Source organism: Devosia faecipullorum (assembly GCF_015158295.1).
In the GTDB taxonomy this organism is placed as follows: Bacteria; Pseudomonadota; Alphaproteobacteria; order Rhizobiales; family Devosiaceae; genus Devosia; species Devosia faecipullorum.
On sequence record NZ_JACDXV010000004.1, the window covers coordinates 171,492 to 254,681 of the forward strand.

At 62.2% G+C, this 83,190-nt stretch carries 87 protein-coding genes; 45 read left to right on the forward strand and 42 right to left on the reverse strand.

Annotated features, from left to right (window positions below):
* Window positions 1–48: 48 nt before the first annotated feature.
* The 6 genes from H0482_RS11355 to H0482_RS11380 form a co-directional block, all read right to left on the reverse strand.
* Entirely contained in the window at window positions 49–1,263 is a 1,215-nt protein-coding gene (locus H0482_RS11355) for a DNA-packaging protein (protein ID WP_193730267.1), read from the reverse strand.
* A gap of 22 nt (window positions 1,264–1,285) precedes the next feature.
* Window positions 1,286–1,705 carry a hypothetical protein gene (locus H0482_RS11360; protein ID WP_193730167.1) on the reverse strand — a complete coding sequence of 140 codons (420 nt, stop codon included), beginning with the start codon at window positions 1,703–1,705 and terminating at the stop codon, window positions 1,286–1,288.
* 186 nt (window positions 1,706–1,891) lie between these two features.
* A complete protein-coding gene (locus H0482_RS11365) occupies window positions 1,892–2,392 on the reverse strand; it encodes a DUF2165 family protein (RefSeq protein WP_193730168.1) in 501 nt (166 codons plus the stop codon).
* Between the two features lie 52 nt (window positions 2,393–2,444).
* On the reverse strand, window positions 2,445–3,704 hold the full coding sequence (locus H0482_RS11370) for an Hsp70 family protein (RefSeq protein WP_193730169.1): 1,260 nt from the start codon (window positions 3,702–3,704) through the stop codon (window positions 2,445–2,447).
* A gap of 159 nt (window positions 3,705–3,863) precedes the next feature.
* Window positions 3,864–4,493 carry a diguanylate cyclase domain-containing protein gene (locus H0482_RS11375; RefSeq protein ID WP_193730170.1) on the reverse strand — a complete coding sequence of 210 codons (630 nt, stop codon included), beginning with the start codon at window positions 4,491–4,493 and terminating at the stop codon, window positions 3,864–3,866.
* A 75-nt stretch (window positions 4,494–4,568) separates the two neighbouring features.
* Window positions 4,569–5,024 carry a YcgN family cysteine cluster protein gene (locus H0482_RS11380; protein WP_193730171.1) on the reverse strand — a complete coding sequence of 152 codons (456 nt, stop codon included), beginning with the start codon at window positions 5,022–5,024 and terminating at the stop codon, window positions 4,569–4,571.
* Between the two features lie 132 nt (window positions 5,025–5,156).
* On the opposite strand from H0482_RS11380, the gene H0482_RS11385 reads away from it, so the two are divergent.
* The 4 genes from H0482_RS11385 to H0482_RS11400 all read left to right on the forward strand — a co-directional run bounded on the left by H0482_RS11385 (window position 5,157) and on the right by H0482_RS11400 (window position 9,098).
* Entirely contained in the window at window positions 5,157–7,322 is a 2,166-nt protein-coding gene (locus H0482_RS11385) for a transglycosylase domain-containing protein (RefSeq protein ID WP_193730172.1), read from the forward strand.
* A 3-nt stretch (window positions 7,323–7,325) separates the two neighbouring features.
* Window positions 7,326–7,901 carry a DUF1214 domain-containing protein gene (locus H0482_RS11390; RefSeq protein WP_193730173.1) on the forward strand — a complete coding sequence of 192 codons (576 nt, stop codon included), beginning with the start codon at window positions 7,326–7,328 and terminating at the stop codon, window positions 7,899–7,901.
* Window positions 7,898–8,449, forward strand: a complete 552-nt coding sequence (locus H0482_RS11395; RefSeq protein ID WP_193730174.1) for a DUF1254 domain-containing protein — start codon at window positions 7,898–7,900, stop codon at window positions 8,447–8,449. Before H0482_RS11390 ends, H0482_RS11395 begins: the two co-directional genes overlap by 4 nt.
* Window positions 8,450–8,534: 85 nt before the next feature.
* On the forward strand, window positions 8,535–9,098 hold the full coding sequence (locus H0482_RS11400) for an NUDIX hydrolase (RefSeq protein WP_193730175.1): 564 nt from the start codon (window positions 8,535–8,537) through the stop codon (window positions 9,096–9,098).
* Here the strand turns inward: H0482_RS11400 and chrA are convergent.
* Both chrA and H0482_RS11410 read right to left on the reverse strand, forming a co-directional pair.
* The gene (chrA, locus tag H0482_RS11405) at window positions 9,088–10,287 is read right to left on the reverse strand and encodes a chromate efflux transporter (RefSeq protein ID WP_193730176.1); all 1,200 of its coding nucleotides are present in this window, start codon (window positions 10,285–10,287) and stop codon (window positions 9,088–9,090) included. The genes H0482_RS11400 and chrA overlap by 11 nt on opposite strands.
* A 15-nt stretch (window positions 10,288–10,302) precedes the next feature.
* Window positions 10,303–11,127, reverse strand: a complete 825-nt coding sequence (locus tag H0482_RS11410) for a hypothetical protein (protein WP_193730177.1) — start codon at window positions 11,125–11,127, stop codon at window positions 10,303–10,305.
* A 341-nt stretch (window positions 11,128–11,468) separates the two neighbouring features.
* Between H0482_RS11410 and H0482_RS11415 the strand changes: the two genes are divergently transcribed.
* Entirely contained in the window at window positions 11,469–12,626 is a 1,158-nt protein-coding gene (locus H0482_RS11415) for a DUF2336 domain-containing protein (protein WP_193730178.1), read from the forward strand.
* A gap of 40 nt (window positions 12,627–12,666) precedes the next feature.
* On the opposite strand, the gene H0482_RS11420 is transcribed toward H0482_RS11415, so the two are convergent.
* The 3 genes from H0482_RS11420 to H0482_RS11430 are packed head-to-tail and all read right to left on the reverse strand — an operon-like array spanning window position 12,667 to window position 15,950.
* Window positions 12,667–13,008, reverse strand: coding sequence for a DUF1491 family protein (locus H0482_RS11420; protein ID WP_193730179.1), 342 nt, complete (start codon window positions 13,006–13,008; stop codon window positions 12,667–12,669).
* Window positions 13,009–14,142, reverse strand: a complete 1,134-nt coding sequence (locus H0482_RS11425; protein WP_193730180.1) for a peptidoglycan-binding domain-containing protein — start codon at window positions 14,140–14,142, stop codon at window positions 13,009–13,011.
* Entirely contained in the window at window positions 14,139–15,950 is a 1,812-nt protein-coding gene (locus tag H0482_RS11430) for a PAS domain-containing sensor histidine kinase (protein WP_193730181.1), read from the reverse strand. Before H0482_RS11430 ends, H0482_RS11425 begins: the two co-directional genes overlap by 4 nt.
* A gap of 316 nt (window positions 15,951–16,266) precedes the next feature.
* Here H0482_RS11430 and H0482_RS11435 point away from each other — a divergent pair, with 316 nt between their 5' ends.
* Window positions 16,267–16,566 (forward strand): hypothetical protein, encoded by a 300-nt coding sequence (locus H0482_RS11435; protein WP_193730182.1) that lies wholly within the window; start codon window positions 16,267–16,269, stop codon window positions 16,564–16,566.
* Between the two features lie 167 nt (window positions 16,567–16,733).
* The gene (locus H0482_RS11440; protein WP_193730183.1) at window positions 16,734–17,162 is read left to right on the forward strand and encodes a SufE family protein; all 429 of its coding nucleotides are present in this window, start codon (window positions 16,734–16,736) and stop codon (window positions 17,160–17,162) included.
* Here the strand turns inward: H0482_RS11440 and H0482_RS11445 are convergent.
* The 11 genes from H0482_RS11445 to mbhE all read right to left on the reverse strand — a co-directional run bounded on the left by H0482_RS11445 (window position 17,159) and on the right by mbhE (window position 25,702).
* The gene (locus H0482_RS11445) at window positions 17,159–18,187 is read right to left on the reverse strand and encodes an acyltransferase family protein (protein WP_193730184.1); all 1,029 of its coding nucleotides are present in this window, start codon (window positions 18,185–18,187) and stop codon (window positions 17,159–17,161) included. The genes H0482_RS11440 and H0482_RS11445 overlap by 4 nt on opposite strands.
* 91 nt (window positions 18,188–18,278) lie before the next feature.
* On the reverse strand, window positions 18,279–18,785 hold the full coding sequence (locus H0482_RS11450; protein ID WP_193730185.1) for a DUF6456 domain-containing protein: 507 nt from the start codon (window positions 18,783–18,785) through the stop codon (window positions 18,279–18,281).
* Window positions 18,766–19,125, reverse strand: a complete 360-nt coding sequence (locus tag H0482_RS11455) for a helix-turn-helix domain-containing protein (protein ID WP_330998256.1) — start codon at window positions 19,123–19,125, stop codon at window positions 18,766–18,768. The genes H0482_RS11450 and H0482_RS11455 overlap by 20 nt, the downstream gene beginning before the upstream one ends.
* A 149-nt stretch (window positions 19,126–19,274) precedes the next feature.
* Window positions 19,275–19,697 (reverse strand): MucR family transcriptional regulator, encoded by a 423-nt coding sequence (locus tag H0482_RS11460; protein WP_193730186.1) that lies wholly within the window; start codon window positions 19,695–19,697, stop codon window positions 19,275–19,277.
* Between the two features lie 122 nt (window positions 19,698–19,819).
* Window positions 19,820–20,176: a monovalent cation/H(+) antiporter subunit G gene (gene mnhG, locus H0482_RS11465; protein ID WP_193730187.1), complete on the reverse strand. Its 357-nt coding sequence runs from the start codon at window positions 20,174–20,176 to the stop codon at window positions 19,820–19,822.
* On the reverse strand, window positions 20,176–20,469 hold the full coding sequence (locus H0482_RS11470) for a cation:proton antiporter (protein WP_193730188.1): 294 nt from the start codon (window positions 20,467–20,469) through the stop codon (window positions 20,176–20,178). The genes mnhG and H0482_RS11470 overlap by 1 nt, the downstream gene beginning before the upstream one ends.
* The gene (locus tag H0482_RS11475) at window positions 20,466–20,945 is read right to left on the reverse strand and encodes a Na+/H+ antiporter subunit E (RefSeq protein WP_193730189.1); all 480 of its coding nucleotides are present in this window, start codon (window positions 20,943–20,945) and stop codon (window positions 20,466–20,468) included. The genes H0482_RS11470 and H0482_RS11475 overlap by 4 nt, the downstream gene beginning before the upstream one ends.
* Window positions 20,942–22,522, reverse strand: coding sequence for a proton-conducting transporter transmembrane domain-containing protein (locus H0482_RS11480; RefSeq protein ID WP_193730190.1), 1,581 nt, complete (start codon window positions 22,520–22,522; stop codon window positions 20,942–20,944). The genes H0482_RS11475 and H0482_RS11480 overlap by 4 nt, the downstream gene beginning before the upstream one ends.
* A gap of 13 nt (window positions 22,523–22,535) precedes the next feature.
* A complete protein-coding gene (locus tag H0482_RS11485; protein WP_193730191.1) occupies window positions 22,536–22,913 on the reverse strand; it encodes a Na+/H+ antiporter subunit C in 378 nt (125 codons plus the stop codon).
* A complete protein-coding gene (locus tag H0482_RS11490; RefSeq protein WP_193730192.1) occupies window positions 22,914–23,339 on the reverse strand; it encodes an MnhB domain-containing protein in 426 nt (141 codons plus the stop codon). It lies immediately after the preceding gene.
* Complete coding sequence (mbhE, locus tag H0482_RS11495; protein ID WP_193730193.1) at window positions 23,336–25,702, reverse strand: hydrogen gas-evolving membrane-bound hydrogenase subunit E; 2,367 nt, start codon at window positions 25,700–25,702, stop codon at window positions 23,336–23,338. The genes H0482_RS11490 and mbhE overlap by 4 nt, the downstream gene beginning before the upstream one ends.
* A gap of 252 nt (window positions 25,703–25,954) precedes the next feature.
* Between mbhE and H0482_RS11500 the strand changes: the two genes are divergently transcribed.
* Window positions 25,955–28,036: a S9 family peptidase gene (locus H0482_RS11500; RefSeq protein ID WP_193730194.1), complete on the forward strand. Its 2,082-nt coding sequence runs from the start codon at window positions 25,955–25,957 to the stop codon at window positions 28,034–28,036.
* Window positions 28,037–28,133: 97 nt separating this feature from the next.
* Window positions 28,134–28,742 (forward strand): superoxide dismutase, encoded by a 609-nt coding sequence (locus H0482_RS11505; RefSeq protein ID WP_193730195.1) that lies wholly within the window; start codon window positions 28,134–28,136, stop codon window positions 28,740–28,742.
* A gap of 53 nt (window positions 28,743–28,795) precedes the next feature.
* On the opposite strand, the gene H0482_RS11510 is transcribed toward H0482_RS11505, so the two are convergent.
* Entirely contained in the window at window positions 28,796–29,167 is a 372-nt protein-coding gene (locus H0482_RS11510; protein ID WP_193730196.1) for a YbaN family protein, read from the reverse strand.
* Between the two features lie 185 nt (window positions 29,168–29,352).
* Here H0482_RS11510 and H0482_RS11515 point away from each other — a divergent pair, with 185 nt between their 5' ends.
* The gene (locus tag H0482_RS11515) at window positions 29,353–29,904 is read left to right on the forward strand and encodes a response regulator (protein WP_193730197.1); all 552 of its coding nucleotides are present in this window, start codon (window positions 29,353–29,355) and stop codon (window positions 29,902–29,904) included.
* Window positions 29,905–29,947: 43 nt separating this feature from the next.
* Here the strand turns inward: H0482_RS11515 and H0482_RS11520 are convergent, their stop codons facing one another.
* The gene (locus H0482_RS11520; protein ID WP_193730198.1) at window positions 29,948–30,499 is read right to left on the reverse strand and encodes a hypothetical protein; all 552 of its coding nucleotides are present in this window, start codon (window positions 30,497–30,499) and stop codon (window positions 29,948–29,950) included.
* A gap of 1 nt (window position 30,500) precedes the next feature.
* A complete protein-coding gene (locus tag H0482_RS11525) occupies window positions 30,501–32,009 on the reverse strand; it encodes a helicase HerA-like domain-containing protein (RefSeq protein ID WP_193730199.1) in 1,509 nt (502 codons plus the stop codon).
* A gap of 159 nt (window positions 32,010–32,168) precedes the next feature.
* Here H0482_RS11525 and H0482_RS11530 point away from each other — a divergent pair, with 159 nt between their 5' ends.
* Window positions 32,169–32,522, forward strand: a complete 354-nt coding sequence (locus tag H0482_RS11530; protein ID WP_193730200.1) for a hypothetical protein — start codon at window positions 32,169–32,171, stop codon at window positions 32,520–32,522.
* Between the two features lie 5 nt (window positions 32,523–32,527).
* Here the strand turns inward: H0482_RS11530 and H0482_RS11535 are convergent, their stop codons facing one another.
* A complete protein-coding gene (locus tag H0482_RS11535) occupies window positions 32,528–33,526 on the reverse strand; it encodes an asparaginase (RefSeq protein WP_193730201.1) in 999 nt (332 codons plus the stop codon).
* Window positions 33,527–33,633: 107 nt separating this feature from the next.
* On the reverse strand, window positions 33,634–33,954 hold the full coding sequence (locus H0482_RS11540; protein WP_193730202.1) for an SH3 domain-containing protein: 321 nt from the start codon (window positions 33,952–33,954) through the stop codon (window positions 33,634–33,636).
* 208 nt (window positions 33,955–34,162) lie between these two features.
* Between H0482_RS11540 and H0482_RS11545 the strand changes: the two genes are divergently transcribed.
* Window positions 34,163–35,425, forward strand: a complete 1,263-nt coding sequence (locus H0482_RS11545; RefSeq protein WP_193730203.1) for a DUF3422 domain-containing protein — start codon at window positions 34,163–34,165, stop codon at window positions 35,423–35,425.
* 1 nt (window position 35,426) lies between these two features.
* On the opposite strand, the gene rhaM is transcribed toward H0482_RS11545, so the two are convergent.
* The 6 genes from rhaM to H0482_RS11575 form a co-directional block, all read right to left on the reverse strand.
* Window positions 35,427–35,759: an L-rhamnose mutarotase gene (gene rhaM, locus H0482_RS11550; RefSeq protein ID WP_193730204.1), complete on the reverse strand. Its 333-nt coding sequence runs from the start codon at window positions 35,757–35,759 to the stop codon at window positions 35,427–35,429.
* The gene (locus H0482_RS11555) at window positions 35,756–36,757 is read right to left on the reverse strand and encodes an ABC transporter permease (RefSeq protein WP_193730205.1); all 1,002 of its coding nucleotides are present in this window, start codon (window positions 36,755–36,757) and stop codon (window positions 35,756–35,758) included. The genes rhaM and H0482_RS11555 overlap by 4 nt, the downstream gene beginning before the upstream one ends.
* Complete coding sequence (locus tag H0482_RS11560; protein WP_193730206.1) at window positions 36,754–37,734, reverse strand: ABC transporter permease; 981 nt, start codon at window positions 37,732–37,734, stop codon at window positions 36,754–36,756. Before H0482_RS11560 ends, H0482_RS11555 begins: the two co-directional genes overlap by 4 nt.
* Window positions 37,731–39,236 carry a sugar ABC transporter ATP-binding protein gene (locus H0482_RS11565; protein ID WP_193730207.1) on the reverse strand — a complete coding sequence of 502 codons (1,506 nt, stop codon included), beginning with the start codon at window positions 39,234–39,236 and terminating at the stop codon, window positions 37,731–37,733. Before H0482_RS11565 ends, H0482_RS11560 begins: the two co-directional genes overlap by 4 nt.
* Window positions 39,237–39,390: 154 nt before the next feature.
* Entirely contained in the window at window positions 39,391–40,377 is a 987-nt protein-coding gene (rhaS, locus tag H0482_RS11570) for a rhamnose ABC transporter substrate-binding protein (protein ID WP_193730208.1), read from the reverse strand.
* A gap of 42 nt (window positions 40,378–40,419) precedes the next feature.
* Entirely contained in the window at window positions 40,420–41,226 is an 807-nt protein-coding gene (locus H0482_RS11575; protein ID WP_193730209.1) for a DeoR/GlpR family DNA-binding transcription regulator, read from the reverse strand.
* Between the two features lie 183 nt (window positions 41,227–41,409).
* Between H0482_RS11575 and H0482_RS11580 the strand changes: the two genes are divergently transcribed.
* The 3 genes from H0482_RS11580 (at window position 41,410) to ybaK (ending at window position 45,421) form a co-directional block, all read left to right on the forward strand.
* Window positions 41,410–43,506, forward strand: a complete 2,097-nt coding sequence (locus H0482_RS11580) for a bifunctional rhamnulose-1-phosphate aldolase/short-chain dehydrogenase (RefSeq protein ID WP_193730210.1) — start codon at window positions 41,410–41,412, stop codon at window positions 43,504–43,506.
* Between the two features lie 33 nt (window positions 43,507–43,539).
* Complete coding sequence (gene rhaI, locus H0482_RS11585) at window positions 43,540–44,829, forward strand: L-rhamnose catabolism isomerase (RefSeq protein WP_193730211.1); 1,290 nt, start codon at window positions 43,540–43,542, stop codon at window positions 44,827–44,829.
* 118 nt (window positions 44,830–44,947) lie between these two features.
* The gene (gene ybaK / locus H0482_RS11590; protein ID WP_193730212.1) at window positions 44,948–45,421 is read left to right on the forward strand and encodes a Cys-tRNA(Pro) deacylase; all 474 of its coding nucleotides are present in this window, start codon (window positions 44,948–44,950) and stop codon (window positions 45,419–45,421) included.
* A 101-nt stretch (window positions 45,422–45,522) separates the two neighbouring features.
* Here the strand turns inward: ybaK and H0482_RS11595 are convergent, their stop codons facing one another.
* The 3 genes from H0482_RS11595 to cydD form a co-directional block, all read right to left on the reverse strand.
* Entirely contained in the window at window positions 45,523–45,669 is a 147-nt protein-coding gene (locus H0482_RS11595; protein WP_193730213.1) for a DUF1127 domain-containing protein, read from the reverse strand.
* A 275-nt stretch (window positions 45,670–45,944) separates the two neighbouring features.
* Window positions 45,945–47,597 carry a thiol reductant ABC exporter subunit CydC gene (gene cydC / locus H0482_RS11600; RefSeq protein ID WP_193730214.1) on the reverse strand — a complete coding sequence of 551 codons (1,653 nt, stop codon included), beginning with the start codon at window positions 47,595–47,597 and terminating at the stop codon, window positions 45,945–45,947.
* Window positions 47,594–49,315, reverse strand: coding sequence for a thiol reductant ABC exporter subunit CydD (gene cydD, locus H0482_RS11605; protein ID WP_230989592.1), 1,722 nt, complete (start codon window positions 49,313–49,315; stop codon window positions 47,594–47,596). Before cydD ends, cydC begins: the two co-directional genes overlap by 4 nt.
* A gap of 152 nt (window positions 49,316–49,467) precedes the next feature.
* Between cydD and H0482_RS11610 the strand changes: the two genes are divergently transcribed.
* From H0482_RS11610 to cydX, 3 genes are read left to right on the forward strand one after another with little or no spacing between them, the layout of a single operon-like run.
* A complete protein-coding gene (locus H0482_RS11610) occupies window positions 49,468–51,075 on the forward strand; it encodes a cytochrome ubiquinol oxidase subunit I (RefSeq protein ID WP_193730215.1) in 1,608 nt (535 codons plus the stop codon).
* Window positions 51,072–52,217 (forward strand): cytochrome d ubiquinol oxidase subunit II, encoded by a 1,146-nt coding sequence (gene cydB / locus H0482_RS11615; RefSeq protein WP_193730216.1) that lies wholly within the window; start codon window positions 51,072–51,074, stop codon window positions 52,215–52,217. Before H0482_RS11610 ends, cydB begins: the two co-directional genes overlap by 4 nt.
* A gap of 10 nt (window positions 52,218–52,227) precedes the next feature.
* Window positions 52,228–52,365, forward strand: a complete 138-nt coding sequence (gene cydX / locus H0482_RS11620) for a cytochrome bd-I oxidase subunit CydX (RefSeq protein ID WP_193730217.1) — start codon at window positions 52,228–52,230, stop codon at window positions 52,363–52,365.
* A 196-nt stretch (window positions 52,366–52,561) separates the two neighbouring features.
* Here the strand turns inward: cydX and H0482_RS11625 are convergent, their stop codons facing one another.
* Entirely contained in the window at window positions 52,562–53,284 is a 723-nt protein-coding gene (locus H0482_RS11625) for a Crp/Fnr family transcriptional regulator (RefSeq protein WP_193730218.1), read from the reverse strand.
* 170 nt (window positions 53,285–53,454) lie between these two features.
* On the opposite strand from H0482_RS11625, the gene H0482_RS11630 reads away from it, so the two are divergent.
* From H0482_RS11630 to H0482_RS11640, 3 genes are read left to right on the forward strand one after another with little or no spacing between them, the layout of a single operon-like run.
* Window positions 53,455–55,704 (forward strand): heavy metal translocating P-type ATPase, encoded by a 2,250-nt coding sequence (locus H0482_RS11630; protein ID WP_193730219.1) that lies wholly within the window; start codon window positions 53,455–53,457, stop codon window positions 55,702–55,704.
* Complete coding sequence (cueR, locus tag H0482_RS11635) at window positions 55,701–56,096, forward strand: Cu(I)-responsive transcriptional regulator (protein WP_193730220.1); 396 nt, start codon at window positions 55,701–55,703, stop codon at window positions 56,094–56,096. The genes H0482_RS11630 and cueR overlap by 4 nt, the downstream gene beginning before the upstream one ends.
* A gap of 1 nt (window position 56,097) precedes the next feature.
* Window positions 56,098–56,298 (forward strand): heavy-metal-associated domain-containing protein, encoded by a 201-nt coding sequence (locus H0482_RS11640; protein ID WP_193730221.1) that lies wholly within the window; start codon window positions 56,098–56,100, stop codon window positions 56,296–56,298.
* Window positions 56,299–56,468: 170 nt separating this feature from the next.
* On the opposite strand, the gene H0482_RS11645 is transcribed toward H0482_RS11640, so the two are convergent.
* From H0482_RS11645 to H0482_RS11655, 3 genes are all read right to left on the reverse strand, one after another.
* The gene (locus H0482_RS11645; RefSeq protein ID WP_193730270.1) at window positions 56,469–57,416 is read right to left on the reverse strand and encodes a substrate-binding domain-containing protein; all 948 of its coding nucleotides are present in this window, start codon (window positions 57,414–57,416) and stop codon (window positions 56,469–56,471) included.
* A gap of 71 nt (window positions 57,417–57,487) precedes the next feature.
* Window positions 57,488–58,516, reverse strand: coding sequence for an ABC transporter permease (locus tag H0482_RS11650; RefSeq protein WP_193730222.1), 1,029 nt, complete (start codon window positions 58,514–58,516; stop codon window positions 57,488–57,490).
* Entirely contained in the window at window positions 58,497–60,038 is a 1,542-nt protein-coding gene (locus H0482_RS11655; protein ID WP_193730223.1) for a sugar ABC transporter ATP-binding protein, read from the reverse strand. The genes H0482_RS11650 and H0482_RS11655 overlap by 20 nt, the downstream gene beginning before the upstream one ends.
* Window positions 60,039–60,224: 186 nt before the next feature.
* Here H0482_RS11655 and H0482_RS11660 point away from each other — a divergent pair, with 186 nt between their 5' ends.
* Entirely contained in the window at window positions 60,225–61,277 is a 1,053-nt protein-coding gene (locus tag H0482_RS11660; protein ID WP_193730224.1) for a LacI family DNA-binding transcriptional regulator, read from the forward strand.
* Window positions 61,278–61,287: 10 nt separating this feature from the next.
* Here the strand turns inward: H0482_RS11660 and copM are convergent, their stop codons facing one another.
* A complete protein-coding gene (gene copM, locus H0482_RS11665; RefSeq protein WP_193730225.1) occupies window positions 61,288–61,641 on the reverse strand; it encodes a CopM family metallochaperone in 354 nt (117 codons plus the stop codon).
* A 52-nt stretch (window positions 61,642–61,693) separates the two neighbouring features.
* Window positions 61,694–62,068 carry a hypothetical protein gene (locus H0482_RS11670; RefSeq protein ID WP_193730226.1) on the reverse strand — a complete coding sequence of 125 codons (375 nt, stop codon included), beginning with the start codon at window positions 62,066–62,068 and terminating at the stop codon, window positions 61,694–61,696.
* Between the two features lie 74 nt (window positions 62,069–62,142).
* Here H0482_RS11670 and H0482_RS11675 point away from each other — a divergent pair, with 74 nt between their 5' ends.
* The 23 genes from H0482_RS11675 (at window position 62,143) to H0482_RS11780 (ending at window position 82,888) form a co-directional block, all read left to right on the forward strand.
* Window positions 62,143–62,322, forward strand: coding sequence for an Lrp/AsnC ligand binding domain-containing protein (locus H0482_RS11675; protein WP_330998257.1), 180 nt, complete (start codon window positions 62,143–62,145; stop codon window positions 62,320–62,322).
* Window positions 62,274–62,396, forward strand: a complete 123-nt coding sequence (locus H0482_RS16780) for a hypothetical protein (RefSeq protein ID WP_269144684.1) — start codon at window positions 62,274–62,276, stop codon at window positions 62,394–62,396. Before H0482_RS11675 ends, H0482_RS16780 begins: the two co-directional genes overlap by 49 nt.
* Window positions 62,397–62,409: 13 nt before the next feature.
* Window positions 62,410–63,135 (forward strand): precorrin-6A synthase (deacetylating), encoded by a 726-nt coding sequence (cobF, locus tag H0482_RS11680; RefSeq protein ID WP_193730227.1) that lies wholly within the window; start codon window positions 62,410–62,412, stop codon window positions 63,133–63,135.
* 38 nt (window positions 63,136–63,173) lie between these two features.
* Window positions 63,174–64,364: a precorrin-3B synthase gene (gene cobG / locus H0482_RS11685; RefSeq protein ID WP_193730228.1), complete on the forward strand. Its 1,191-nt coding sequence runs from the start codon at window positions 63,174–63,176 to the stop codon at window positions 64,362–64,364.
* Window positions 64,361–64,993 carry a precorrin-8X methylmutase gene (locus tag H0482_RS11690; protein ID WP_193730229.1) on the forward strand — a complete coding sequence of 211 codons (633 nt, stop codon included), beginning with the start codon at window positions 64,361–64,363 and terminating at the stop codon, window positions 64,991–64,993. The genes cobG and H0482_RS11690 overlap by 4 nt, the downstream gene beginning before the upstream one ends.
* Entirely contained in the window at window positions 64,990–65,715 is a 726-nt protein-coding gene (locus H0482_RS11695) for a precorrin-2 C(20)-methyltransferase (protein WP_193730230.1), read from the forward strand. The genes H0482_RS11690 and H0482_RS11695 overlap by 4 nt, the downstream gene beginning before the upstream one ends.
* The gene (locus H0482_RS11700; RefSeq protein WP_193730231.1) at window positions 65,712–66,467 is read left to right on the forward strand and encodes a precorrin-3B C(17)-methyltransferase; all 756 of its coding nucleotides are present in this window, start codon (window positions 65,712–65,714) and stop codon (window positions 66,465–66,467) included. Before H0482_RS11695 ends, H0482_RS11700 begins: the two co-directional genes overlap by 4 nt.
* Window positions 66,468–66,545: 78 nt before the next feature.
* On the forward strand, window positions 66,546–67,757 hold the full coding sequence (gene cbiE / locus H0482_RS11705) for a precorrin-6y C5,15-methyltransferase (decarboxylating) subunit CbiE (RefSeq protein ID WP_193730232.1): 1,212 nt from the start codon (window positions 66,546–66,548) through the stop codon (window positions 67,755–67,757).
* A gap of 172 nt (window positions 67,758–67,929) precedes the next feature.
* On the forward strand, window positions 67,930–68,685 hold the full coding sequence (gene cobM / locus H0482_RS11710; protein WP_193730233.1) for a precorrin-4 C(11)-methyltransferase: 756 nt from the start codon (window positions 67,930–67,932) through the stop codon (window positions 68,683–68,685).
* A 54-nt stretch (window positions 68,686–68,739) separates the two neighbouring features.
* Entirely contained in the window at window positions 68,740–69,807 is a 1,068-nt protein-coding gene (locus tag H0482_RS11715) for a LacI family DNA-binding transcriptional regulator (RefSeq protein ID WP_193730234.1), read from the forward strand.
* 107 nt (window positions 69,808–69,914) lie between these two features.
* Window positions 69,915–71,189 (forward strand): ABC transporter substrate-binding protein, encoded by a 1,275-nt coding sequence (locus H0482_RS11720; RefSeq protein WP_193730235.1) that lies wholly within the window; start codon window positions 69,915–69,917, stop codon window positions 71,187–71,189.
* Window positions 71,190–71,345: 156 nt separating this feature from the next.
* Entirely contained in the window at window positions 71,346–72,242 is an 897-nt protein-coding gene (locus H0482_RS11725; RefSeq protein ID WP_193730236.1) for a carbohydrate ABC transporter permease, read from the forward strand.
* Window positions 72,239–73,066: a carbohydrate ABC transporter permease gene (locus tag H0482_RS11730; RefSeq protein ID WP_193730237.1), complete on the forward strand. Its 828-nt coding sequence runs from the start codon at window positions 72,239–72,241 to the stop codon at window positions 73,064–73,066. The genes H0482_RS11725 and H0482_RS11730 overlap by 4 nt, the downstream gene beginning before the upstream one ends.
* Window positions 73,067–73,071: 5 nt before the next feature.
* Window positions 73,072–74,115, forward strand: coding sequence for a zinc-dependent alcohol dehydrogenase (locus H0482_RS11735; protein ID WP_193730238.1), 1,044 nt, complete (start codon window positions 73,072–73,074; stop codon window positions 74,113–74,115).
* Window positions 74,116–74,128: 13 nt separating this feature from the next.
* Window positions 74,129–74,899 carry a TIM barrel protein gene (locus H0482_RS11740; protein ID WP_193730239.1) on the forward strand — a complete coding sequence of 257 codons (771 nt, stop codon included), beginning with the start codon at window positions 74,129–74,131 and terminating at the stop codon, window positions 74,897–74,899.
* Window positions 74,900–74,913: 14 nt separating this feature from the next.
* The gene (locus tag H0482_RS11745) at window positions 74,914–75,894 is read left to right on the forward strand and encodes an ABC transporter ATP-binding protein (RefSeq protein WP_193730240.1); all 981 of its coding nucleotides are present in this window, start codon (window positions 74,914–74,916) and stop codon (window positions 75,892–75,894) included.
* Window positions 75,895–76,320: 426 nt separating this feature from the next.
* Window positions 76,321–77,646: a sn-glycerol-3-phosphate ABC transporter substrate-binding protein UgpB gene (gene ugpB, locus H0482_RS11750; protein ID WP_193730241.1), complete on the forward strand. Its 1,326-nt coding sequence runs from the start codon at window positions 76,321–76,323 to the stop codon at window positions 77,644–77,646.
* Between the two features lie 109 nt (window positions 77,647–77,755).
* The gene (gene ugpA / locus H0482_RS11755; protein WP_193730242.1) at window positions 77,756–78,640 is read left to right on the forward strand and encodes a sn-glycerol-3-phosphate ABC transporter permease UgpA; all 885 of its coding nucleotides are present in this window, start codon (window positions 77,756–77,758) and stop codon (window positions 78,638–78,640) included.
* Between the two features lie 12 nt (window positions 78,641–78,652).
* A complete protein-coding gene (gene ugpE, locus H0482_RS11760; protein WP_193730243.1) occupies window positions 78,653–79,501 on the forward strand; it encodes a sn-glycerol-3-phosphate ABC transporter permease UgpE in 849 nt (282 codons plus the stop codon).
* A gap of 3 nt (window positions 79,502–79,504) precedes the next feature.
* Window positions 79,505–80,551, forward strand: a complete 1,047-nt coding sequence (locus H0482_RS11765) for a sn-glycerol-3-phosphate import ATP-binding protein UgpC (protein WP_193730244.1) — start codon at window positions 79,505–79,507, stop codon at window positions 80,549–80,551.
* Window positions 80,552–80,572: 21 nt separating this feature from the next.
* On the forward strand, window positions 80,573–81,319 hold the full coding sequence (locus H0482_RS11770; RefSeq protein ID WP_193730245.1) for a glycerophosphodiester phosphodiesterase family protein: 747 nt from the start codon (window positions 80,573–80,575) through the stop codon (window positions 81,317–81,319).
* 16 nt (window positions 81,320–81,335) lie between these two features.
* Entirely contained in the window at window positions 81,336–82,106 is a 771-nt protein-coding gene (locus H0482_RS11775; RefSeq protein WP_193730246.1) for a DeoR/GlpR family DNA-binding transcription regulator, read from the forward strand.
* Window positions 82,103–82,888, forward strand: a complete 786-nt coding sequence (locus H0482_RS11780) for an HAD-IIB family hydrolase (RefSeq protein ID WP_193730247.1) — start codon at window positions 82,103–82,105, stop codon at window positions 82,886–82,888. Before H0482_RS11775 ends, H0482_RS11780 begins: the two co-directional genes overlap by 4 nt.
* Window positions 82,889–83,190 lie beyond the last annotated feature (302 nt).

Consider the following 83,190-nt stretch of genomic DNA (forward strand, 5'->3'; position numbering starts at 1 on the left):
CGGTTCGCCACCCTCGCGCTCGACGCGAGGGTGGCGAAGGGTGGATATTCAGAGCCCCCTCACCCTCGGCCGCATCTCGTTCAGCACCAGCTCGGTCAGCGCCCAGACCAGCGCATCCACCCGGTCGGGTGAATGGCCGTCGGCCTTGCCGTCCGGCCCGAAGGCGCAGAGTTCGTCTTCCAGTGCCGTCAATCCGGGCGCATGGCGCACCAATCCGCGTGCATATAGCGCCGCAGCCGGTTCGGCGCGCACCCATTTGCCCCGATTGGCGCGGACGCTGCGCACCGGCACCGAGGCATCCACCTGCGCCAGCACCTGGCGCACCAGATCGCCGCCCTGATTGACCTCCACCAATATGCAATCGGCCTCATGCGCCCGATAGGCCGCCACCGCCCGCCGGGCCCAGACATGAGGGGCAATGCCCTGCAGCGTTGCGTCCTCGAGCACGACGACGCCCTCGCCCTGCCGTCCTGCCACCACGATGCCGCAGGCATCGGAGCGCGCCGTTCCGGTCACGGGCGGGTCCACCGCCACGACGATGCGCCCGTCCGGTCCGCCCTCGGCGGGGCGAAACATGGCCCGCTGCCAGAGCGCATCGATCCGGTCTTCGATCAATTCGCCATCCAGTTCCTGCCGGCCCAGCAAGGTGCCCTGATAGCGCGCCACCACCGCATCGAAGAAGTTCGGCGCCAGATTGCGATAATTGTCCTGCGTCGCCATTCTGACGACGCGCGTATGCCGGTCCTCGACCAGCCGTTTTATCAGGCGCGTCGGGCGCGGCGTCGTGGTCGCCAATTGCCGCGGATGTTCGCCGAGCCGCAGCCCGAATTGCAGCATGTCCCACGCCTCCTCGGCATGGGGCCATTTGCCGACCTCGTCGCACCAGGCGGCGGCGAATTGCGGGCCGCGAAAGCGTTCGGGATCCGAGGCGGTCAGGATGCTGGCTTCCACCCCATTGGGCCAGACCAGCCGGTTCTTGCCCTTGAGGACGGGCCGCTCATGGTCGGGATGGACGGCGATCAATCCGCTTTCGCCCCGCACCATGATCTCGACCGCCTCGCTCATGGTTTCGCCCACCAGCGCAATCGGGGAAATGCGCCGCCGCGCCAGCCGGCGGACCCATTCGGCCCCTGCCCTGGTCTTGCCCGAGCCGCGCCCGCCCATCAACAGCCAGGTGGTCCAGTCGCCCGGTGGCGGCTTCTGCTGCCGCCGCGCCCATTTGGGCCAGCAATAGAAGGTACGCATCACCTGCTCATCGCCCATCGCCGCCACGGCGGCGATGGGGCTAGCGGGCAGATTGCTCAAGGCGCTTGACCAGCTTGGCGCGCAGATCGGTCATGTCCTTGCGCGTCGGCGGCTCCACATTGCGTTCGGTCGCGCCCAGTTCGATCAGCTTGTCCATGGTCTTGACCTGATCGGCCAGCATTTTCGCTCTTCTGTCGATGGGCATGTCCGTAGCGTTCTCCAATTCCCTGATCTGGCCGTCCAGCACGCGCAGCATGCGCGCCACCAGGTGCATCCTGCTCGGCGGATGCGCCCTCAGGCTCAGCCAGTCCTCTTTTTCGCGCCGGTAGCGCAATTGCGACAAGGTGATGCCGTGGCGTCGGCAGATCATTTCGGGGACGAACATCCGGCCCTCATATTCGCCCCGGATGGTCGCCCAGTCGGGCGGCTGCTTGCGGCCTGCCCTCCCCGCTCCGTCCATTCGATCCATCTCCCGCAAATTTGCCGGGCTTGCCCGCCGCCGACCCAATTTGTCGACCATGCCATAAACATAGCTGACCAGCGTGACGCGGGGATTAGTTGGATAAGTCGGGCCGGAAGATCACAGCGGCGATCCCGCCGACCCCCGCACTTCCGGGCCGGCGTCTGGCGATTGTGTGAGGGGGCTTCAGTGCTCGATATCTGCGTCCGGCATGGCCACGAAAATCAGCACGCCGACAATGGTGATGAACACGCGAAACGCCGATTGCAGGCTATTCCAGCTGCTCGACATCCACATGCCAAACCATTCGCCACCGATGGTCATGAAGCCCACCTGCCAGACCAGGAACCCCAATGTCAGCCCCGCCACCGCCCAGCCTTTGGAGCGGTTGAACGTGAGAGCCGCTGCGTTTCGCACCGCAAACATTTTTCCGGCACCGCCCCAGGAGGCCAGAGCCGTGGCGATTTGCGCCGCGATCAACAGCATATAGGCAGCATGATGCAGGACGGGGTTATCAATGGCGCGATAGGAAATGGTAGCGTCGGGAAAGATCGTGTCCATGCTCAGCACGTGCTGCATGAAGACGAAATTGCTGCCGTAATCGGTCACGTTCCCGAAGGCGACAAGCGTTGCATAAAGTGCGATGGCCGCAACGAGAATGATCTTGCTGACGCGCGTGACGAGCATGGCCCCTCCTCCACGCCGCCGATACTAGGCGCAATCGGACGAACGCGCCATGTCAGGGCCCGAAGACCCGCCGGGCCTCCAGCGCCAGACCCAGCCCGACGCTGCCCAGCACATCCGTGCGCACAATTTCGGCCTCGGGGAACAGAACCTGCAAGCGCCCGGCAACGGCCGGCACCAAGGTCGAGCCGCCGGTCATGATCAGGCTGTTCACCGCTTCGGCCCCGATGCCGGCCCGCCGCAGCGTTTCGGCAATCGTCGCGTCCAGCCTCGCCACCGAATCGGCCAGCGCCGCGCTCAAATGCGCCGCGGTGATCGGCGTGGCGATGACCCGCTCGCGCACTGGAAAGACGAAGTCGGTCAGGTGGACGTCGGACAGCGCAATCTTTGCCGCTTCCACCGCCCCGATCAGCCGGTGCCCCAGCCGGTCTTCCACCAGCATGGTCATTGTCTCCACCCGCTCCGTCTCGATGGCTTCGCGCATGGTCGAGCGCAGGTCGCGCAGGGCCTGCGCGTCATAGAGTCTATTGATGCGATGCCAGGTGGAGAGATCATGATAGGGCGCGACTGGCAGGTGCCGCTTGCCGTCCCTCGTGCGCGAGCCCAGGCCCAGTTCGGGCATGATCCTCGACATGGCCAATAGCCGGTCGAAATCGGTGCCCCCGATATGAACGCCAGCCGTCGCCAGAATATCGGCGCTGCGATCGGCCGCACCGGCACGCTCCGGCGACACCCGCACCAGCGAAAAATCCGATGTGCCGCCGCCCAGATCGACGATCAGCGCCAGTTTCTCGCTCGCCACCTGCCGTTCATAGTCGAGCGCCGCCGCGATGGGTTCGAACTGAAAAGCGATGTCCCTGAAGCCCTGCGCCTGCACCGCCGCTTCCAGTTGCATCTGGGCCGCCCGGTCAGCCGCCGCGTCGTCGTCAACGAATTGCACCGGGCGTCCCATGACCACCTGTGTCAGCTCGCCGCCAAGCTGGGTCTCCGCACGCCGTTTCAGCTCACCCACATAGGTTCCGATGATTTCGCCGAACCCGAGGCGCCGCGCCTTCACCCGCGTTTTGTCGGCGAAAAGTGCTGTGCCCAGCACGCTTTTGAGCGAGCGCATCAGCCGCCCATCGGCGCCGGTCACATATTCGGCCACTGCGTCGCGCCCGAAATGCACCCTGTCGTCCTCGAAGCCGAAGAACAGCACGCTGGGCATGGTGGAATGGCCGTTTTCGAGCGGCAGCAATTGCGGCTGGCCATCGGCGCCGAGCCGCCCAAGCGTCGAATTGGACGTGCCGAAATCGAGGCCACAAGCCAGGGTCATGGGAAGCCGTCCGTCTTGTGAAATCGCGCCGGGCGCGAAGGGACGGGCGTTCTAGGGAAGATGGGCGAGGATGGCAATGGGATACATCGCATTGCCGCCCGGCCATCGTCATTGCCCGGCTCGTCCGGGCAATCCAGCGCCGCCGCAAAGATGTAGGGGCTATGCGGCCTTGCTGCGCCGCTCCGGCTTGCCGCGCATATCGGTCACTTCCAGCCTTGCCAGTCCGCGGCGCTGGGCGCGTTTGACCGCCTGATTGGCATTGTGCAGCACGGTGCGATCAAGGCCGCCCTGGGGATTGGTGACGGCAAGGCCCATGCTCAGCGTCACCTGCCCGGCATGGCTTTCCCGATTGGGCATGGCTTCCTGGCGCACCGCCTTGGCGATCCGGCTCGCCAGTTCGCGCGCCATCAGCACCGGCATGTCCGGCATGATCAGCACGAACCCGGCACGTCCCTGGCGCAGGCAGCGCAGATTGTCGCGCGGCAACAGGGGCTGGATTGTTTCCATCAGTCGGTCGAGGCTCAGCTCGACGGCATCGCGCCCATAGGCGGCGAAATATTCGGTATAGCGGTCCATTTCCATGGCCAGGATGCAGAGCGAGACATTGCGCTGCCCCGCTTCGGTCCAGCCGCGTCGCAATTCCTCGTCGATGCGCTGCGCCGGCCGGGTCTTCTTCTGGGGATTGCTGATGGCGGATTGGCCATAGGCGGGCACGGCATCGCTGCGGCCGAGTACCGAACGGACCCGTGCCCAGAAGCCGTCTTTACCGCTCATGGTCACCCTGTTCATCAAGCCTGTCCTGGGCCGCTTTCCATTGCCCTGATCTGGCCACAGAATGGTTAACAGGAGGTAAGTGTCTATGCGTCAGAGGTGCTCCGGCGGCTCATATTCCGGCCAGTCCACGGCATGTTCTTCCCACTCGTCCGGGTCCACTTCGCTTTCCAGAAAAGTGCGGCCGGCAATGGAAACGCCGACATCGATCACCGTCTGCGGATCGCCCGAAACCAGCGGATGCCACCAGGCCAGCCCCTTGCCTTCCGCCAGCCGCCGATAGGCGCAGGTGGTCGGAATCCAGGGAATTTCCCGCAGGTTTTCCGGGGTCAGCTTGATGCAGTCGGGCACCTTTTGCTGCCGATTGGGATAATCGGTGCAGCCGCAGCCATCGCCATCGAGCAATTGGCAGCGCACGTCGGAGGTGATGATCGTGCCGGTATCCTCATCCTCGAGCTTGAGCAGGCAGCAGCGCCCGCAGCCGTCGCAGAGCGCTTCCCACTCTGCCGTCGACATTTCCTCCAGCGATTTTTCTTCCCAAAAGGCCATGTTTACTCTTGGCATTCCATATTAGGGCCGGTTTGCGCTTGCCGGACGGCAAAGGCAATCATATTCCAGCGATTGTGTTGCATTGGCGGCGCAATGGCGAAACGATGCGGCCAGTGGGCACCGGGGATCGGCGTGCAGGATCCGTTCTATACCAAGGAAAAGAAGCGCAGGCCAATTGGCGGGATGCTGGCCGCCGATGCGTGGCTGGATTCCTCTCTTTATGAGTTCTGGCAGGCGCTTGGTCGTGCCTATACGCGCTACCAGGATTTCATGAGCCTGTTCCACGTCACCGGCTTCCGGCGCTTCCTCGTCGAAATCCTCAGCGACGCCTTCACCTTCGCCGCCATCGGCGTGGTGCTGGTGACGGCACTGGCCATGCCCGCCTTCGACATCATCGATCGCGGCGTCCTCAACAAGGCCGAGGATTATTCGGTGGTCTTTCTGGACCGCTTCGGCAACGAAATCGGCCGGCGCGGCATCCGCTCGGACGATTCGGTCGCCCTCGACCAGATGCCCGACTATTTGATCAAGGCCACGCTCGCCACCGAGGACCGGCGCTTCTACGAGCATTTCGGCGTCGACATCATGGGCACGCTGCGAGCGCTGGCCACCAATGCCACCGGCGACACCTCCTTGCATGGGGGCTCCTCGATCACCCAGCAATTGGCCAAGCAATTGTTCCTCTCCTCGGAGCGGACCATCGAGCGCAAGATCGTCGAGGCCTTTCTCTCGGTCTGGCTGGAATGGCATTATACCAAGGACCAGATCCTCAAGCTCTATCTCGACCGCGCCTATATGGGGGGCGGCAATTTCGGGGTCGTGGCCGCTGCCGATTATTATTTCGGCAAGCGCATCGAGGATATTTCGCTGGCGGAAGCCGCCATGCTGGCCGGGCTCTACAAGGCGCCGGGCCGCTGGGCGCCTCATATCGACCTGGCCGCGGCACGCGGCCGCGCCAATGTGGTGCTGACCAATCTGGTGGCCGCCGGCATGCTGACCGAGGGCCAGGTCACCGCCGCGCGTCGCCATCCCGCCTCGCCCATCGACCGCACCGCCGACATCAATTCCCCCAATTATTTCCTCGACTACGCCTTCGAGGAAGCCAAACGGCTGATCGCCGACACCAATCCGCCGGGCAATAATTTCATCGTCCGCACCACCATCGACACCACGCTCCAGGCCTATGCCGAGGAAGCGATCAATTCAGTGATCCGCGAACAGGGCGAGCAATATCGCGTCGAACAGGGCGCCATGGTGGTCACCGACACCGAAGGGGCCATCCGCGCCATGGTGGGCGGCACCGACTACGCCAAGAGCCAGTTCAACCGCACCATCATCTCCAATCGTCAGCCGGGCTCGTCCTACAAGCCCTTCGTCTATGCCGAGGCGTTCGAGCAATTGGGCCTCACGCCCAATGACACCATTTCGGACCGCCCGGTCTGTATCGGCAATTGGTGTCCGCAGAATTACGGCCGCTCCTATCGCGGCCAGACCACGATGATCAGCGCCTTCGCCGCATCCATCAATACTGTGCCGGTGACGCTCTCGATCAAGACCGGACGCCAGCCCATCGCCGAATTGAGTTATCGCATGGGCCTGCGCCAGGAATATCCGGTCACTGCCTCGCTGGCCCTGGGCGTTGCCCCGGTCTCGGTGCTGGACATGACCTCATCCTACGCGGTCTTTGCCAATCATGGCCTCAAGACGCCTGCCTATGGCCTGACCCGCATGACCGATCTCAACGGCAATCTGGTCTGGGAACATGATGTGGACGAGGAAAAGCCGCGCGTCCTCTCCGAACAGACCGTGGCCTATATGAACCAGATGATGCGCGCCGTCGTCACCTCCGGCACCGGCCGCCGCGCCGAGATCGAGGGTGTGCCGACCCTGGGCAAGACCGGTACCACCACCTCCTATCGCGACGCCTGGTTCGCCGGCTTTACCGGCAATTACGTCGCCGCCGTCTGGCTGGGCAATGACGATTACCGTCCCACCAACAATTTGACCGGGGGCCTGCTCCCGACCGTCGCCTGGCAGAAATTCATGGCCTATGCCCATACCAATATCGATGTGGAGCCGGTCTTTGGCGTCGATTTCGTCCCGCCCAGGCGCATCGTCGCCGAAACCGATCTGGAGGATGCGGAAGACCCCGCCCCTGCCCGCCCGCCAAGCCTCAAGCCTGCCGCCGCCCGCAAGCTGCTGGAACTGTCGGCGCGTTTTGAAGCCAGCCTCGCCCATACGCGCACGCCCAGCGACACGGCCAATGCTCCGGCCGCCAGCGCCACGACCGGGCTATAATCCGTGCGGTTCGTGTTGCGCCTGCTCATGTCGATCGCCGTATCCCTCTCAATTGGGCTGGGGCTGAGCTATTACGCGCTGAATGATGGTCGCATCTTCGGCGGCGTGCAGATCGGGCCCTGGATCGCCTGGCCCGATAGCGGCACGCCCGCTCCCAATCCCTACACGCGCGGCCATATTGCCCGCCAGGCGGCGCTACAGCTCGGGCGCAGCGAGGGCCTGCAATTCATCGCCAGAACCGACAGCGCCGGCGACCCGCTGGATCTGGCCTGCTCCTACCGGCTCGACGGGCGGGTGCCGGTCTCCAGCTTCTGGACCCTTGCGGCGGTGGACGAGCAATGGGTCAATCTGGCCGCCCCCGGCACCGACGCCGCCTTGCGCTCCAGCGAGATCACCCGCGAGAACAGCGGCGCGCTGCGCATTCACGTCGGCGCCCGGCTCAGCCCCGGCAATTGGCTGGAACTGGCCGGGAGCGGTCCGTTCAGCCTGGTGCTGACGCTCTACGACACCACCGCCTTTTCCGGCTTCAGTTCCGCCGACAACGTCATGCCCGCAATTGCCCGAGGGGATTGCCGATGATCCGCACCCTGTTCTGGCTGATGGGCGGCCTGCTGCTGGGCGGCATCATCCACCTCGTTACCATTCTCACCCTGCCATTGCTGGCCGAGGACACGACCTGGAGCCGCGTGGCGGCGCTCGACGCCGCCAATCGCGTCGCGGTTCTGCCGGCCATCCGGCCCGGCGAGGCCAATCCGCTCCAGCTCGATCCCGAACTGAGCCACGGCGTCTGCCGCATCGATCTGGCGCAAGGCCCGGCCTATCTCAGCGGCATCCTGCCGGACGGGTTCTGGTCGCTGGCCGTCTATGACAGCGCCGGCATCGTCACCTATTCGACCACCAATCGCGACGGCATCGGCCAGAATGTCGAATTGGGCATTTTCAACGATGCGCAGACCCGCCTGCTCGCCCAGCAGCAGATCGACATTCCCGATGGGCTGCTGGTGGTGGAATCGCGCACCGACGATTTGTTCGTCCTGATCCGCCTCGCCCCGCCCCACGAAATCATGCGCCCCCGCTTCGAACAGGCCCTCGCCGCCCTGCGCTGCGGCCCCCGTCCGGTCCCATGAGCTATAGAAAGCGGTTCTATAACTCATAAATCGAGTGTTTCATGAGCTATAGAACCCGCCTCCACACCTCATGAAGTCGCCAATCATGTCCCCCGACACCTTCGCCCAAAGCCTCGCCGCCATCGTCGCCCGCTATCGCTCCGAGATAGCCGCGCCCGGAGAACATCTCGCGCTCTTGCGCTGGCAGATGGCCGAGGGACACAGGCTGGACGAGCGCAGCACTTTTCCGGGTCACGTGACCACCAGCGCCATCATCCTCTCGCCCGATCACCGGCAAACCCTGCTCATCGACCACGTCACCATCGGCCGCTGGCTGCAACCCGGCGGCCATTACGAGAAGGCCAGCCATTTCCACCTTTCGGCCATGCGTGAAGCGCTGGAGGAGACGGGCGTCACCGGCCTGGCGCTGCATTCCTGGCACCAGGGCGGCGACCTGCCATTCGTCATCGACAGCCACGACGTTCCCGGCAAACCGTCGCGCAACGAGCCGGACCACGTCCATCACGATCTGCAATATCTCTTCATCGCCGATCCGGCGCTGCCGCTCGTCGCCCAATTGGACGAAGTCCATGCAGCGCAATGGGCGCCGGTCGAGCGCTTGGCGGACATTTCGCCAAAGGCGGCGAAACGTCTGGCCTTCAAAGGCTGAATGACAGCCCTCCCGCCGCCGCCAGCAGGATCACCACCATCCAGCTTGGCGTCTTCCAGGCCACCAGCGTCACGAAACCGGCCAATGCCAGGGCAAAATCCAGCGGCGTCAGCACAGCGCTGGTAAAGACCGGATCATAAAGCGCTGCCCCCAGCAGGCCGACCACTGCCGCATTGGCGCCGCGCATGCAGGCCCGGGCGTCTGGCCAGCGGCGGAGCCGGTTCCAGAATGGCAATACGCCGAGCACCAGCAACAGGCCGGGCAGGAAGATGGCGACGAGCGCGATCCCGGCTCCGGCAAGACCATTGGGCGGCTGGTTTCCGACCGCGCCGAGATAGGCGGCGAGGGTAAAAAGCGGGCCGGGCACGGCCTGCGCCGCGCCATAACCGGCAAGAAACACGTCCGGCGTCATTGCCCGGCGCCCGACCGTTTCCGCGTCCAGCAGCGGCAGCACGACATGGCCGCCGCCAAAGACCAGCGCTCCGGCGCGATAAAAACCATCGAACAAGGACAGCCCCGGACCGAGGCCCGCCAATAGCGGCAATCCGAACAGCAGGATCGCAAAAGCGACCAGCGCCACGACGCCCGTCCGGCGCGATATGGCGGAAAGGGTTTCGCCGGCCTCGGGCCGGTCCTCGTTTCGGCAAAGGAAGAGACCGATCAGACCACCAAGGGCGATGGCGGCCACTTGTCCCAGGGCTCCCTCGATCAATATGACCACAAAGACGGCGATGACCGCAATCGCCGCCCGCATCCGATCCGGCGTCAGGCTTTTCGCCATACCGAAAACCGCCTGCGCCACGATGGATACGGCCACCAGTTTCAGGCCATGCAGCATGCCTTGCGCCAATGGCCCGTCGAGCATGGCCGCGCCATAGGCGAACAGCACCAGCAAGAGAGCCGATGGCAGGGTGAAGCCGATCCAGGCCGCCAGCGCCCCCAATGGGCCGGCCCGTATCAGGCCGAGCGCGAAGCCCACCTGGCTGGATGCCGGACCCGGCAGGAACTGGCAGAGCGCCACCAGTTCGGCATAGACCGCGGCGCCGATCCAGCGGCGGCGAACGACGAATTCCTCGTGGAAATAGCCCAGATGCGCCACCGGCCCGCCAAAACTGGTGAGGCCCAGCTTGAGAAAGGCGAGAAAGACCTCCACCTTGGCCCCGGCGCCATTCGGTTTCGTCTCGGTCACTTATGTCCCGGGATGCTATTTTTGCGCGATGATCTCATTGTCGGGCACCATGGTCTGGAAGCGTGACAGTATGGTGACGCTGCCGCCCCCGCCGCCCCCTGCCCCGCCAGAGCAGAAATCGCCGCGATTGGCGCGATCCACGAAGGGGCGCAACCGTTGCAAGGTTTCATCCACCTGCATGGATTGCTCATGCGGGGTTTCCACCAGCAGATGGTCCAGCGCATAGAGATAGCTCTGGTAGCGATAATTCAGCGCCCGCACGAACCAGTCGATATGCCATTGGTTCTCCGTCCGCCGCGCCGCGACATTGGCGGCCACGTCCGGCTCGATGCCCGGCACCTCGGCCAAAGCCACCCGCCTTTGCCGGTCCACTTCCAGAACCGCGCAGACCGAAAGGAATGTCGTGGGCAATGTATCGAGATCAGCCAGGACATGCCGTCCCACTGTCGAATAGCGGGTGGGCGAGGACTGGTATTGCGTGGTCCGCAGCCAATTATAATAGCGCTCGGGGGTATATTTGTAGTCCTTGGCCGGGCCGATCCGGGTCCGCTGCAATTCGGCTGTGGTGTCGAACATCCAGTCACGGCTATGGGCAGCCACCAGAAAGCGCCAGGTGCGGTCGTGCATTTCGCGTTCCTGGTCAGTCTGGTTCAGATTGGAAACGGGCTCACCGCGGTTGGCCGCGATCTTGCTCCCGATATAGGGCATGACCTGATCGTGCTTGACGCTTGGCTGCGCCCGCCCGAAATCGCCGACCGGCCGCGACACGCAGGCGGTGGCCAGGCTCGCGACGATAACCAGGATCACGAATCGGATCATCGGCCCGATAGCGTCAGCCACGCTTGCGCTTGCGCCGCTTGGCGTGTTCGAGCGATTTTGGTGGCGGCGGCGTACCGCGTTCATAACGCACCCCGGTGAACATCAATATCTGGGCGTCTCCGTTCGGCCCCCCCCCGTCGCTGACGGGTTTGGTCCGAAGGACAAATCTTAGCAGCTTTCCCAAGCCGGCCTCCTTCAATACGCCGCTCCCCCGTCCCTAATGGAGGCAGCAGGTCGTCTCTGGCAGTTTGCGCGTCGCCCCACGCGCCTGTTCCGCATTAAGAGATCGTCAAGGTTAACAGTCTGCTAACGAATTGCCGGCAAGAGTCGTCCGGCATCGCTTTCGATGCAAAAGCGAGTCGATGGTTCCTGCAAAAATGCTTGGTTTTCAGCCTTACGAGACCTTTCAGCTTCTGATCGAGACGGGCGGCGTTGATCGCACCAACACGCTGCTGATCGCTGCCTGCGACGCTTATACGCGGCGCGGCAAGCCGACGATTCCTGAAATGGAACAGTTCGAAACGCTGGCCACCCGCCTGTTTCCCACCGCCGGCCCGCAGGCCCGCGCCAAGGGTGCGGCAATCCTGGGTCGTGCCGAATTATTGTCGCCGAAACTCGAGCAATTGGTCATCGAGAATATCGGGGAAGACCTCATCGCCTTTCTCGAAAGCGCGCCCGAACTTTCGGACCAGTCCATGCTCGAAATCATCGGGCGTTATGACGTTCCAGCCTGCGCGACCCTGGCCGGGCGTCCGGGCCTGTCCAATGTCGTGTTGGCGAAACTCTTCCAGATGAATTCGCGCAAGGTCTATCGGGCGCTTGCCGGGAACAAGCATGTCGCCCCGCGCGGCGCCTATCTCAGCGCCCTGGCGCGGTCGGCGCAGATGGATCACCTGGTTGCCGAAGCGCTCGGCCATCGCGACGATTTCGACGCCGCCCTGCTGGCTCCAGCCTTTTTCGATCTCTCCGACGACCACCGGATCAAGGTCATTCACGCCTTCGCCAATCGCGCGACGCCGACTGCGCCCATCTCGCGCACCATCGAGCAATTGTCGGTGGCGAGCGGGGAACTCACCAAGGCGCTGATGAAACTGTTCTCGGAAAATCGCCGCCCGGAAGTCACCCGGCTATTGGCGCAGATCACCGGGCTCGATGAAGTGCGTTGCGGCCAGATCGCCCATGACGTTACCGGCGCTTCGCTGTTCGTCATCCTGCGCGCCTTCGGCGCCACTGCCTATGACGGGCTCAAGGTGCTGATCCACGCCACCAGCCACGACAGCGAACGCTCCAAGGCGCTGGCCGATTTCGCCAGCCTGTTCAGCGGCGTATCGTCCGAATCCATGGCTTATCTGATGAGCGCCTGGCGCGGCGAGGTGAACCTGCTCGAACTGAGCAAGCCGCAATACCGGCCATTCACGGAAACCAGCCGCCGCACGCCCGGCCTGGCGCCCGCCCACAATCCGGTGGTCGAGCAGGCCATCGAGGCCCTGGCCCGCATCGGCGCCCGCCGCGCCAGCTAAGCACTACCAGATACAAAGGCCCCGCCGCCGCGGGGCTTTTTCATGGCTTGTCCCGCGTCACCTCGATGCCCGGATCCTCGCCGCGCATGTCGAGACTTAGCACCCAGAGGTCCGGGTCGAAATCCACTTCCCGCTCGATCCGCTCACGGATTTTCGCCGGCTCGGCGTGGTTGAAGCGGCGCTGGAATACGAGGCCCGCCCCCTCATCGCGACTGAGCATCGGGGCCGGCGTATAAAGCGAATTGGTGCCGTCGAGGTGATCGACCGCAATGAAGATCTGACCGGCGATCGGGTCGCCGCGACGAGCGACGACGCACATATTGCCCAGATCATTGTGACGCCGCACGAAGGCCATGCACCAGATGTCGCTGCGCAGGCTCACCTAGATGATCGCGCCCGCCTTGACGAGCAGCTCCACCAGGTCCGGCTGCACCTGACCTGTCATCTTGTAGCGATGGAAGCTCTCGAATTCGCGGATCGCCCTGGCGGTTTCCGGGCCGGGCTTGCCATCGACCTGCGACTGGAAGAAGCCGAGACTGGCGAGGCCCCGCTGAATCTGCGTAACCAATTCGGTGTCATTGGCTGGGGGCGTGCGGGCAATAGCGGTGGTCACCAATGGCTGCGGCGCGGGTCCGGTCGTGGCAGCGGCCTGCGCTACCGGGGCCGGCATGGCCTGCGTCGCGGCGACATTAACCGTGGGAAGTGGTGGATTGGCCATGGCCTGAGGCGGCGTGCGCGACGTGTCAACGGCGGCGATAATCGAATCGATGGTATTTGCCGCCGTTTGCGCCACGTCGTCAAAGACCTGCTCGGCAGGCGACAATTCGGGCAAACGCGCCACGGCCGGATTCTGCTGCGGCAAAGTCGTGGCTGCGGGGGCGGGCTGTGGCGTCGGCACCAATGCGGCCTGGGGCTGAACCGGAGCCGGAGCCGGCGTTGAGGCTGGCCGCAATATCCGTCCCGAGGGATCGGAGGCCAGAATCGCTTCCATGACTGCATCATCCGTGCTGCCGGTCAGCTTCATACCGTTACGCTGCTCGAAGGCCCGGATCGCGTCGGCGGTCTTGGGGCCGTAATAGCCATCGATGGTGCCGGAAAAGAGATTGAGCTCGAACAGCTTTTTCTGCACCGCGAACATCCGGGCATTGCCCACCGGCGCATCGGGCACGATTGCCGCGCTGGTTACGCTGCCCGTGGTTTCGGCCGCTAAGGGCGCGGTCGCTTGCGGTGCGGCGATGGCAGGCAGGCTCGGTGCCGGCCGGTCGAGCGCGGGCGTCGGCAGGGCCGCGATGTGTTCGCGCGCCGGAGCAAAGAACGGCGATGGATGCTCGGCGGTTTGGAAATAAAGCGCATTGCTGCCCGCCAGCGCAGTCAGCGTCACCATGACCAGAAGCCCGGTGGAGGCGAGTGGCGCCCGCATATAGCGCTCCAGCGTCCATTGCCCCGCGCGAGCGAGGGAGCCAAGCAGGGCGCCGCTGGCCATGATCAGCGGCTGGGAAAGGGTCGCGGCGTTCATTGCGCTTTTCTTTTTTCGTTTTGCCATGAAGGGATAGTGTTGGCCAGCGGCTCTCGATGCAGATGGACGATGTCGGCAGTTTCGCCGGGTTTGGTTTCCGGACCGTTTATAGGCAGCAGAACCGTGATGGTTGTCCCCGCTCCAATTTCGGACATGGCCCGCAGCGTGCCGCCATGCAGTTCCACCAAGCCCTTGACGATAGACAGGCCCAGTCCGGTGCCTTCATATTTCCGGCTGAGCCCTTCCTGAACCTGGAAGAAAGGCTCCCCGATTCGGGCCAGTGCCGCCGGGGCCATGCCGATACCCCGGTCGCGGACCGAGAAATTGACCGATTGCCCCTGCCGCTTGACCGCAATGCTCACCAGGCCACCCTCGTGGCTGAACTTGATGGCGTTGGACAAAAGATTGATCAGGATCTGCCGGCACAAGCGCTCATCGGCGGTCAGCAAGGGCAGGTCCGCTTCCACTTCAGGCGCGAGTTGCACCTTCCGGTCGGCAGCCATGGTCTCAACCATGGAGAGGCAGGACGGCACGATACCACCCGGGTCCATCGGCGCGGCCTGAATCTCGAACTTGCCCGCCTCGATGCGCGACATGTCGAGCAGCATGCTGACCACTTCGAGCAGATGCCGGCCGCTCTGATGAATGAGACCTGCATATTCCTTGTGCGTCGTCGACAGCTCGCCGCCAATGCCGCTGGTCATCATTTCCGAGAAGCCGACAACGGCATTGAGCGGGGTACGCAATTCATGGCCGATCGTGGCCAGGAAACGCGACTTGGCCAGCGAGGCGTCCTCGGCGGCGCGCCGCGCTTCCGCCATGGCCGCTTCAGCATCCTTGCGGCTGGTAATGTCGCGCAACAGGGCAATCACTTCATTGCGTCCACCGCGTCCGGCATCCTCGAGAATGGGCGAAAGTTGCATTTCGACCCAAACGAAGCGCGGCACATTGCTGGCTGCATGCGGATCGTCGCGACGGAGGCGCAACTCGATGGTCCGACTGCGCCCGCCCTGATTGGCATCGGCAAAGGCGGTGAGGAAAGCAGGCCGGTCCAGCACATGCAGCCGATTGCCGAGATTATCGCCGGAAAGCTGGTAGCGCGGGCAGCCGAACAAGGCTTCCGACGACGGCGAGGCCAGCAGGATCGTGCCATCGCTGCCAAAGCGCAGCACCGCATCCTGCACATGATCGATCAGGTGCCGATATGCGCTGATCTGCGCCTTGTCATGCACTTCATAGCCCCCGCTGATACGGTGGGCGCTATGGGCCACGACCGCGAAGGCGGCGAGAAATCCAAAGGTTGAAGCCATCGGCATCTGGCTATCGCCCAGCGGCACGGCGCCAATTCCCGCAATGCTGGCTGTCGCCCCCATCAATATCAGCAGTGCCAAAGCGCACCAGCTTGCACGCCTATGGTCGGGGCGGGTTGTCAATGCAGCAAGGACGGGACCCATCAGCGCCATGCCCAAGCCGGCATCGCCGACTCGCGGATCGGCCATGGTCAGCACCAGCCCCGTCGCCATGAGAGTGGCGACCTGGATGGCGCTGGCACTATCGAAATGGGCGCTCTGATGGCTTGAAAGGCTGATCATGCCACCGGCCAGCAAGATGCTGGCGATCATGAAAGGCAGCGCCGCGCCGCCCATGAGCAGATACATGGCGGGCAGCATGGCCAGCGCCGCGATCCCGATCAGCAGGCGTGCATTATTGGCGATGGTCTTGCGGCGCAGCATTTCGGGGCGGTTGTCGATCCCGACCGGGACCACGCCTTCCGCCTTGCTGGTTCCGAACACCTTGAGGCTAACCATCAACTCAACTCACTAAACCGACGCCATTGCCGGAGCCACTGCTCCGATTCGCCCCGTTTCCGGGCCGGGTGCCCGCTTTCATGCGGGTCATAGGCGTCAGCCTCGCGCGCCAACATCTAAGACAGGCTTAAATGCCCGGCCCTGAGCGGGCTTGCCGGGGCGCTTTCGAAAGTTAGCGTAAACAAGGGGTTGCAATGGTGAGCGGCAATGGCGGCATTTATCTCAAATTTTATCGAAACGCCCCAGCAGCGTTTAAGGCGCGGCGCCTAGTCTCGGCTGCAGCAAGGCGGAAGCAAACCGCCAAATTGGATGAACGATGTTTCTTCTGCGCTCCGCATTCTGGCTCACGATAGCTTTTCTGGTCATCCGGCCGGGACTGGACGTCGATCTGGGCGCCTCGGCCACGGCCCTGTCGAATCAGGCGATGGCCCAGGGCAGCCAGTTCATCGCTGAACAGATCGAAGCCATCGAATGTGACAATTTTACCTGCATTGGCGGCAAGGCCATGGCCAGCGCCGCTCTCCAGACTAACCTGCTGGCCGCCGATCCCATGCACAGGTCCGCGGCGGCCAGTTCGATCCCCCTGCCTCGACCTCGGCCGGACCGGACGGGTTAGCGGGCGCTTTCCAACAGCGCCCGGCTTCGACATTCCGGAGGTCGTCACTTCCCCAAGTGACGCCGCTCCATAGACCTCCGGCTCCTGCCGCAAGCACCGCCCCGTGCTTGCGGCTTTTCTTTCGCGGCCGTCTGGCAAAGCACCCCGCCATCCCCTAGATAGGGCGCATGACCCAGCCGCAGCAATTCCAGGACATTGCCGAAAATCTCTCCTTTCTTGACGATTGGGAGGATCGCTATCGCTATCTGATCGAACTGGGGCAGGCATTGCCGAAGCTCGATGAAGCGGAGCGCACGCCCGGCAACAAGGTTCATGGTTGCGTGTCACAGGTCTGGCTGGTTGCGGAACCCGAAATCGTCGATGGCGTTCCAGGCCTCAAATTCCGTGGCGAAAGCGACGCCATGATTGTGCAGGGCCTGGTCGCGGTGCTACTGGCGCTCTATTCGGATCGTCCGGCCAGCGAGATTGCCGAAACCGACGCCATTGCTCTGTTCGATGAGCTTGGCCTGCGCGAACACCTCACCACCCAGCGCTCCAACGGGCTGGTGGCCATGGTCGGGCGTATTCACAACGAGGCGCGTGCGGCGCTGGGCTAAGCCAGCTTGCGAAGCCGCCGCATCATCGGCTCTTCCACCAGTCTGTAGAGAGCCCACCCGGCCGCTATGCCACCGGCGATGGCAATGGCCAGCACAAGGCCAACGATCAACGGATCGCTGGTGCCCAACATGCGCAGGGTCAGTCCAGCGACCGCCCCTACCGCGAAAATATGGGCGAGATAGATCGAATAGGACGCATCGCCCAGGGATTCGAGCCAGGCGATACGGGGCAGATATTGCGCCATTCCCACTGCCAATGCCACAAGGCCTCCCGAAGCCAGCAAAAATCCAAAAAACGCGACTTCATCCTCGACCAGGCCCCGATCAATGACGAAGCCTTGAACGAGTCCAAGCATGGCAAACAAGGCGAGCGGAATGGCGTATCGCTGCACCCAATCGTTCAGCCATCCTTCCAGATAGCCGAGACCGAGCCAGACGCCAGTTACAAAAGCGAGCGGCATGAAGCTGGTATAGAAGGCCGCTATCGCCCCTTCGGGCCGGACGCTGGCGCCGACGATCATCAGGGCGAGATAGGCAAGGGTCAGCATTGTGGCGCGGCGGCGGGCGCTGAACACCGCCAGCAGCGCGAAGCTGAAATAGAAAAACATCTCGTAATTGAGCGTCCAGCCCAGCTTGTAGAGCGGATGCAGTCCATGGCTTGCCGGATTGTAGAAAGGCACGAAGGCCAGCGACAGAACCAGGTGCAGCGCATCAAAGATAGTAGTCTTGAACAGGCTGGGCACCACCAATGCCAGCATGGCGGCGACAATGGTGAAGGCCCAATAGAGCGGCACAACGCGCAGAACCCGCTTGCGTAGAAACTTGATCGGATCGAACTGCTCAACGCCCGTCACCATCACCATGATGAAACCGGACACCACGAAGAACACGATGACCCCGAGCCATCCCAACCGTCCGAGGAACAGGACGGGTTCGGCAAGCGGGTATAGCAGGGCATGGGAAATCAATACGAAGATCGCGGCAATGGCCCGAAGATACTGGACCGTATGCAACTTGGAGTTCATCTGCCTGGGAACCCGGAGCAAAAATAGAGAACCTTAGGATCGGCTCAATATCACATTCCGGTCCCGCTCTTCATGGACAATGCCGACATCGTTAATCCAATGTCTCTGCGAACATGGCCGGCCGCTCGGGTAGCCAGGACCGCGAGGTCCCGCCGGCCCCACCCTCGGCCTTTTCAGACAAGCCCATGATCGAGGCAAGGTGATCCAACCCGATCCGCAGCACCAGCTTGGCACTGCGGCGCGGCCAGCCGCGTTCGGTCTCGACCTGCTGCAAACCTTTGTCGAAGCCGCAAATATCGATGAGCATGTCCCAGCAATCGCGCGGCACCCGCACGGCAAGCCCGGACAGCAAACGCCTCGCCGCCGTGGCGCTATCGGCCAGATCGCCCTGTCGTGATCGGCGCTGGTCACCGCCGACCCTCGTCGGATCATAGGACATGGTTACGCGCTGGCGCATCCGGGCCCGCTCGAAAAGCCGGGCCAGTCGCCGCGCCGCTTCAACCTGGTGCGGCGCCAGGAAACTGCCCTCACCGGCCCCAAGACGCAGCACTGCTTCGGGCGCCGGGTCGCCGTGCTGCTCAAGCATTGGTGAGGCCATCCCCATTTTCCAGCAGCGCTTCGAGCCGGCTGACATCCTCATCGAAATGGGGATCGTCGCGCATATCTTCGATAAGAGCACAGGCGTAGGAGACTGTTGTCCTATCACGCCCAAAGGCGATTCCGACCGCCGTGAGGCTCTGGCCCAGGACCACGTGGGTCAGATACATTGCGAGTTGCCGGGCACGAGCTGCGTCGGCGCGACAGCGAGACGGATTGAATAACAATGGCTTATGGATCATCCTGTCGCGCGCGACAAGCGTGGCGGCTCTGTCGGCGGAGGACGCGGCAGCGAACAAAGCTGCCCGAGGCTCTGAGGCGGAAGCGCAGCCAGAATTCATGAATATCTCCGATCAGAATTAGGATAATATTCCTAATTCTGTACGAAGGCTACCCACCCGGGGATAAGTCCGGCGCTATTTCGTGCTGCTGAAAAAGAGATGGCCGCCCCGAAGGGCGGCCGACCTGCGAAACCAATTTATAGTAGGTGTCAGCTGGCTTTGCGACCCAGGCCATTATCCTTGGCGAGTTTTGAGCGCGTCGCGGAATAGCTGGGTGCGACCATCGGGTAGTCTGCCGGCAGGCCCCACTTCTCGCGGTATTCTTCCGGCGAGAGATTGTAGTGCGTGCGCAGGTGGCGCTTGAGCGACTTGAACTTCTTGCCGTCTTCCAGACAGATTATGTAGTCCGCCGTAATCGACTTGCGAACCGGCACGGCGGGCTTCAATTCCTCGACCTGTGCCGGAATGTCATCATCCCGAAGGCCGCGCAATGCGCCATGGACTTCAGCGATCAACCGAGGCAGGTCGCCAGGGCTGACGGCATTGTGGCTAACATAGGCCGAGACGATTTCGGTGCTGAGCTCAACCAGATCTGATTCACCACTGGCGAACGCGCCGCTATCCTCGTTCATTTTTTCAACCTTCCAACTTTTCTTATAGACAGAAACAGGGAGGAGTTTCCGTCTTTGCGTTACTATGGCAATTTTGCTGTCAGGCGCAAGCCTGTACTGCCAATTATAGAAACAAGTTCAATTTAATTATTGGCAGAATTTTGTTTCTCATTTTTAGTTATGTCATCGACAACACTTTGATTGTCTGGCCTGTAATCAGCAAGATGACTAGCGCGAGCTAAAAGATGCGCGGCCAATGGCGTCGTGACCAACAAAAATATTATACCAATCAATGCGCGGATCGCGACCGCCATATCCAGTCCAACCAGCGCGACTGCCAATAGAATCAGCCCGCCGCCGACGGCCCCGGCCTTTGAGGCCGCGTGCATGCGGGTGTAGAGGTCTGGCAGGCGAATAACGCCAATGGTTGCGATCAACACAAAGGTTGCGCCGATCAGCAGCAATATTCCACCAAGATAAAGAGCCAGATCAACCAGCATTACGCGCGCCCTCCTTTTCGCGGCCGCGTCAGAATGTAGCGCGCGAGTGCGATGGTCGCGAGGAAGCCGAGCAGCGCCAGGGCAATGGCAATATCGAGGTAGAGCGTCAGTCCCGTCCGTATGGCGATGGCGCCGATGAACCCCATGGCCACGATGGTCAGCAGGTCGAGCGCCAGAACCCGATCCGAAAGGGTCGGTCCGACGACGATGCGCACCATGGAGAGCAGCAGCGCGAGGGCAAGCAGGGTCAGAGCGATCAGGCTGGCCCAATCGATAAACAGAGCGGGGCTCATGGGAAGACCTCCAGAACCTTCTTTTCGAAGCCATTCTTGATGTCGGCGATCATCGCCTCGCGGGTGTCGAAGGTCAGCGTATGCACGTAGAGCGTTGACCTGTCCGGGGAGAGATCGACGCTGAGCGTGCCCGGCGTCAGCGTGATGAGATTGGCAAGCATCGTGATCTGGATATCTGACTTGGCGCTCAAGGGCACCCCGATAATCGCGGGACGGATGACCTTGTTCATATCGGGACGCAGCACGATGATCGCCACACGGATGGCGCTCGCCATCAGTTCATAAAGAAAAAGGCCCAAAAGCGACAAGGCGAGGCGGGCGCGGCGGAGATGGCCGGGGCCAGTCAGCGTATGGCGCAGCAACAGCACCGCAACCCCACCGATCAGCCCACCGAACAGCAGGTTGAGGCCGGAGAAGGAGCCGGTTATCCCCGCCCAGATCAGGGCCAGTATGACCACGAGGAAAGCTGAACTCATCGCCTATCCTCCGCAAGGCCGGTTGCCGCAACATAGCGGGCGGGGTCGGCAATATCCTTCGCCCCGATGATCGCACCCTCGAATAGCGGTGATGGCCACAATCCGACCAGCACAATTCCTCCCGTCAGCAGAGCTGCGGCGCCGAAGCCCAATCTTCCTCTCTTGTCCAATGGGACAAGGGAGGGCCGGTGGTGTTCGGAGCCCTGCCCTTCCGGGCCGGAACGCCAGAAAATATGCGACCAGAGGCGGGTTCCGGCGACCAGGGTAAGCACAGCATTGACCAGCAGCGCCAAAGCCAGGCTGGCGCCTGCAATGTCAGGAGTGCCGGCGCTGGTCACTTGAGCCAGGGACGCCTGGAGCAGCAACAGCTTGGGCCAGAACCCGAGGAAGGGCGGCACGCCAGCGCTCGCCAGGACCAGCAGGAAGAATAGAACGGATAGCGGCCCGCTGGCGGCATAAAGGCCGCCCATATTGCGCGTATCGGTGCTGCCGGTGCGTTTTTCGACCAGTCCCGCCACCATGTAGAGCGCCGACATGGTGAGAATGGCATGGAAAATATAGAAACCGGCCCCGGCAATGCCGGTCTCGGTCGGAACAGCGATGCCAACCATCACGGCACCGATACCGCCGATAACGATAAAGCCGATGGCCCGGCGCAGATTGGTTTCGGCGATCGCACCCAGCGGCGCGAGCAGCAGCGTGGCGATGGCGAGCAATGTCAGCACCGGCTCCAGCAGATCGCGGCTCCCCGGCAGGAGCGCCACCAGCGCCCGCAGCAGGGCATAGGCGCCGACCTTGGTCAGCAGGCCCGCGAACAGTGCGGAAATCGCGGCGGGCGGCGTATGGTAGGCGGCCGGTAGCCAGGCGTTGAGAGGGAAGGCCGCCGCCTTCATGCCGAAGGCCAACAGCAGGAGCGCGGCGACACCGGTCATGGCAGCGGGATTGGCCAGGGGGGCGACGCGCAGGATGTCGGCCATATTCAGCGTGCCGAGCAGGCCATAGAGCAAACCCAGCGCGAGCAGGAACAGCGTGGTGGCGAGAAAATTGAGGAAACCGTATTTCACCGCGCCATCGAGCTGGGTCGGCCTGCCGCCCTGCACGATGAGGCCGAAGGACGCGATCAGCGTCACCTCGAACCAGACATAGAGATTGAAGAGGTCGCCGGTGAGAAATGCGCCCGTCACTCCCGCCAGAAGCAACAGCACCAGGGAATGAAATCCATCCCGGCCATCGGCCCCGGCGCGGTCGATCTCAGCATAGACGAGGATGAGCAGGGTGACGATTGACGCGGCAAGGGCGAAACCCGCGCCGAAAATGTCGGCGGTCAGGCTGATGCCGAAGGGCGGCAGCCACTTGCCCATGGTCATGCTGACCGGGCCATGCTCGAGCACTTTGAGCAGCAAGGCCGTTTCGCAGGCGATGATGCCAAGGAGCACTATTGTCGCCCCGATCAGCTGCGCCCTATCGCTTTTACGCACCATCAGCAGGCCCGCAGCGCCCATCAGCGCCAGCACGACGGGCAGAACAATGACCCAGTCGATGGGTGCAATGAGCGCTTCGCTCAGGGCTTGTGGCACGGTCGCGTCCATCTCAATAACTCAACGGCGGTTCTGGCGCGCGCTTCGGCTCGGCCAGGCGCATATTGTCGGTATTGTCTGCGTCGAGGCTCTGATAGGCGCGGAACGCCAGCACCAGCAGGAAGCTGAACATGGAAAAGCCGATGACGATGGCGGTAAGGATCAGCGCCTGCGGCAGCGGATTGGCGATCGGCCCTTCTGGCACCGAAAGACCGGCTGGAACGATGGGGGCGATTTCCCGGGTCACGCGCCCGGCAGTGAAGATCAGCAAATTGACGCCATTTCCGAAAATGGTCATGCCGATCAACATGCGAATGATGGAGCGCGACAGCAGTAGATAGATGCCCAGCGCAATGAAGAGACCGACCAAGACGGCGAGAATATAATCCATCTAAACATCCCCTCCGTCATCGCCTTCCAGCGACAGGGCAATGGTGGAGAGCGTGCCGAAGACGACGCAATAGACACCGAGGTCGAAAAACAGCGGCGTAGAAAGCGGCACCACCGCGTCCCCGATCTCCAGATAAAACCAGATGCTGGTCATGAAGGGAGCGTCGATGAATAGGCTGATCAGGCCCGACGCCCCGGCCATGACGACGCCGAAACCGGCAATGGCCATGGGATCGATCCGCAGTGCCCGGCGAACTTCGGCCACGCCCGAGGCCATGGCGAAAACGCCCATCGACGCCGCCGCGATCAGCCCGCCGATGAACCCGCCACCGGGATCATTGTGCCCCCGCAGACAGACATAGACAGAAAAGACCAGCATGAGGGCCACGATCATCGGGGCCAGGGTGCGAAAGATCACCGTGCTCATGGGGCGGCCTTTCTGGCGCGGCGCGGACGGGCGGGCTTGCCTGCCGCCGGCTTTTGACGCTGCCGCAACAGCGCCAGAATGGCGATGCCCGCCCCCATGACCACCGAGATTTCGCCCAGCGTATCGAAGCCACGATAATCGACGAGAATGACGTTGACGATGTTATGGCCGTGGGCGATGGGCACGCTGGTGGCGGTGAACAGGTCCGACAGGCGCGTATCGAGTGCGCCATTGAGCACCAGCATCAGCAACAGGCTGACGCCGGCCCCGCAGACAATGGCCAAAGTGCCGTCGCGCGCCCAGTCCTCGAACGGCCTCGGGTCGCGATCATCGAGCCGCAGCCGCGTCATCACGAAGGTGAGAATGACTACGGACAGGACTTCCACCATAAGCTGGGTGAAAGCCAGGTCCGGCGCGCCGAACAGCAGGAAAATCAGCGCCAGTGCCGCGCCTTGCACGCCCATGGCGAGAATGGCCAGGAGCCGCGTCGGCGCCGCCAGCACTGCCAAAAGCCCTGCAATGGTCAGGACAATGACACCCCATTCATAGGGCTGCATATGAGGCAAGACAAAACCCGCCGCCCAATTGCCAAGATCGGCATCGGGGTAAATCCAGTCAAAGCCGCCAAGCGCCAGCATGGGAGCGAACAGGGAAACGGCCAGAACAGCGAAGACCAGAACCAGATAGAGTTCGAGCCGGCCATGATGCAAGGACCGGGTCACGGCGCCGGAAAAGCGGATCAATCCGAACATGGCGGCATCGAAGGCACTATCGGCCGTCCAGCCCACAGCATTGTCGAAGCGGCGAAGCAGCGTACGGATGCGGTCGGCCTGCCGATAGATCAGGATGGCCGCAAGCCAGGTCAGCGCCGAAAGCCAGAGCAAGAGGCTGGTAAAGTCCAGTGCCAGCGTCAGATGGCTCGCGACCTCGGCTTGCAGGATAGATGAGGCGGCGGGCACCAAAACATCATGGCCTAACCAGTCCGGCAACACGCCGGCGACGATTCCAGCCACGCCGAGAAGGACCGGGCCGAGCAACATGGCGATAGGCGCTTCGTGCGGTGATTTCGGGAGCGGCACGGCCTCGCCCAGGAAGGGCCGGATCATGACAATCAGCGCCACCGCTCCCAGCATGGCGTTGCCCACAAACAGAACGGCCAGCACCGCAAGGCCCATCCAATCGCCGCCGAGCAATCCGAGATACATTTCTTCCTTGGCGAAATAGCCGATGGTCAGCGGCAGGCCGACCATCGACAAGGACGCCATTGCGGCCGCGATAAAACTTGCGGGCATCTTGTCGGCCAAGCCACCGAGGCTGGTAATTTCGCGTGTTCCAGTCTCGTGATCAATTGCGCCGGCCACCATGAACAGGCCAGCCTTGTAGAGGGCATGGGCGACGAAATAGACCACCATGGCGGCAATCGCCGCTTCGCTCCCCAGCCCGATCAGCAAGGTTAACAGGCCCAGCGAGGCGATCGTGGTCTGCGCCAATATTTGCTTGAGATCGGTCTGTTTGAGCGCGCCGAGCGCCCCCCAGATCAGGGTCAGGGCGCCAAAACCCACCAGGAGGCCGGTCCAGATTTCAGTGCCGCCGAGAACCGGGTTTATGCGCGCGAGAAGGTAGATGCCCGCCTGCACCATGGTTGCCGAATGCAGGAAAGCCGAAACCGGCGTCGGCGCCTCCATGGCATTGGGCAGCCAGAAATGAAGCGGAAACTGCGCCGATTTGGTGAAGGCGGCACCAAGGAAACAAAACAGCATAAGGCCGTAAAATGCATGGTCGCGCAGCAGATCGCCCAGGAGGCGCAATGCGCTCATGTCCCAGCTTCCCGAAAACTGGTGGACCAGGATTGCGCCCGCTAGCAGGGCCATGCCGCCGATATTGGTGAGGACCAGAGCCTGAATGGCGCCGCGCCGCGCCGCTTGCCGCGTGTGGTCGAAGCCGATCAGCAGGAACGAGGTAACAGAGGTCAATTCCCAGAAAAGGAACAACACCAGCAGGCTGTCGGCGAGGACCAGCCCGAGCATGGCGCCCATGAAGGCCAGCATGAAGCCGAGAAACCGGCCCTGATGATGGTGTCCGGCCAGGTAGGCGCCAGAATAAAGCAGGATCAGCGTACCGATGCCAGAAATCGTGAGCGCAAAGACCAGGCTTAGTCCGTCGATGAAAAAACTGAGATGGAGGTCATAGGCGGCGACCCACGGAAACGAGATTGCCACGGTGCCACCGCCGATGATTGTTTCGGCAAAGCCCAGCAGGAAGAGGAAAATCGTGGCGGGCACGAACGCCAGCAGCCAACCGGTGAAGCGCCCGAGGAGACGATGAACCATTGGAGTCAGGATGGCGGCGAGAAACGGCGCCATTGCCACGAATGCGATGCCCGTTTCAGAGGCTGGCCACAACCCTGCCAATTCCTCTCCCCCAATGCGATTCTTCAGATGTCCGGGCTGCGACCTTATCGATTGAAGGGGGCGGGACAAGCATATTCGGGCCAACTCATACGATGGTAGGAGAGGTTTTCAACGATTTCCGGGGCTGGCAAAGCCGGTCGGCGCGGCCTATGTGCTTTATAGACTTTCCTTCTGGCCCCGCCGCCGCCCTCACGTGGAGACCTCATGACCAAGGCCAAGCCGCCCGTCGCCAAGCGCATCGCCCATTCGCACTCGCGACACGGCATCACGCGCGAGGATTTCTATGCCTGGCTGCGGGCCGACAATTGGCAGGAGGTCATGCAGAAGCCGGAAATGCTCGACCCGGAAATTCGTGCCTATCTCGACGCCGAGAACGACTATTACGAAGCCCAGTTCGGTCAGAAAACGGCGGACCTGCAAGACAAGATCTATAAGGAAATCCGCGGCCGCATCAAGGAAGACGATAGCGGCGTTCCCTTGCCGGACGGGCCTTTTGCCTACAATTCGCGCATGCTGGAGGGCAAGCAATATCCCCAGATTGTCCGCACGCCGCGTGCCGGCGGGACTGAAGAGGTGCTGCTCGACTGCAATGTTGAGGCAGGGGAAGCCTATTTCGGCTTCGCCGGGGCCAGTCACGATCCGTCGCACAAGATTCTGGCCTGGGCCGCCGACCGCGCCGGCTCGGAATATTACGACATCGTCTTGCGCGATCTGGATACAGGCAAGGACAGCGACGACGTGATCCGCCAGACTGCTGGGTCTTATGTGTGGTCCAATGACAGCCGCTCGATCTATTATACCGAATATGACGACAATCACCGGCCCTTCCGCATTCGCCGCCACGACCTAGGCAGCGAGCAGGAAGCGGACCCCATCATCTATGAGGAAAGCGATCCGGGCTTTTTCGTAGGCGTAGGCAAGACGCTGTCGGGCCGCTTCATCATCATCGATGCGCATGATCACCAGACTAGCGAAGTCTACCTGATCGACGCCGACATTGGCGGCGAGCCGCGTCTGGTCGCGCCGCGCGTCACCGACCGCGAATATGAAATCGATGAGCGCGACGGCGTTCTTTATATCCGCACCAATGCCGACGGCGCCGAGGATTACAAAATCGTCACCGTTTCGGCCGATACACCCAGTGCGGAACATTGGGTCGATTTCGTGCCGCACCGCGAGGGTGTGCTGATCCTCGACGTCGCACTGCTCAAGAACCACATGCTACGGCTTGAGCGCGAGGACGGATTGCCGCGCATCGTCGCCCGCGACCTGCGCAGCGGCAAGGAGGAAGTGGTCCGCTTCGCCGAAGAAGCCTATTCGCTGGGCATGTCCACCGGCTACGAATTCGACACCTCCGTCTTCCGCCTCACCTATTCTTCGCCGACCACGCCCAGCCAGGTGTTCGACGTCGATCTCGAGACCGGCCAGCGCACTCTGCTCAAGACCCAGGAAGTGCCCTCGGGTCACGATCCCGCCGATTACGAAACCCGGCGGCTGTTTGCGACGGCGGCAGATGGCGAGCAGGTGCCCGTCACCCTGCTCTATCGCAAGGGAGTCAAGCTCGACGGGGCCAATCCTACCCTGCTCTACGGCTATGGCGCCTATGGCATGTCCATGCCCGCATCCTTCTCCGTTTCGGTTCTGTCGCTGGTCGATCGCGGCTTCGTCTATGCCATCGCCCATATTCGCGGTGGGATGGAAAAGGGTTATCGCTGGTACAAGAATGGCCGGCGCGACCACAAGGTCAATACATTCACTGACTTCATTGCCGCCGCCGAAATGCTGATCGAACAAGGCTATACGGCCAAGGGCCTGATCGTGACGCAGGGCGGCTCGGCCGGTGGTATGCTGATGGGGGCGATCGCCAATATGCGGCCGGACCTCTGGGGCGGCATCATCGCTCAGGTGCCCTTCGTCGATGTGCTCAACACCATGCTGGACAACTCGCTGCCGCTGACCCCGCCGGAATGGCCCGAATGGGGCAATCCCATCACTTCCGCCGAGGATTATGCGCGCATCGCCGCCTATGCACCCTACGAAGCGGTTTCCGCCCAGGCCTATCCTCCCATTTTCGCCCTGGCCGGCCTCACGGATCCGCGCGTCACCTATTGGGAGCCGGCCAAATGGGTGGCCAGGCTCAGGGCAACCAAGACGGGCGATGCGCCATTATACCTCAAGACCAATATGAGCGCCGGTCATGGCGGCGCCTCGGGTCGCTTCGACCGTCTTAAGGAAACAGCCCAATGCTACGCCTTTGCAATCAGGTCTGCGGGATTGGACACCTGATCCCCCGCGACATTGTTGCATCGGCGCTCCCCGCCTATAAGTCGGCCGGAATTTCGGCCGGCGCCAGCGTCACCCCAAACAAGCCAAGGAGGCCATAATGACCACGTTTGAACTTCCCGCCCTGCCCTATGCCTATGATGCGCTCGGCCCATATATGTCGGCCGAAACGCTGGAATATCACCACGACAAGCACCATCAGGCCTATGTGACCAACGGCAACAATCTGCTCAAGGATTCAGGGCTCGAAGGCAAATCGCTCGAAGAGATCGTCAGGGAAAGCTTCGGCAAGAATGCGGGCCTCTTCAACAATGCCGGCCAGCACTACAACCACATCCATTTTTGGAACTGGATGAAGCCCAATGGCGGCGGCAAGTCCCTGCCCGGCAAGCTGCAGACCGCGGTCGATTCCGACCTCGGCGGCTATGACAAGTTTCGCACCGATTTCATCGCTGCCGGCACCACCCAGTTCGGTTCGGGCTGGGCCTGGCTCTCCGTCAACAAGGACGGCAAGCTCGAAATCACCAAGACCGCGAATGGGGAATCCCCGCTCGTGCATGGCGGCAAGCCCATTCTGGGCGTCGATGTGTGGGAGCATTCCTATTACATCGATTATCGCAATGCCCGCCCGAAATACCTCGAAGCCTTTGTCGACAGCCTGATCAATTGGGAGCATGTCGAGAAGATGTTCGAGGAAGCCAGGGGCTGATAGCAGCGCCTTGCAGCCAGACAAGCGGCGGGAGCGATCCCGCCGTTTTTTGTTTAGCGTGGCCGCGCCGGCTTGGGTCGCGACAGGATATAGGCGGCGCATCCGCCCATGAACGCCGCTCCGCCGAGCCAGAGCCAATATCCGGGGCGGGCACCGATCCAGAAGAACACCAGCCCCAGCGCGATGCCGCTACAGGCCAGGATTTTGGATTTGGTAGAAATGGCGCCCTGCTCGCGCCAGTCGCGAATGATCGGCCCGAAGCGGCGGTGACTCAGAACCCAATGTTCGAGGCGCGGCGAGGAGCGGGCAAAGAACCAGCTCGCCATGATCAGGAAGATCGTTGTCGGCATCAGCGGAAGGAAAGCACCGATAATGCCAAGGGCCAGCATGACAAAGCCGGCGGCCAGATAAAAGGGGCGCAACATGGACCGGAACCGAAGGTGAAGGATTGCCGCAGTCAATCAGGTGCTGCAAGCCGATGCAACCGGCACGACGCCGCAGTTCCGTCCCGCGTTTACCGTCTTCTCGAACTTTCCGGGGAAATGAAACTCCCGGCTTCATTCACCCCGCCGAGCGTGTTAACGAAACGTTTACCACGAGGGGACGCGCATTGACCGCAACTGGCAAGAAAATTGCCATCCTGGCCGCTAATCCGGCACTTACCGCCGTGCTGGCCATGGTCGTTGTCGGCGATTCGCGGCTGCGTGTGCGCCCATTCGAGACCGAATCCGAACTCTTCGCTTATATGCGCATCGCGCCACTCGATATGCTGGTGGTGGATTTCGACCGGGAGGGGCGTCCGGCCTATGAAATGGTCGAGGCCATCCGTCTCAATCCCGAATTCCTCTCGCGCGACCTGCCGGTCATCGCCCTGACCCGGGCAATTACCCTGCCGATGCGCCAGCAGGCCATCAGCGCCGGGATCGATGAGGTGGTGGTCAAGCCGATGTCGCCGCGCCACCTGCTTCAGCGCGTGCAGGCTCGTCTGCTCAACCGCAGCGTTATTGGCTCGCTCGGCCTCGGCTATCGGGGCCCTGAACGCCGCTCACGCCTGCCCATGGCCGGATTGCAACCCAGCCCGCGCCGCCGCAATACCGACAATGTGGTGCCGCTCTTCCCCGACCGCCGCGCCGCCCGGCCGGAACTTGAGCCTCTGGCTTGAGCCTGAGCGAAGAAATTAAGCGCCCCGCAATGGCGGCGCGACGCTATCGCCGCTGTTCGCCTACCCAGGCCACCTTGTTCCATAAATCCTCGACATTGTCGGCGAACTGGATGCCGCGGTCGTGCCCCGGTAGTGACGGCGACAACACGTCCGCCGCAAAGCCCCTGATTGCCTCGAAGGCGCGGTGGCGGTTGAGCATCACCACCGGCAATCTGGCATCACTGGCCCAGGTCCGGAACAGCGCCGTCGCCGAGGCCAGGGATCCGGGCAGGCCCACCAGCACCGAAGCCGTCGCCGACAGATAGGCCAGCCGCTCGACCTGATCGGGCACGACGGTGATGGGCACTGCGGTCAAGGCCGGCGGCAGCACCACGCCCTTGTCGGCCAAGACCTCCACCGCCCCGCCGGCAGCGCGCGCGGCGGTGATCAGCGGCACCGGCAACACTCCGTTTTCAGCCAGACAGATGATCTGCCCGCCCTTGCGCGCGAAGACGAGGCCGACTTCGCCCATCAGGCTGGCGCGCTCGGCGTCGCCCGGCCCTTTGTCGGAGGCAAAAATCGCGATGATCGGCCCGTCCTGCGGCGAAAAGGGCATGTCAGCGCCTTCCTTTGATGGAGCCGAGAATACCGCGCACCAGTTCCCGACCAAGTGTATTGGCGATGGTACGGGCAAAGGAATTGGTCGCCGCCTCCACCGGGGTCTGTCTGGTGCTGCGGCGCGGCGCGGCCGCCTTGTCGAGGCGCGCCCGTTCCTTGGCCAGCTTTTCAGCTTGCGCGGCGCGCTCGCTCTCATATTTGCCGCGCTCGTCGGCCAGGTCCTTGTCGCGCGCTCGCCTTTGCAGGATTTCGTAGGCCGATTCACGGTCGATCACAGTGTCGTAGAGTCCACCGACCGGAGAATCGGCGAGCGAGGCATCGCGCTCGGCCGGGCTGATCGGCCCGACCTGGGCCGATGGCGGCCGGATGAAGGTGCGGCCGACCATGGAAGGAACGCCCTTGTCCTCGAGCACGGACACCAGCGCCTCGCCGATCCCCAATTGGGTGATTGCCTCCGCAGTCGAAAAGGCCGGATTGGGCCGGAACGTATCGGCGGCGACCTTCACCGCTTTCTGTTCTCGCGGCGTATAGGCGCGCAAGGCGTGCTGCACGCGATTGGAAAGTTGCGCCAGAACGCTTTCAGGAATGTCCACGGGGTTCTGCGTCACGAAATAGACGCCGACACCCTTGGAACGGATGAGCTTGACCACCTGCTCCACCTTGTCCACCAGCGCCTTGGGCGCGCCGTCGAACAGCAGATGAGCCTCGTCGAAAAAGAAGACCAGCTTCGGCTTTTCCGGGTCGCCGACCTCGGGCAGTTCCTCGAACAATTCAGATAGAAGCCAGAGCAGGAAGGTCGAATAGAGCCGGGGCGCTTGCATCAACTGGTCCGCTGCGAGGATCGAGACGAAGCCCCGCCCATCGCCATCGACGCGCATCAGATCGGCAATATCCAGCGCCCGCTCACCAAAGAAATTATCCGCTCCCTGCTGCTCAAGCACCAGCAGGGCGCGCTGGATGGCGCCGATGGAGGCGGTGGTCACATTGCCGTAGCGCCCCGAGATTTCCTTGGCCCGTCCCTGAAGCTCGGCGAGCAGCGCGCGCAGATCCTTTAGGTCGAGCAGCAGCAGCCCCTCCTCGTCGGCTACCCGGAAGGCGATATTGAGCACCCCTTCCTGGGTGTCGTTGAGATCGAGAATGCGGCTCAGCAGCACCGGCCCCATTTCCGAGATCGTCGCTCGCACCGGATGACCCTGCTTGCCGAACAGGTCCCAGAACATGGTGGGATAGACGTCGTCGCGGTAATCGTCGAACCCAATATCGGCGGCGCGCTGGGTCTGCCAGCCCTGCGCCTGGCCCATGCGCGAAATGCCGGACAAGTCGCCCTTGATGTCGGCGGCGAACACCGGCACGCCGGCGGCGGAAAAGCCCTCGGCCAGCACTTGCAGGCTCACCGTCTTGCCGGTGCCGGTGGCGCCCGTGATCAGGCCATGCCGATTGGCATATTTCAGATTGAGATATTCCGGCCGGTCGCTCGCGCCCAAATAAATCTTGCCGTCAACGAGCATGCCCAACCACCTGTGCAGAATAAGATTCGCCCTTTTATAGCCACCAGCCCCGGTGACGAACAAGCAAGGCCATGCAGCAATGCAATGACTTTGCCCCCTTCGTTCATCGCCGCTTCAGCGCAGCGCCGCTAGAGGTTGGGCATGACGGAGGGACTTGCGATGACTTTTTTGATGCTGGCGGCAATGGCCGGTCTGGTTCTGGCTGCGGGGTCCGCGCCGGACCATGTGGGTGAGATGACCATCTCCTACCTGCCAAAAATGTGCCTGGTCGCCCCCTGCCCGCCGGGGATTTACACCATTGACGCCGATGGCAAGCGTATCGCCGCCGGGGATGTGATCGTCATCCAGACCGAAGACGGCCAGACCCAATATCGCGGCATGTATATCGATATCGAAACGGTCACCGGCCAGTTGTGGATCGGCCGCGAAGGGCGCAGCGACGCTGATGGCGTGTTGATTCCGCCCGGCATGCTGGTCGTTCAGATCGATGGTGATGTGCCAGCCGGCGAATAGCGCGGCTAAATCACCGCCCGCAATTCACCGACGACATTTCCCCGCACATTCTTCGTCGGCTGGCGCGTGAATTTTTCGAGCACCGCGCGCTGTCCCGCATCGGGATCGGCATATTTCAGCAGCAGCGCCGCGACCATGGATTGGCTTGCCGCCAAATTGCCGTCATCGCATTTGAGCGCATAGCCCCAGCCCTTGTCGCGAATGGCGCCGCATTGGACGCCCTCCGCGCCCCCCTTCTGCATGATGCGGCCCTTGAACGCCGCCATCACCAGCGTATCGGGATGACCGGTTCCGGCCACCAGATGCGGATGGCTGGTCGCCGCGTCGAAAAGGACCTGCGCCGCCGAAGCGTGCCGTTCATCCAGCCCCTCGCCGCTCGCCATGCGGGCGAAGCCCCGGGCCCAGGCCCGCAGCGGGGCCGCCCAGGTCGGAATGGAACAGCCATCGGTGCCACAGCGATCTTCGCTCAGGGCCTCGCCGATCACATGTTCCACTGCCGCGCGCACCGCCTTCTGCACATCGTGCCCGCGCTCGACATAGCCGGCGGTTGGCACGCCCATGGCGAGAGCGACGCTCAGCATGCCTGAATGCTTGCCCGAGCAATTATTGTGCAGCGGGCTCGGCGCCTGTCCGGCGGCGCGCAGCGCTTCGCGCGCCTTGCCATCGGTCGGCATATGCGCGCCACATTCCAGATCGGACGCCGACAATCCCATCCGGTCGAGGAAGTGGGCCACATTGCGCACATGCTCGTCCTCGCCATGATGAGAGGCACAGGCCAGGGCCAGTTCTTCGCTGCGATGATGGAATTTTTCGATGGCATGTCGCTCGAATATCGCCAGCGCCTGCATCGACTTGATGGCCGAGCGCGGGAAAACCGGACGCTCCACGTCCCCGCCCGAAGCGATCACCTCACCTCGTGCATCGACAATGATGAACGCCCCGCGATGGCGGTTTTCCACCCAATTACCGCGGACGGCTTCAGCGAGAATCGGATTGGCTTGCATCGTAAAAAAAACTCCGGCCCTGTTGCTGCCACGAACAGCAAAAGGGCCGGACAAGTCAACCGTGCATGGGTTGGAGGCAGGAGGCAGGTTTAGATGTCGGCGTTGGATCAGGGGGCCAGAAACCGGGAATTGACCCAGCCCTTGGTAGAATTGCGTTCGACGAGGCACCAGTCCGATGAATTGCGGACCTCGATGCAGCGCTCCACCCAGACCTGGGCGCCGGCGCGCAGGAAACCGGTCTGCTGCGAATAGGAGGCGGGCCATTTGCGCACATTGAGGTGATCCCATTGCGCGACGCCCGCCACCCTGGCCGGCCCATCGACGGCGTAACCAGCCGCCATGGCCGGCTGCACGGCGAAACCTGCCGCTGCGGTTACGATGGCGCCGCACAGCATGGCGACGAGCACTTTTTCCTGGGCCTTGTTCATATTGGCGTCCTCTGCGTCTTGATCCTGGAGACATCATCGTCTCTCCGGCTTGAACTCAGGGTGAGGCCAACGTTCAGATTGGGTTCATCGGCATGCCGGGATACGACGAAAGGAGAGTGCGCAATCGTCGCATTGCCAAGCCGGCCCCGTCGGCACCTCCTAGCGCTGCCGGAGAATGCCCCCCAACCGGCCCAATCGAGGAGCATTTATGACCGGCGGCATTCCTGTGGACCATCCCGCGCGCACCGCGATCATGGACGAAGTCCATGCCCGCCCGGTCGAGATCGTGCCCGAAACCTGCCGGGTGCGGCGGCTTATTCTGGTCATGCCGGGCGAGCCGGGCGCCATGCAGGACGCCTTTGCGCGCTTTGCCGATTTCCGGCGCCTGAGCGGGGTCGAGCTGCCGGTTTCGCCCAGCCGGCAATACAGCTTTGAAACCAGGCTGCGCACCGTGACCTGGGAATTTCACACCGAGTTCGTCACCATCACCTGGCGCGGCGCGCCCGATGACAGCGAAAACTGGCCGGACGATATCGGGCTCGAAGCGGTCGGTGACGGCCAATTGACCGGCGCCATCCGGGTTGACGTGATTGCCGATCGCGCCATTCCCGATCACCTGTTATCGAGCTTCAGCCTCGCCAGCCTCTGCCTTGCGGATATCGAGAACGGCAAGGCCCAGGTCGCCACCGACTTCGTGCCGGATGCCGACCGCTTCACGCGTTTCGAGCTGGCAACCGGCGGAGTCACCATGCTGCGCCGTTCGATCCTGCTGCGACGTCTGCTGGAAGTGGAAACCTATCGCTGCATGGCCCTGCTCGGCCTGCCGCTGGCCCGCGCCGCCTCGCCGGACGTGCGGGCCATGGAAAATGAACTCTCCACAGTGCTCGACGGGCTCGCCGAGACCACCAATCCGGCACAGGCCCAGAAAGTACTCGATGCCCTGCATCGGCTTTCGGCCCGTTCGGGCCAATTGGCGGAACGGCTGGGCTACCGTTTTGCCGCCGGCCGCGCCTATGGCGATGTGCTGCGCGCCCGCCTCGAAGGCTTGCGCGAAAGCGGCACCAGCAAGGGCTCGACGCTCACCCATTTCATTGGCAACCGGGTCAATCCGGGCCTTGCCACCTGCGCGGCCACCGAGCAGCGGCTCACCGTGCTATCCGGCAAGATCGAGCGGGCCATCGGCCTTCTTGATGTGCGGATCGGCGTGGACATGCAGGTGCAGAACGCGGCGCTGCTCGACAATATCGCCCAGACGGCGCGCAGCCAGTTCCTGCTGCAACGGACTGTGGAAGGGCTATCCACCATCGCCATCAGCTATTACCTGCTCGGCATCATCAGCTATTTCCTGGCCGGGCCGCTGGCCCACTTCAACTGGGACAAGACGATGGCGCTCTCCATCGCCGCGCCCTTCGTGGTGCTGATCGTCTGGCTGATGGCCCGCGCGGTGCGGAAGGCTCATCAGCCTTACTAGCTCACTTCATCCAGAACATCGGCGTCAGGTCGACCGAAAGCGGCTCGTTCCTGTCATTGGTCGCCATGATATCGGCCATATGCGCCCACCAACGCTGCATGATGTCGGTGTCCGGCAGGCTGGCCATATGGTGATCCACCCGCCGCCACATCACGCCGAACAGGATATTGGTCTCCTCGTCGAGATGGATCGAATAATCCTTCACGCCAGCGTCATGCAGCAGATCCACTAATTCGGGAAAAATCTCGTCGTGGCGCTTTCTATATTCGGCGGCCATGCCCGGATTGAGCCGCATCTTGAAGGCGTGCTTCTCATAGCCGTTGTCGATAATCATGTCCGCCGCTCCGTCCACATGCGCCACAGGATCGGCAGCGCGATCACCACGATCAACAGCGAGCCGGTAAAGATCGACATGACGATGCCGGGTACATTGAGCAGACCCAGCCCGAAAGTCACCAGCCCGATGATCAGCGCCGCCAATACCACGCCGATGATCGAGCCCGCGCCGCCCAGAATGGACACGCCGCCCAGAACCACCATGGTGATGACGTCCAGTTCGAACCCCTGCGCGATGGAGGGCCGGGTGGAGCCGAGCCGCGCGGTGAGCAGCACGGCGGCAATGCCGCTCATCAGCCCGGTGAGGCAGAACAGCACGAATTTGATGCGGTCCACGCGCACGCCGGAAAATTGCGCAGCAATGGTATTGTTGCCGATGGCAAAGACCCGCCGGCCGAAATTGGTGTGATGCAGAAGCACATAGAAGATGATTGCCGCGACCAGGAACAGCACCAGCTCGAACGATATCACCCAATAGACATATCCCTGCCCGAACCAGGCGAAGTCCTTGGGATAACCTTTGAAACTCTGATCTCCGAGAATGATGTAGGCAATGCCCCGGAAGAGGCTCATCGTGCCGATGGTGACGACGATCGAGGGCAGTTTGAGCCCGGTGACCAGCAGGCCGTTAAAGGCCCCGCAGACGATGCCGACGCCAATGCCCACGGCCACCAGGGCCGGCGTATCCGCGCCATAGTGCAGCGCCAGCCCCATCAGCGTCGAGGCCAGCGCGATGATCGATGCCACCGACAGGTCGATCTCGCCGGTGATGATCACCAACGCCATGGCCAAGGCAATCAGCGCCTTTTCGGTGAAATTGAAGGTGAGGTCGGAAAGGCTCCAGGCATTGAGGAAATAGGGCGAAGCGAAGCTGTTGGCGATGAAGATGCCAATAGCCACCAGCACCAGCAGGCTTTCCCAACTCAGCGCCGCCGATTTCAGCGGATTGTCGAGCCGGTCGGGCAAGCGTCTGGTCTTTGCGGGCATGTCGGTCATGGCGCTGCCTCCGCCGTCTTGAGAATGATGCGACCCTTGCTGCGCTCGCCACGGGCGTTGAGCACCACCGCCAGAAGGATCGCCGCGCCGGAAATGGCCATCTGCCAGAAGGGCGAGACGCCGATCACCGGCAGGGCATTGTTGACGACGCCGAGAAACAGCGCGCCAAGCAGTGCACCGCCCACTGTGCCGATACCGCCGGCAATGGAGACGCCGCCGATGACGCAGGCGGCGATGATGGTGAGTTCATAGCCACCGGCCACTTCCACCGAGGCGATCACATAGCGCGAAATCCACAGATAACCGGCGAGGCCTGAAACCGCGCCGGAAATCACGAAGGCGAGGAATTTGGTGCGCCCCACATTGATGCCGGTATAGACCGAGGCGGTCGGATTGACGCCGATGGCGTAAAAGCTGCGGCCCAGCGGCGTGCGCGTCATCAGCACGGCAAAGAGGGCGGCGACGACGATGGCGAACCAGGTCAGCACCGGAAGGCCCAGAAACGAACCACGCTGCAATTGAATGAAATCGGGGCTCATCTGGGCGGCATTGACCCAGGCACCGCCGGAAATGACGAAGACCAGCCCACGGAAAATGGTCAGCGTGCCCAGCGTGACGACGATGGGCGGAATATCGAGCTTCCACACCAGAATGCCGTTGAACGCGCCAAGCGCCGCACCGACGAGGACGCAACCGGCGATCAGCAGCGGAATGGGCAGGAAGGGAAAAGCAGCATTGGTCATGGCGACGATCATCCCGGTCAACGCCAGGTTGGACGCCATCGAGAGGTCGATGGAGCGCGTCAGGATGACCACCATCTGGCCCAGCGCCAGCATCATCAGGATCGATGTGTCGTTGAGGATGGTCAGCAGATTGCCCGGCTGCGAGAAGCGCGGAAAGCGCAGGGTCACCAGCACGATGACGGCGAGAATGGCCAGGCCCAGCCAGATTTCACGATTTTTCAGCAAGCCCTTCATGCCGCCTCAACCTCGACGATCCCCGCCGCCAGACGCACCAGCGTCTCAGGCTGCAATTGCTTGTTGTCCAGAATGTCCACCACCAGCCCCTCGCGCATGACCACGATGCGGTCGCTCATGCCGAGCACTTCGGGCAGTTCGGACGAGACCATGATCACCGAGAGGCCCTGCGCCACCAATTCACCCATGAATGCGTGCACGGCGGCTTTCGAGCCGATGTCGATGCCCTTGGTGGGCTCGTCGAGAATGATGACCTTGGGCAATGTCGCCAGCCATTTGGCGATGACCACCTTTTGCTGATTGCCGCCCGAAAGCGTCGACACATTCTGGCTCAATGAGGAGGCGCGCAGGTCCAGCCGCTCGGTATAGGTCCGGGCCAGGCTGAATTCCTCGGCCATGCGCAGGAAGCCGTTGCGGCTGGTTTTTCCGAGGCTGGGCAGCGACACATTCTTGAAAATGGGCTCGCCGGTAATGACACCCTGCTTGCCGCGCTCCTCCGGCACATAGACGATGCCTGCTTCCACCGCGTCGGCAGGCGAGCGCGGCGCAATAGCCCTGCCCTCGAGCGCGATGGTACCGCCCGAAGATCGGGTCATGCCGAATACGGCCTGCATGACTTCCGAGCGCCCGGCACCCACAAGACCATAAAAGCCGAGGATTTCGCCCTTTTTCACAGAGAAGGACACATTATCGAACTCGGTCGGATGGCTGAACCCGGAAACGTCCAGCACTGTTTCGCCGATAACAGCCGCGCGCGCTGGGAAAATCTGGTCCACGGCGCGACCGACCATCAGCTTGACGATCTCGTCCTGCGCCGTATCCTTGATAAAGCCCTTGCCCACCATTTCGCCGTCGCGGAACACGGCATAGCGGTCGGCGATCCGGTAAATCTCGTCGAATTTGTGCGAGATGAAGAGAATGGCCTTGCCGTCCTGCTTGAGCAGATCGACCAGCACGTAAAGCTCTTCGATTTCCTTTTGCGACAAGGCCGCCGTGGGTTCGTCCATGATGACCACCTGCGCATCGACGCTGAGCGCGCGCGCCACTGCCACGAGATGTTTCTTGGCGATGCCCAATTCCTTGAGCGGCATGGCGGCGTCGATCCCTGCCGCCATCGCGTCGAGCGTCAATTGTGCCTCGCGCCGCATCTTGCCCCAGTCGATGAGGCCGAAACGATTTTTCGGCGCATGTCCGAGATAGATATTCTCGGCCACGCTCAATTCGTCGAACAGCACCGTTTCCTGATGGATGGCGGTAATGCCCGCTTCCGACGCGGAAATCGCAGTCGGCAGCGTCACGGCCTTGCCGTTGACCCGGATTTCGCCGCTATCGGGCTGATAGATGCCGGTCATGGTCTTGACCAGCGTGGACTTGCCCGCGCCATTCTCCCCGATCAGGGCGGTGACTTCGCCAGCATACAATTCCAGCGACACATCATTGAGCGCCCGCACGCCGGGAAAACTCTTGGATATGCCTAAAAGGGTCAGGACGGGATTGGTCATAAAAGCAGTGCTCTTTGTGGCGCAGTTCCCTCCGCACCGTCATTGCCCATTTTGTCCGGGCAATCCATGCGACGTCGCCGCCCAAAATGGACCACCCGGACAAGCCGGGTGGTGACGTCTTGGATGGGCAGGAGCGAGCCCCTGCCCCTTGGCCTTAGTAGATCTTGGAGAATTCTTCGATATTGGACGCATCGAACTGGAACGGCGCGGCCATGGCGGCCGAGTTGGTGTCGTCCAAGGTCACTTCACCCACCTTGCCGATGGAGAAGGTTGCGCCGGGCGCCGCTTCCTGGCCGTCAACCAGGGCCTTGGCGAGATAGACCGCCGAGTAGCCTAGATCGATCGGGTTCCACAAAGCCACGGCCTGCGAAGCGCCATTGTCGATGAACTGCTTGAACTCCGACGGCAGTGCCAGGCCAGTGACGTTGATCTTGCCGATCAGCTTCTGGTCAGTCACCACCTGCGCCGCCGCCACGACGCCGACCGTGGTCGGGGCGATGATGGCCTTGAGGTCGGGATAGGCCGCGATCAGGCCGCGCGCTTCCTCGGTGGACTTCACCGAGTCGTCATCCCCATAAACGGTGGCGACGAGGTTGATATTGGGGAACTTTTCGGGGATCACGGCCTTGGCAGCTTCGATCCAGGCGTTCTGATTGGTCGCGGTCGAGGCAGCGGACAGGATCGCCACGTCGCCACCGTCCGGCAGATAGTCGGCGGCCAGCTTGACGATGGTTTCGCCGATGAGGCCAATATCGGAGGGGTTGAGGTGGATCGAGCGGCCTTCCGGCGCCACGCCCGAATCCCAGGAGATCACCTTGATGCCGCGTTCCTGGGCGCGCTGCAAAGCGGGCACGAGCGCGTCGGGATCGTTGGCGGAGATGGCAATGGCATCGACTTGCTGGGCGATCAGCGAATTGACGACTTCGATCTGCGCTTCCGCGGTGGCGGCGGTCGGGCCGGTATAGATCAGTTCGATGTCGCCGATTTCGGCGGCGGCTTCTTCAGCACCCTTGGCGGCGGCGTCGAAAAAGCCGTTGCCCAGCGACTTGACGACCAGCGCGATGCGGGTCTGGGCGGCGGCCGGAGCGGCCATCAGCACGGCGGCGGTTGCCGTTGCAGCAAGCAATGTCCAGATTTTCATAGCAATTCCTCCCGGGAATGGTGTGTTTTGATCATTTAGAACTCAGGCCGTTCTCGCTTCCGGCTGGACCTGAGCACCCGCATCCGCCACGATGAGCCGCACACCTGCATTTTCTAGCATCTGGCGGTCCTCGTCGCGAATACCGCTATCGGAGATGACAGCGGCAATTCGGTCCAGCCCGCACAATATGAGGCTGGAGCGTCCCGAAAATTTCGAACTATCAGCAAGCACGACCAATTCGTCGGCCTGCCCGATGAGCGCCAGCTCGGACTGCACGACCATGGGGTCGGCCTCCATCAGTCCATGAGCGCCGATACCCTGGCAGCCGATGAACATGCGCTTGGCGTAAAAGTGGCTCGCCACCACCCCGCCAAAGGGCGAGAGGATGACATTCTGTTCGCGGTAGATCGTGCCGCCGGGAATGACGACCGAATTGCGCGAATTATGGATGAGAAATTCAGCGATGGCGAAGCTGTTGGTGAAGACGCTCAGCCGCTTGCCGGCAAGGTGATGCACCATCTGATAGGTCGTGGTGCCGCCATTGATGATGATTGGCTCGCCATCATGGCACATTTCCGCGGCGGCGCGCGCGATTGCCCGTTTTTGCGCGATATTGATCGATTCATTGACGGAGAAGGGCCGCCCCATCAATCCGCCCTGCTCGGGCGGGTTGATCGCTTCGGCCCCGCCGCGCACCCGGCGCAGCTTACCTTGCACATGCAATGCCGCAATATCGCGGCGAATGGTGGCTTCCGACGAGCTTGTCACCTCGCAAAGCTCCGCCACCGTCACCACTGGGCGACTCTGTGCGGCAGACAAGATAACGCGGTGACGTTCGGTTTCGTGCAATTCTGATACTCCCTGGCTGCAGGTGTTCCCATCAATCCCACGCAGAGTCAATCATCATTCCGCACATTTCCGTCATATTCGCGCAACAATGACAAAATATGATTGTTTCTGATTGACACCAGATGGTGAGATATGGCCATGTCCGGCCAATTGTCGTCTGCCTTTTCTATTGGGAGGAAGTCCATGTCCACCGCGCCCAAGCGCCTTGCCAATCTGTGGGATGATACCAAGGCAGCCTCGATGAGCGAGCCGGAACGCCTCGTCTATCGCTCCAACCTGCTCGGCTCGGATAAGCGCGTCACCAATTATGGCGGCGGCAACACCTCATCCAAGATCTGGCAGAAGGATCCGCTGACCGGTCAGGATGTCGAAGTTCTTTGGGTCAAGGGCTCGGGCGGCGACAGCGCCTCGATCAAGCTCGATGGCTTCGCCACGCTCTATATGGACAAGTTGCGGGCGCTCAAGGGCCTTTATCGCGGCGTCGAATTCGAAGACGAGATGGTCGGCTACCTCCCCCACGCCACCTTCAATCTCAATCCGCGCGCCGCCTCGATCGATACGCCGCTCCATGCCTATGTGAACCGGCCCTATGTCGATCATATGCATCCCGACGCGATCATCGCCATTGCCGCTTCCAAAAACAGCCAGGAATTGACCCGGCAGATTTTCGGCGACGAAATCGGCTGGTTGCCGTGGAAAAAGCCCGGCTTCGAGCTGGGCCTTTGGCTGGAAAAGTTCTGCCTCGACAATCCGAACGCCAAGGGCGTGGTGCTCGAATCCCATGGCCTGTTCACCTGGGACGACACCCCCAAACAATGCTACGAAACCACGATCGGCATCATCAATCAGGCGATCGAATGGTTCGAGAAGCAGACCGAGGGCAAGACGATTTTTGGCGGCGCGGCCGTCAGTTCCCTGCCCGCTGACGCCCGTCGCGCCGTCGCCGCGCGCCTGATGCCGAAAATTCGCGGCTTCATTTCCGAGGATAGCCACAAGCTGGGCCATTTCGACGACAGCGAAGCCGTGCTCGAATTCGTCAATTCGAACAATCTGCGCCCGCTGGCCGCGCTCGGCACCTCCTGCCCCGACCACTTCCTGCGCACGAAAATCCGTCCTTTGGTCATCGGCTTCGACCCGGCCAACCCCGATATCGACGCCGTCATTGCCGGCCTGGTCGATCAGATCGCTGCCTATCGCGCCGACTACCAGGCCTATTACGAGCGCTGCAAACACGACAATTCTCCCGCCGTGCGCGACCCCAATGCCGTGGTTTATCTCATCCCCGGCGTCGGCATGCTGACCTTTGCCAAGGACAAGGCCACGGCCCGAATTTCCGGCGAGTTTTACGTCAACGCCATCAATGTGATGCGCGGCGCTTCGACCGTGTCGGACTATCAGGGCCTTCCCGAGCAGGAAGCCTTCGACATTGAATATTGGCTGCTTGAGGAAGCCAAGCTGCAACGCCTGCCTAAGCCGAAATCCCTTGCCGGCAGGATCGCGCTTGTGACCGGCGGAGCCGGCGGCATTGGCAAGGCCACCGCCATCCGCCTCCTGCGCGAAGGCGCCTGCGTGGTGCTGGCGGATATCGATCAGGCAGCGCTGGACAGCGCCAGTAACGAGCTGGGCGCGGTGTTCGGCAAGGATTTCGTCCGCGCCGTCAATATCAACGTGACGCGCGAGGAGCAGGTCATTGCCGGCTTCACCCATGCGGTGGTCGAGTTCGGCGGCCTCGATATTCTCGTGTCCAATGCGGGCCTCGCCTCCTCCGCACCCATCGAGGACACCTCGCTGGAGCTGTGGAACAAGAACATGGACATTCTGTCCACCGGCTATTTTCTCGTCAGCCGCGAAGCCTTCAAGCTGTTCCGCGCGCAGAAGATCGGTGGCAATGTCATCTTCGTCGCGTCGAAGAACGGCCTCGCCGCCTCGCCCAATGCTGCCGCCTATTGCACCGCCAAGGCCGCCGAAATCCATCTGGCCCGCTGTCTCGCCCTCGAGGGCGCCAGCGAGCAGATCCGCGTCAATACCGTCAACCCGGATGCCGTCCTGCGGGGCTCCAAGATCTGGGCCGGCGAATGGCTCGAGCAGCGCGCCTCGACCTATAAGACCGACAAGGAGGGGCTGGAAGACATGTATCGCGAACGCTCCATGCTCAAGCGCTCGGTCTTCCCCGAGGACATTGCCGAAGCCATCTATTTCTTCGCCTCGGACGCTTCGGCCAAATCCACCGGCAACATTCTCAACGTCGATGCCGGCAACGCCCAGTCGTTCCCGCGCTAAGTATAATCAGGCCTTTCGGGTGGAGGACCAAAAATGACCGAACACATCATCGACCCATCCATCGTGGAAGCCGAGAATGCCCGGCTCGCCACCGATCTGCGCATCGACTACGACAGCCTCGGCGAACGGCTCGACCGGCGCGGCATCGCCATCGATGCGCTCAAGGCCAAGGTGGCGAAATTCTCCGTCGCCGTTCCCTCCTGGGGCGTGGGCACCGGCGGCACCCGTTTCGCCCGCTTCCCCGGCAAGGGCGAGCCGCGCGACATCTTCGACAAGATCGAGGATTGCGCCGTCATCGCCCAATTGACACAGGCGACGCGCACCGTGTCGCTGCACATCCCCTGGGACAAGGCCGATCCAAACCGGTTGAAGCAGGCCGCCAGCCGCTTCAATCTCGGCTTCGATGCCATGAACTCAAACACTTTCTCGGACGCCAGGGGCCAGTTGCAGTCGTACAAGTTCGGCTCGCTCTCAGCCGGTGACAAGGCGACGCGCGATCAGGCCATCGAGCATAATCTGGAATGTATCGAGATTGGCCAGACCATCGGCTCCAAGGCTTTGACGGTCTGGATCGGGGACGGCTCCAATTTCCCCGGTCAGATCAATTTCACATCGCAGTTCGAGCATTATCTCAACTCGATGAAATCGATCTATGCCGCCCTGCCCGACGATTGGCGCGTGTTCACCGAACACAAGATGTATGAACCGGCCTTCTACTCGACCGTGGTGCAGGATTGGGGCACCAATTACCTGATTGCCAGGGAATTGGGCGAGAAGGCCTTCTGCCTCGTCGATCTCGGCCACCACGCTCCCAACGTCAATATCGAGATGATCGTCGCGCGCCTCGCCCAGTTCGGCAAGCTCGGCGGCTTCCATTTCAACGACAGCAAATATGGCGACGACGATCTCGATGCCGGCTCCATCGATCCGTTCCGCCTGTTTCTTGTCTTCAACGAATTGGTGGATGCGGAAGGCCGCGATCCCGCTTTCCATCCGGCGCATATGCTCGACCAGAGCCACAATGTCACCGACCCCATCGAATCGCTGATGCTGTCGGCCGCCGACGTGCAGCGCGCCTATGCGCAGGCGCTGCTGGTCGATCGCCAAGCCCTCAAGCAGGCGCAGGACAGCAATGACGCCCTCGCCGCCACGCAGCAATTGCGCCAGGCCTTCCGCACCGATGTCGAACCCATCCTGGCGCTGGCCCGCGCCGAACAGGGCGGCGCCATCGACCCGCTCGCCGCCTATCGCGCCGCTGGCTATCGCGCCAAGATCGCCGAAATCCGTCCCGAAATCGCAGTCGGTTCGAGCGGCATCGTCTGACCGGAACAATTCAGCGGAAAGTTCGGTATCCAGCCCTGCTGCCGATCGAGGAAAAGAAGGCCCGGAGCGCGACGCTTCGGGCCTTCACTTTTACTGCAATGCGATTAGTGTCCAGCTCATGTCCAAGACCACGCCCGCCACTCTGGCTCTGACAAAAGCCGGGATCCCGTTCAGCCTCGCCAGTTACGACTATGACCCCAATGCCGAGCGCGTCGGATTGCAGGCAGCCGAAGCCATGGGCGTGTCCCCTGCCGAAGTGTTCAAGACGCTGATGGCCGAGCTCGACGGCAAGCCCGTCTGCGCCATCGTGCCCTCCGATGAGGAGGTGAACATGAAGAAGCTGGCCGCCGCCCTGGGCGGCAAGTCGGCGCAGATGATGAAGCCCGTCGATGCGGAACGGCTGACCGGCTACAAAGTCGGCGGCATCAGCCCGCTGGGTCAACGCAAGGCGGTGCCTGCGGCGCTGGACGAACTGGCCATTCTCTATGACGAGATTTATCTCAATGGCGGCCAGCGCGGGCTGCAAATCCGCATCCGCCCCGACGATCTGGTCAAGGCACTGGAGTGCGTCACCGCCGATCTCGTCCGCTAAGACCGAGATTCAGCCTGGCGCGATCTGCTGACAGGCCCCGGAAACGACAAAAGGCGCCCTGGTGGACGCCTTCATCGGATGGACTTGGAGGTCGGTGTCGCTTAGGCGACGTAGGTGCCGCGAGCGATCGACTTGATGTCGCCCTTGGTGATGCCCAGATCGTGCAGCTGGCGGTTGTCGAGATTGTTCAGCTCGCGCAGGGTGCGCTGGTAACGGGCAAAGTCGGCAATCTTCTTGGCGATGTTCATTTTCGGTTCCCCTTCGTTTGATGACTCTTATCTAGACCTATCTCGTCGTGATTAGTAGATGGCCAAACTGCACACCCGTTATGCACTGGGCGCATCGCAAGCTGAAATAAGGTTTACAAAAGCCTATTAAGGGCACCCTTTCGATCAAGGCAACAATCGCATCGCATACCAATTATGACATTGAAATGACAAGGAAATTACGAAATCCCGCCTCATTTTCCGCGTGAATTCAATTTTTGACCAAATGGTCAGCAGCCATGCAGAAGCGCCGCAGCTCAGACCAGACATCCGTTCCTTAGCGTGAGCACGCGGTCGACCGTGCCTTCGGGAATGGCAGCATGGGTCACCAGGATGATGCCGCGGCCCCCCGCCGTCTCCGCCAGAATACGGAAAAAGGCCAGTTCGGTGTCGCGGTCCAGCGCATCGGTCGGCTCGTCCAGCAGCAGCACGGGAGCGTCGCTCAACAGCGCCCGCGCCAGGCAGAGGCGCCGCGCCTGCCCCGCCGACAATGTCCGCCCGGCCTCTCCCACGACGGTATCGAGTCCCTTGGGCAGGAGGCGAACATGCTCATCGAGCTGGGCCTTGGCCAAGGCCACCCACAATTGCGCGTCATCGGCATCGGACCGCCCGATCAGCAGATTGTTGCGGATCGTGTCGATGAAGACCGGGCTGTCCTGGCTCAGCAGCGCCATATGGGCATGAATGTCGGCAGTGCGGAACCGATCCAGCGCCACGCCGCCGATGCGGATTTCGCCCTGTTGCGGCTCGGCCAGCCGCAGCAAGAGACGCAGCAAGGTCGATTTGCCGCTGCCGCTGGTCCCGGCAATGGCGATGCGCTCGCCGGGCGCAATATCGAGCGACAGGCCCGACAGGACCGGCGGCAGGCCGGGATAGCCAAAGCTGACGTCTTCGAAAGCGATGGCGCCGTCACGCGGCAGGGCTAATGGCTGGGCCGGCTCGCTCACGGGCGGCTCCAGTTCGGCCAGCATGTTGAGCCGTTCAGCGGCGGCGATGGCAGCGCTGGCCTTGCCGACGCTGCGCACGATCATGGAGGTGACTTCGAAACTGCCCAGAACGGCCAGCAGCAGCCCAGCCATGACCGGACCATCCACCGCACCGGCGTCGAGCGCCTGAAGTCCGGCCCAAAGACTACCCACCAGCGCCAGCGCCGCCAGAATCTGCACTCCGGCGGCCGCCCCGGATGTATAGGCGCCAAGCCGCTGGCGCAGGCCGGCGGCAATGGCGCTGGCCTCGTCGAAGCGGCGTGCGGTCGTACCCAATGCGCCCATGATCGTCAGGTCGGCATGGCCGATAACGCCATCGAGCACTGCCATGCGCATATCGGCACTAGCCTCGATGCTGGCCCGTCCCGCGGCGCGGCTCAGTCCGATCAGCCCGAGCGGCACGGCAAGCACCGCCGCCGCCATCGCCGGGCCATAGATCATCGCCGCGCCGGGCAGCAGGGCCGCGAGCACAAGCGTCATGCCCGTGCTCAGCACCAAAGCCGCGACCCAGGGTCCTATAGCGACGAGGAAGGCATTGTCCAGCGCATCCACATCGGCAGTGAGACGGCTGACGAGATCACCGTGGCGCAGCGACCGGTCCGGCAGCGGCAGGCGCGGAAACAGGCGGGCAAAGAGCCAGCCGCGCAGGTCAGACAGCAGCTTCAGCGTCGCATTATGCCCGACGAGCCGCTCGCCATAGCGGGTGAGAATACGGATGAAGGAAAAGCCGCGCACCATGGACGAAGGCACGAAGAGATTGAATCCCAGTCCCAGCGAGGTCAGCGCTGTCGCGGTTATGAACCAGCCCGAGGTTCCTAGCAGCGCGACGCCTGCCAGGAGCGTGATCAGCGAGAGCAGCAGCGCCAGGCCGAACGCAGCGCTGCGCTGGCGGAACAGCGGTAGGAAGGAAAAGAGCGCTCTCATGCAACGCCCCTGTCGCGGCGGTGATTGGGCGCTTCGACCAGATGCTTTCCGGCAATGCGCCAGGCTCGGTCCATGCGATTGGCGAGGCTCTGGGAATGGGTGGCAATGATTATGGTGCGTCCGGTGGCATATTCGAGCAAGGTGCCGATGATTTCCGCTTCCAGCTCGGTATCGAGATGCGCTGTCGGCTCATCCATGAGGATGAGGCTGGCATCGCGCAGGAATAGCCGGGCCAGAGCGACCCGCTGCGCCTGCCCGCCCGAGAGGCCGATCCCGTCTTCGCCGATGATCGTATCGAGCCCGTCGGGCAGCGCGGCGGCGACAAGATTGATCGAGGCCCGCTCGGCGGCCTTTTCAATATCGCTGCGCGTGGCGTCGGGGCACGCCAGGGCGATATTGTCGGCGATGCTGGCATGAATCAGGCGCGGCTTCTGGGTCAAAAGGAAGACCCGGCTGCGCAATTCGGCTTCGGGCCAATCGGCAAGTGGCCGATTGTCGAGACTGATCCCCGCATCTTGTTGCCGCAGCCCTGCAATGGCTTCGAGCAGGGTGGATTTTCCCGAACCGCTGGCGCCGAGAATGGCGACATGCTGGCCCGGCGCAATTCTGACGGTCGCGTCTTCCAGCACTGTGCGCATGCGGTCGGGCGTGCGCAAGGTCAACCCGTCCAGCGCCACGTCAATGGCCGGCCCACCATGGGGGGCAATGTCGGCCAGCGCCAAGGGTTCGCTCGGCACAGCACCAAGCTGGCGCTCGATTTCGAGCAGTGCCGCCTTGGCATTGGCGCGGTCATGATAATGGGACGCCAGCAGGCGCAGCGGATTGTAGATTTCCGGGGCCATCAGCAGCAGGAACACGCCCACATGCAGGCTGAGCGGGCTGCCCCGCAATTGCAGATAATCGATGAAGGTGAGCCCGACATAAAGCGCGATCCCGGCAACGCCGAGCGCGGCGAAGAATTCGAGCACGGCCGAGGACAGAAAGGCGATGCGCAACACTTTCAGCGTGCGCACGCGCAGCCGCTCACTGGCCTCGACAATACCGTCGGTTTCCGCCTTTTCGCGTCCGAACAGTTTTAGGGTGAGTATCCCCTTCAGCCGGTCGCTGAAGCGGCCCGACAGATGGCTCAGCGCCCTGGCCTGCTGGTCACTGGCGACCTGGGCGCCCCAGCCGACCAGCGCCATGAACACGGGAATCAGCGGCGCAGTCACCAGGAACAGCACGCCAGCCACCCAATCCAGCGGCAGGATGATGGCGCCAAAGGCCAGCGGCAGCAGCGCCGCCTGCAAGGCAGCCGGCAGATAACGCGCGAAATAGAGGTCCAGCGCCTCCACCTGATCGACAATTGCTGCGGCGGCAAGGCCGGATGGCGCCGCCTCCTCATCGCGCGGCGAACGCGCCAAAAGCCGGGTAAACAGTGCCTGGCGCAGGTGCCGCTTGATCGCCTCCGCGCCAATCAGCCCCGCCTGTTCGCCCAATGCGCCCAGACCGGCCCGGATCAGAAGCAGGCCGAAGATCAACCCGACCGAAGGCATCAGCACGGCGGCGGGAACGCCTTCCTGGATGGCCCGGCCCAGCACGTCGGCCAGTGTCCAGGCTTGCCAGACCAAGAGAGCACCACCGGCCAGCGGCGCCAGAAAAGCGATCCACAAGGCCATGCCGCCGTGGTGGCGCAGGCGGCCGAGCATCTTGCCGGCCTCTCGGTCATTCGTGGTCAAAACTGGACAGTCCTTATCATGGCAAGATCACCCTAAAGGCGGGAAGAACAAGCTGTCTTGATCTGAATCAAGGCAAACTTGGCGGTGATGGAGATAGGCTAGAGTCACGAATAGCCTCCTCCCGGCTATCGAAACTCCGAGGCCTACATGCCATGATTGATATGCTCGTCGTCGACTTGTCGCGATGGCAATTTGCCGCCACCGCAATGTACCATTTTATCTTCGTCCCCTTGACGCTCGGCCTCAGTTTCATGATGGCCATCATGGAAAGCGTCTATGTGATGACAGGACGCCATATCTGGCGGAAGGCGACTTTGTTCTGGGGCACACTCTTCGGCATTAATTTTGCCATGGGTGTCGCCACCGGCATCGTCATGGAATTCCAGTTCGGCATGAACTGGAGCTATTACAGCCATTATGTGGGCGACATCTTCGGGGCGCCGCTCGCCATCGAGGGCCTGATGGCCTTCTTCCTCGAAGCCACGTTCATCGGCCTCTTCTTCTTCGGCTGGGACCGCCTGAGCAAGGTCGGCCATCTGGTCGTCACCTGGCTGACCGCCCTGGGCGCCAATTTCTCGGCGCTCTGGATCCTCGTCGCCAATGGCTGGATGCAGAATCCGGTCGGCGCCAAGTTCAATCCCGACACGATGCGCATGGAAATCACCGACTTCATGGCGGTGATCTTCAATCCGGTGGCGCAGGCCAAATTCGTGCATACGGTCAGCGCCGGCTATCTCACCGGCGCAGTCTTCGTGCTGGCGATCTCGGCGCTGTTCCTGGTCAAGGGCAAACATGTCGAGCTGGCCCGGCGCTCGGCCGTGGTCGCCGCCAGCTTCGGGCTCGCCTCGGCGCTGTCGGTCGTGGTGCTGGGTGACGAGAGCGGCTACGTCGCGACCGAACACCAGATCATGAAGATCGCGGCGCTCGAAGCCATGTATGAAACCGAGCCTGCGCCTGCGCCCTGGACTTTGATCGGATTCCCTGGCGAAGACGGCAAATTGGGCTTCCACATCTCGGTGCCCTGGGTCGGTGGTCTCATCACCACACGCTCGTTCACCGAGGAGCTTCCCGGCATCAACGAACTGGTCGAGCGCGCGCAGGATCGCATCCGCTCGGGCATCGTCGCCTATAATGCGCTGCAGGACATCCGGGCCGACGGCAGCAATCAGCAGGCGCGCGCCGTATTCGATGAATACTGGCCCGACCTGGGCTATGGTCTCCTGTTGAAAAAGTACCGCGTGGACATAGAGAATGCGACCGACGAGGAAATCGTCATGGCCGCCAACGACACGGTCCCCAGCGTCTGGCCCCTGTTCTGGACCTTCCGCATCATGATGGGCCTGGGCTTTTTCTACATCGCCTTCTTCGCGCTGTGGTTCTACCGGGCATCGCGGGGCTGGATCGATACCAACAAGCCTCTGCTCTGGTTCAGCCTGTTCACGTTGCCCCTGCCCTGGGTCGCCATCGAAAGCGGCTGGTTCATTGCCGAATTCGGCCGCCAGCCCTGGGTGGTGGAAGGCGTTCTGCCCACCTTCTACGCCGCCTCGGGCCTGACGGTGCTCGACCTCGTGCTCTCGCTCAGCTTCTTCGTGCTGCTCTATTCGGTGCTGATCGTGATCATGGTCATCCTCATGGTCCGCGTCATCAAGACCGGGCCGAAGGATCAATTGTTCGCCAGCAAGGGGCAGCAGCAGGACGAAGACGATTTCGTCATCGCCGTTCTTCCCGCAACGCCCGCAACTCAGGAGCTTGGATCGTGAGCACCATTCCACTCGATTATGAAACGCTGCGCCTCGTCTGGTGGCTGTTGCTCGGTGTCCTGCTCATCGGCTTTGCCATCATGGGTGGACGCGATCTGGGCGTGGGGGCGCTACTCCCTTTCGTCGCCCGCACCGATGAGGAGCGGCGCGTGCTGCTCAATCTCATCGGCCCGACCTGGGAAGGCAATCAGGTCTGGCTCATCCTGGGGGGCGGCGCCATCTTCGCCGCCTTCCCGCCGCTCTATGCGGTGAGCTTTTCGGGCTTTTATCTCGCCATGATGGTCATCCTTCTGGCGCTGATCCTGCGGCCCGTTGGCTTCAAGTTCCGCGGCAAGGTCGAAGATCCACGCTGGCGGGAAACCTGGGACTGGGCGCTGTTCATCGGCGGTTTCGTGCCAGCTTTGATCATGGGCGTCGCAGTGGGCAACGTCATGCTGGGCGCGCCCTTCCACCTCGATGACACGATGCGCATTTTCTATACGGGCAATTTCTTCCAATTGCTGATGCCCTTCGCCTTGCTCGCGGGCCTCGTCAGTGTCGGCATGATCGCTACCCATGGCGCCGCCCTCATTGCCGGCCGCACCCAAGGCATCATCGCCGAGCGGGCGCGCCGCTATGGCATCTGGACCGGTCTTCTTACCATCGCGCTCTTTGCGCTGGGCGGCGTCTGGGTTGGTTTCATGAACGGCTATGTCGTCACCTCGGTGATCGATCCCAATGCGCCGATCAATCCGTTGAGCAAAAGCGTCGAACTGGTTCGGGGCGGATGGCTGCGCAATTACGGCACCTATCCTTGGATGATCGCCGCTCCGGTGATCGGCCTGGCCGGCATGGCCCTGGCCGTCCTTGGTCTCTCGGCCCGCCGCAAATGGCTCGCCTATCTCGCCACCAGCGCCGGCATTTTCGGCATCATCGCCACGGCGGGATTGTCGATCTTCCCGTTCTTCCTGCCGTCCTCGACCATGCTCAATGCCGGGCTGACATTGTGGGATTCCTCGTCGAGCCACCTGACGCTGTTCATCATGCTCCTGGCGACGCTGGTTTTCCTGCCGATCATCCTGCTCTACACCGCCTGGGTATTCCGGGTGATGCGCGGGCCGGTGACGGCGGACAACCTCACCAAGAACCCCAACGCCTATTAGGAGAATTCTGATGTGGTATTTCTCGTGGATTTTGGGCGTGAGCCTCGCCTGCATGTTCGGCATTCTCAATGCCATGTGGTTCGAGATGCGCGAAGACCGGCGCATCGCGCGCCAAGCGGGCCGGAAGCCGGTCCCGATCGCTGAGTAAGTGCGACCCAGACGTTAAAAGGGCTGGTGCTGTACCGGCCCTTTTTTCACGTCGTCACCCTGACATTTCTACCACCGTCACCGCCCGGTTTATTCGGGTGGTCCATGGAGGGTGCAACAAGACTCGATTGCCCGGACGAGCAGGGCAATGACGAAGAACTGGATAGAAAAGACCAAATTGGCTGGAGGCGCAAACCTTACCCGCAGCGCACCCGGAGCCGGGCCAGATCGGGCACGGTGACGTGCCGGTAATTGACGATCTCGATCACCCCGTCGGCCTTGAGCTTGCTGATCTGACGGCTGACCGTTTCGATGGTCAGACCAAGGAAATCGGCGATGTCGGAGCGACTGAGCGGCAGGTCGAACTTGGCGCGGGCCTCTTCGTCCGTCGGGTCGATATGGCTGGCGATCATGAACAGGAAGCTCGCCACCTTCTCGGCGGCGGTCTTGCGGCCCAGCGTCACCATCCAGTCGCGCGCTTCGTCCAGTTCGCGCAGCGCCTGCATCATGACGCGATGTTCCAGCGGCGCGCTGTCGAGCATCAGCGCTTCCAGCGCCTGTTTCGGAATGACGCAGAGATCGACCTGGGACGCCGCCTCGACACTGACCCGGCTTTCGCTGGCGAAGGGCCTGCCGAGCAGGTCCGGCGCAAATTGCAGCCCCACCACCTGCTGGCGCCCGTCTTCCAGCACCTTGGTCAGCTTGATGACGCCGCGCAGCACATTGGAATAGGAGCTGATCGGCATGGCATCGGCCATCAATTCCTCGCCGGCATCCTTGCGCACCCGGCGCGTCGCTTTGGAGAGGGTCAGCAATTGTTCCGGATTGAGAGCGCCACAAATGCCCTGGTGCCGCGCCTCACAGCTCTGACAGAGCACTGGAACCTCGGAATTGTGGATGTCCTTGCGAACCGTCTGCATGATCGGCCTCCTGACAGCGCAAGACTTATGGCAACGCTCCCCGCACAATAAGCCGCAGGATTGTCGCTGTGCCAAGTGGTCGCAGCATTTCAACCCGCGCGTTCTCCCCAGCGAAGCCTTGACCTTACCACAATGGGAAGGTTTATATGGTTGCGGACGAGGTAAGAAACATGAACCAGCAAGTCCATTCCGCACCCACAAATCTAGATATTTCAGGCATGACCTGCGCTTCCTGCGTGTCGCGGGTGGAAAAGGCCTTGCTCAAGGTGCCCGGCGTCGAGACGGCCTCTGTCAATCTGGCCACCGAGCGCGCGACCATTACCGGTGGCGATCCTGCGGCCCTGCTCCAGGCCATCGAAAAGGTTGGATACGCCGCCAGCATCCGCCAGCCCGATTCGTCCGCCCATGATCATGGCCACCATCACGACGAGGACGCGGCCCTGCTCCGGCGCGACGTGATCATCTCGGCCATTCTCACCCTGCCGCTCTTCGTTCTGGAAATGGGCGGCCATATTTACGAGCCTTTCCATCACTGGCTGCTGGGCGTGGTGCCCATGCAATGGCTTTATGTTTTCTATTTCGTGCTGGCGACGGCAGTACTCTTCGTGCCGGGCCGCCGCTTCTTTCGCATCGGCTTTCCGGCGCTGTTCCGGGGTGCACCCGAGATGAATTCTCTGGTCGCGCTCGGCTCGGGCGCTGCCTGGCTCTATTCCAGCATCGTCACCTTCGCGCCCCATCTGGTGCCGGCGGAAACCCGCTATGTCTATTTCGAGGCCGCCGCGGTTATCGTCACGCTGATCCTGTTCGGGCGTTGGCTCGAGGCCATCGGCAAGGGTCGCACCGGCGAGGCGATCCGCAAGCTGATGCAGCAGCAGGCAAGGACGGCGCGCATCGACCGCGACGGCACGCCCATCGAAGTGCAGATCGAAGACGTGCGAGTCGGCGACATCGTGCTGGTTCGCCCCGGCGAAAAGATCGCGGTCGATGGCGAGATCGTCGAGGGGTCGAGCCACATCGATGAAGCGATGATTTCCGGCGAACCTCTGCCCGTTTCCAAGGGCGTGGGTGCGTCGGTGATCGGCGGCACGCTCAACACCTCCGGCTCCTTCCGGTTTCGCGCCACCAAGGTTGGGGCCGACACAATGCTGGCCCAGATCATCCGCATGGTCGAGGATGCGCAGGCCGGAAAACTCCCCATTCAGGCGGTCGTGGACCGGATCACTGCGGTTTTCGTGCCCATCGTCATCGGCATCGCCATCGTCACCGCCGTTGTGTGGTTCCTGATCGGGCCGGAGCCGAAGCTGACCTTTGCGCTGGTCAATGCCGTCGCCGTCCTCATCATCGCCTGCCCCTGCGCGATGGGTCTCGCCACGCCGATGTCAATCATGGTCGGCACCGGCCGCGCCGCCCAGCTTGGCGTCTTGTTCCGCAAGAGCGAGGCCTTGCAGCAGCTTCGCGACGCCAAGGTCGTCGCCTTCGACAAGACCGGCACCCTGACCGAGGGCAAGCCCAGGCTGACCGACATCATCCTCGCTGACGGCTTCACCCGTGACGAAGTGCTGGCGCTGGCCGCCGTCGTCGAATCCCGGTCCGAGCACCCCATCGCCACCGCCATCGTCGCCGCAGCCGAACAAGCCGGGCTCATTCTGGGCGAGGTCACCGATTTCGTTTCGAATCCGGGCACCGGCGTCACCGCCCGCATCGATGGCCGTCTGGTCGCGGTCGGCGCACAAAAGCATATGGCTCACCTCGATTTCTCCAGCTTCTCGGGGGCCATCGAAGCGCTCGCCAATGAGGGAAAGACGCCGGTCTTTGCCGCGATCGACGACAGGATCGCCGCCGCCATCGTCGTCGCCGATACGATCAAGCCGACCAGCAAGGCGGTGATCGAGGCGCTGCATCGGATGGGCCTCAAGACGGCGATGATCTCGGGCGACAATCGTCGCACCGCCCAGGCCATCGCCGCCCAGCTCGGCATCAACGAGGTTCAGGCCGAAGTGCTTCCCGCCGACAAGGTGGCCGCCATCAAGGCGCTGCGGGACGGTGACCGCGTCGTCGCCTATGTCGGGGACGGCATCAATGACGCCCCGGCACTGGCCGAAGCCGATATCGGCATCGCGGTCGGCAACGGCACCGACGCCGCCATCGAAAGCGCCGATGTGATCCTGCTCGGCGGTGACCTCAGGCAGGTGCTCAATGCCCTGGCCGTCAGCCGCGCCACCCTGCGCAATATCTGGGAAAACCTGTTCTGGGCCTTTGGCTACAACGCCCTGCTGATCCCGGTCGCCGCCGGCCTGCTCTATCCGGGCTTTGGCATCCTGTTGTCGCCGATGATCGGCGCCGGGGCTATGGCCCTGTCCTCGGTTTTCGTCGTCGCCAATGCCCAGCGGCTGCGCGGCGTAAAAGGAGTTACCGCATGAATATCGGACAAGCCGCCGATCAATCCGGCGTTTCGGCCAAGATGATCCGCTATTACGAGCAGATCGGCCTCATCTCGCCGCCCCATCGTACCGACAGCAATTATCGCGTCTATGGGGAGGACGAGGTCCATGTGCTGCGCTTCATCCGCCGCGCCCGCACGCTCGGCTTCTCCGTGGAGGAAACCGCCACGCTGCTGGCGCTCTGGCAGGACAAGACCCGCGCCAGCGGCGAGGTGAAGGACATCGCCAACAGCCATATCAAGGCGCTCGAAACCAAGATCGCCGAGCTCGAAGGCATGGTGAAGACGCTGAAGCACCTCGCCCATTGCTGCCATGGCGACACCCGACCCGACTGCCCGATTTTAGACGACCTTGCCGGAGAAAGGCACTGAGATGACTGACAAGACCACTTTTATCGTCAACGACATGACCTGCAATCATTGCGTCGGTACGGTGCGCGGCGCGCTCGAAGCCGCCCTGCCGGGCAGCACTATCCAGATCGACCTGGCCAGCAAGAGCGTGAGCTTCACCGGCGACAAGGCCAAGGGCGCGGAAGCGATCCGCGATGCCGGCTATACGCCCGAGGCGGCATAGCCCGCTTGCTGCCGCCAAAGCAAAAGGGGCGCCCGCGCGGCGCCCCTTTCTCGTTTGTCACAGACCGTCTTAGAGCATCGTGCAGAAAAGTGGAATCCGGTTTTCTGCAAAAACGATGCGATAACAAAAAGATAGAGCGTCACTATGCGTTCGATAGAACGCACGCCGCTCTAGAACGGGCTGTCGGGGAAATAGTACTGGGCGGCATTGTCCTGGGTGACCAGCGGTGCGCCCAGGATATATTCGCCCGACACCGGACCGTTGGAGGTGAAATTGGCGACGGTCACGTCCATGGCGGTGGCGATCATGGCGGGCGGATAGAGCACGTCCACCGGGATCAGGGTGTCGCCATCCATGATGCCCTTGATCACGTCCTTCATGCCGGCGCCGCCGACGATGAACATTTCGCCGTCGCGGCCGGCCTGGCGCACGGCTTCCACCACGCCCATGGCGATGTCGTCGTCCTGCGCCCAGACGCCATCAATATCGGGGAAGCGGGACAGGAAGTCCTGCATCACCTCGAAACCGTCATCGCGGTTCCAGTTGGCGAACTGGTTGTCCAGCACATTGATGCCCGAGCCTTCGATCCCGGCCATGAAGGCGTCGAAGCGTTCGGTATCGATCACGGTCGGGATGCCGCGCAGGATGACGATATTGTCGCCCTCGCCCAGTCGGGTCTTGAAGTATTCAGCCGAGGTCGAGCCCAGCTCGGTATTGTTGCCGGCCACATAGACGTCCTGGATGGAGGTGTCCGGCAGGCCGCGATCGACCACGGTGATGAAGGCGCCCGCCTGCTTGGCAAGTCGCACCGGCTCGACCAGCGGATCGGATTCAAACGGCAGGACGACCAGCGCGTCGATCTGCTGCACCGAGATCAGGTCTTCGATATCGCCGGCCTGGTCGGCCGGGCTATTGGCCGTCACCAGAACGATGTCGATATTGGAATGCAGTGCTTCGAGGCGCTTTTCGGCTTCCTGGGCATGCCAGTTGAGGCCACCGGCCCAGCCATGGGTCGCCGCCGGAATGGAGACGCCGATCGTGATCTTGTCCTGCGCCAGAGCCGGGGCCGCCAGGGCGGTGGTCGCGGCCAGGGCCAGGGTCAATGCCTTGATAGACATGGGTAGTCCTCCCTTGAAATAGGCGCTGTCGCGCCGGTTTTGCCCGCCCCGTGAGAGGCCGGGAATCTTGGTCATTCGGGTTTTTTGGCCCGGTTCTTGGTCTTGAGGCTGCCGCGCTGGAGATAGACCGCGGCCACGATGATCACGCCCTGCACCGCCCCGTTGAGGTAATTGGAGATGATGTCGGTGAGATTGAGGATATTGCCGATGGCGGTGAGGATCAGCGCGCCGATCACCGTGCCCCCGATCCGGCCATAGCCGCCCTTGAGCATGGTGCCGCCGATGATCACCGCGGCGATGGCTTCCAGTTCCCAGAGCACGCCGGTGGCCGAGGAGGCCGAGCCGAGACGCGGCACATAGATGATGGTGGCGAGCGACACGCACAGGCCCTGCAAGATATAGGTCCAGGTGCGCACCCGATCGACCTTGATGGCCGAATAGCGCGCCACCTGCTCGTTGGAGCCGATGGCCATGCAATAGCGGCCGAAGGCGGTGCGGTTCATCAAAATCCAGCCGAGGACGGCGACGAGGATGAAGACCCAGACCGGATAGGGCACGCGCAGGAAGCTGTCGTAATAGACGGGCCGATAGATTTCGCGGGCGCCATTGTTGAGCGAAAGCGTGCCGCCATCGGCGAAATAGGTGATCAGCGAGCGATAAATGCCCATCGTGCCCAGCGTCACGATGAAGGCTTCGATCTTGCCCTTGGTGGTGAGGAAGCCGTTGACGAAACCGGCGCCGATCCCGAGGATCAATGAGCAGCCTATGCCCAGCAGCACGGTCCAGACCGAGGCGCCCATGCTGGCGACCGCCGAATTCATGATCAGGATCATCATGCCGGCGATGAAGGCGGCCATGGAGCCGACCGAGAGGTCGATGCCGCCCGTGGTGATCACGAAGGTGGCGCCCACCGCGATGATGCCGATAAAGGCCGAGCGGGTCAGCAGATTGGTGATATTGCCTTCATTGAGGAAGGCCGGATTCAGCCCATAGCCGAGAATGATCAGCAGGATCAGCGCCAAGAGCGGCCCGGCGGTCTTCAGATCGAGCTTGAAGGCCTTTTGCGGCTTGCTCGCATTTTCAGGCGCTGACACGGTCATTTTCTCCACCCTGCTTGATGCCGGCCGCGTAGCGCATGATCTCGGCTTCCGTTATTTCCGCGCCCTCCAGCACCCCGGCCATGCGTCCATTGCGCATGACGACTACGCGGTGCGAAAGGCCGATGACTTCCTGCATTTCCGAGGAGATGACGATGATCGCCTTACCCTCGGCGGCCAGCGCCGCGATGATGTGATAGATTTGCTGCTTGGTGCCCACGTCGATGCCGCGCGTCGGCTCGTCCATGATGACGATCTCGGGCTCGCTCTCCATGGTCTTGCCCAGCATCAGCTTCTGCTGGTTGCCGCCCGAAAGCTTGCCGACCGGCACCGATGGATCGCGGGCGCGCACATCGAAGCGGCGCACCGCGCGCTCGAGCGCCCTTTCCTCGCTGCGCCCGTCGAGAAATCCGTGGCGCAGGTGTTTTTTCAGCGTCAGCAGCGTGAGGTTGGGTTGGAGGCCCGCATTGAGCAGAAGCCCCCGCCCCTTCCGGTCCTTGGTCATATAGGCCAGGCCCGCCGCAACGGATTTGGAAACATCGGAAAAATCGGCCGGGGCGCCATGCATCTCGACAGCGCCGGCGCTTTTGCGGGTCAACCCGACAATGGCTTCGGCCACCGCCGTGCGCCCCGAACCGATCAGTCCGGCAAAGCCGAGAATTTCCCCGCGCTTGAGATCGAAGGATATGCCCGACACGCTCGGCGCCGCCAGATCGCGTACCTTCAACACGATTTCGGCGTCCACGTCCGGCTCGTGCTTGGGCGGGTAGAGATTGGACAATTCGCGCCCCACCATCATCTGGGCGATGGAATCGGGCGTCAGGTTTTCCGTTCCGATCGTGGTGATCAATTGCCCGTCGCGCAGCACCGTCACGCGGTCGGCCAGTTCCATGATTTCATCGAGCTTGTGCGAGATGAAGATCACCGCGACGCCCTTGGCGGTCAGCCGCCGGATCTGCTCGAAAAAGGTCTGCGTTTCGGCCACCGACAAGACGGCTGTCGGCTCGTCCATGATGATGACCCGGGCGTCGCGGCTGATCGCCTTGGCGATCTCCACCATCTGTTTGTCGGCCACCGATAGCGTGTTGATGCGCGCATCGGGGTCGATCCGGACATGCAGAACATCGAGGATGTCGCGGGTCTGGTCGCGCATTTCCTTGAGTCTCAAAAACGGACCCGAGCGCAATTCGCGGCCAAGGAAGATCGAATCCGCCACGCTCAGATGTTCGGCCAGCAGCAATTCCTGGTGGATCACCACGATGCCCATGGCCGCGGCTTCCCCATTGGGCGGCAGGACCACGTTCTGGCCATCATAGGTGATGGAACCCGATGTCGGCTGTTCGATGCCGGACAGGATTTTGATCAGGGTGGATTTGCCGGCGCCGTTCTCGCCGATAATGGCGTGGACTTCGCCCGGCCGGATGTCGAAATCGATGCTGAACAGCACCTGTATGTCGCCAAAGGACTTGGAGATGCGATGCGCCGACAGAATCGGTTTCAGGTTTTCGCCCTGCGCCTCGACCATGCTGCCGTCCCTCCCCGAGCATGGCCGCTTTTTTGACTTGCCGCTCTTTGCTCGCCCGATGATGTAAAGGTTTTCATCTCCGATGTAAAGGTTTACACAAGGGCAAAAGTGTATATGCCTCTGGCGATTGCCGTAGCGCAGAATGCGGCATCTGCTAAAGGCGGGGGCGCATTGGACTATCGAGCCATGCGTCGAGTTTGGAGCGATCCGGTGCAGCAGCGGAAGCTGGCGACAATCGAGGATGTTGCGGCCATGGCCGGGGTCTCCATTGCCACGGTCAGCCGCGCCATCAATGAGCCCACCAAAGTGGCCGACGCCACGCGCCGCAAGGTCGCCGAGGCCGTCGCCCGCACCGGCTATACCACCAATGCGATGGCCCGCTCGCTGCGCATGCGGCGCAGCAACATGATCCTCATTCTGGCTCCCGATGTGGGCGACCCGAATTTTTCCAACATCCTGGTGGGCCTGGAAACCGAGGCCAGCAAGCGCGGCTATGGCCTGCTGATCGGCAATACTCAGAACGATCCGAGCCGCGAGACCGATTATCTGCGCTTCATTTCCTCCAACCAGGCCGATGGCCTGATCCTGTTTACCGGCCACCTGCCCTTTGGCTTCGGGCAGGATCGCGGTGAAACGCGGCTGCCGCCGATGGTAGCGGTCAACGAGCCGGTGCTGGGCCAGGACATTCCCTTTGTCGGCGTCGATAATTTCGAGGGCGCGCGCATTGCCGCCGAGCACCTGATTGCGCAAGGGCATCGGCGTATCGCCTTTATCGGCCATTCCACCAGCCGCGAGATCAACAGGCTGCGCGAGGCGGGCTATCGCGCCGCGCTGGAGGGGGCAGGCATCGCCATCGATCCGCGCCTCATTCTCGATGGCGACGGCACTACCGAAAGCGGCCGCGCCGCAGCCGAACTGATGTTCGTGCGCGACGCCCTGCCCACCGCCTTTTTGTGCGTCAACGATGCAACGGCGCTCGGTGTGATCATCGCGCTCAATGCCCGCCGCTATGAATTGCCCCGGCAATTCTCCGTCATGGGCTTTGACGATATTTCCTTTGCCAGTTTCGTCAGCCCCTCGCTCACCACCATGAAGCAGCCGCGCCTGCGCATCGGCGAGGCGGCCATGGAATTGCTGCTCGCCATGTTGGCTGGCGAGCAGCCCAAATCGCGCGAAGTCCTGCTCCGGGCCGAGTTGATCGTGCGCAATTCGGTATCGCGGCCCGGCGGGTCAGACTGACCAGCCGACCTCAATAGCCGTGCTTTTCCAGCCATTCCCGCATCCAGGCGATCTCGGCCTCCTGCGTTTCGATTACCGCCTCGGCCAGCGCCCGCACGTCCGCGTCCTCGCCATGTTCCAGTACGATGCGCGCCATGTCGACCGCACCCTGATGGTGCGGGATCATGCCGAGGATGAAATCGGCATCGGCATTGCCGGTATAGGCAATGTCCATCTCCGCATGCATCCGTCCATTGGCATCGCGATAGGCAAGGGTGGCGGCGCTGTCGGAACTGGCGGCATGGGCGCTGTGGCCCGAATGGTCCTGGGCCAGGGCCGGGAATGACATTGTGAGCAGCGCGGCGGCGATAAGGACGGGTCTCATGAAATCCTCCATTTGATGAAGCACCTTCCTGCGGCCTTCCAAGGTGGGAAGGTCAAGTTCGTCGGCGCAGGAAAGTCTTTGCCGTCAACCAAATGTGAAGCCGCGCGCACCCAAACCGTTTCCTGTAAAAGTGGGAACGGTTTGGGGTTCGGAAACGCGACATTTCGGATGATTTAAAGCGCGGCGGCCATCGGGAAGGCATTGCCGCCTGCGCCTGGCATCCGGCCGGCTCGGCCATGGCCCATTCCTCGACGATATCTTTGGAGTCAGGCCCCAGGCAGAACAGCGTGTCGCGCGGCAGGGTTTGGAGGCAAGCCAAAGGCTGGCTACCCACCACGGTACCAAACTGATTGCGGTTCACATAAATATTACCAGCGTGCACCTCGACCGCGAGGCACTTCACCCGCGCAGAATTACGGGTATGCATGCCAATGATTCGGGACGCCACCGTCTCCCGCAAATAATGGATGCGCAACGTCCAGCAACGCTGGCCTGCCGCATATCACCTTAGTCGAGGCCAGGCTCAACGACACCCGCAAGGCCGCGCTCGAAGCCTTCGATAAGGCGGCCCATGCCCTTCCTGAGGTCGAACAGGCCCATATGATCGCCTCGAACTACAATTATCTGCTCAGGTGCGCCGCAAGGACTTCGCCGCCTATCGGGAAGTGCTGGGCGAGATAATCTCCGCCCGGCCCCATGTCGCCGATACTTCGCCCCATGTATCGATGGAGGCAGTCAAGGACGACGAAGAGTGATAGGACGAGCCCCATGAAGACCATTCTTGTCGTCGGCATCGGCACCGGCAGCCCCGAACACCTGACCCTCGCTGCGATCACGGCGCTCAATCGCGCCAACGTGCTATTCGTTCCCGACAAGGGCGCAGGCAAGGCCGACCTGGCCGACATTCGGCGCACCATCATTTCCCGCGTCGTCACCGGCGCGCCCCGCCAGATCGGTTATGAGGTGCCCCGGCGTGACGCGGCCAATCCCGATTATGGGCAGGGCGTGGACCATTGGCATGAGGCACTGGGCGAGATTTTTAGCCAGCTCATCGCCGAAATTCCCGACAATGGATGCGGTGCATTCCTCGTCTGGGGGGATCCGGGCCTCTATGATTCCACCCTCAGGATTCTCGAACGTGTCTCAGTCCCGATCATGGTGGAAGTCATTCCGGGCATTACCGCGATCCAGGCCTTGACTGCCGCCCATGGCATCACGCTCAATCGCATTGGCCAGCCGGTTCTGATCACCACCGGACGCCAGCTCGGCCCTGTTGAAACCGATAGCGTGGTCATGCTCGACGGACGCCTGGCCTTCCGCGACGCCGATCCAGACCTCGAAATCTTCTGGGGCGCCTTTCTCGGCACGCCAGACCAGATTCTCATTTCCGGCAGGCTGGGAGATGTGGCCGAGGAGATCGTCGCCGCCCGACAGGCTGCACGCGCGCATCATGGCTGGATCATGGATATTTATCTGCTGCGCGAGGCGCAGTAGTGCGCGGCGGACGGGCCTGCTAAACCACGATTATGGATTTGACCACAGTCATAGCGCCAAGCCGCCGCGGCGCCTGCCCCACGCTCGACACGCCGATGCTGACCGGTGACGGTCTGCTCGCCCGTTTGCGGATTTCGGGCAATCGGCTAAGCCCGGAGCACCTGACCTTGCTCGCCAATCTGGCGCTCGTCCATGGCAATGGGCTTGTCGAAGTCTCGGCGCGTGGCAATTTGCAGGTACGCGGTCTGTCGCCGTCCAGTGCGCCGCTTTTTGAGGACGCAGTCTCGGCAATTTTTGATCTCGAGACCGGTCTGGTCATCGACATATCGCCGCTGTCCGGTGAAGACCCGATGGAGAAAGCCGATTCCCGACCGCTCGCCGAAGCTATCCGCACCGGGGCCATGGCAATGCATGGAAAACTCGGACCCAAGGTCAGCGTCGTCGTGGACAGCGCCGGTCAAATTTCTCTCGCCAGCCTCAAGGCCGATATTCGCCTCGTCGCACTTGATGCTGCGCACTGGGCCGTTCATTTCGGCGACGGCAAGCCGCAGGTCATGGACGCGGAAGGGGCCATTTCTGCCACTCTCGCAATGCTCGGTGCGCTGGCTGCCTTTGGTGCCGATGCGCGCGCGACGGACCTTTTCCCGGTGACAAACGCATCCCCCATCAGCACACACCACGGGGCAATTCCCCCCTTGTCGAAAAGGCCGGAAGAAGGGGGCGTCACGATGCAGCTCACGAGCGGTCACACCACTGCCATCGCCCTGCCCTTCGGCCAGATGCATGGCGAGGCATTGATCGTCCTCGCCGACGGAGCCCGCACCGCCGGTCTTGGCAATATCCGCCTCGCGCCCGGCAACAGGCTGCTGTTTGATGGCGCTTCGCCTTCACTCGTCGCGCAGGCCGCCGCGCTTGGCTTCATCGTCGCATCCGACGATGCCCGCCTGCGGATCAGCGCCTGTATCGGCAGTGACGGCTGCGCCTCCGGCAATATTGCCGCCCGCCGGTTGGCCGAATTGCTGGCCAGCCATGTTCAGCCTGGCACGCATCTGCACGTCTCGGGCTGCGCCAAGGGCTGCGCCCATCCGCGCGCGACGGATGTGACCCTTGTTGGCCGCGCCGATGGGATTGGCCTTGTCATCAATGGCCGCGCGGGCGATACGCCTAGTGAAATTCTGGATGAGGCCGGACTCATCCCCGCTGTCGCCGCCCGGCAGGAAGCTCGATGACCCAATACGACTATATCAAGGATGGCGATGCCATCTATCGCCAGTCCTTCGCTATCATCCGCCAGGAGGCCGATCTCGTGGCCTTTTCAGAGGATGAAGCAGACCTCGCCGTGCGCATGATCCATGCCGCGGGTCTGGTCGAAGCGGCAGCGCATTTCGTCTTTGGCCCCGGTTTCGTTGCCGCGGCACGGGAGGCGCTGCGAGCCGGTGCGCCTATTCTCTGTGACGCGGAAATGGTAGCGCGCGGCATCACCGCCGCTCGGCTACCGGCGCAAAACAAAGTCATCTGTACGCTGCGCGACGAGCGTACTGCCGCCCTTGCCACTACAATCGGCAATACCCGCTCTGCGGCGGCGCTGCATCTCTGGGACGAGCATTTGGAGGGCGCTGTCGTGGCCATCGGCAATGCGCCCACGGCCCTGTTTCACCTGCTTGAAATGCTGCGCGACGGTGCAGCGAAACCGGCCGCCATCATCGGCATGCCGGTCGGCTTTGTCGGCGCCGCCGAATCCAAGCAGGCTCTGGCCGAACACTCCTATGGCGTGCCCTATGCCATCGTGCGCGGCCGCCTGGGCGGCAGCGCTATGACCTCAGCCTGCGTCAACGCTCTGGCGAGGTCAGGCCTGTGACCGGGAAACTTTTCGGCGTCGGCACCGGCCCCGGTGACCCAGACCTTTTGACTCTCAAGGCGGCGCGCACCATCGAGAATGCCGATGTTGTGGCCTTTTTCGCCAAGCGCGGCAATCCCAGCAATGCTCGCTCTATTGCCAGTGCGCATTTTCGCCCCGGCCAGATCGAGGAAGCGCTGGACTATCCGGTGACCATCGAAATTCACCGTCATGACGACGCATACAAATCCCGTATTCAGGACTTTTACGGGGAAGCAGCGACGCGGCTTGCCACCCATCTCGATCAGGGACGCCAGGTTGCCGTGCTCAGCGAAGGCGATCCGCTGTTTTACGGCAGCTATATGCACCTGCATGTGCGCCTCGCCCCGCATTACGACACGGAAGTGATCCCCGGCATCACCGCCATGTCCGGCTCCTGGTCCGCCGCCGGATTGCCGCTGGTGCAGGGCGACGACGTTCTCACCATCCTGCCGGGCACGCTGGATCAGGCCGATTTGGCCCGGCGTCTTTCCGCTACCGAGGGGGCGGTGATCATGAAGCTCGGGCGCAACCTGCCCAAGGTGCGCGCGGCCCTGGCCGAAACGGGGCGGCTGGCGAGCGCCGTTTATGTCGAACGCGGCACCATGGCGAATGGCTTGTCCATGAAGCTCACGGACAAGCATGACGATGGCGCTCCCTATTTTTCGCTGATCCTTGTTCCCGGCTGGAGCGCGCGCCCATGAGCGGTTCTCTGACCATAGTGGGCACCGGCCCCGGCAATCCCGGCCAGACCACGCCGGAAACCCTCGAAGCCATAGCTGCGGCGGAGCTGTTTTTCGGCTACGGCCCCTATCTCGACCGGCTGAAGCTTGGCCCCGGTCAATCGCGCGTCGCCTCCGACAATCGCGAGGAAATCGACCGCGCCCGATCGGCGCTGAATGCGGCGGTGCGCGGGGCCAAGGTCTGCGTCGTCTCGGGAGGCGATCCCGGTGTCTTCGCCATGGCTGCCGCCATTTGCGAGGCTATCGAGACAGGCCCCGAAACCTGGCGCCGCCTCGAGATCAAGGTTCTGCCCGGTGTCACCGCCATGCTTGCCGTGGCCGCCCGCGCCGGAGCGCCTTTGGGCCATGATTTCTGCGCCATATCCCTGTCGGATAATCTGAAGCCCTGGGAATTGATCGAGCGGCGGCTGCGCGCCGTGGCCGAGGCCGGCCTGGTGATCGCGCTCTACAATCCCATTTCCAGGGCCCGGCCCTGGCAGCTTGCCACCGCGTTCAAGATCCTGCGCGAAGTTCTGCCGATCACCACTCCGGTCATTTTCGGCCGCGCCGTGGGCCGCGCCGACGAAAACTTCGTCGTTATCCCCTTGGCGGAGGCTGACCAACAGCAGGCCGACATGGCCACCTGCGTCATCATCGGCTCGGCGGAAACCCGCATAATCGAACGACCCGGCCTGGACCCGCTGGTCTATTCGCCGCGAAGTGCGGGGATCTGATGAAAAATCCCATTCTCACTCTATGCGGATGCAGCTGTGGCAACCTCGCCCCTCTCGGGGTCGTATCGAGGTTGTCGCATGACTGAGCCCTGGCTCACTATTGTCGGCATCGGCGAGGACGGACTTTCCGGGCTGTCCCCCAATGCCTGTGCCGCCATCGCCAATGCTGAAATCGTCTTTGGCGGCGCGCGCCATCTCGATCTGGCCGCCGCAGCTATCAACGGCGCCCCCCGCCAATGGCTTTCGCCCTTCTCCCAATCCATAGACGCAGTTCTCGCCGAAAAAGGCCGCGCGGTCTGCGTGCTCGCCTCCGGCGACCCGTTCCATTATGGGATCGGGGCCAGTCTGTCCCGCCATGTCGATCCGGCAGAGATGCGCACCATTCCCCATTCGTCGGCCTTCAGCCTGGCCGCCGCAAGGCTCGGCTGGCCCCTGCAGGAGGTGGCTTCGCTGTCGCTGCATGGCCGCCCCATCGACCTCATTCGCCCGCATCTGCAGGAAGCGAACCGTATTCTGGCACTGACCTCCGACGAACATGGTCCCGAAGCTCTCGCCCGATTGCTTACAGAATCCGGTTTCGGGCGATCCATTGTCACAGTGATGGAGGCGCTTGGCGGGCCCAACGAGACGATACGCTCGCAGATCGCCGAGCTTTTTGCCCTCACCGATGTCAACCCGCTCAATCTCTGCGCCATAAGCGTCATGCCCCTGCCCGGTGCACGGGTGCTGCCAATGACGCCGGGGCTGGACGACAAGCTGTTCGAGCATGACGGGCAGATTACCAAGCGCGACATTCGTGCCCTCACCCTTGCTGCCCTTGCGCCGCGCCGGCATGAAATTCTCTGGGACATCGGGGCGGGCTCCGGTTCCATCGGCATCGAATGGATGTTGGCCGATCCCAGCCTGCACGCCATAGCCATCGAACCGAATCCCGAGCGCGCCGCTCGCATCCGGCGCAACGCCGCAGCTTTCGGCGTCCCCGGCCTGACCCTGATCGAGGGGCAGGCGCCGTACGCCCTGACTACCCTCATGCCTCCGCATGCCATTTTCGTGGGCGGCGGCGGGTCCGATCCCGGCGTCATGGAGGCAGCAATTGCCGCTTTGCGCCCCGGCGGGCGCCTCGTCGCCAATGCGGTGACCCTCGAAATGGAGCAGGTTCTTGTTGCCCGCCATGCGACCCATGGCGGTGAGCTAGTGCGCCTTTCCCTCGCCCAGGCCGAGCCGCTCGGCAGCATGAAAGGCTGGCGCCCGTCCATGCCGATCACCCAATGGCGGTGGACGAAGGGATGATTGAGCCTGTTGGCATTCTCTCCGCTCCTTCTATCCCACGGGGGACGCGGGCGGGAATAGGTTCCGGGGATCGGTGCCGGCCAGGGTCGGCGACCCTGGGGGAAACACGCGCTCCTCGTCGGGGCAACAATGCGCATTGCTTTGGCCGTGGCCGCGCGGCAGGAATCGAAACATGACCGTTCATTTCATCGGCGCCGGCCCGGGCGCAGCCGATCTCATTACCGTACGTGGCCGTGATCTCCTGGCCAAATGCCCGGTCTGCCTTTACGCCGGGTCCATCGTTCCCAATGACATGCTCGCCTGGTGTGGGCCCGGCGCGCGTCTGGTCGACACGGCGCCAATGTCGCTGGATGAGATCGAGGCCGAATATGTCCGCGCCCATGCGGCGGGCGAGGACGTGGCACGGCTCCATTCCGGCGATCTATCCGTCTGGAGCGCCGTGGCCGAACAGATGCGCCGTCTCGACCGGTTGGGAATTCCCTATACGCTCACCCCTGGCGTTCCCGCTTTTGCCGCCGCCGCCGCCGCCATCGGACGGGAACTGACCATTCCGGCAGTCGCACAGAGCGTCGTCCTTACCCGCATTGGCGGCCGCGCCTCGCCCATGCCCGACGGCGAAACGCTGACGGGATTCGCCGCGACCGGAGCGACCCTGGCCATCCACCTCGCCATTCACGCGCTGGATGCTGTCGTCGCCGAGCTGCTCCCGGTCTATGGCGAGGATTGCCCGGTGATCATCGTCGCCCATGCGAGCCGCCCCAACGAAATGATCCTGCGCGGCACTCTGGCCGACATCACCGAAAAGTTCGCGGCCAGCCCCGTCGAGCGCACGGCGCTGATTTTTGTCGGCAAAGGCCTTGGCGCCAATGGTTTTCGCGAAAGCGCGCTGTACGATCCCGACTATCAACGTCGGTTCCGCGGGCGATAGCAGGCTTGCCGCCGGGACCGCTGTGATCCAAGATCGGCGAAACAGAGGATCATATTGTCAGCCAAGACCGCCACACTGCTGGAAGTCGCCAAGCTGGCCGGGGTTTCCACGGCCACGGTCAATCGTGTGCTCAAGCAGCAGGGCTACATCTCCAAGGAAGCCCGCGAAAAGGTGCTGGCAGCGGTGGCCGCGACCAATTACCGGCCTAATGTCGTGGCGCGCAACCTGCGTACCCAGCGCAGCCAGACCATCGGGCTCATGCTCACTGCGATTACCGTCAATCCCATCTTTGTCGGCGTGGCTCATGCGGTGGAAAAAGCGGCCATTGCCGCAGGCTATCGTGTCGTCATTTTCAACCATGGCGGCAGCGAAAGTTATGAACGCCATGGGGTCGAAACCTTTATCGCCCAGCGTGTCGATGCGGTGCTGTTCTGTACCGCCGCCAGCCCCGCCAATATCGAAGTGCTTGAATCGGCTGGCATTCCGACCATCGAAATCGAGCGCTCGCTGACTCATTCGACCCGTTGCGTGCGCGTGAACAATTATGTCGGGGCCCGTGCCGCCATCGACCATCTGGTGAAACTCGGCCATCAGCGCATAGCCTTTGTCGGAGGAGACCCCGGCCTTTATCCGCAGGACGCGGCGCGGCGGCGATCGGTGGAGGACGACCGGCTGGACGCCTATCGCGACGGCATGGCCGCCCATGGCCTTGGCATCCATCCCGACAATGTGCGGCTGGGGCAATATTACGATCTCGACAACGACATTTCCGGCGCGGAAGGGCGGGCTCATGCGACGGCTCTGCTGGCGCTGAAATCGCCGCCCACCGCGATCTTCGCCACCTGCGATATTCTGGCCATGGGCGTGATGCAGACACTCTACAAGGCTGGCAAGCGCGTGCCGCAAGATCTGTCGATCGTCGGTTTCGATGACACTCTGGCACCCTATCTGGCCCCACAATTGACCACCGTCGCCCAGCCGGTCGCGGCCCTTGGTCGCCACGGCTTCGAAATGGCGCTGGCCGCCATCGAAAATCGGCCCATGCTCAATGAAATCATTCTCGAAACGAGCCTGATCATTCGCCAATCAACAGGCCTCGCCCCCGCAACAGCGACAATTTGACACGCCAGCCAACCACATGTTAACCATTAAACATGTCAACGATGACATAAGCGCTTTTGGGGAGAAGCGTCACCCGTAATTGAGCGGGTTCATAGGGAGGATTTATCATGCGGCATAAATTGCTGGCAGCAAGCGCGCTCGCCTCTGCCCTGCTCACTGTTCCGGCCTATGCCGAAACCGTGACTTTCTGGCAGTTCTCGACCAACCCGAACGACATCGCCGCCTGGAACGCGATCATCGACGCATTCGAGGCCAGCCATGAAGGTATCGACGTCGTCATGGAAATCGTGCCCTGGTCGGAACAGCAGCAGCGCCTGGTGACGGCGCTGACCACGGGCGGCCTGCCCGATGTGTCCATGCTCGGCAACAATGTCGTCGCTCAGTTCCAGGCCATCGGGGCGCTGGCCCCGCTCGACGACGCCTTCGCGGCCTATGACGAGGCCAACGGCACCGATGTCGCATCCGACATTTGGCCGGGCGACAGGGGTTATTACCATCTGGACAACCATTGGTGGGCCTCCCCCATCGCCGTGGAGACACGCGCGCTTTATTACCGGAAGGATCTGTTCGAGGCGGCGGGACTTGATCCCAATTCGCCGCCGGATAGCTGGGACGAGTTGCGCTCGGTGGCCAAGACCCTCACCGCCAGTGCGCCGGACGGCACCTATGGCATGGCGCTATCCACCAGCCTCGATTATTTCACCGTCCACAATTTCATGAGCGCCTATCTCGGCTATGGCGCGCGCATGTTGAATGAAGACGGTTCGTGCGGTTTTGACAGCCCTGAATTCCGCGCCGCGCTTGATGTTTATACCGGCATCGCGCTCGACGGCTCGACCCATCCTGACGCTGCCAGTATGAATGGCGACGCCTTCCAGCGTGGCTTCCTCGACGGACGCTACGGCATGATCCTCATGCATCCGAGCCTTTACCGCGACCTCGCGACCGAAAAGCCCGAATGGCTAGACGCCGTGGACATCGCCAAGGTGCCGGCGGGCCCCGCCAATCGTTCCGGTTTTCTCGGGGGCTGGCCGCTGGTGATGTGGGATGCATCCGACGCCAAGGACGCGGCGGGACAATTCATTATGTTCGCTACCCATGGCGATGCGTTCAAGGATCTTGCCGTTGCCGGCGGTTTCATTCCGGGCTCCATATCGCTGGCGCAGGGCGCGCCATGGACCGAGTTCCCATACCCGGTCTTTGTCGAGCAATTGCAGGACGCCCGCGCCTATCAATATCCCAGCGAGGCGATCCCGCAGATGGGTCAACTCGAGGTCGATACCATCCAGAAGGCAGTGCAGGCCGTGGCTCTGGGACAGAAAAGCATCGATCAGGCAACGGCCGACCTGTGCACGGACATCAACACCGTTCTCGCCCGCTAAGGGCGAAAACACCCCGGGCGGTACAGGCCTCCCGCCGCCCGGGTCTTTTTCGGCCATAGGCAGGTTTTCGCAATTGCTTCTGGACACTTCATAGACCACAAGAACAATCCTTGCGGTCTATGAAGAATGACAAGTCGATCGGCTGAAAGCGCATTCATGACCGCTCCTGCATCGGATGGCGAGCCCAGACCTTTCGGCGAATTAGCCCTGCCCTATGCCTTGGTGGCGCCGGCCGTTCTGGTCGCTCTGGCCATTGCCATCCTTCCGCTCCTCTACGCGCTATGGCTGTCGTTTCAGGATTGGTATCTGCTGCGCAATCCGCAGCCGGTCTGGGGTGGGCTGATCAACTATCAGGCGCTGTTTGCCGATGCTGCCCTGTGGCGGGCTTTCGGGCGGACATGGATCTGGACCATCGGCACGGTAGCCGTCGAAGTCGCCATCGCCCTGCCCCTGGCCTTGCTGCTCAATCGCGATACGCCTGTCGCGCGCACGGCATCGGCGCTAATCCTCTTGCCCTGGGTGATGCCCTTCATCGTTCTGGGCTATGGCTGGCGCTTCCTGCTCGACAGCGAGGTGGGGGCTCTGCATTCGCTGTTCCACGTCCTGGGGGTTGCCGGCAATTCCTCTATTCTCAACGACCCAAATCTGGCCTTCGTCATCATCATTTTCATCTCAGGCTGGAAGGGCATGCCCTTCATGGTACTGGCGCTGCTGGCGGCGCTCAAATCGGTTCCGGGAGAGCTCTATGAAGCCGCCGCCATCGACGGCGCATCGCCTTGGCAGCGTTTTCTCACCATCACCTTGCCCGCCATCCAGAACACCATGCTGATCATCGGCCTCGTCCTGGGCATTCTCGCATTCTACAGCTTCGACCTTCCCTGGATCATGACGCGCGGCGGACCGCAGGACGCCACTACCGTACTCGGCATTTCCATGTTCAAGGCCGTATTCACCGACCTGCGCCCCGCCTATGCTGCTGCCATCAGCGTGGTCATGCTGGCCATTCTCGCCGTCGCCGCGCTCCTCTCGCTTAAGCTGCGGAGACGACAATGAACGGGGAAACTGCGATCCGCAGCATTGTGCTCGACGCATTGACCATTCTGGTTTTGGGCCTGGTATTGCTACCGATCATCTGGGTATTTGTCGCTTCAATGCGGCCCGACGCCGACATCATGACCCGCAGCCTCATTCCCACGCGGGTCACCTTCGATCACTTTGCCAATATTTTCGCGCGCGCCGACTTCCTCGCTGCCCTGCGCAACAGCCTGCTGGTCGGGGCCGTCGTAGCCATCTGCACCGTCCTGATCGCCATTCCCGCGGCCTATTCGCTCAGCCGCTTCGCCTATTTTGGCCGCGACGCCATCGGTTTTCTGATCCTCGCCACCCAGATGCTGCCGGCGGTGGCGGTACTGGTGCCCATTGTCGTCATCATTCGCGCGCTGGGCCTGGCCAATACGCTGACCGCCCTCGTCCTAACCCATCTTGCTCTGGGCCTGCCCATCGCCGTCTGGATGCTGAAAGGCTATATCGACGCAGTCCCGCGCGAACTTGAGGAGGCCTCGATCATCGATGGCTCCTCCCAGATCGGCGCCATGTTCCGCATCACCCTGCCGCTTATCCGCCCCGCCGTCGTCGCGGTCGGCACCTTTGCCTTCGTGCTCTCCTGGGGCGAATTCATCCTGGCGCTGGCGCTGATCACCAGCGCGGAGGTCAAGACGCTGCCACTGGCGCTGCAAACCCTATTCGATCCCTATTCCTTCTCCTGGGGCGTGGTCATGGCTGGTGGCGTCGTCATCGCCATGCCGACCGTCATTTTATTCCTCCTCTTTCGCAATCAACTTGTCGGCGGGCTGACCGCTGGCGGCATCAAAGGGTGATCGTCATGTCCATGAGTACCAAATCGCTCTATTTCACCGGACCGCGCGCCGTCGAAATTCGCACCGAAAGCCTCGATGGCCCTGGCGTCGGGCAAGTGCTGCTCAACCTTGAAGTATCCGGCATCAGCGCGGGGACCGAGCTCAATGTCTTTCGGGGTCTGGCGCCGCAATGGCGGCAAGCGATGGATCCGGCGACCCGCCTGTTTTCCGATGCCAATGGCTCGGACTGGTCATGGCCGGCGCGCTATGGCTATGCCGCCGTGGGGCGCGTCGCCGAATTGGGCAGGGATGTTGGTAGTCTTCATCTGGGCGATCTCGTCTTTGCCTATGTACCTCACGGCCAGCACGCAATTGTCGATGCTGGCGCCGTCGTGCAGCTGGGCGATCTCGATGACGCGGAGATCGGCGTCTTCGTCGCCAATCTCAACACCGCCTATAACGGCGTTCTCGACGCCAATATCCCCTTGGGCGCAGATGTGGTCGTGTCCGGCCTGGGCGTCATCGGGCAATTGGTAACGCGCCTGCTCGCCCGCAATGGTGCGCGCCAGATCATCGCCGTGGACACGATCGAGCAACGCCGGCAATTCGCCCTGGCGGGAGGCGCGACCATTGCACTGGACCCGCGCGAAGCCCCTCTTGCCGAGCGCGTTCGCGAGCTGACCGAGGGTCGGGGCGCCGATTATGTCATCGAGGTTTCCGGTGCCGCTCCCGCCCTCAACGAAGCGATCCGCACGGTCGGTTTCAACGGCACCGTCATCGCCATGTCCTGGTATGGCGGCACGTTCGAGAGCCTCAGCCTATCGGGAGAATTCCATCACAACAGGCCGCGCATCATCTCCTCGCAGGTCGGCACGGTGAACCCTTACCTCGGACCGCTCTGGTCATTGGGCCGGCGCGGCAAGATCGCCCGTGAATATCTTTCCGCCCTCGCGTCCGACCTCAAGGGCATCATCACCCACCGCGTACCGCTCGATGAGGCGGGGCGCGGCTATGACCTGCTCGACCAGGGTTCGCCCGAGGTCATGCAGGTTTTGATCGATTATCGCTAACAGGATCCATTTCATGAAACTTTCTGCCTGCATTGAATGGCTGTTCGCCGATGCCAGCGACGACTTTGCCGAGCGCATCCACCTCGCCAAAGCCGCTGGGCTCGACGCAGTCGAGTTCTGGTTCTGGTCTAACAAGGATGTCGACGCCATCGAGGCGGCGCTTAAAGTGACCGGCCTTGGGCTCACCGGCTTCGTGGCCGAGCCGATGGTCGCACTGACCGACCCGGCCAATCACGCCGCCTTCCTCGCCGGACTCGCTAACTCGGTGCAAATGGCGCAGCGGCTCGGCGCCAGGGTTCTCATCGCACAGGCCGGTGATGACCTGCCTGACCGAAGCCGCGAGGCGCAGCACGACGCCTTGGTCGATGGCCTGCTCGCCGCCGCCGATGTGCTGAGAGGCAGTAATGTCCGGCTCGGGGTCGAACCGCTCAACACGATCATCGATCACAAGGGCTATTATCTCTCCTCCACGCGCGAAGCGCTCAATATAGTGGACGAGGTGAATCGACCCGAGATCGGCGTGGTCTATGACCTTTATCATTCTTATGTCATGGGCGAGAAAATCGAGGATGTGCTGAAGGAACGCGTATCGCGCGTCATCCATGCCCATGTCGCGGATCATCCCGGCCGCAACGATCCAGGGCTGGGCGAGATTGATCTCGGCGCCCGTCTCGACTGGCTTTATGCCAATGGCTATGAGGGTGCGGTCGGCCTCGAATACAGGCCTGCCGGCTCTACTGCCGCGGCGCTGGAAAAAGTCCGCGCCGCGCTTGCATCCGCCTGAGCCGGAGACAGGCCATGTCCGACATCAAGATCACGAATCTGCGCAAGAGCTACGGCGCAGTCGAAGTCCTCAAAGACATCGATCTTCACATAAGGTCGGGTGAATTCGTGATCTTTGTCGGTCCCTCGGGTTGCGGCAAGTCTACCCTTCTGCGCTGCATAGCCGGGCTTGAGCGCATTTCCGGCGGCACGCTGGAAATCGGTGGCCGCGTCGTCAACAATGTTCCTGCCAGTAGGCGCGGCATCGCCATGGTGTTCCAGTCCTATGCGCTTTATCCACATATGAGCGTACGCCAGAACATGGCCTATTCGATAAAGCTGCGCCGAGCGCCCCCGGCCGAAATCGAATCACGCGTCACCGATGCGGCTCGCAAGCTGCAACTGGAACCCTATCTTGACCGCTATCCGAAGGAATTGTCGGGCGGCCAGCGACAGCGTGTCGCCATTTGCCGCGCTATCGTGCGCGACCCGCAGGTCTTTCTGTTCGACGAACCGCTTTCAAATCTCGACGCCGCCCTGCGCGTCGCTACGCGGCTCGAAATCGCCCGGCTCAAGGATAGCCTGCCCCAGACTACCATGGTCTACGTCACGCACGATCAGGTCGAAGCGATGACGCTAGCCGACCGCATCATCGTGCTCAATGCCGGCCGCGTCGAACAGGTGGGTACGCCCAAGGAATTATACGAACGCCCGCAATCGCGGTTCGTCGCCGGCTTTGTCGGCTCGCCGAAGATGAATTTCATTCCGGGCGAGGACGGCACCATTATAGGCATCCGCCCCGAAGATATAATTCTGGGTGCCGGCCAGCATCGGGGCAAGGTCAGCCATGTGGAATATCTGGGCGCCGATTCCTTCGTCTTTCTCGACACTGGCCGTGCGGAGCTTCTGACAGTCCGACAGACCAGAAGCGAGGTGCCCGCCATCGGCGCGCTGGTCGCCTACGACTATGACGCCGAGCTCACACATCGCTTTGATGACGAGGGCAGGCGTTTATAGCCGTTCAATTTCGGGCTGGAATCGCCCTCCGCCCATGCATCGCCCGCCTCTGCCATGCAGGGCACAATTCGATAGCTCGTATGGATCGACTGATCGCAGTGCTCGCCGATTCATTCGGCCTCAAGGCGTCAGGAAACCGACGAAATGCACGGGAATGCGCATCGACGCAATGCCCAGCGAGCGCCTGTGTTCACTTGAACTATATGCAATTCGAGCCCGAGATATTCACAGGCGCGGCCATCCAATTTTGTTGTCACAAAACTGCTAAGCACCTGATTTAGAACCCGGTGCGGGTCAGGAATAAGACGACCCTCTCCCCTTTGATGTTCAAATGAACATTTCCTGTTTGCAAAGGAATATTCGATGCTGTCAAATGAAGCCAAGCTCGGGACGAGGAGGTCCCAGCGCAATAATAAGGGAGTGAGCATGTTCAAGAACGTATTGGGCCTGTCTGTGGGACTGGCCGCCATGTTGTCGACCGGCGCCGCCCTCGGTCAGACCGAGATCGCCTGGTGGCACGCCATGGACGCAGAACTCGGCCAGCGCCTTGAGGGCATCGCCCAAGGCTTCAACGAGAGCCAGTCCGAATTCAAGGTCATCCCGACCTATAAAGGCTCCTATCCCGAGACGTTGACCGCTGCGATCGCCGCTTTCCGCGCCAATGAGCAGCCCGCCATCGTGCAGGTCTTCGAAGTGGGCACCGGCACTATGATGGCCGCCAAGGGCGCGGTGAAGCCGGTCTACCAGTTGATGCAGGACAATGGGCAGCCTTGGGATCCGTCAGGCTTCCTGGCTCCGGTCACGGGCTATTATTCTGACCCGCAAGGCAATATCCTGTCGCTGCCGTTCAACTCGTCCACCCCGATCATGTACTACAACAAAGACGCGTTCGAGAAGGCAGGCCTCGACCGCGAAACTGCACCCAAGACCTGGGCGGAGGTTGAGGAATTCAGCCGCAAGATCGTGGATTCGGGCGCAGCCAAGTGCGGCTTCACCACCGGTTGGGTGAGCTGGGTTCAACTTGAAAACCTGTCCGCCATCCACGACCAGCCCTATGGCACGCTTGAAAACGGTTTTGCCGGCATGGGCACGGAGTTCACTTTCAACGGCCCGGTTCAGGTCAAACATTTCGAGAACCTCAAGAAGTGGGCTGACGAAGGCCTGTTCCAGTATGGCGGCCCGGTGGGCGGCCCTGACGCACCGCCGAAATTCTATTCCGGCGAATGCGCCATCTACATGAACTCCTCGGCCTCGCGCGCTGGCGTCATCAATAATGCCAAGGACTTCGAAGTGGGCTTTGCGCCCCTGCCCTATTACGACGACGTGACCACCGACCCGAAGAACTCGATCATCGGAGGCGCGACCCTTTGGGTTCTGAACGGCAAGTCGGACGAGACCTACAAGGGCGTGGCCGAATTCTTCACCTACCTGTCGAGCCCCGAAATCCAGGCCGGCTGGCACCAGGCGACCGGCTATCTTCCGATCACCAACGCCACTTATGAACTGGGCAAGGAACAGGGCTATTACGAAGCCAATCCAGGTTCCGACGTCGCCATCAACCAGATTACTCGTGGCACGCCCACGGCAAATTCCAAGGGCATCCGTTTCGGCAACCTGACCCAGGTCCGCACCGTGATCGACGAAGAATTTGAAGCGTTCCTGGCTGGCTCCAAGTCCGCCCAAGAGGCTCTGGACACCGCTGTTTCCCGCGGCAACCAGATTCTGCGCGATTTCGAAGCGGCAAACCAGTAATCCGTGACGAACCGGCCCCCGTCCCATGGACGGGGGCTTTTCTCACTGACGCATTCGTGCGCCGGTCGGCCTTTTGCGCCCTGACCATTTTCATCGGAGCCGCCCGTCAATGCAGACCAAGCGCACCATTTTTCCGAACAAATTACTGCCCTACGCGCTGCTTGCGCCGCAATTGGCAATAACGATTATCTTCTTCATCTGGCCGGCCCTGCAAGCGGTCAAATCCTCCTTCGAACGCGAAGATCCGTTCGGCTTCCGCACCACATTCGTCTGGTTCGAGAATTATTCCCGCGTCCTTATGGACCCGCTCTATCTCAACTCCGTCGGGCGCACTGCCGTCTTCGCCCTCAGCGTGACACTTTTGTCCATGGGGCTATCGCTGCTGCTGGCGGTCGCGGTGAACCGCGTGCTGCGCACCAACAGGCTCTACACCACGCTGCTGGTCTGGCCTTATGCCGTGGCGCCGGTCGTGGTCGGTATCCTGTGGTGGTTCATGTTCAACCCCAGCATTGGCATCGCGCCCTATATCCTGCGCGGCTTCGGCATCAATTGGAATCACCGCATCGATGGGAACCAGGCCATGCTTCTTGTAGTCATGGCCGCCAGCTGGAAACAGATTTCCTACAATTTCCTGTTTTTCGTGGCCGGGCTGCAATCGGTGCCGCAATCCCTGAACGAAGCCGCCGCCATCGATGGCGCGGGGCCGTTCAAACGCTTCTGGACCATCGTTTTCCCCCTTCTGTCGCCCACGACTTTCTTCCTGCTCATCGTCAACATCAACTACGCCATGTTCGACACGTTCGGCCTCATCGACGCCACGACAGCGGGCGGACCGGCGCAGGCGACCAATATCCTCGTCTACAAGGTCTATGCCGATGGCTTCCTGGGCCTCAATATCGGCTCCTCGGCCGCCCAATCCGTCATCCTCATGCTCATCGTCATCGCGCTGACTGCCATTCAGTTCCGCTATGTCGAGCGGCGCGTGCAGTATTAGGAGGCATAAAGAATGGTCGAAAATCGCCCTGTCCTCACATTTCTCACCCATCTGGTGCTGATTGCCGGCGTTCTGGTTGTGGTCTTCCCGGTTTACCTGGCCTTTATCGCTTCCACGCACGGCATCGGTGACTTCGTCAGCGGACTTGTGCCGCTGCTTCCAGGGCCGCACTTGGTGGAGAATTACTGGCACATGCTCACGGTCGGCATTTCCAGCGCCGGCGCACCGCCGCTCTGGGTCATGCTGATGAACTCCCTAATCATGGCCGTGACCATCGCTATCGGCAAAATCGTCATTTCGCTGCTCTCGGCCTATGCCATCGTCTATTTTAAATTCCCGTTCCGCCTTCTGGCGTTCTGGATCATCTTCATCACTCTGATGCTGCCCGTGGAGGTGCGCATCATCCCGACCTTCGCCGTGGTGGCAAATCTGGGCCTGCTCAATTCCTATCTTGGCCTAACCCTGCCGCTCATCGCCTCGGCAACGGCGACGTTCCTCTTCCGCCAGTTCTTCCTCACAGTGCCGGATGAATTGATGGAGGCCGCCCGCGTCGATGGCGCCGGACCGCTGAAATTCTTCCGCGACATCCTTCTGCCGCTCAGCCGCACCAATATCGCGGCGCTATTCGTCATCCTCTTCATCTTTGGCTGGGTGCAATATCTCTGGCCGCTGCTCGTCACCACCGACAGCCGCTATTACACCATCGTCATGGGCATCAAGCGTCTGGCCGCGACTGCTGATGGCGAGCCGCTGTGGCACCTGGTTATGGCCGCAGTCATGCTGGCCATGCTGCCCCCTGTCCTAGTCGTCATCTTCATGCAGCGCCTTTTCGTCAAAGGCCTCGTGGAAACGGAGAAATAAGCCATGGCAACGATCAGCCTCATCGATCTCAAGAAGAATTACGGCGACGTTCCGGCAGTCAAAGGCGTCAATCTAAGCGTGGCCGATGGAGAACTCATCGTGCTGGTCGGTCCCTCGGGCTGCGGCAAGTCCACCTTGCTGCGCATGGTGGCCGGACTTGAATCGGTCACCTCCGGTGTCATTGAGATCGGCGGCCGCAATGTGGTGAAGGCCGAACCGGCCGAGCGCGACATCGCCATGGTGTTTCAGAACTACGCGCTCTATCCGCATATGAGCGTGCGCGGAAATCTGGAATATGGCCTCAAGAACCGCGGCACGCCGCGCGAGGAAATTGACCGTCGCGTCAAGGAAGCCGCCGACATTCTCGAAATCGGGCCACTGCTGGAACGCAAGCCCCGTCAGCTTTCGGGCGGTCAGCGCCAGCGCGTCGCCATGGGCCGCGCCATCGTGCGCGAGCCGGCTGCCTTCCTCTTCGACGAGCCGCTCTCCAATCTCGACGCCAAATTGCGCGTGCAGATGCGTGTCGAGATTCGCAAGCTACAACGCCGCCTCAAGACAACCAGCCTCTATGTGACCCATGACCAGCTCGAAGCCATGACCCTGGCCGACCGGCTGGTGGTGATGAACAACGGCCTGGTCGAGCAGATCGGCACGCCCACCGAAGTCTATGACCGCCCGGCGACCCTGTTCGTTGCCGGCTTCATCGGCTCCCCGCCGATGAATCTCGTGCCGGTATCATCGCTCTCCGGCGACGTTGCTGGGTTCGGGCTTCCAGCAGGCACCGACATCGTCGGCATCCGCCCCGATGGCTGCTTTCTCGAAAAGCCGAGCGAGCCTTCCCTCACCCTTGACGCCAATGTCGAGCTGCTCGAGCCGATTGGGGGAGAAAGCCATCTGCATGTCCGTCTCAAGTCATCCGGCCAATCCATCGTGCTCAGCGTTCCCGGCAGGCCCGAAATTGCTGAAACAACCAGTGTTCAGGTTTTCGCCAGATTGACTGACCTGCATCCGTTCAACACGCAGACCGGGCGACGCACCGACATCGTCTAGTGCTCAAATAAAGAAAACATCATGACACTCACATCCCTGCCCGGCCCCAGCCGGGATGAAGTCCAGGCCCATCGCGGCGCATCGGCGATTGCTCCTGAAAATACTATCGCCGCCTTTCGAGCCGCAGCGGAAGCGGGCGCGAAATGGGTCGAGCTTGACGTCGCTTTCAGCGCCGACAACAGGCTGATCGTCATCCATGACGACAGCGTGGACCGTACCTCGTCGGGCAAGGGCTCGCTGGGCGCCCTGACGCAGTCCGAAATCGGCGCGCTGGATGGTGGCGCCTGGTTCGATCCGCGCTTTGCCGGGGAGCGCATCCCCACTCTGGCCGAAACCATTGCGGCGCTGGGAGAGTTCGGCCTCAGCGCCAATGTCGAGATCAAGCAGCACGCGCATCACAAGTCGCTTGATCAGCTTGTACGGGCCGTACAGGCGGACATTTCCAAGCGCAGCGCCGACACAAGGATCATGATTTCGAGCTTCGATGCGCAATGCCTCAAGGCCATGCACCAATTGGAGCCGGATCTCGAAATGGCCATGCTCTGGGTACAGGCCCCCGAGGATTGGGAGCAGCAATTGGCCGCGATACCCGCCACGACCATCCACATGCACTACAAGGCGGTAAGCATCGGCCTTTTGGAACATGTGCGCGAGCGCGGCATCAAGGTGCGCGTCTGGACCTGCAATGACCCGATGCAATTGGTGTCTTTCTGGCATGCGGGGCTGACCGGCGTGATCACCGACGATCCGGCGGTTTTCCTCGGATAAGGAGGGGGCGAGCAGCATGCTGTCGGGCCGGCAACGCGATATTCTGGCGCTGGTGGAGGCGGAGGGTGCCCAATACATCGAGGCGCTCGCCGCACGCTATGGCTTGACCACGCAGACTATACGCCGCGACATCAATGCGCTTTGCGATCTCGGCTTTGCCCGCCGTTTTCACGGTGGCGTCGATGCCCCGGTCGAAGCCAGGAACATTTCCATCAATGCCCGCGCCGCGCTCAACAGCGCCGCCAAGCAACGCATTGCCCGGCGGGTCGCCAGCGCCATCACTCCGGGATCAACGGTGTTCATGGGGATCGGCAGCACGGTGCAGTTCGTGGCACAGGCGCTGCGCGACCATGAAGGCTTGAGGGTGGTCACCAATAATATCGACGTGGCACTGATGCTCTGCGACGCGCCGCAGATCGAGGTGCACATGACCGGGGGCCTGCTGCGCCACAATGACCGCGACGTGGTCGGCACCGATACCCTGAATTTCTTCGAGAAATTCTATGCCTCCTACGCGATCATCGGCGCGGGCGCGCTGGACCCGGCCAAGGGCGTGCTGGATTTCAGCTATAGCGAAGCCCAGACCACTTCCACGCTGATCGCCAATTCGCGGACCCAGTTCCTGGTGGCCGATGTCAGCAAATGGAGACGCAATGCCTCCGTGCGCGTGGTGCCGTTCAGCAAGATCAATTGCCTGTTCACCGACATGATCACCGATCCTGCAGCGTCAAAGGCGCTGACCGATGCCGGAACCGAAGTCACATTATGCGGCGAGGACAAGCCATGACCTTCAGGGGATCGGCGCCCACGTCGGCGCAATTGCAGCATGTCCGTTGTCTCTTCACCGATATTGACGACACCCTGACCACATCGGGCCGGCTGCTCCCGCAGACCTATCAGGCCCTGTGGGATCTGCACGATTGCGGCATTCAGGTGGTTCCGGTAACGGGCGGATCGGCGGGATGGTGCGAACATATCGTGCGCGCCTGGCCGGTCGCCGCCGCCATCGGAGAAAGCGGCGCGTTCATGATGACGCTCGACAAGGGGCGGGTGGCGACCGAATTCTGGGAGGATGGGGCGCTCCAGGCCCGGCGTCAGGCCGAGCACAGGCGTGCCATCGAACCGCTGCTGGGCGCATTTCGCCTCGCCCATGACCAGCAATTTCGCCTGGCGGATGTGGCGATCGACATTGCCGGGCAGCCCGGACCGGATATCGAGGCCCTGGCCGGCCAGATCCGGTCGCACGGCGCTGCTGTGGCCATCAGTTCCATCCACATCAACACCTGGATCGGAACCTATGACAAGCGGACCATGAGCGAGCGCCTCTTGGAGCGGCTGCAGATATCGCCGGATGACATCGCACTAAGCACTGCCTTTGTTGGGGATTCGCGCAATGACGCCCCCATGTTCGCCTTTTTCAGCAATACTTTCGGCGTCGCCAATATTATTCCAGTGCTCGATGACATTCCCACCAGGCCGCGCTGGATTTCAGAGCGTCCAGCGGGGCTGGGCTTCGCCGACATCGCCCAAACCCTGCTTGCCGAACGGCGCGGTGCGCCGCTTTCCTGACGTGGTCGGCAACCGCTATTCCTCCCGGAACGCTCGGCTAATCTGATCGGTAAACGGCTTCATAAAATAGGATATCGCGGATTGCTCGTCAGTCTGTACGAACACCTCCACCGGCATACCGGGGACGAGTTCGGCACTGTCCACCGCCTGCTGCTGCACCGCAACTTCGGCCGTATGTCCGTCGTCAGATCATTTGGCGCAGTTTGGGTCTTGGATTAGCGGAGTATCGGCCTCGTCTTTGGGTTGATGTTATGCGGCGAGCTTGCGGTGCTGCAAGCGCCGATGCTGGATGGTTTGTCGTT

Bases quoted from the DNA above. Each gene is read 5' to 3' on its own strand.
- H0482_RS11430 (WP_193730181.1), bottom strand. From the start codon at position 15,950: ATGGTTAGCCTCAAGGTGTTCGGAACCAGCAAGGCGGAAGGCGTGGTC.
- H0482_RS11475 (WP_193730189.1), bottom strand. From the start codon at position 20,945: ATGAGTTCAGCTTTCCTCGTGGTCATACTGGCCCTGATCTGGGCGGGG.
- H0482_RS11510 (WP_193730196.1), bottom strand. From the start codon at position 29,167: ATGTTGCGCCCCTTTTATCTGGCCGCCGGCTTTGTCATGCTGGCCCTT.
- H0482_RS11700 (WP_193730231.1), top strand. From the start codon at position 65,712: ATGAGCGGTTCTCTGACCATAGTGGGCACCGGCCCCGGCAATCCCGGC.
- H0482_RS11690 (WP_193730229.1), top strand. From the start codon at position 64,361: ATGACCCAATACGACTATATCAAGGATGGCGATGCCATCTATCGCCAG.
- H0482_RS11770 (WP_193730245.1), top strand. From the start codon at position 80,573: ATGACACTCACATCCCTGCCCGGCCCCAGCCGGGATGAAGTCCAGGCC.
- H0482_RS11380 (WP_193730171.1), bottom strand. From the start codon at position 5,024: ATGGCCTTTTGGGAAGAAAAATCGCTGGAGGAAATGTCGACGGCAGAG.
- H0482_RS11485 (WP_193730191.1), bottom strand. From the start codon at position 22,913: ATGGATTATATTCTCGCCGTCTTGGTCGGTCTCTTCATTGCGCTGGGC.
- rhaI (WP_193730211.1), top strand. From the start codon at position 43,540: ATGACCGAACACATCATCGACCCATCCATCGTGGAAGCCGAGAATGCC.
- H0482_RS11530 (WP_193730200.1), top strand. From the start codon at position 32,169: ATGACTTTTTTGATGCTGGCGGCAATGGCCGGTCTGGTTCTGGCTGCG.
- H0482_RS11375 (WP_193730170.1), bottom strand. From the start codon at position 4,493: ATGAACAGGGTGACCATGAGCGGTAAAGACGGCTTCTGGGCACGGGTC.
- H0482_RS11415 (WP_193730178.1), top strand. From the start codon at position 11,469: ATGGTTCCTGCAAAAATGCTTGGTTTTCAGCCTTACGAGACCTTTCAG.
- H0482_RS11500 (WP_193730194.1), top strand. From the start codon at position 25,955: ATGACCAAGGCCAAGCCGCCCGTCGCCAAGCGCATCGCCCATTCGCAC.
- H0482_RS11780 (WP_193730247.1), top strand. From the start codon at position 82,103: ATGACCTTCAGGGGATCGGCGCCCACGTCGGCGCAATTGCAGCATGTC.
- H0482_RS11580 (WP_193730210.1), top strand. From the start codon at position 41,410: ATGTCCACCGCGCCCAAGCGCCTTGCCAATCTGTGGGATGATACCAAG.
- H0482_RS11370 (WP_193730169.1), bottom strand. From the start codon at position 3,704: ATGACCCTGGCTTGTGGCCTCGATTTCGGCACGTCCAATTCGACGCTT.
- H0482_RS11450 (WP_193730185.1), bottom strand. From the start codon at position 18,785: ATGGCCTCACCAATGCTTGAGCAGCACGGCGACCCGGCGCCCGAAGCA.
- H0482_RS11360 (WP_193730167.1), bottom strand. From the start codon at position 1,705: ATGGACGGAGCGGGGAGGGCAGGCCGCAAGCAGCCGCCCGACTGGGCG.
- H0482_RS11595 (WP_193730213.1), bottom strand. From the start codon at position 45,669: ATGAACATCGCCAAGAAGATTGCCGACTTTGCCCGTTACCAGCGCACC.
- H0482_RS11355 (WP_193730267.1), bottom strand. From the start codon at position 1,263: ATGGGCGATGAGCAGGTGATGCGTACCTTCTATTGCTGGCCCAAATGG.
- H0482_RS11735 (WP_193730238.1), top strand. From the start codon at position 73,072: ATGTCCATGAGTACCAAATCGCTCTATTTCACCGGACCGCGCGCCGTC.
- H0482_RS11610 (WP_193730215.1), top strand. From the start codon at position 49,468: ATGATTGATATGCTCGTCGTCGACTTGTCGCGATGGCAATTTGCCGCC.
- H0482_RS11445 (WP_193730184.1), bottom strand. From the start codon at position 18,187: ATGAACTCCAAGTTGCATACGGTCCAGTATCTTCGGGCCATTGCCGCG.
- H0482_RS11670 (WP_193730226.1), bottom strand. From the start codon at position 62,068: ATGCATACCCGTAATTCTGCGCGGGTGAAGTGCCTCGCGGTCGAGGTG.
- H0482_RS11545 (WP_193730203.1), top strand. From the start codon at position 34,163: ATGACCGGCGGCATTCCTGTGGACCATCCCGCGCGCACCGCGATCATG.
- rhaS (WP_193730208.1), bottom strand. From the start codon at position 40,377: ATGAAAATCTGGACATTGCTTGCTGCAACGGCAACCGCCGCCGTGCTG.
- H0482_RS11435 (WP_193730182.1), top strand. From the start codon at position 16,267: ATGTTTCTTCTGCGCTCCGCATTCTGGCTCACGATAGCTTTTCTGGTC.
- H0482_RS11455 (WP_330998256.1), bottom strand. From the start codon at position 19,125: ATGAATTCTGGCTGCGCTTCCGCCTCAGAGCCTCGGGCAGCTTTGTTC.
- H0482_RS11640 (WP_193730221.1), top strand. From the start codon at position 56,098: ATGACTGACAAGACCACTTTTATCGTCAACGACATGACCTGCAATCAT.
- H0482_RS11725 (WP_193730236.1), top strand. From the start codon at position 71,346: ATGACCGCTCCTGCATCGGATGGCGAGCCCAGACCTTTCGGCGAATTA.
- H0482_RS11460 (WP_193730186.1), bottom strand. From the start codon at position 19,697: ATGAACGAGGATAGCGGCGCGTTCGCCAGTGGTGAATCAGATCTGGTT.
- H0482_RS11740 (WP_193730239.1), top strand. From the start codon at position 74,129: ATGAAACTTTCTGCCTGCATTGAATGGCTGTTCGCCGATGCCAGCGAC.
- ugpB (WP_193730241.1), top strand. From the start codon at position 76,321: ATGTTCAAGAACGTATTGGGCCTGTCTGTGGGACTGGCCGCCATGTTG.
- H0482_RS11630 (WP_193730219.1), top strand. From the start codon at position 53,455: ATGAACCAGCAAGTCCATTCCGCACCCACAAATCTAGATATTTCAGGC.
- cbiE (WP_193730232.1), top strand. From the start codon at position 66,546: ATGACTGAGCCCTGGCTCACTATTGTCGGCATCGGCGAGGACGGACTT.
- cydX (WP_193730217.1), top strand. From the start codon at position 52,228: ATGTGGTATTTCTCGTGGATTTTGGGCGTGAGCCTCGCCTGCATGTTC.
- H0482_RS11720 (WP_193730235.1), top strand. From the start codon at position 69,915: ATGCGGCATAAATTGCTGGCAGCAAGCGCGCTCGCCTCTGCCCTGCTC.
- cueR (WP_193730220.1), top strand. From the start codon at position 55,701: ATGAATATCGGACAAGCCGCCGATCAATCCGGCGTTTCGGCCAAGATG.
- H0482_RS11425 (WP_193730180.1), bottom strand. From the start codon at position 14,142: ATGAACGCCGCGACCCTTTCCCAGCCGCTGATCATGGCCAGCGGCGCC.
- H0482_RS11440 (WP_193730183.1), top strand. From the start codon at position 16,734: ATGACCCAGCCGCAGCAATTCCAGGACATTGCCGAAAATCTCTCCTTT.
- H0482_RS11520 (WP_193730198.1), bottom strand. From the start codon at position 30,499: ATGCCCTTTTCGCCGCAGGACGGGCCGATCATCGCGATTTTTGCCTCC.
- copM (WP_193730225.1), bottom strand. From the start codon at position 61,641: ATGAGACCCGTCCTTATCGCCGCCGCGCTGCTCACAATGTCATTCCCG.
- H0482_RS11565 (WP_193730207.1), bottom strand. From the start codon at position 39,236: ATGACCAATCCCGTCCTGACCCTTTTAGGCATATCCAAGAGTTTTCCC.
- H0482_RS11745 (WP_193730240.1), top strand. From the start codon at position 74,914: ATGTCCGACATCAAGATCACGAATCTGCGCAAGAGCTACGGCGCAGTC.
- H0482_RS11535 (WP_193730201.1), bottom strand. From the start codon at position 33,526: ATGCAAGCCAATCCGATTCTCGCTGAAGCCGTCCGCGGTAATTGGGTG.
- mbhE (WP_193730193.1), bottom strand. From the start codon at position 25,702: ATGGCGCCGTTTCTCGCCGCCATCCTGACTCCAATGGTTCATCGTCTC.
- H0482_RS11400 (WP_193730175.1), top strand. From the start codon at position 8,535: ATGTCCCCCGACACCTTCGCCCAAAGCCTCGCCGCCATCGTCGCCCGC.
- H0482_RS11655 (WP_193730223.1), bottom strand. From the start codon at position 60,038: ATGGTCGAGGCGCAGGGCGAAAACCTGAAACCGATTCTGTCGGCGCAT.
- H0482_RS11730 (WP_193730237.1), top strand. From the start codon at position 72,239: ATGAACGGGGAAACTGCGATCCGCAGCATTGTGCTCGACGCATTGACC.
- H0482_RS11540 (WP_193730202.1), bottom strand. From the start codon at position 33,954: ATGAACAAGGCCCAGGAAAAAGTGCTCGTCGCCATGCTGTGCGGCGCC.
- H0482_RS11560 (WP_193730206.1), bottom strand. From the start codon at position 37,734: ATGAAGGGCTTGCTGAAAAATCGTGAAATCTGGCTGGGCCTGGCCATT.
- H0482_RS11555 (WP_193730205.1), bottom strand. From the start codon at position 36,757: ATGACCGACATGCCCGCAAAGACCAGACGCTTGCCCGACCGGCTCGAC.
- H0482_RS11660 (WP_193730224.1), top strand. From the start codon at position 60,225: ATGCGTCGAGTTTGGAGCGATCCGGTGCAGCAGCGGAAGCTGGCGACA.
- cobF (WP_193730227.1), top strand. From the start codon at position 62,410: ATGAAGACCATTCTTGTCGTCGGCATCGGCACCGGCAGCCCCGAACAC.
- ybaK (WP_193730212.1), top strand. From the start codon at position 44,948: ATGTCCAAGACCACGCCCGCCACTCTGGCTCTGACAAAAGCCGGGATC.
- ugpE (WP_193730243.1), top strand. From the start codon at position 78,653: ATGGTCGAAAATCGCCCTGTCCTCACATTTCTCACCCATCTGGTGCTG.
- H0482_RS11650 (WP_193730222.1), bottom strand. From the start codon at position 58,516: ATGACCGTGTCAGCGCCTGAAAATGCGAGCAAGCCGCAAAAGGCCTTC.
- H0482_RS11765 (WP_193730244.1), top strand. From the start codon at position 79,505: ATGGCAACGATCAGCCTCATCGATCTCAAGAAGAATTACGGCGACGTT.
- ugpA (WP_193730242.1), top strand. From the start codon at position 77,756: ATGCAGACCAAGCGCACCATTTTTCCGAACAAATTACTGCCCTACGCG.
- H0482_RS11645 (WP_193730270.1), bottom strand. From the start codon at position 57,416: ATGTCTATCAAGGCATTGACCCTGGCCCTGGCCGCGACCACCGCCCTG.
- rhaM (WP_193730204.1), bottom strand. From the start codon at position 35,759: ATGATTATCGACAACGGCTATGAGAAGCACGCCTTCAAGATGCGGCTC.
- H0482_RS11505 (WP_193730195.1), top strand. From the start codon at position 28,134: ATGACCACGTTTGAACTTCCCGCCCTGCCCTATGCCTATGATGCGCTC.
- cydC (WP_193730214.1), bottom strand. From the start codon at position 47,597: ATGAGAGCGCTCTTTTCCTTCCTACCGCTGTTCCGCCAGCGCAGCGCT.
- H0482_RS11625 (WP_193730218.1), bottom strand. From the start codon at position 53,284: ATGCAGACGGTTCGCAAGGACATCCACAATTCCGAGGTTCCAGTGCTC.
- H0482_RS11395 (WP_193730174.1), top strand. From the start codon at position 7,898: ATGATCCGCACCCTGTTCTGGCTGATGGGCGGCCTGCTGCTGGGCGGC.
- cobM (WP_193730233.1), top strand. From the start codon at position 67,930: ATGACCGTTCATTTCATCGGCGCCGGCCCGGGCGCAGCCGATCTCATT.
- H0482_RS11525 (WP_193730199.1), bottom strand. From the start codon at position 32,009: ATGCTCGTTGACGGCAAGATTTATTTGGGCGCGAGCGACCGGCCGGAA.
- H0482_RS11470 (WP_193730188.1), bottom strand. From the start codon at position 20,469: ATGAGCCCCGCTCTGTTTATCGATTGGGCCAGCCTGATCGCTCTGACC.
- H0482_RS11365 (WP_193730168.1), bottom strand. From the start codon at position 2,392: ATGCTCGTCACGCGCGTCAGCAAGATCATTCTCGTTGCGGCCATCGCA.
- mnhG (WP_193730187.1), bottom strand. From the start codon at position 20,176: ATGCTGGTTGATCTGGCTCTTTATCTTGGTGGAATATTGCTGCTGATC.
- H0482_RS11490 (WP_193730192.1), bottom strand. From the start codon at position 23,339: ATGAGCACGGTGATCTTTCGCACCCTGGCCCCGATGATCGTGGCCCTC.
- H0482_RS11775 (WP_193730246.1), top strand. From the start codon at position 81,336: ATGCTGTCGGGCCGGCAACGCGATATTCTGGCGCTGGTGGAGGCGGAG.